The following is a 115,343-nucleotide window of genomic DNA, read 5'->3' as shown; positions in this document are numbered from 1 at the left end:
CATTAATTCTTAGAGCATTTTGCAATTCTTTCACAGTCTCTATCGCTAATGCGCCCTACGCGGGCTGGCTTGAAATTTTTGGTAAGGGTATTGGAACCCGTCCGTAGTGATCCAACCTCATGCCTTGGGGAATCTAATTGGACTTAAGATCCTTGGTCAACTGAATAAGGTTGTTTTGGGCCCTTGGGTTTTCTGGGTCAAGGCTAAGCGATTTTTTATACTGGATTAACGCCTCTTGATATTTTTTCTGATTACGCAAAAAGAGGCCGTAAGAGTTATAGAGCGTTGCATCCCTGGGCAAGGACTTGGATTCAAGCTCAATCGCCCGTTTATAGGCTTCTTCAGCCGCAGGATTTTCCTTAAGGGCATCGTAGGCCAACGCAAGGTTATACCAACCTAGATAGAAATCGGCTGATTGTTGGAGTATTTCCTTTAATAAAGGGATGGCCGCCAGATTGTTTTTTTCCTCTCTCCTTAACTGCCTAGCCTTTAGATACTTCGAATATAATTCCGAAGGAAGGTCGTTCTTTATTTGATCCTCTTGGTCTTCGTAGAGTTTTGTTTGCTTCGCCGTATAATCGTCACGGGCGCGTTGGGATGTATCGATTTTTGCAATCAGGGTTTCGGGGATATCCACATTATTTGCGACACCAAATAACCTGGCACCCATTTTCATTGTATTTTTACTGATTCTGATCAGGCTGTAGTACCGGTAAGTTTTATTATCGGTGCTGCTGATGTATGAACTATAAAGCTCTGCTGAATCGGCGATTAACCCCGCCAATTTCCCGGTGTCGATATTTTTGGCTTCCGGGCCGAATTGTTTTGCCATGAAATCCGCCGCATTCTGCATGGCATTTTTGTTGGCGGCCGTTTCTAGGTTTGCGATGGATTCCGAGTCGGCGGAGCCTCTGAAATATAAATAATCATTATCCTCAGGAAGCGCCGTTAGCCAATTAGGAGGGGAGTCCGCATAGGCTGAATTGACGAATTGGAATTCCAACATTGCCGTGCCATCGGCATCCAAAGCCGGCTTTGTTTCCAATTGATTGATCAGGCGAGTTTCTTTAAGAAGCACAGGAATCAACTCATTCTTGGCTTCCGCCGTTTCGGCAGCTTTAAATTTTTCAATTAAACCACTCAGCACCGCCTTCCTTAAACGCGCTTCCTTTTGGATTGTGTCGTACAGCCTATAATCCCCTTTTAGGACACTATTAGATAAAAAAGTGCACAGGGTAATAACCGCGCCGAAAACGATGGTGAGGGTTTTATATTTGACTTGGTCAATACCCTGGAGAGTGGCAATGATTGCGCCAAGAACGCCAACAATGACAATTGATGTCAAGCTGATCCAGAAAAATATCTGCCAAGTTTTTATGCTGTCATCAATACTACTGACTACGCTGTCGATTATCTCGTCCCCGTCTGCGAAACTGGATCCACAAAATACGCTGCTAAGCAATGTGACGGATATGACTATTAAAGGATATTTGGTTTTCATGGTTGCCGCTTCCTCCAAATTATGGTGTAAAAAATCTGGATAAACTTTTGCTAATTCAAAGACCTTAGTTCTAGCTGATCCAAAACCCGACCTTTTCCGAACTGAAAACCCGCCACGCCATTCTAAACCCAATCCCTTCAATCGTATCAAGGTTGACAGTTTGCCTTACGCGCCCAAGTTTATAATTATCCAGCACAATCGGCTAGCTTTTTAGTGGACGCCCCAAATTATCCAAACACGAGGACGCCACGCTCCAAGAAGGGCGGCATAACCACCGTAAAAATCTGGCTTCTTTAAAAATCTGGCTTCTTTGTTGGAAATAGCAACGCAATTGCCGCGCAAGGGAGCAGAGGCCTGTGCGGTAGCTTGATGGCTAAGGCCTTCTAAAACCAACTGGCAGTGGCTTGGGTTGTTGATCCGGCAACCCGGCTCCAAATGGCCATCAATCAACCGTAATGGTACGCGGTTTTAACGGCTCAACGTCAAAATCAAAATCCATGCGGATACGTTTGACGGCGCTCTTCAATTCTTTTTTGCTTTTAAACGGGCCGGCGATCACTAAATAGCCATTATCTTTCTGGATCTTATGGGCAGGTATCATCGGCCCTTGGTGCGTGAGCATGGCGGCCAATTTTTGCGCTTCGGTTTCGTTGTCAAAACGGCCCACTAACGCCGCCCAGTCACTGTCCGTGATGATCCCAGGCTCCGGTTGCTGGTAAAGCCGTTCAGGATGCTTAAGCAAGGTGGCGGATGCAGCCAGTTCCGTTTCACTAGGGCTGGGCACTAGGACAGGCGTGGGGATACCATCGGCCCGCTCGACAATGCGCTCGACCTTCCCCCAATCCACCGTGACATGTTGTTTGGCGCTGAGTTTACGCAAGTCTTTCAGCAGCTGTTTTTTTAGCCGGGCTTTATCACCCGACCACTTTGGCAAGGGTTCATTGGCTTCAAGATATAAGCCGCCATCCTGCCATGCCGTCAAATAAGGTTGGTGGACGATGCGCACGGGCAGCCCTACCCCGACCTTATGGAACAAAACTTCAATGTCCTCAGGATACAGCTGCACGCAACCATGGCTGATCTGCATACCGATCCCGTAGGGCTTATTGGTGCCGTGGATCAGGTAACGCTCAAACCCCAGGTTCATGGCATAAAGCCCCAAGGGGTTGTTGGGCCCCGGCCCAATTGAGCCAGGCAAGGGATCGCCTTTTTGCGCATGTTCCTGGTGGATGGAAGGCGGGACATTCCAAACCGGGTTGGCTTTTTTGGTGACGATTTGGGTCAAGCCTGTTGGCGTGTTCCAGCCTTGCCTACCGATGCCGATCGGGTAAGTGTAAACTTTGTTGGGTTCGGCTTTAGGGTAATAAAACAGCCGCATATTGGCCAGGTTTAACGTGATGCCCTGATGCGGTGTGTTTGGCAAAATAAAGCTTGTCGGTAACAGCACCCGGCTGCCCGGTGCGGGTGTCCACGGCGCCACAATCGGGTTTGCCCGGGTGATGTCGTTGTAACCTAAGCCAAAATGCCGGGCGATATCCGGCAGGGTATCGTTTTCGCGCGACTCCATCGCGGCCAATGCGCCGACCAGGGTTTGCCCGTCAGCCAACCCGAACTCATGCGTCTCCACCGACTCCGGCAGGGTTCCGTTGTCCACCTTGCTTGCCACTGGTTCCGGTTGGGTCAGCGACGGCAACGTTTGGCAACCGCTAAGGGACAAACTGGACAGGATGGCCAGGAGCAAAAGCCTGGACGGTGATAGGGATAATTGGGTGTTTGACATAAGTGTTGGCCATTGGATCGGGCGTAGGGGCATCCGGATTTTCTTTGTGGGTGGCGGGTTAAATCCGTGGCCTCTTCAGTCGTTTTATCAGGCAAATGGCGGGCAAAACAGCGGTGCCCACCCTATAGAAGATTAGTCCCATCACCTCTTTGTTGACGGGAATTACGGCAAGCTGCGGAACCAATACGTCCCATGCAGGCTAAGGCTCCTGCGCATAGCTTGCGGCAATCCCCAATGTAGCGCACCCAATTTGAACCCCAGCCATTTCAAGCCGGTACGCAATAGGGCTGACGGGACTAACCAAGGGGCGTGCTGCATCAGGTAGCGCATTTCCGAAACCACAAAACGCAGGCCCTCGCCCGATGCCCCGCCAAATATCCGTTGCAACCATGACGTCGTGGTATGGAAAACGCCGATGTCAAAATAACGCTTAAATTCGTCCCGAAAATTGTAATCATGGGAGTGGAACACTTGGGCATCAGCACAATAGGCAATTTTCCAGCCGGAAATCAACATCCTCCCTGCCACAAAGGTATCTTCATTCATGATGGTGTCGACAGGGAAGCCGCCAACTTGCATCAATGCGCTTGTCCTATAAGCGGCAAATGAATTGGAAATAAACACCGTTTTAATGCCAAAGCGTTTCCGGTCTTTCAGGCTGCGCCGTTGGCTTTCGGCCGGATAATTGAATAACCGGGCATGGGCGGCAATCGGCCCGGCGGTGCGGTGCGGCAACTGGCGCCCGTAGGCAGCGCCGGCTTGCCCGTCGTCAAACCCGGCCACCAGCTTTTCGATGGCGTCGGGGCTAGCCAATAAGGCGTCTTGGGTCAGGAACACGATAACGTCCATGTCCGACAGCAAATCCACTCCCAACTGGCGGGTTCCGCCGTGGTTAAACTCCGGCTTAGGGATAACCCGCACCTCAAAACCTTGGGCGCGGGCCATCGCCACGGTGTCATCGCTGGATGAAGAATCTATCAACAACAAAGCCTCCGGTTTTCGGGTTTGTTGTCCAAAGGCCTCCAACCACGATTCCCAAAGGCCGCCGGCATTTAAGGTGGGGACAATCAGCCCTACCTTGCTTATACCCAAAGGCTTATTCATACAAAGACTCCTCGGCTAATGGGATAGGGTTTGCGGCTTGGCCACATTCCGTCAATGCCTGCCAAACCTTATCCCCCAGTTTGACGGCATCCAGTTGTTGTTCGACATAGCTTCTACCGTTCGAAGACATCTGCTCCCATGCCAAGCGGCCCAAGGTTTGGGCTTTGCGCAACACGTCGCATACCGATGCTTCGTTCCTATCGAAAACAAAGCCAGCACCTGTGGCTTCCAAGCCATCCCAGGCCAAGCCCTTAGCCACCAAAACCGGACGCCCCGCCGCCATGGCTTCGGCGACCACATTGCCAAAATTCTCGCGCATCCCGCCTGCTTCCTCCAAGCCCGAAGGCAACACCAGAAAATGGCTGGCCGCCAGCAGATCCAAGACTTCGCCGCGTTCCAAATAGCCTTGGTAACGGATAGCGCCTTGCGCCTGTCCAACCAAAGCTTGGAATTCTTGGAAATAAGCGCCGTCCACGCTCCGCCCGGCGACCACCAAGCGGTCTGATGGCTGGCGCACTTTCAACCACGCCCGGATAAAGGCGTTGATGCCTTTTTCCTGTTGGATATGGCCCAAGAAACAAAGCTGCAGGCCTTCCCTAGTGGGGTAAGGGGCAATCGTAAAATCACGGCTGGCTATGCCATTGGGGACTAGCAAAATGCGTGAACCTTCACCTAGCACCTCGCGCGCACCTTGGGCTTCGGTATTGCTGGTGCAATGCACGGCGATAGCCCGGCGCAAGGTGGGGAACGTCAGCCATTTATAGAACAGCCATTTATGGGGTTTGTGCTGGCGTATCAAAGCCACATGCTCCGGCATCAAGCCGCCGTGCGCCGCCACCATGAACGGGCGGCGCAGCACCGTGCAAAACACCGCCGCCAGCGTGGACGGCCAGGTGGCAATGCCGTGGATATAAACCACAGGTGCTTGTACGCACAATTTGAACAGCTCAGGGATTGCGCCCAGGCCAAAGCCCCAGCGCCTGAAGCCATAACAAGGGTAAAGTTTGACCTCCACCCCGTCGCCTAGCCGCACGTCTTCGGGCCGCAATGGGCCATCGGTGGATTCGTCAGAGGCGACCAGCACCATGTTATACCCTCGTTCAGCCCACGCTTTGGTCAACACGGCGGCGGTGACGGACACCCCGCCGTAACCTTTGGCGGGGGGGATATGTGTAGTGACAATACCTACATCCATTGCATTTCTCCTAAATCTAATTGTGGTTAAACAGGCCTGGAAAAGCGTTTGTCCACGAAAAAAACGAATACCCGCAGGGGCACAAGAAGCACGAAAATCGTGTTGTGAAGTTTTTTATGCTTCTTGTCCCAGAGGGTATTCGTGCCTTTCGTGGATCATACTTTTCCTACAGACCGATTCTTGATAAGTTATTTTTTTGCTCAAGCTGGAACAGGTTTGTACCCGTTCCATACGTTTTAATTAATTAACAGTGTATTAAACGTTAAGGACGGGGTTGCAAACCCCGTCCCGCCCTAGGATTTTTTTGCTAAATGGTGTGTTGGCTTCCATAAGCCAGAAACCCCCGCCAAACGCCGACCAAGTTGTAAAACGAAAAGCTCAGCTTTTTCCGGTTCAATAACACCAAGGCCAACAGCATTTTCAGGAACGGGGCGATAAACATCTTGCGGGCGATGTAGTACAAAATGAACGCATCGCGCTGGTTGGCGAATTTTCGGATGTACGCGCCAACCCCGGTGGAATACATCAGCATCCTGGCCGTCCCCAGCTGGTAGTGGTCTTTGTCCGGATGGTAAATCTTGATGTCCGGGGTATAAAACGCCGCGCTGCCTATCCGCAGCAAACGGTACAAAAGCTCAAAGCCTTCGCCGCCGGAATATTTGGAACCAATGCCAAAATCGTGGTCCAGATAAAATTGCTTGCGGTCTATCCTGGCGAGGTCAAAAAACTGCGTGAACTCGACCCCCATCATCTGGAAGCGCGAGAAGTAATGCGCTTTACGGCTGTTGACGCCGATGCTGAAGCGGCTGGACGCCAGGTCATAAGAACCCGCGACCAAAATGGACAGGCCTTTGCGCCTTGCAAATTCGGCCACGACTTTTTCCAGGACATCGGTTTCGTAAGCGCAATCATCATCAGGGAAAGCGATGATTTCGCCTTTGGCAAAGCCTATGCCGTAATCCCTGGCCCTGGCGTTACCGGTAAAATTGACTTTGATATGGCGCAGTTCCATACAGCTTTTGAATGGCCCGACAATGCCGTCAATTTTACCGTCCTGGTTTTGGTCGATGATGACCAACTCAAAATTTTGGTAAGTCTGCCGCCGCACCGACTCCAAAAACACCTGCACGTCTTGGTCACGGCCTAGTGTTGCTAAAACCAACGAAATTTTCATGTTACCCCCTTGCCTGGATACCGGATTTTGCCTGCACATAAATGGTCGCCTCATACCAAGTGAACATCAGCGCAAATTCTAAGCCCGCCATGCCATCTAAAAAACCACCCCGGAATACGAAGTGGTATAAAAACCGAGCCAGCACCCTGAGCCAAGACCGCCCCAATAAAACGCTGATCCGCCCCCGCGCCGTCATCACCGCGCCCGTGGTGGGCCGCACTTGCACTTCTTGCGCGGCCTTATCGACATGTTTGTGCATCCATTCAATAATTTCCCCATGATAAAAATAGTGTTGGTATGGGATGTCGGAATAGCCTATCTGGCAGTTATCCATCACCGCCTCGCCATGCCCGGTATGGTTGCGGACAAAGCGCACCGTGTCCCGGCGCACCAGTCGTGGGTGGTAAATGGGGTAACCGGGCGCATGGTTCAGGCGTTTGCCGCGCAGGTACAGGACCGACGGCACCATTAGCACATCAATAACTTCGTTGCCCGCCATCCCGGCTTCAAACCATTGGTAAAAGGCGGGCGGATAAATTTCGTCGGCATCGACAAACAATAGCCACGGCGTATCTATAGCGCATTGCCGGATGGCGAAGTTACGCTGTTCGGCAAAGCCCGGCCAAGGGTTGCCATAAACCCGGCAACCCCGGCTTTCAGCGATGGCGACCGTGCCGTCGGTGCTGCCCGAATCGACAACCACTATCGGATACCTTTCGGGAATCGCGGCCAAGCAGCGCGGCAGGTTCACTTCTTCGTTTTTGGTCAAAATGACAATAGTTAGCATGGGATTTGTTTACCTTTTTTAAATCACGGTTTGACCGCGTATAAATTGATGTAAATGCCCAATCCCAGGAAGTTCATAAAACGGGCAAACGGGTTTTGCCAACGGCCTACCAGACGGTCTACGAACGCCGCCGTTTTCCCTTTCAGGCCTAACCTTTTGGATAGCGCGTTGGACGGGATGCGGGTGACCTGCTCAACTTTCACCACCCGTAAACCGTTGCGCCCGACCAACTCCCTTAGCCCTTGCTCGGTAAAATAATTGACATGCTCAGGCACCCATAAACAGGCGTTGTCTTTCGTCCCCAGCAATTTGACCAAGAACGACGCGTAATTGGGTACGGCGCAGGCCAACACGCCACCTGATGCCAACAGTCCGGCCACTTTTTTTACCGTTTGGTCGGGTTCAAGCAAATGCTCCAAAACCTGCGACATCATCACCACGCCAAACTTCCCGGTGGGCTGGTAATTCTCAAACATCATGGCCAGAGGTTCGTCGCCGTTCAACTGCCTGAACACCTCGTTCTCATATTTGCCAGGGTTGATGCTGGTGGTTTGGTAGCCCGCTTTCCTCAGCGCCTGCGTGTAGAAACCAAAGCCAGAGCCTATATCCAAGGCCTGGGCATTATCGGACACGTTGAAGCGGTCGGCGAGCTGGCCCATACGGGCCGCGTCCAGCTTGCAATTGGGGAACTCGGTTTCCTTGGCCAACACCTCTTCCAGCGTCACCGCTTGGGTCAGGGCTTGCCCGGAATATTGGTAAATGGATTGCAGCCATTGCATGGCGGGCGGGCGGTTTAAAAACCCGGTGCCGCAGCTTTCGCAACGGTAGATATGGAATTCCTTGTGGCTGGCGCTTTGGGTGTATTGGTAGTTTTTTTGCCGCCAATAGCGTATTTTCTCGGCCCGGCAAGCCACACATTCGTGTAAGACTTCGCCATAAGTTCCTGAAGTGGTGGATGCGTAAATCATAATGTTCCCCTTGTGTTTGTTTTTAATAACTGACGTTACCCGGTAACGTCTTTTTATTCCCGTTTGCCGCGCCCGGGCACCGCAGGTTTTTGTCGGGATCAGCCCGTAGGCTTGTGCCCAGCGGCATCTCATGCCGTGATGCTTACGCTTGCCATTTCCTCTTCCGTCCGGGTGATGGCATCTGCATCCCGATGCCCTGGACTGATAGGCCGCCAAGGTTTGGCCAGCATCAGCAACACCAAGGCCTCGACACCAAAGTAAACCGGGTTCGCCAGCGCCGCGCCCAGCAAACCAAAATCTTGCACTAGCAGCGGGATGCTGATGGCCGCCGTCAGCACGCCCGACACCCTGCCTAGCAACAACAAGCGGGTGCGTTTTTTTGCCAACAGCGGTTGCGACACCACCGTCCCCAGGCAATGCAAGGCGCAGCCACTAGCTATCGCAGGCATCAGCGCCACCGCCGGATGGTAAGATTGCGCCAGCGCCCACATCGCCACCCAATCCTTGGTCACCCACAATACCGCCACACCCACAATCCCTAACGCCACCACACAGCCTATCCATAGCCATAAAATCCTAAAGCCTTCCTTGGCCTGGTTTGACGCGCATGACTGGAAATAAACCGGCTGGAAAACCCGTAGCAAAACCATAGCCGAGCGGTTGAACGCCTCGTTGATGATCAGGTAAGTGGCGGCATATAAACCCACCTCGGCGGCGCTCATGAAATAACCAATGACATACCTATCGCCTAAGCCATTCAGCCAAAAGATCAATTCCATCGGGATCAACGGCAAGGCGTAAGCCCAGACATCCGCCTTATAAGGCCGCACGGTGGCAGGGCGTTGGTTTTTATGGGCCTGAGGGGTTTGCACAAATGACCAAGCCGTATTCGAAACCATGCTGGCCAAGATGTAACCCAGCAACACCCATTCGGCCTTGGGCTCCACCCACACGGCCAACGAGATGGCCAACACCGGGCGCAGGATGCTGTCACTGGTTTGCCATAAACTGGCCCCACGTTGTTTACGCCCGCCTATCAGCAGTTGGATGCCCAGTTCCCGCCGTACGGTCACCACCAGCAACAAGCCTGTCAGCACAAACAGCGTCATAGAGCCCGGGACGATGCGGCTATAGGCCCAACCGCCGAGCATCAGCAAAACAACCGCCACACCTGTGGACCATGCCGCCAATTTAAACACCACCTTAAACAATGCCGCTTGTGAGGCAATGTCCGGGCATTCCGGCAACAGCCTCATCCCGGCGCAAACGAAAGGATAAGAAAAAACCGCGACGCCCAGGGCGATAAAACCGTTCAACAGCGCGACTTGCCCATAGGTTTCAGGTGTCACCAGCTCAGTGAGTATGCGTGTCCCTGCCAACAAAGCGATGGCGGAGACTAACTGCCCAAACAGCACCCAAAACGCATCACCAAACATCCGTTTTTCTTTCAAAAGCCGCAACATTTTTGTTTTCTCCTGAAACTTTCAGTAGGTCGGGTTACGACTGCATGGATGCAGAAGGTAGAGCAACGCAGGAGCAGTTGCCGAGCGTCAGCGTAACCCGACATTTTTTGTGCTGATTGCGTCGGGTTACGCTATCGCTAACCCGACCTACGATTGAAGCGCATCACAAAAGCAATCGTAACCACATGAATATTAAAATTTATTCCTGGCAGTGAAGCTGCGGCTTACCATCAGGGGCAGTGTGGGAACCCGCGTGAACCCGGTCTACAGGTGTGCTAGTTTGGAAACTCGTGCCCAACACCATGCCCCACAAATACATCAACAAAACGTTTTGCGGAAAATACTCCCACATATTGAACGTCAATCCGGCGACTAAAATGAACGTCACCACCAAGCCCTTGTCCGGGTGGACGGACGTCCGTGCTGTGACCCATAAAAAACCCACATAAGCCAACAGGCCGACCAAACCGTAGCCATTCAGCAAGAACAAATACAGGCTGTCCGAATCAAATTGGCCTTGGAAATGTTCGGCACCATACAGAATGTTGATGGTGTTGGAACTCAAGCCCAAACCCCAGCCGAACAGCAAATCCACCGGCCCGTGGATGTAATTGGAAAAAATCCGCTGCCACAAATCCAGCCTGCCATCTTGGGTGGGGTCGGCGTCATCACGGCCGCTCAGCAAGGGGCTGGACGCCAGCACCAGCGCACCGATGGCCAAAATAGGCGCCGGCATCACTAAGGCCCAACGGTCACGGGGGCGCAGCAGCGCATAAACCTGGAAAAAAAGCACTAATAACGAGCTGATGAACGCCGTCCGCGAACCGCTCAGCAACGCCAGGAAGACACTCACGGCCAGCCATAGCCGCATCCCCGGCACCAGGGCGAACACCAGCGCACAAGTCGCCATCGCCGCACCAAACAAGTTAGGGCTGACAAAGGTGCCAAAAGGCCGGCCTCCGCCTAAAAATGACACCCCGAACAACGGTGGCGCCCACAGCGCCTGGGCTATCGCCAACACCGCCTGCAAGGCGATGTAATAGCGCAGGTAATGCGTGAAGCGGTTGAGGATATATTCGCCCGCGCCCAATTGGCTGACGGCGAAGCCGATCAAGGCCAGCGGCAAGTATTCAAAAACCCGCAGCCCCGCCATCGGCACCACCAGCGGCAAATCCAGATATAGCGCATAAGCCACTTCACACAGCACATAAGTGGCGACCACGCTCAAAAAAGCCAGTACGGCCCCGCTGGAGACCCCGTTACGCAAGCGTGGCTCAAAAAAAGCGTAAGCGACCATCACCACCAACATCAGCTCACGCAAGATGCGCAAACCAAAATCCTGCTCGCCATAGACTTCCTTGATCCCCAACCAAGCCGATTCGACTTGCGGCAACGCGGCCACCACCGATACGCAAACCAGCACGAACAACAGCACCGGCAAATCCCTTTCCAATTGCAGTTTCATCGCTTAAGCCCCGACACTGTCATCCGTAGTTTCGGCCAATTCGATAGGGGGCAGGTACGCATTGCCGTCACGTTTGCCGAACCAATCGCCCATCGCCGCCCACGGCGCGCCACTTTTACTGTCCTTTTCCCTACGGTTATAGGCATAGCCATAATAGGGGTAGTAAGACGAGCCTTCTTTCATGTCATTGATAATAAAGCCATTCGGTTTGATGCCAGCTTGTTGGAAACGCCGGAAACTGACTTCCAATTCCTGCGCCGTGTAGCGGCCTTCCTTGACCACCAAAAAGGTCGCGTCGGCGTGCTTGCCCAAGATGGCCGCGTCGGTCGCCCCCAAAATCGGCGGCGAGTCAATGACGATATGGTTGTAAAAGCTCTTCAACTGCCCCAAGGTTTCCGCCAAGTTGCCCAACACCAGCAATTCTGCGGGGTCTAGTCTCATGCTGCCCCTCGGGATAAAGTCCACGCCCACCTCCGGCAGGCTGATGATGACCTCGCCTAGCGACACCTTGCCCGCCAAAAAATCCGACAGGCCCGGCTCCTTGGCCACCGAAAAGGTCTCGTGCAAACGGCCATTGCGCATGTCGGCGTCAACCACCAGCACCCGTTTTTTGATGCTCGCCAACAAGGCCGCCAAGTTGGTGCTGACAAAGGACTTGCCCATACCCGGCGCCGGGCTGCTGACCATAATCACTTTGCTTTCGTGGTGCGCCAAGGTGGTTTCCAAGGTGGTCCGCAGCCCGCGCAACGATTCGACGGAAATGTCCAACGGGTCTTGGCTGACCAAAATGCCCGGTTCGCGGTCTTTGCCCTGGTCGACCAGCTTCGCCAAGCGGCGTTGTTTTTTGCTATGCGGTATCGCGGCGAACAAGGGCAAGCCGACCTGGTATTCCAGCAAGGCCGGGTAATTGTCGTGGCGTTGCAAAGAATGCCGCAGGAACACCAACGCCGACCCCAAACTCAAGCCCAACAGGCTGGCGATGGCCAACAATAGGCTGGGGTTAGGCCAATACGGCTTTTCCGGGGTCACCGCAAAATCGACGATGCGCGAGTTGCCTAGCGAACCTGCGGCGGCGATGCGCTGTTCTTGGGCGCTGTTCAGCAACGAGGTGTACAGTTCGGTGTTGACCTGCACGTCACGGGATAAACTGACCACGCTCTGCTCGGTGCGCGGCAAGTCCCGGATGCGTTTTTCCAAGGTCGCCAATTTGTTATTGACGCGCCTGATTTGCGCATTGGTGGCGACCATGTCAGGGTGTGCCGATTCCAAGCGTTGGCTCTGCTCGTCGTATTTTTGCTTCAGTTGGATGCCTAAAGTCTCCATTTCCGAAGCCTGTTTCATCAGGATTTCGGCTTCGGCACTTATGTCGACCGCGCCATGTTTTTGCCGGTACGCGCTCAAGCCTTGCTCGGCCTTCTCCAGACGTTCCTTGACGATGGGCAAATGGCTTTCCAGAAAACTCAGTTTTTGCCCGGCTTCGGCAGATTCCCAACTGACCGTGGCGTTGACATAAATCGTGGCGATGTCATTGACCGATTTGGCGAGTTGCTCAGGATCCCTGCCCTTAAGCTCGACGCTGAGGATGTCGGTGTCCTTGGACACTTCCTTGACGGAAAACGCCTTTTGCAACGTTTCGATGGCCGCCAGCGAGGTTTTCCGAACCAACTCGAAATGGGTGCCGGGATTGGCCGCCAGTTCGTCGATCTTGATACCCACAGGGACTTTTTCGCCCATATCGCCGGTGACCGTTTCGCCGACCCGCCCTTCGCCTAAGTTTTCATCCTTAGGCCCCAGCAAACGGAAGCGGCCCGCTTCCAGCGCGACTAAGGTGAATTCCTTGTCCAAATAGCGGTCTGGCACCTCGAAAGAGGCGACCTTCAGTTTTTCGCCGCCCCAAGCCCAGCGGCTTAAGCCTAGCCATGGCGTGGCAATGCCATCATGGGCGTCATGCCGACGCGCCAAGGTTTCACCGATCACCGGAAAATAATCGGGCGAGGCCTCCACCACCAAATTCAGGTCATCGACCACCTTGCCCAGCACCGAACGGGAACGCAGGATTTCCACTTCACGCTGCGCCCGTGGGCTATCGGCTTCGGTGGGCGACTGGTTGGCCTCGCTATGCAAGGGCGCGGCCAGCAAGGCTTTGTTCTTGTCGATACGCAACAAGGCATCGGCTTTGTAGGTGCGCGGGGCCAGCAACAAATACACCACCGTCACCAGCAGCACCGCCCCTAAGGCCGAAAAAATGATTTTTTTGCCTTCTAACAGCAAGTCGATCATGTCGCGGATGCTGACACCCTGCTCCAAAATTTTGGCCGGGTTAAGCGGCGGCAATGCGGGGGGTTCGTTTTGTGAATACATGATCTTTTATATCCCAATTGTTGGAAAAGCCAGGCGTCCCCGTTTTTAAAGGGGGATGTCCCATCTACATACCCACGAACGCGGCACGCGACATGATGGATGTGAACGATCCCGGCAGGATTTGGTTGAGGACGCGTGACCACCGGGTCACACCCGCCGTGCCCACGAAAACCGTGTCATGTGGCTGCAAGGCAAACTGGTCAGCCAAAATCAGGGCGTCGGGCGATTCCGCATCCAACTGGAAAATTTCGGGGTTCATGTCGCCAGGCCGTATCACATAAATGTCCTCTGGCCGTGATGAATTAAAATCGACACCGTAGGCTTCCGCCAAGGCCTGCGCCAATGTCATCCTGTCCTTGTTCATTTGCAGGGCTTGTTGCTTGCCCACTTCGCCCATCATGAACACCTTGTTGTCCTTGCTATTGGGGATATTCAGCACGTCGCCGTCCTTCAGCAGCAGGTTTTGGGTCGAATTGCCCTTTTCGTACAGCGCCAGCACATCGATCTTGTAAAGCTTGCCGTCACGGGCCAAGGCGACATTGCTCATGTCGGCGTCCTCGGTCACCCCTCCGGCACGGCTGATCGCTTCGGCCACGGTCATTGGCGTCTCGTTCATCGCCTGCACGCCCGGCGTTTTCACTTCCCCGACGACGGCCGCCCGATGGCTTTGGAACGACAGCACCCGGACATCCAGTTTGACTTTCTTGAAATAATTGGAAAGCTCCCGCGTCAACAGCGTCCTGACCTCGCTGACGGTTTTCCCGGCGACAGGGAGGTCGCCGACATAGGGATAAAACAGATTGCCGTCATCATCGACCACTTTCCCGGCCAATTCGGGCATGATCTTCTCGCCACCGGGATCGTTCAGTTCGGGGTGTTCCCAAACGGTCACCAGCAGCCGGTCATGCGGGCCGATGCGGTAGGCCGTCTTGTCCGGGTCAACGGGCGGCAACTTATTGACGGTCTGCTGCCGGGCGTTTTCCCTAGCGATAATCAAATCGGCGGTGATCGGGACAATCCGGGTCTTTTCCTTGACCATCCTGCCCCCTTTCATGACCGGCACTTCCAGTTCCGATACGTTATTGTCGGCTTGCATTTTCATGCCGGGTACCCAAGAGCAAGCCGACAAAGCCAAAACCAGCACTAAGGGAGATAATCTAAACATGGCAATGTATCCTTAATTCAAAAAATCGGTTGTTTTTCGCGGACAATGGCTTGTTCGGCTTAATAAGCATTTTTATTGATGAAGCCGGTCAGCACGGTGCGGAAGGCAATTTCCAGATCAAACCACAGCGACCAATGCTGGATGTAATACAAATCGTGTTCGATGCGCTGGTTCAGGTCTGTGTCGCCGCGCCAGCCGTTGACTTGCGCCCAGCCGGTGATGCCCGCCTTGACCATGTGCTTTTTCATGTAATTGGGCACTTGCTCTTTGAACACCTCGACAAAATCGGGCCTTTCAGGCCGCGGGCCCACCAAGGACATATCGCCCAACAGCACATTGATCAATTGCGGCAGTTCATCCAAGCTAGTCTTGCGCAGGAAAGCGCCAAACGGGGTCGCACGGTTTTCGCCAGGCTTGGCCCACACCGCGCCAGTTTTGGCTTCCGCATCCGTCGGCATGGAACGGAACTTTAGCATCGTGAATTTGCGGTTGTTCCACCCTACCCTCACTTGCCTGTAAAACACGGGGCCGGGGGAACTAAGCTTGACGCCGATGGCGATGGCCATCAGCAAGGGGCTGATCAGCACCAGCAGGAAAAAGGCTAGGAAGCGGTCTTCAATTTCTTTGATATAACGGTTGACGCCGTGCAGGGGTGAAACCGAAACATCTAGGGTCGGTATGCCTGCGACGGTGTTCAGGCTGAGGAACTTGCTTTGCTTGAACGTAAAACAGTCGATGACCAGCCGGATGCTGACCGGCAAGTGCCGCAGTTCATGCTGCGCGCGTTCAGCCAACGCTTCGGGAGGGAAAGCGATCCACACTTCGTCAATGGCTTCCTTCATGACGATGTCGGCCAAATCCCCCAGTTTGCCCAGATAAGGTAACGACAAATCGCCATCCGTAACCGTGCCTTCACAATGGTCGTCGACATAGCCGACCACCTGCAGGCCCGCCCAAGAAGAACGGCGCAACTGCCGGGTGGACATAATCGCCATCTGGTTCAAACCGACCATGATGATGCGCCCTTGCGACCAACCACGGGCCCGCAGCCATTGCAACAGGCTGGCAAGCACACTGCGGGCGGCGAGCACGGACACCAAGCCCAAGCCCCACCAAGTGGCGATCCAGCGGTAACTGGAACCAAACCAGAAATGCAAGCGCACCAAGGCGACAATGGCGATCACCGAAACGATGGCCGACGCCCACGCCCTGACAATGCGGGCAATTTCGCCGCGCATCGCATCATTCTGCCAAGGACGGTACACCTGGCCGATCTCAAAAAAGATGATGGCCGCCAAAACACCCAACGAGATCACGATCCGGTAATCCTGATCGATGTCCCATTGGCGCAACCAAAAATAATGGGAGACCCAAGCGGCACCAACCAGCATGGCTATGTCGATAAACCGCAGCAACAGGATCACTGTGTGCCCGTATTGTTTGATGAGCCCGTTGAAAATATTACCTAAACCCAGTGGCATTTCACTAAACTCCTATACTGTCTTTACCCAATGACGGACGGTGAAAACCATCCATCCCCAAACAACGCGGTGCAAGCACCCGTCGCTACGTTTAGGTAAAGCTTACAGGGACAAAATGAGGGGAAACGGTGGGGTTTGATTAAGATTAGATGAGGATTGAGTTAGATCTTGATGGTATGGAAGATTGGGCAGGGAGATGATGGATCTTACAAAAAAGCGGGGGAAGCCAGAGCTACCCCATTAAAAATATAATCAGCAAGCACTGGCTATTTTTAAAAAAACGTACTGAAGATGGCGCATGTCCACCACAATCCCTGGTCATGTTTCACGCTGTTTGACCTCCCTATATTCCCGGCACGGTAGCCAAATTCGCCGGATGCCATAATAAACGTGATTTCCATCACAAAAATATAAAAAACAGCACGGCTGCGGAACTTCCTTCACAAACGCGCTAGAAAACCAGCAGACACCCGCCCGTGCCATAGGTTACTATTTCCGCGTTACCGGCTTCCATTAACCTAACACATCTACCGAAAGGACTGTTTGCAGATGACCGCCACTTGCCTGACATCCATGAGCCTCCGTAAAAAGGAAGCCACCCGCCGCAACCCCCCCATGCCCGCGCCAACCGCCCTAGCCATCACTGCCCTGCTCTGGTTGCTGGCCTTGTTGCCTATGCCTGGGATGGCCAATACGGCGGCGCTGTCATGGCTTAACGGCCAACTGCAAACGGACGGCAGCTACGCCCGCCCTGACGATATCGCCACCCCTGTCCAGGCCACTGCCGAAACCCTGCGCACCCAACAGGCACTCTCTGCCACGAACGGCAGCCTGGCAAGCTCGCTGGCTTTCCTGGACACCGCCACCGGACAGCCCGTCACCGAATACCTATCCCGTGCCCTCATTGCCCATAGCGAGGCCGGCAGCCCGGCGGCCAGCGTGCTGGCCAGCCTGGAGGCCAACCAAAACCCCGACGGCGGTTTTGGCGGCGCACCGGAGCAGACCAGCAACGCCTTGGACACCGCCTTCGCGTTGGAGGCCTTGGCAAAAACCAATGCCAGCCCTACCGCCGTGATCTCGGCGGCGGTGGCCTACCTGCGTAACCAACAAAACGCCGACGGCAGCTTTACCCAAAACCCTTACGGGCAGGGGGCGACCTATACCACGGCATCCGCCTTAATGGCCTTGCACAGCCTACGCCTGCGTTATGACCTGACCCAAGCCATTGGCAAGGCAACCGCTTTCCTGCAATCCGCGCAAGCCGGCACAGGCGGTTGGGGTAGCACGATGGACACGGCCTGGACGTTACTGGCGCTGATCCCGGCCACCACCGACACAACACCTTACAGCAACGCCATCCAAGCCTTACAAAACGCGCAATTGAGTGACGGCTCTTGGGGGCAGGATGTCTACCAGACCGCCTTGGCGGCACGCGCCTTGCAGGCCATCAAGAACGGTGGCGGGACAACATCCCCGTGGAACGGATCGGTGACGGGCCACGTCGTGGACCAACTCAGCGGCCTGCCTTTGGCGGGCGTGCAAGTGACGGCGGACAGCGGGCAATCGGCCCTTACCGGAACCGACGGCGAATTCCTGCTCACGGGCATTACCCCTGGCCTCCATGGTTTCGATTTTGCCTTGACCGGCTACGCCAATGCCAACCGTACGGCGCTGGTCGATGCCGGACAGCAGGCGGCGGTTGGTAGCGTCGGCCTGACGGTCGCCAGCAATGCGGGCATCCTGTCAGGTACTGTCACAGCCGCCGCTAGCCACCAGCCGCTGGCTGGGGTCGCCATTACGGCCAACGGCAACAACACGACGCTGACCGACGCGGCGGGCGCTTACCGCCTAGTGGTGCCAGCCGGTTCCTACACCGTCACCTTGGCGGCGTCCGGTTTCCTGACCGCAACAGCGGAGGCCACCGTGATGGCCGGGGCGACCTTGACCTTGTCGCCCAGCCTGACCGAAGCTTCCGGTACACCGCCCACCACCACTAGCCTTTTGGGGACAGTGGTAGATGCCGATAGCGGGCAAGCCTTGTCGGACGTGGATGTCGCCGTCAGCGGCGGCACGCTCAGGACGGTCACCGATGCCGACGGCGGCTTCGGCTTGACCGGCCTGCAACCGGGCAATTGGGAATTGGATGTCAGCTTGGCGGGCTACCGCTCCGCCCACATTACGCTGACCGCCCCGGCCGGCACCTCCGATATGGGCGTGATCCGCCTGCCGTCCTTGTCCGGCGCCCAAGATGAAGGCATTGTCACTGGCAGCATCACCGATGCCGCCACCGGCAACCCGATTGCCAATGCCCACATCAACTTGACCGGCAGCAGCAGCACCACATCGGCGGTGACCAACGCCTTGGGCGCCTATCGTATCGTCGCCCCTACCGGGAACATCAGCGTCACCGCTTCCGCCCCGGGCTATCGGGACGCGACCGGAACCGCCACCCTCACCGCCGGGGCCACGCTCACCTTCTCCCCAGGCCTGCTGACCGAATCTGCCACCGTACCGACCCAAGCCACCCTGATTGGCACTATCGTCGATGCCGCCAGCAACCAGCCTTTATCGGATGCCTCCGTGGTGGTCGCAGGCAGCACTGTCACCGCCATGACCGATGGCAACGGGCAATTCCGCTTGGAAGGTTTGGCGCCAGGGGCTTGGGTGCTGGATGTGAACAGGGCCGGTTACCAAGGCCTGCGCCTGTCCTTGACCGCGTCCGCTGGCACCTCCGATTTGGGCACTATCCGCCTGCCGTTTGCCACCGCCAACGGCAACACCTTGGCGGGCGTGGTCACCGACAGCCAAGGCGGCCAACCACTGGCCGGCGCCGTGGTCACCATCGCCAGCGAAAGCAAACGGGTGCAGACCGCCGCCGACGGTTCTTACCGGATCGAAGGCATTGGCGCCAACCAGTTTAGCGTCAGCATCAGCGCGGTCGGCTACCTCAGCCGCCAAGGCGACATCAGCTTGGCGCAAGCCGGGCTGTCCACCCTGAACGTGGCCTTGGAACGCGCCGCTGGCGGAGACATTGACATCCGCTCCTTGGTGCTGAACCACCCCAGCTTCCTGGCCCATGGCAAAATCGAAGCCGACATCCAGCTCGCCAACGCCAAAAGCACCGACCGCAGCGTACGTCTGTATGGGATCATCACCACTGTGGCGGGGCAAGTGATCGACGAATTTCCGGCACGGATCATCCCGCTTGGCGGCAACGCCGCCGACGCGCTGGAAACCGTGCCCGGGAGCGGCAGCCTCGCCACCAACATCGACTGGCATAACGGCGCCACCGCCCCTGGCGGCTACAGCCTCACCGTCCAGGCCTATGACGGCGTGACCGGGCAATTGCTCGCCGAGCGTGGCGTCCCGTTCGACATCCAGCCCACCAAAACTATTGGCGGTTCGGTCGAGTTCAACCCGCCCATCGCGCAACTGGCCGCCCAGCAACCCGTGCATATCACAGCCAAGGTCAGCAACCGGGGCAATTTGGATTTGGCAGGTGGCACGGCGACGCTCAAGGTCAGGCTGAAAAACCAAGGCTACCAGAGCAACAATAATGTCTTGGATATTGAGAAAATTATCGAAGGCAATGGCTTGATCAATCCACAAGCAATAGATAAGGATGCAGCAGGCAATTTATATGTGGTTCACTATCCAGGCACGTTAAGCCGCATAGAAACCAATGGTGGAATAACTCAAATTGCTTCAGGATTTTCCAATCCTATCGACGTGGACGTGGCATCAAACGGAGACATTTACGTTCTTAACGGTGGAGGTGGTAACTATGATCGACTGTCAGTTGATGGCTCCCGCCAAAGAATAGGAACAGGAGTAGCTGGCCGTGCTCTTGAAGTATTGGCGGACGGGACGGTTTATATTGCGGCAGCTAGCAATGGCGTATGGAAAATAACACCTACCGGCATCAAAACCAAACTGCCTTTAACTGGTTTTACCAATCTGTCGGAAATACAAGCCGATGACCAAGAAAGATTATATGTTGGCGATGTCTCAATTGGGGCTATTTTTCGAATCACATCCGACAACACCTTGGAAACTGTCCAAACTCTCTTGCCTTCTTTGGGAACTTTCGCCATTGCTCCTAATGGAACTATAGCTGTCATTTATGGGGGATACAAATTGGCCTTGATTGCTCCTAATAGAGGTCGTCGTGAAATGACTTCTGCTTTACCCGTATTAACGCAAGGAATCGTTTGGAATTCCAATTTTGAATTGAGGGCGGTGGTTGACTATACCAATTCTTTGCTGAACGACGAAATATTGAAACTATCCCTATCGACTCCACCTACCGACATCGGTGAAGAAATCTATACCCGCACCGTCATGTTGCCGCCGTTGGCTCTTGGCGATGCCGCCATATCCCTAGATTTTGACAGTTGGACACCGACCCTGAGCGGTGATTTCCAAGCCGAACTCACCGTGGATACCCATGCCGAATACGGCGCGTTGGCGAACACCCTGCATGTCGGCCCCAACGCCCACGGCGATATCACGGTGTCCCAACCCACCGTACATCCTGGTGATCAAGACGACCAGACCACTATCCAGCTGTTTGGCGCCGATTCCACCAGCATCACCCGCATCGACCCGTCCGGCACCACCTTGGCGGCTTCATCAAAAACCACCGGAAGAGGCATTGCCGCCGACACTAAAGGCAATATTTACGCCACTAATGCCTCGACTACCTCCAGTATTGTACGTATTAGCCCTAGCGGAACTTTGTCCACTTTCATGTCGGGTTACGCATTAGGCAGCAGTTTGGCCATTGACAACCAAGACAATTTGTATGCCTATCCTAATGCGACGACAGATACCGGTACCGTGCTGAGAATCGCCCCTGATGGGACGGTGACCCCATTTGCCAGTGTCGGCTTCGCCATCAAAGGGCTGGCAATAGGGGCTGACGGATTGCTTTACACGGTGGATGCGGGCAACATTTTGTCGCGCATCCATCCCGATGGGCAGGTGGAATTGGTCACCAAAACCGGTATCTCCAATGCCCGCGGACTTACCATTGATGCCTATGGATATTTCTATATCCCAACTTCCAATTTAGTAACCCATTATGATGAAGATGGAATTCTGCGGAGTTACCATAAAGTTCTCCGAATCAGCCCTGACGGCAAACGCTATGCTGACCATCGTCCGCAAGCCATTTTTGAATTTGAAGGGGTGAATGTCATTGCAGACTGCTCCAATAACCTGCTCTATGCACCTTGGACTGACTATCCTTTCAAGAATACAAATAAAGAAGAGGATACTTTGCTTCAAATAGTCGGCGACACGGGCGAGGAACGCCAAGTCCTCTACGGCCCCGACTACGACCCCGCGATGTCCGACATGGACGTGCTGTACTATGACCGCTTCGGCCAGCGGCTGCTGATCTGGACGGATCTGAACAACGGCAAGATCTTCTCCTTCCCGCTGGTCTGCGGCGGCATTGACGCCGATGTCCATCTGGTCACCCGTGGCGATGTCGGTGTGTCCGCCCTCACGCCCGCCCCCAGCCAGTCCACCGACTTGGGCGGCGGCCGCTTCGAGCATGTCTGGAAGCTGAGCCAGGTCGACAACAAAGGCGCACAAATCCAGTTGGGGCTGTTGCTCAAGGGCATGGCCGAAGGCGAGTCCCGCCCGATCGCCGAGTCAGCCTACATCGAATTCAACAACAGCTTCGTGCCCGGGCAGACCGTGCGCACCCCGCTGGCCATCCCTGACGTGCTGGCCAGCAGCGCCATGCAACTGGCGCCCAAACTGGATGCCAGCCAGTACGGCCCGCTGTCGCCCGTCCACATCACCGTCGATGTCAGCAACGGCGGTGTCCAGCCATTCGACGGCGAACTGCGCCTTAGCGTCGCCGATGCCGACGGCTTCCCGGTACAGGATTTACCGAGTATTGCCATCAACGGCCAAGCCGGCACCAGCACTGTCGCCTATCCCGCCCTATGGGGCACCGGGCTGTTCCTGATTGGCGATTACCACCTCCAGGCCACCCTTTACGACACCGCCGGACGCCAAGTTGCCGATGGCAGCGTTCCGTTCGCTATTGTCCAAGACCCGCAGACGCCCGCACTGTCCGCCACCCTCAGCCCCGACAAGCTGATCTATGGTGGTTGGGACAGTGTGCAGTTGGATGGCCTTATCAGCAACACCGCCACCAACGCCTTGTTGCCGCCCACCGTCGTGGCGGTCAGCGTCACCGCACCGGACGGCACCGTGGTCTATGCCGGGACAACGGACATAGCCGATCTGGCGGCGGGCGGCAGCCTCCCCGCCAGCTTCAGCTTCGCGTTGGCGGATGCCGCCAGTGGCACCTACCAGGTGGCGGTCTCCATCAACCGCGCCGAAGACAATGCCGTCATGGACAGCTTCAGCAATACCTTCAGCGTCGTCCGCACCACCTTGCAAGGCTTGGCCGGCAGCGTTGCCGCCAGCCCCAACCCGGTAGTCATTGGCACACCGCTCACCTGCGCGGAAGACCTCAGCAACCAATCCGCCAGCGGCACCGGCGCTTTGGCAGTGTCCGGCCTGCTGGTCAACCTCGACACCGACACCGCCACTCTCGTCAGCCAAGCTGACCGTACCGTTGATCTGGCTGGCGGGCAAACCGACCATCTTGACCGCAGCGTCGACACGGCAAACCTCTTGCCCGGCCATTACGCCTGCGTGCTCCGCGCCACCGTGGACGGCACGGCCAAAGATGTCGCCGCTGCGCCGTTCACCGCCATCGCACCGCAAATCACCCTTAATGGCCATGTGTTCCACGACCTTGACCATGACCGCATCCAAACGGCGGACGAACCCGGCACCGATGCTGGCGGGCTGTGGGTGACTGCAAGCCAGGGCGGCCTGGTGGTTGCCAGCGCCCCTGTGCAAGCCGATGGCAGTTACCAACTCACCGTACCTGGGGTTACTACCTACCGCTTGGTGCTGTCCACGGCGGCCAACGCCACCGGAGCCGCCCTGCCTGCAGGCTGGTCGTACACAGGTGAAATAATAAGCGGTGTAGCCGATGCCGTCGCGGACGGGAGCCTTGACGTCACCACCCACATCACCGCCCTCACTGCGCTGGATTTCGCCATTGACGGTGCGCCGTCCGTCGCCACCGCTGACCGTGCCGGCACCGCCCACGCACAGGCCGTCACCCTGACCCCGCTGGCCAATGACCTGGCCGGCCCCGGCACTATGGGGTTCACAGCCGCCACGCTGGATTTAGACCCCGCCACCGCTACCATCGACACTAGCTTGAGCGTGGCAGGCCAAGGCGTGTTTGCGCGGCAAGCTGACGGCAGCGTCCTGTTCAACCCCGACTCCGCCTTTAGCGGCCTTGCCCAAGCCAGCTACCGGGTGCAGGATAGCCTCCATCAAGCCACCAACACCGCCACCCTCACCGTGGCGGTGGGCCCTGCCGCCGTGGCCGATAGTGCCACGACCCAAGCGGGCGAAAGCGTCGGAGGCAGCGTGTCCGGCAATGACATCGCCCCGTCCGGTGCGCTGTATACGCTGCAAAGCCCCGCCAGCCACGGCACGGCAAGCCTCAACGCCACTGGCGATTACACCTACAACCCCGCCAGCGGTTACCAAGGTAATGACAGCTTCAGCTACCAAGTCTGCCTGCCCGCACCCGACACCACAGTGTGCGCCACCGCTTTGGTCAGTGTCGCCATCACACCGGCCAAGGCTACCATCGACCTGCGCGGCACGCTGGAACTTGGCGGACACGGGCGCCTGCTGGTGCTGCTCGACCCGTTGGACAAGGAGTGCAAGCATGACGATGACGATGACGATGACGATGGCGGCCATCATGACAGTGGCCATGAGGAGGAAGACGATGATGACCGTCACTCGGACGGCCACGGGCATGGCGATGGCCACGAAAGCGAGGAAGACAGCGGTCACGATAATGACGAACATGGCGACGGCCACGAAGGCGATGCCGCCTGCCAAACCCAACAGGCCGAACGCGCCTATCTGGGCAGGGTGTTGGAGGCCGCCGGTTGGCAGTACGCCATCGTTGACACCGACGATGCCTATACCCGTGCCCTGCGTGGCGGGGCTTACCGCCTCCATGCGCTGCTGTCGGCACAAGTCAAACTGGACGAATCCGTGCAGAAAGAACTGCGCGAAGCGGTCAACCACGGCTTGGGGCTACTGGTCGGCGGCGACCATGACCAACGCAACAATGTCCTGGATAACGTGTTGGGGCTGCACTATGTTGGCCATAGCACGGCTTACGGTTTGATGGTTCCGGCTTCGCCCGGCTACGGCGCGTTCGGCAAACCGTTTGCCACCGCCTGTCCGGTCAACCGCATCCGTCCGTTAACGGCCCTAATGTTGGGGCAATTCCTGGATGCCAAAAATAAAGCCGCCGACTGCGCCGTCACGGTACAAACCTACGGGCGCGGCAAAGCCGCCTACCTGGGCTTCGACCTGTTGGCGCAAGGCGCGTTGCTGGAAACGGCTGGCACTGGCGAGTTCAGCCAATTGCTGCTGGACCTGCTCGCCGATGTCAGCCCCGCACCCGCTTACCGTGCCGGTGACGTCATCGCCTTGAACCTGAGCCTGCACAACGCCGGCAGCCAACCCGCCACGGGCTGGCTGGGCTTGGCCTTGGCGGGCGGTGCTGGCGTTTATGACCTGGGCGGCGGCGCGGCGCAAGCCGACGGCAGCCTGCGCTGGCCGTTCACGCTGGCGGCGGATGCCAGCCTGGGCCATCAGGTCTGGGCGCGGTTGCCAAGCACAGGCACGTCCCTTGCCAGCTTGGACATCCATGCCGACGGCAGTGCCCAAGACCCTTACCAAAGCCTCAGCTTGGCGGTGCCGCTCACCGATGCCCCAGCCTTGGACTTCGCCAAAACGCAACTGCTGGTCTTAAGCAAAACCAACAAAGCCTACCTGCCCGCCTACCAAAGCGCGCAGCGGGCGGCCACCGCCATCGCCCAAGGCAAACCCGACACCGCCCGCGCCGAACTGCTGAAAAGCGCCGACGCGCTGCTTAACATCGTCGGTAACACCGCCGCCACCGTGCGCCAGGCCATTGACGAGGCCTTGCGCAGGCTGGGGGCGGCCACAGGCTGACGCCTTGCCCGGCAACCCAAACCAAACGGGTTGGGGCAATGTCCCCCAACCCGCTCCCCTGACACACACGATAGCCACTCCTAACGCGAGACCTGCCCATGTTCACCGCCCGTAGCCTGCGCCCGATTTCCGGCACCACCCTGTTTTTCTTTTTGTGGATGACCCTATTCCCGGCGGTGTCCGCCGCCGTCGGGCAAAGCCAAGCCACCCCGACCGCCGCCCAAGCAGCAGCCCCTGCCGAACCCGACACCCTGGACAGCCTACGGGAACTGGCCGGGCGCGCCCATGCCAAAGCCGACCGCGGCGAGGACGAGTCCGACGAAGCCAAGCAACTGCTCGACCAGGCCGACAAACTGGACACGGAAGAACAACAGGCCGAAGCCGAATTTGCACAGACCCGCAAGCACTTGGAAGACCACCACCTGCCGGACGAAATCAAACAACGCCATGCCGAAGCCCTGGCCGGGTACCGCGCCAAGATGAAGCAGCTCAAACAACTGGCACAGGGCTTCAAGGCCGCTCACGGCCGCAAGGACAGGGCCGCCGCCCGCCAACAGCTGAAAGCCATGGCGGACTTCCTCGGCAAAGAGCAGAAGCACCGTCGGCACCAACCGTTTGACCCCAAACACTTGCCGTTCGGCACGCCCGACGGCAACGTCCGTGCGCCGAAAGAAACCAAACAAGAACTCGACGACCTGGTGCGCCCGCCCCAAGCCGTGGCGGTCGCCGCCAATGAACTGCTGCCGGGGATGCTCGCCCAGAACGACCCCGGCGCCACGCCCACCGCCGACGACCTGGCCGCCACCGAGGACGCGCCGCTCACCGACGCCATCAAGGCCCAGGCCGCCGCCCTGCACCACAACCCCGTGGAGATTTACAACTGGGTCAGGAACAGCGTCGAATTCCTGCCCACCTACGGCTCCATCCAAGGCAGCGATTTGACCTTGCAGACCCTGCGCGGCAACGCCTTCGACACCGCCAGCCTCTTGGTCTCCCTGCTGCGGGCGTCCAACATCCCCGCCCGCTACGTCTACGGCACCATCCAAATCCCAGCGGCCCAAGTGATGAACTGGGTCGGCGGTGTCACCACCGCCGAAGCCGCCCAAGACTTGCTGGGGCAAGGCGGCATTCCCACCGTTGCGGTCAAATCTGGCGGCAAGATCGCCGCGTTCCGGCTGGAACATGTCTGGGTCGAGGCCTTTGTCGACTATATCCCCTCACGCGGGGCGGTGAACAAGCAGGGCGACACCTGGGTGCCGATGGATGCGGCGTTTAAGCAGTATTCAGCACTCCCTTCGCTGATTCCATCCGATATTTCATCGGGCATGGCTACGGTAGCTTCGAACTTTATGCAATCTGCCAATCAAGCGTCAGATGGCTCATGGTCTACCGGATACGACGCTAATTTGTTGTCAGGGTCATTTGAATTACTTCAGACACGAATATCTGGGTTGCTTGAAGCTAATCCTGACAAAATTTCTTTGGATGAAATTATCGGAGGCAGGGCAATTACAGTATCTGCCTTGCCTATTTTGTTAGGTACATTACCTTACGCCATTGTTGCAAAGGCCACGCAATCAAGTGTTTTACCAGAAAATACCCGTGTTATGGCTCAAATTGAACTTCGTATGGAAGGGCCTTATGGAGAAGAAGCCGGGCTTTTGTTAAGCAAGAAAATTTCCCTAGCTTCACTAGGGTATGGCTCGGTCAATTTGTCACATGCACCCGCAACCGTTCAAGATGCCAATATTTGGGCTAGTTATACCAATGCGGGAGCAACGGATTTTCCTTCCTACCTTGTGAAAGTAAAACCACAGTTGGCAATTAATGGGACACTTGTTGCCGATGGCCCGATGTTGGGAATTGGGCAAGATTTATTGCTCAAAGTAACATTGGGCGTTTCCGTGAACACTAAAACAGCTATTTTTCGGATTGTTTCCGGTGATGAGATGGAAATCGGCATCAACGGATCCGGTCAGTCTGCGTTAGCGGGTTTGTCCCTTAAAGACCGTAGTGACCTTGCGACGGCAGAAGGAAATTTGTATGTTGCCAACAAGGTTTTCTGGACTCAGCAAGATTTCCAAGACCGACTGTTCGCCCGTTTACAAGGCGTTGCCGTCACGCGGTTACCTTCTGTAGGGATTTTTGCATCACCCATTAGTGTGTTATACAGTTTTGGCATACCAAGACGTGCCAGCTACCACTCCCGTCAAGTGGATGTAAAGCTGTCCAGTGTCGCTGCCGTGGCATTAGATGGCAACCCAAAGAAAACAGCCACCTTTTTGCTCAATTCCGGCATGATGTCCTCTGCAACAGAAGGTGCCGCAATAGAGGAGGTGTTTTCAAAGCCTTTAGGCCATGGCTCCAACACCATGCGCCTGTTACAACTGGCTAACGAACAAAAAATTCCAATTTACCACCTGACAACCAGCAACATTGCCGCTAACCGTGCCGCATTACAACATACCGCCGAAGTCATGGCTGACATTGACAATGCCCTCAATGCGGGGCTGGAAGTCATCATCCCAAAATCCCGACAAACCAATGGGGCTTGGTCTGGCAGTGGCTACATCATGCTCAACCCCAATACTGGGGCGGCCGATTACCGGGTCAGCGGCGGGTTGAGCGGCAATTTCGATGATGAATGCAAACGTTCGACTGAACCAGTCAAGGTGACCGTGCCTGATATTGCCTTAATCTGGATAATTTTATTCGCATGGATGGTGGACGATGATTTTAACTTTAATAGTGACGGTATCGCACAGGCTTTCCAACAAATCATGTTAGTTGAATTTATTGTTGGAACTACCGCTTACCAAGGTGTTGCCGTTGCTGCGTCAGGTTCAATCGTGAGAAGTTCATTCCAGGCGATAGAGGTCGCGTTGTTTGGGATGGAAGTGGCAGTGGCGGCGGCTGAGGATAGTTGCTCTTGTGAACCCAAAGCCATAAAGCGGCGTGGGGGAACGTCAAAATACACTATAGTGCACAATATGTGTGCAGATCGTTTTACAGATGATGAATATATAAATAAGGATGTGGAGGTGAGTGGTGTCGCATTTGATAGTTTGGAAAAATTGATAAACCCACCAGGAACGCTCTACGAAATTAAAACGGGTATGTTTTATAGAACAATCAGGTTTCAAAGCGAATTAGTCCCCGGCAAAAAGAAATTCTTAGAATTTCTAAAGGCCAAAGCAATTTATGGATATTATCGAGAACGAATAGCCGCCCAATTTTGTGATTTCGAATTTCTCTATGGCCTTAAAGATCCAGTTTTGTTGGGCGATATGCAAGATTTTTTTATTGAAGCAGGTAGGCTTGATGAAGCAACACGAATTTTTGATAATCAGTGCCAATGATTTATCCTACTCCCATCGGACTGAAAAACCGTATACCTTTGCAGAGCAATAACCTTTGATTTAAAAGGCGTTTTCTTATTTCAAAGTTGTACGTTTTCAAAGTGAGATGGGAGTAATTGGCTATTACCTTATGGTATTGAAACAACAACAGTATTAACCTTACAAATATTTGACACAGATAAGATTATACAATGCTGACACACAGAATTCAGTATGCAATTCCACTCAATGAAAAAACTTGGGTTAATACCATGGAAATAGCTTGTGTGGTTTTAGAGGGATTATTTCCTCAATATAAACTAATGACCGCTCAAGCCGAAAAAGATTATGCGAACGATAAGCCCATTTCAAATAGGATTCGCTTTCTTCAATCCAGGCTAAAACGCAGTGGTTGGGAATTCGACCTTCATAATGGAAAAGCAAATTATTTGCGGCCTGATGGAAAAGGTGGATTTTTAGAAAATGGTCATTTAGGCATCGCTGGTCGGTTTTACGAACGTAAGAACGGCGTTTATCTGCTCGATGTCGATTTTCAGACCAGTATGTGGGACGAATGCATAAAGTGCCTTATAAGTCTTGGGGATGCAATAAATGCTTATGCGGCACAAATTTTGCCGTTTTCTACAATACAAAAACTGACTTGTTACGAACGATTTCTATCAGGAAATTTGACTCAAATTTTGGGCCTACATCGTAGTCTTAACTGGGATATTCAATATTTTGAAAATGAAATTGAAGAAGCACTAAAACTTAAAACTATGCTCATAAATACTGGCCGGACGTTACCAATCGCCAACCAATACGGCATCCGCCACCACCCCGCCCAACCCATAGCACTCGGCTGGCTGAACTATTGGTCGGCGGAGACTTGTAGCTACTTAGGGTTTCCTGACCCCATGCGTGACCGTGATTTGCTCGCGCATTCCTACCCAACACCCGGCGGGGCCTGGCTAGTGAAACTTAGTGCAGAACCGCTGGATTTTGACCGCCCGGAACATCTGGAAATTTTTGCTGATGTTTATGCCCGATTCCCCAAACTTGGTTTACGGGTCGTCAAGAAAGCCGATGAACCACCATCCTTCACTTATCCCGAACACACGACTTATATCCAAGATGGCAAGCTATTGCATGTTTTTGAAAATATAGTGTCTTTCTTCCGGTCACACGGTTATCAAATCCTTGACCGGCTTCCTAAAAAAGCCAGTGCAGACAACATAGTCACCATCGGTTTGATTTCAGGAGAAACGGATTGGACTGTCCTAAAAACGCTTCCCAGTGATTTTTTGGCAAACCCCATACCAGGCAAGGAAGAACCGATGTTATTTGAACTGTGCAGAAAAACCCAGTGTGCCGGATTTCTATTGAACATTCACAGCGAATGTGAAGCCCTACTTTTGGAAGCCGCTGCCGACGGACGGACATGCCAATCCGGGATTCAGGATTTCGAAGGGTTGCCTGACGACGTGGATTTTGAGGCCATGGGCGAAAGCGGCAATCCACCTGTGGTCGAGTTCCGCTTATTGCCCATCGGCATTGACACGGACATAGGCAATATCGACGACTACGGGCAAATCGCCGAGCAACTGCATGGCCTGTTGATTGGAAAAAACGCAGATTTATGTGGCGATAAAAGTTTCGTTGAAACGGTCACTAGCAACGTGTGGCAGAATCGGCAAGGGGTAAGGCTCTTTTTGATCCCAGCTCAGCCAAGAGTAGAGCACAATAGCCGATAGGCGTATTCCGCCCTACGCACTAACGCGAGACCTGCCCATGTTCACCGCCCGTAGCCTGCGCCCAATTTCCGGCACCACCCTGTTTTTCTTTTTATGGATGGCCTTGTACCCGGCGGTGTCCGCCGCGATCGGGCAAGACCAGGCCACACCGCCCGCCGCCCAAGCCGCCCAACCGTCCGAACCCGACACCCTTGACAGCCTACGGGAACTGGCCGGGCGCGCCCATGCCAAAGCCGACCGCGGCGAGGACGAGTCCGACGAAGCCAAGCAACTGCTCGACCAGGCCGACAAACTGGACACGGAAGAACAACAGGCCGAAGCCGAATTTGCACAGACCCGCAAGCACTTGGAAGACCACCACCTGCCGGACGAAATCAAACAACGCCATGCCGAAGCCCTGGCCGGGTACCGCGCCAAGATGAAGCAGCTCAAACAACTGGCGCAGGGTTTCAAGGCCGCCCACGGGCGCAAGGACAAAGCCGCCGCCCGCCAACAGCTGAAAGCCATGGCGGACTTCCTAGTCAAGGAGCAAAAGCACCGCCAGCACCAACCGTTTGACCCCAAACACTTGCCGTTCGGCACGCCCGACGGCAACGTCCGTGCGCCGAAAGAAAGCAAACAGGAGCTTGACGACCTGGTGCGCCCGCCCCAAGCCGTGGCGGTCGCCGCCAATGAATTGCTGCCGGGGATGCTCGCCCAGAACGACCCCGGCGCCACGCCCACCGCCGACGACTTGGCCGCCACCGAGGACGCGCCGCTCACCGATGCCATCAAGACCCAGGCCGCCGCCCTGCACCACAACCCCGTGGAGATTTACAACTGGGTCAGGAACAGCGTCGAATTCCTGCCCACCTACGGCTCCATCCAAGGCAGCGATTTGACCTTGCAGACCCTGCGCGGCAACGCCTTCGACACCGCCAGCCTCTTGGTCGCCCTGCTGCGGGCGTCCAACATCCCCGCCCGCTACGCCTACGGCACCATCCAAGTCCCCGCCGCCCAAGTGATGAACTGGGTCGGCGGCGTAAAAACACCGGAAGCGGCACAGAGCCTATTGGGTCAAGGCGGCATTCCTACTGTAGGGATGGTCGCCAAAGGCAAAATCACCGCTTTCAAGCTGGAACATGTCTGGGTCGAAGCCTTTGTCGATTACATCCCTTCGCGCGGGGCGATCAACAAAGTCGGCGATAGTTGGGTGCCTTTGGATGCGGCGTTTAAGCAATACCAATATAGTGACGGCATGGACATCAAGACCGCCGTACCGCTGGATGCCCAAAGTTTAGCCGATCAAATTCAGGCAGGCGCCACGGTCAATGAAAACGAAGGCTGGGTACAAAACCTCAACGGCACAGCACTGCAAACCGCGCTGACCGACTACCAAAGCCAGGTTCAAGCCTATATTGACAACCAAAAACCTAATGCCACGGTGGGCGATGTGCTGGGTGTCAAGAAAATCGTCGAACAAAAATATCCGGTTTTGATGGGCAGCTTACCGTATACCACAATTGTAAAGGCGGGGGCTTTTGGTAATCTGCCCGACAAATTCCGGCATTATTTTAGGCTGAAGCTCTTCTCTACTGTACTTGATAGGGCTAGCGATTCTCCAAGTTTAAGTTATTCAATCAGTTTTCCAAAAATCAGTTCCCATCGTATCGGCTTGAGCTTTGTCCCGTCATCGGATAATGATGCCCAGGTCTTGCAAAGCTACCGGGGTCAGGCAAATTCGAACGAATTCCCCGTTTATTTAATCCATGTCCAGCCCGTGCTCCAACTTGATGGACAAACCCTCGCCACTGGCGGATCTATCATGATGGGTTCGGACCAATACTGGGAGACGTCTTTTTCAAGTCCGAATACCACCAATCCATATTCTCATACTTATGAGATTACTGCTGGCGACGAAGTGGTGTTTAGTGTCAATGGCAATGGCTTGACACCATCCGTTATTCAGGCAAGGGCCAATGCGGTTGATTCCGACACAGCATCGGAAAACCTGCACCAAGCGGCCTTGCATTACTGGGTAGTGAATGACGGGCTTGACAAAAGTATTGCCCAGTCCCAAGGCTTAGTCAATCAACGCACCCCCTCCACAGGACTCTTTTCTTCACCGCTAACGGTGAAATACGCATTTGGCCTGCCGCGCTTAGGTAGCTATCATTCCAGAAGAATGGATATTTCCCGTTTAATAACCACCGTATCCGGCAAAGATCCGCTAGCTAGGGCGAATTACCTAAAGACAGTCGGTGCGCTTGGCTCAGCGATGGAAGGGATGATCTACGAAAAATTGTTTGGCGGGAAACCCGGTTCAGGCAATTCCACAGTACAACTATTGCTTGCCGCGAACGCGGCACATATACCGCTTTATGCGGTCAGTCAAGACAATCAGGCAACGGCGCTTCCGCGTTTGAAGCTATCCCAACAAATAATGGCTGATATAACCAATGCGGTTAACGCCGGAAAAGTCGTCATTACGCCGGAATCGCCCATCACCCGCTTTGGCTGGACGGGCAATGGTTATCTCATTCAAGATCCGGTGACGGGTGAGGGTGCTTACCTGATTTCCGGTGGGGCGAATGGCAATGAACTGGTGGATTGCAGGAAACAATCAGAGCCATTGACTTCATCGGTTAGGGATTATATTTTGACTGCGACGTTAATAGCCGAATTAGTGCTTGCGGCTATCGCAGTTGCCGGGGCGGCCCCTGAAATAGGAATTGGTGTGGCAGCCGCCGGGATAATGGATTTTTTTGGCGTAGCCATCAATATTAAAGCGCTTATGGCGACAGTGGGCTTGTCCAGCTTGGTGTTGTCTTTGGGGGCTAATGCCAGTCCCAATAGTTATGCTTATCCGGCTGGGACAAAAATATGCGGCGGTGGGGATTGCGGTACGCCTGCTATGTATCGAGGTGCTACAGATGCCTGTCCTTGGCCGAATATGGACTGTATTCGTGATAATGATATTAACTCCAATGCTTTTGGCATTGAAAACGGCATTGAGTTTATTGATCCAACGTTGATAACTAACCCCAAGCATGGAATTTCAACTTTTGATAAGCCTAAAGATATCAAGGCCGTTACTGGCGGTTGGTATGAATACCCAGAGGAAGAACCAACAGGCATACCCGTCAGACTTTGTGTGGTTGCAGGTGCTGGTGGCCATTGGGCATGGCAGCCAAAGGATAAAATGCCCACCGAAACGTTTAAAGGATTGCTCAGATTAACGCATCCCAAGTTTAACAAGGTGAATTAGCATGGATTATCAAAAAATTATACAAGGCTGGGATGATAGGGCGACATGCTGTGTGCTTGTTTCCCTTATCCAGTACGCAGAAGATGAAATCGGGAAAAGCACAGCAGAAGCAACAGATACCATACTTCGTATCGAATCATGTATAACTAAAATTGCTGAGCTTATCGCTTTAGGAAAATTGGACTTAGAAGTTGGTTTTTTAAAATACTACTTACTGCGTGTATCGCCTTTTTCTGTTAGATTTAATGAGGCGCTTCAGAGCCGTCAAAGCGGGGGGCTGGCGTTTGCGCTGGCTGAAATCAGCCACTACTTATTTATGGCGAACTACTGCGACGCTGTAACGATCACCCCCCCGGATTTCACAGCCGAAAATATTGAAACTCTATCGCAAGCGGCACGCTTTGTTTTATCGCGTGTATACCCCGCGTGTATCAATCTCGACAAACCTGAGGATATGGAGTGGTGTCGTAATAATTATTGGGATGATGTACGAGACATACTGATATTAAATGAAACATTAAATAAGTTGACCGAAGTGGGGCTTGGGTAATGTGCTAAGGGATGATGCCTTTTTCAAAATACCTTTTTTGGCGAGATGGTAAAAGCCCTGGGGTCAGGCCTTTAATTTGACATTTTTTAATGTAAATTGTGAGGCCTGACCCCCAGTTTCTTGTTTTTATAAAACAGTAAAATTTAATGGAGGGTAGCACCTTGTTTATATCACCTGTAGTTGTTCAACATGGAATCATTTGGTTGGAGGCTGAAATTATGCGTTTGAAAGCCATTCAGAAAGAGTGTGGGGAAGAATGGCCGCCTGATTTTGATCTTGCCCCGGTCTAGCGGACACTCGGCTAAGAGAGTAATCTCTAAAACCGAGGTAAATAATGAAAACCAAAACCGAATCAAAAATCCCTGCGGCACGTAACCAATATACTGCACAATTTAAAGAACAGGCACTGGAGCGTGCTGACCGTGATGGCATCCCAACGGTGGCGAAAGATTTAGGGCTTGCCGAGTCGATATTGTACTCCTGGCGGGCAAAACGTCGCCAAACAGACCAGCCGTTCGAAGAACAGAAGCTCCAACAGGCAGAAATGTCCCGTCTCAAACGGGAAAATGCCCGGCTGGAAGAGGAAGTGGCCTTCCTAATACCCACACGGGGCACTAGAAAAAGCGGCGGCGTACTTTGCCAAACAGCCCAAGTCGACTGCATGGATGCAGGAGGTAGGGCAACGCAGGAGCAGTTGCCGAGAAGTACGCCATGATCAAGGCCAATGAAAAGCTGTATCCCATAGGTATGATGTGCCGCCTGTTGTCGGTTTCACGTAGCGGTTATTATGATTGGCGGCACAGGCCACCTTCCGATACAAGCCAGGTAAACCAATTGTTAACTGGTGAAATCAAACGTATTTTCGATGATGAAAAAGGCCGCCCCGGTTCACCCAGGATCACCCGGCGGCTCCGTGAGGAAGGACACGTAGTCGGCAGGCATCGGGTCGCCAGAATCATGCGCTGCAACGGTTGGCGGGCGAAAGCGGCCAAGAAATACAAAGCCACGACCAACAGCAACCATTCCTTGCCGGTTGCCCCTAACCTATTGGAGCAAAACTTCACTGCGGATGCCCCCGACCAAAAGTGGGTGTCTGACACAAGTGCCCCGTGTGGGTATAACCTACATTTGGACTGAAGAGGGTTGGCTGTACTTGGCGGTGGTGCTGGAACTTTATTCCCGACGGGCCATTGGTTGGGCAATCGCCGAACGGATGACGGCACCGCTGGTCTGTGATGCCCTGACGATGACATTATGGCGTCGCCACATGCCAAAGGGTGTGGTTGTCCACTCTGACCGGGGCAGCCAGTATTGTTCGGCCGCCTACCAAAAACTGTTTATCAAACACCCATTGGTTTGCAGCATGAGCAAGAAAGGCGACTGTTATGATAACGCGGCAATGGAAACTGGAACCATAGCTTTAAAGTCGAGGCTGTGCACGGTGAGCGGTTTTTGACCCGGACAGAAGCCAAGTCCCAGGTGTTCGAATACATTGAGGTGTATTACAACCGCAAACGGCTTCACTCTACAATAGGCTATGTCAGCCCCGAAACGTTTGAAGCCGAAAAAGTCGCTTAGTGGAGTGTCCGTGAAAGCAGGGCAAGATCAATTTCCGCAATCCAAATTTTACGGACAGTGGCAGCTAACGGTACGGCTATTCATCAAGTCACTTCCGACAATATTAATGCGACACTCCCGTTATTAAAAGTATCTACAGACGTTAAGTCCGATATCACAAACGCTGTGAATGCCAATAAACTTGTAATCGTTCCTGAAAAAGAACTAACGACATCCCGTTGACAAGGTTCGGGATATATCGTGCTCGACCCCAACACGGGAGCTGGGGCCTATCTAATTGATGGGGGGCTAAACGGAGGTGCTGACCCAGATTGCGATGATCATCCTTCTCCTTTGGTACAAGCTGTGGTGGCTATTGTGCTTACGGCACTTCTGGTGATAATCATTGCAGCGGTCTTGCCGGAAGCTATTGCAATAATAGCAGCAGCGGGGAGAGCTGCAGTAAAGTCGCTGAGGCCGATTCTTACCGTGCTTACAGCTGGCTCAGGTTTATTGCTTTCATCACAAGCTCAGGCCAATTACAATAAAAACCAATGCTGTGAAAATGCGAAGCAGGAAGCGGCAACTGCTTATGGCCTTCTTCGTCAAAGGCTTGATGAGTGGTACATTGATAATTTAGGGTTACACGATAGCGGTCATTTAAACGCAATTAAAGAGGCATCTGACCGATTAAAAAAAGCTTTGGAAAAGATTACCAGCAACTGTGGAAAAAAAGCATATCCTGCCGAATTTGATGACTGGACTGCGACCGTAATTGAGGCTGAAGCTGTTATTAATTATTCATAATCGACGATAAGAGCTTACGAAAATGGAAATTGATCGGGATTTGTGGCTGCAAGAGAAACAAAAGCGTTGCGCCCATTTCAAAAAAAGAAAATTACCCGCTGCCTTTTCTAAAAATTGGCAAGTCAGACGCTTGGCAGAAGCATCGCTTCTCCAAGAGTTCCTTAACAAGTTGATACATATCGAAGAAACATTTGTTATTGAACCCCAAATTTGGCGTGATCATCTTGACATGAATGAGGACATTCTATGGGCTATAAAAGCACTTGAATCTCTTTACCAAATAATTCTAAGCCCCATAGAAAATGAAGATTACGCTTTTTCGCTTTATTTGTTCAGGGGAGATGCTTGTGGCTGGACAATTCATCTTCGGGATAATTTAGAATCCCATAAAAATGGATTATGGGAGACATTGGTAGGTAATCCACCAACGCTTGATGCCGGGATCAAAATCCAGATGGAATGGTTTATGAGCCAGTCTGAGGGCATAGGAATTTGTTTGGCACAATTTTATCGAGCTAGGTCTTATGGCAAGGCCTACGGTTACCTAATTGCCGTCTATTCGTTTATGGAAAATATATACCATTTTATTCATCGGCTGCATATTGCTGAGTTTTCACGCCAATAGCTAGTACTCAGCAAGTAGCCTGTATGGAGCTTGCGGAATACAGGAGCTTTCGTGGCTCCGTTGATCCTGCATTCCGTTGCTCTTCATGCGGGCTACTCGCTGCTCCATGAGATATATCGATTAACGTTTCAAGGAAGCCAGGTAGGGTGGGCACATGCTGTTTGTGCCCACGCGGAATGAACGGCACTTTCTTCAATACTGCATAGAACATCGCAATCGCTTAAAAATGGTGGGCAAAAAAGCCTGCCCACCCTACCTGGCTGTCGAAGCCTTCAAGAACTGGGCGGGCGGCTTTAGCGACAGCAACGCCGCGATGGCTTTTGCCGCCTCGGGCGGCATCCCCATCACCGCCGTGACCAGTGGCGGCAAAATCAGTAAAGTCCGCCTGGAACATGTTTGGGTGGAAGCGGCCATCGACTTCATCCCGTCACGCGGGGCGAAAAACAAGGATGCCGACAGTTGGGTAGAGATGGACCCCAGCTACAAGCAATATGACTATAAAAAAGGCCTGGATGCCGTCGCCATCAGCGGCATCAACCCGCAGCAACTGGCACAAAGTTTCGTCGCCAGCGGCACGGTCAATGATGCGGAAGGCTGGGCGACCGGCTTTGACCCGACCATCCTTAGCAACGCCCAAACCCAAGCCCGGCAAAAACTGGAAACCTATATCAAGGACAACCTGACCAACCCCACGGTCGGCGATGTCATCGGCGGGCGCAAGACCATCATCGAAGACTACCCGCTTTTGCCTTCCGGCTTGCCCAATAAGGTGTTATTGATCGGCAGTCGTTACGACCAACTGCCCGCCGCCTTGCAACAACAACTGCGCTACAGTTTCGGCACCGACATTGAAGGCAATCTGCTGAACCCCATCAGCCTGCCCTTCGCCAAGGCCAACAACCAGAAACTCACGTTGTCTTTCAAGCCCGCCACTGCCGCCGATGAACAGGTGTTGCAGTCCCTGTTGCCGCAAGGCGAGATCACCGACCGTAGCCAACTGCCCAAAAGCATCCCCAGCTACTTGGTCAGCGTCATCCCCGAACTCAAGCTCAACGGCGAAACCATCAAGACCGACAGCCCCATGCGTTTAGGTAAAGAACTGCCCTGGGTCACGGCGATCAGCTTTGCCGGGCGCGGCCTGACCCAGACCCCGCGCACTTACTATGTCATCGCCGGATCATATCTCGCGGTCAACGCCTACGCGGGTAGCGTCTCGCCGCAAATGCTCAGCGACACCAAAGCCCAACTGGAACACACCAAAACCGTGCTGGAAAGTGCCGACCAGACCCAAATCGCCGCCCTCAGCCGTGAAGACCTGCTCGGCGACTTGTTCCATGCCGGGGGTTTGGGCTATTACGCGAAACTGACCGCGCTCAGCCAGTTGATGGGGCTGCAGGCGGACGCCCATTACACCCTGGCGGCGGGCATCGGCACGTTCGGTTATGAACCCAAGGTCAGTTACTTCTTCGGCTTCCCCAGGAGCATCCAGCCCGGCGGCATCGCCCTGGACATCCCGCTGATCCAGGTCACCGCCAGCAACGACGGCGATGCCGCTAAGAAAAAGCAATACACTCTACAAACCGGCATCTTAAGCTCCGCACTGGAACATGCCGTGCCGGAGCAACTGTTCACCAACGCCCAGAACCCCAGCGAGGCCATCTCCGCCGTCAAGGCCATCAAAAAAGCCAGCGCGGCGGGGCAACGGATTTACCACATCACCCCCGCCAACCAATCCGCTATACTGGGCAACATCCACCATGACAGTGACACGATGACCGACATCCGCAACGCCCTCAACGCGGGCAAGGAAGTCATCACCCACACCGACGCGGTCAGCGTGCCGGGCTGGACGGGCGCGGGCTATATCATCACCGATGTGGACACCGGGGCGGGGGTGTTGCTGTCTAGCAGTATTTTTCTTTTTTTAGCATTATTTGCTGCAGAAGTAGGGGTAGTTGCTGGACTGGGACTATTTCCATTCTTGGTAGCCGCTGCCGCATTACATGTTGCAGCAATCGAAGCTTGGCTTGCGACAATGTCTGATGGGGGATTTAACAAGCCTTGCTTTTTGGCAGGCTTGCTTTTTGGTGTTAGTGCTGCGGCATTATATATACAACCTGAGGTTGGAATTATTCTTGTGGTGTTGTCTAATTTGATTCCCGGAGGCCTTCCAACCGGAATTGATTGCGTCACTTAAAAAGGTGTAGCTAAATGAAATTGAAACATTATTGCCCTTATTGCAGAAATAAATTTTATTTTTCTAAATTTCGATTTTTAAATGGAAATTCGGATATTCATGTATGCCCTTTCTGTGGATTAAAAATGAAACTAGAACATAATTCTATTCTAGCCATAACATGGAAATTATATTTGTTTATATCCTTACTTGGCTTTCAGTTTTTTGGATGGCCAACGATACTGATTCCCTATAAACCAATTATTTTATTTGTGGGTTTTATTTTAGTAATTATGGAATATCTGACTAGCCATTTTGTTGCTATTGAATAGCGTAACCTATTATTGGACTAAATACAGTTAAGGGGTCAGTTCCAACATTACAACATCAATCCTTGATCTTTTTCACAGCCCTACTCACTATCATATGTTGTAATGTTGGAACTGACCCCATTTTTTCAATCAAAGACAGGCACAGGCTTTGAACTACGATCCCGTGAAAATCTACCATTGGGTCAGGAACCATGTTGAATGACAACCCACTTGGGGCGGCATCCAAGCCGCCGACCTGACCTTGTCCAGCCTGTGCAGCAATGCGATGGACATTGCCGGCCTGACCATCGCATTGCTACGCACCTCGAAAATCCCCGCCCGCTACGCCCACGGCACCATTGACGTGCCTGTCGAAGCCTTGAAGAACTGGGCGGGCGGCTTTAGCGACAGCAACGCCGCGATGGCTTTTGCCGCCTCGGGCGGCATCCCCATCACCGCCGTGACCAGTGGCGGCAAAATCAGCCAGGTAGGGTGGGCACATGCTGTTTGTGCCCACGCGGAATGAACGGCACTTTCTTCAATACTGCATGGAACATCGCAATCGCTTAAAAATGGTGGGCAAAAAAGCCTGCCCACCCTACCTGGCTTTTATTTCGCCTTCCAGCAAGCGTTCCAGCAGTTCCACGGCAAGGTTGCGTTCGGGCAGGTTGCGGACGTCGTTGAGAAAATCTTGGTCAAGAATGCCGATATTGGGTTTATCCAAGCCAACGGCGTTAAAAATGTCCACGACTTCTTCTGAGACGACTGCCGAGCCGATAATTTGGCGGATAGCCAGCTCGCGTTCTTCATTGGTTTTCTTTTTGCCGCTGATTTCTTTCTTGGTCAGCAACACCTTAACGGCTTGGAAAAAAGCCACTTCTTCCCGCTCAGCCTTGGCTTCATCCAGGGTGCAACATAAGTAATTTGACATAAGTTTTATGGTATAAAATATAAGCTTTTTGAGCCACCGCCCCCATGCCACGTTTAAAATTTGTCCGGCCACTCAGCGACACAGACAAGCAAGAGTTGGATGCGCTTTACAAGACCCACCCAAACTTTAAGGTGCGAAGACGCGCCCACGCCTTGTTGCTGAGCGGCAGCGGGCATACGATAAACCAGCTACAAGCCATTTTCCAGGTTGACCGTGACCCTATCAGCCAGTGGATCGACCGCTTCAACGCGCAAGGCGTCGGCGGGCTTGGGGATTTGCCGCGCTCCGGGCGGCCACCGATTTACACGCCGGAAGAAATCGCACTGTTCCGGGCACAATTGGACGAAGAACCGCGCCAAATCAAGCAGGCCCAAGCCCTTCTGGAGGCCCGGACCCGGAAAAAGTCGGCGACCGGGACGTTAAGGCGCATTTTAAAAAAACCGGTTATTCATGGCGGCGGTGCAGGCGCTCCGTAAAAGGAAGGCGTTGTGCCAATGGCTTTGCCAAGGCCAAAGCCATCCAAACCGTCATGAAACAATGGGCCGATGAAGACAAAATCAGCCTGTACTATTTTGACGAGTCAGGCTTCAGCACCGCGTCCTCCGTGCCTTACGCCTGGCAACCCAAAGGCCGGACGTTGGAAATCCCCTGTTTCCATAGCCAGCGCCTCAATGTCCTGGGGTTTGTTTCCCGGGACAGCCGGTCTTTTTTCCACACCGTTGAAGGGCGCGTCAAAACAGAACAGGTGGCCGGGGCCTTCGACCTGTTTGCCGCACACTATGGCGACGGCTACGCCGTCCATAAAAAACCGTGCGTCGTCATTATTGACAACGCTTCCATGCACACCAGCCGNGCCTTTTTGGCACGCCGCGACGACTGGATGGCGCAAGGTGTCGTGTTGCATTATCTGCCGCCCTATAGCCCTGAGCTTAACCTGATCGAAATCGTCTGGCGCAAGATCAAGTATGAATGGCTGCCCCTATCGTGCTATGCCAGTTACGGGACATTGAAACAGGCCGTATTGGACATCCTTTCAAAATTCGGCGATGAATACCGGGTTACTTTTGTGTAATTACTTAACGGATCAATGTGGCTTCGATTATTGTTATGTCTATACAGACATTCGGCACTTGCCGATTGTAGAGAGCTATCTTCCTGCTAAAACCTTTTTTCGCCCAGATTGCCTAGGATTTTGAAATGAAAAAAATACAGACAATAGAGGATTTTAGAAAAGTATTAGAATGGTCTTCTGAGTATTTGCCTGTAAAACATTTGCGTCATCTACCGTCTTATCATCAATTCATTAATTTACTGAATGGCCTTGACACGGTTTTTCCAAATGACAAACTTAATTGGCTGGCAACTGACGATCCAAACAATCCAGAATTTATGTCTGATCGTCAACAACGATTGAAAGAGTTTTTCCCTAAAAAGACACTGCCTCGGTCATTCACTGTTATTAATTCTGGATCAGAAAATTTTCTGCAAGTTAACAATGTGGTGACTTGTCTCAATTCCGGGGAACTTGTCGGTTATGAAGTTTTTTTTCTGTTGCCTCTATCGGCTAAATGCAAAATTACAATACTGATAAACCTTATTGGTGAATCATTGGATCCCTATTTTATTCAGTGGATGCCCCCAGCTGAACAGCTAATAATTTCCCATCAAATTTATGATGCTTGGAAAAATAGAGATTTTGATAAACAAGCAGGATATTTACCTCCAACAATGCAATTTATATCAACATTCCCACACTTAGAATTGCCGATGTTAAAGCGCATTGAAAATAAAATTGAGTTAGGTATTGGAATTCCAGATGCCATTGGTTGGATTAATTACTGGTCACCGGAAACCTGCGAGTTGTTGTCTTTTCCAGACCCGGCCACCGATGGGTACCTTATCCGGCTTTCTCACCGTACGCCAAGTGGGGCATGGATGGTAAAGTTGACAGAAGATATGTTTGATGTGACACGCCCGGATCATATCGAAGCACTAAAATGGGCATATCAACGCTTTTATCAAATTGGAGCAAGAGTTTAAGAAAATTTGGCGGAGGGTATTCGTTTCCTATTGTGTAGTGGTCAACAAGCCTTGGATGGTGGAAGCAGTAAAGACCGCCTTGCCGGATGCGAATGTGACTGTGAATGAAACCTGCGGCATCGGTTTGCAACCTGATCCGATAGAACCCTCCTTTGATATGGCTATGTCACCGTTAATTATGGAATCAACCCCCCAAAGCCCTGTCTGATCAGTTAACTGCCATTTGACGAGGACAAGCCCATGATTGCCGAAGACTTTAAGGAATTGCTGTCAAGCCTGTGCGGGCTTAACCACCATCAGCGAAACGTGGCCAAGGCCGCACTTGACCGTCAAACCGACCTGCCCGAAGTCATAGAAGTGGTTGAAACCCGCTTTGAGCTGAAACCGGCTTGTCCGCATTGCGCGGGTATCCTGCTGTCGAGGTACGGCTTCGCCAGCGGCCTGCAGCGCTACCGTTGCCAAAGTTGCCGGAAAACCTTCAACGCCCTGACGGGATCGCCCTTGGCGCGGTTGCGCCATAAGCCCAAATGGCTGGGTTACTTGGCGGCGTTGGCGGAGTCGAAAACGGTGCGCGAGTCCGCCGCCGAGGCGGGTGTCCACCGTAACACCAGTTTCCGGTGGCGGCACCGGTTCCTGGACGGTATCAGCCTGGACCGCCCCGGTGCGCTCGAAGGCATCACCGAAGCGGATGAAACCTATCTCCTGGAATCGGACAAGGGCAAGCGGAACTTAAGCCGCCAGCCCAGGAAACGTGGGGGCAGCGCCCAGAAGCGCGGCATCTCCAACGAACTGGTCTGCATCTTGGTGGCGCGTGACCGCTCCGGCCACACCCTGGATTTCGTCACCGGCAACGGCCAGCTGACCAGGACGCGTTTGTCGGAAGCCCTCAAGCGGCTGCTGGCCACGGACGCGCTGCTGGTCAGTGACGGCAACCCCACCTACAGCGCGTTCTGCCGGACGGAAGGCATCAGCCACGAAGCCGTCAACCTTAGCCAACACCAGCGGGTCAAAGGGGCTTACCACATACAGAACGTCAATGCCTACCACAGCCGCTTCAAGCTGTGGCTAGACCACTTTCATGGTGTCGCCACCGACTATTTGCCGCACTATCTCGGCTGGCGGCGGGTCTTTGAGCAGCACCATAACCCAACACCCCAATGGCTGCTCAATGCCGCCTTGGGGAATTTTCAACAATCAACGGTGACATAGCCTTTGATATTGATTAATCGGAGAAATAGGATGAGCAAAGATTTTGGAGACGAATCAAAGCTCACTTGGCTGAGATTTGAAATCCCTGAGTCCAGTTGGAACGCCACTGTTTTTGAACAGGTCTGCCGGTGTTTCGAGGAACTAACGGGCGGCGAAACAATCACCTGGGAGGTGGTTACAACGGGCAAGATTCTGCTTGAAACACATTACAAAAAAATAAAAGATCGCCAGAAGTTTTTTGAAAAAATGGTTAAAAAATCAGGAATGAAACTTCAAAACTCCGATACGGATCATCCGTTGATTTTTTTGCCGGCTATGGGGTGGATTGGGAAAGATGGTCAATATTTACCAAGGCATGGGGTTATGATCATGTTTAAAGAACCCGATGACCGGGTGCTGAAGTACTTAGAAGCAGTAGCCGAAATACTGCAAGCCACGTACTGCTATTACACACCCAAAGCTGCTTTTTACATACTCGAACGCGCCTTGTGCCGTTATTTTCATGAACGTGGCACCGGTGACATCGCCTTAGCCCAACAGCTTTTAGCCGAAGCCGAGGGGAAGCTACCGCACGCCCCCGGTGCTTGTCGCCCTTCCGATTGGCCAGTTATGCGCCCGTCTCGCCTGGGCTGGCTGAACTACTGGTCGGAAGAGACCTGCGACTTATTCGGATTCCCAGCACAAGGCGATTTGCAGCAGTTAGCGGTTGCCAAACGTTGCGGGAGCGGTGCTTGGCTAATCCAACTGACGGAAACGCCTTTAGATTTGACATTGCCAGAACACCGTAAAAAAGTCATTTGGGGTTACCAACGTTTTCAATTCGATATGGGCATCAAAACAATGGAATTATCTTTTTGAATCATTAGCCCCCGTAGCCTGCGCCCGATTTCCGGCACCACCCTGTTTTTCTTTTTGTGGACGGCCTTGTACCCGGCTGTGTCCGCCGCCTCGGGCGGCATCCCGGTCACCGCCGTGACCAGCGGCGGCAAGCTCAGGAAAGTCCGCCTGGAACATGTTTGGGTGGAAGCGGCAATTGACTTCATCCCCTCACGCGGCGCGAAAAACAAAGATGCCGACAGTTGGGTGGAAATGGACCCCAGCTACAAGCAATATACCTACCAAAAAGGCTTGGATGCCGTCGCCATCAGCGGCATCGACCCGCAGCAACTGGCGAAAGCTTCGGCGCCAGCGGCACGACCAATGACGCGGAAGGCTGGGTGACGGGCTTTGACCCCACCATCCTGCAAAACGCCCAAACCCAAGCCCGGTAAAAACTCGAAACCTATATCAAGGACAATCTGGCCAACCCCACGCTAGGCGATGTCATCGGCGGGCGCAAGACCATCATCGAAGACTACCCGCTGCTGCCCGCTGGCTTGCCCAATGGTGATTCGCTCGGAAAAAAATCACTTTATTAAAATTAGTGCAATCCTAAGGTTTATGTCGGCAAACCCAAAATATCGTAACTTGTTGAATATTTAATTTATTTATATGCGCTTGCCATACTGCCAGCTGGTATAAGTTTTGCTTAACGATTAAACGAGCTCAAAAGTAACGCGAATCCGGCGTTGTTCCTGTCGCCTTCACAACATCGTCAACACGGGATGTCCGATGGCCGACAGGAGATGGGACGTAGTGCAGATGAGCGGGGTTTTTAATGGATGTCCTAACGACGGGGTGATTACGATGGCAGAGTTTTACGTTGAAAAAAATGCTCAGGGCAATGGGGATCATGTGGTCCACACCGCAGATTGTTCTTTGCTTCCTTCCAAAGAAACAGTGCATTATTTAGGGTCGATCAGCAACGCTAAAAGTGCGGTGAAAAAAGCGGCTGAATTATTAAGAAAACAGGCCAGTGGTTGTCCCCACTGCACCCCCGCATACCAAACAACCTGATAAGGTTTGCGGCGTTCGAGGGAACACTTGTGTGGGGAATGGGCTTACGCCGCCAAACCCGCTGTTCACGGACAAACCTGTAACGTCCAGTAATTGGAGGATACGCAAACGGGCGGGCCGGTCATCAAGAGCACGACCGGCCTGCCCGTTTGCGTCTAAAGCAAGCTGATTTATTTCATCATTGACCTTTTAAACTTCCTATCCAATTTGTTATTGGCCTCTTCTGATAATTCAGCCGCCCGGTTAGCCGCCACCGTTGCCGCCTCCGCCTTTGCAGCCGCATCAGCAGCAGTCGATTGGGCGCGGTTTGCATCAGCCGATGCCTGCTTAACGGAACTATCCAAGCTATTGACTTGCGACTGTAAATTTTCAACATCTGAATTCGTTGCACAGGCGGTGACCAAAGAGTAAGCCAGGGCGACCATTGAAAACTTTATTAGTTTTTTCATATTACTTTTCCTTATTCATGGTTATAGATAGGGGGATCCAAACAAACGGCACTAAAACCGTTATTGATGTTGAATGGCAAACAACTTCCCAAGGGAACGGGCTTTAAGACGCGTAAAGGGACGTAGAATGCCTGAAAACTAGGCTGGGATGGCGCCAATGGACAATGAGAAGGCCTTATCCACCCAGCCATCACGGCCACTGTTACGCCCCAGTTGCTACGGCTGGACAAAGGTTACCCCAACAAGATGAGGGGAAACCGCTAGGTTTGATTAAAATCAGATGAAGATAGGCGCTGATGGCCTGCTTGCTGAAGCAATGCCGTTAAGTTTATGAAAACATTTAAATAATCAGTTTGTTATGGGCTATTTACAGGGGATTTTTCAGGTAGATCGGGTCGCCTAATGCGCCTACTGTTGGTAGCGGCAGCGTAACCCGACAGCATCCAAACGGCAATCGTTGGGTTACGCTATCGCTAACCCAACCTACATAACCTCGCAACACTATGATTTTATTATTTATTTATTTAACGGCATTGCCTGCAGAAAGGGGGACACCATCAACCAGAGTAAAAAAGCGATGGCTAGCAGTGGCTTGGGCGCGGCGGCAACGCATAGTGGAAATACGTCAAACATCCGGCAGGGAAGGGCCAAGGACAGGTTAGGCGGCGGCCGCCACTGTTTCCGTCGTTGCCAGACCTAACCGTATCCGATGGGGAAAGGTGGTAGCCCGGCCTATCCGCCCCGCCCGGGGCTCCCCAACTGCCGGATTTGGCGGTCATGTATCCTTGACAGCAATGACAGCGCCGTAATGGCGCCGACCAGCGCAAAGAACATGTCTGACTGGGCATCCCATATATCACCTTGGGTGCCGAGAAAATCATCCGCCCCCTGGCCAAGCGCTACGGCGGCGCCCCACTCGATAAGCTCATAGCTTGCGCTAATCGCCAGGACGATGCAGATGACAATGAACACAGACATCTTGCGGCCTCGGACATAGCCACCCCGGATAAGGATCTCGCGGGCGACGAGGGCGGGCACAAAACCTTGGAAAAAGTGGCCGATCTTATCGTAAGGGTTCCGGTGTAGCCCCAGAAGGTCTGCAATTTCGAAGCCCAGCGGTACCCGTGCGTAGGTATAGGCGCCCCCGACCATGAGGACTAGCGCGTGCAGGAAAATCCCTACATACAAAAGCGTGGTGAGCGGAAAACGTTGGTAAGTCGTCCAGAGCACAGGGATGGTGATGAAAACGGGCAGCACTTCCAACAACCAGGTCGCACGGTCGTATGGCCTAGCGCCTGACAGCGCAAGTAGCCCGACCAGTAAGACCAGGGCAAATAGGAGTGGCTTGGTGCGTTGCGTATGCATGTGCCTCCGGCGACCTAAGGTTAAGCGGGCATTTTGATCAGGGCACATCCCCGGCTATGCCGGAAGGGGTTCCAAAGGCCTGGCCTAATTGTTGCCCTAAAGCCCTTCAAGGGTATGGGAAAACAATTGTAAGGGTCAAGTTTTTTCAGCCACAAAATGCCGCTTGCCTACGGACATGCTGCTGGCTTGGCATGACAATGCCGCCAATTTGGTAACGTCAAATGATTTTATTCAACGATGTGATAGACAAACCTTATAATCTTGGGCCGAACGTTATGCCCAATGCGGCAAAATAGCGCCTAATTCACGACCGTCTCTTTATCACTCAAAAGGCATGGCCATAATGCATAAAATTTGCGGATTATTCGTTCTGGGCGGTTTGGCGGGATGCTCGATGGGGCCGGATTATCACGAAATGGCTCCGGCAACCCCAAACCATTGGCAGGCAAAACCGGCGGCGAACCTGAAGCAAGCCAACCTTGGGGACTTGAAAATCTGGTGGAAAAACTTCGGTGACACCCAACTGGACCATCTGATGGATAAGGCCCTGGCCGGCAACCTGGACATCAAGATAGCCCTGGCCCGTGTCGACCAGGCCCGTGCCGAACGTCGTGGCGCCCGCGCCGAACTGTTCCCGACCGTCGCCGCCAAAGCCGGTGCGCAACGTAACGAAAACCCCTTCCCCGGCTTGGCGCCCGGCATCAAATACAATATGTTTGAACTGGGTTTTGATGCGTTATGGGAAGTTGATTTGTTCGGCCGCCTGCAACGGCGGCTGGAGGCGGCGTCCGCCGAGCTCGATGCGGCTGGCGAACAGTACCGCCAAGCATTGGTGACCTTGACCTCCGATCTGGCCCGCAGTTACATAGAATACCGTAGCTTACAAAACCAATTGCGCATCACCCGTTCGAATCTGGAATCGCAACAACGCACGCTGGCATTGACCGAGAAACTCTTCAACGAAGGCGTCAACGCACGGCACGACGTGGTGCGGGCACGCGCGCAAGCCGAGACCACCGCATCCCAACTGCCGACATTGGAAGCCAATCTAGTCGCCACCTTACGCCAATTGGAAGTCTTGGTCGGACAAAAACCAGGCTCGCTGGCAACCACGTTAAAGACGCCAGGTACCGTCCCGGCGGCACCGGGACGGGAGGTTTTGACGTCGCCAGCCGAGACCCTACGCCACCGCCCGGACCTTCGCGCAGCCGAGCGCCAACTGGCGGCGGCCACCGCCATGCAAGGGGCGGCAGTGGCCGAACTGTTCCCGAAAATCTCGCTGTCCGCCTTTTTGGGCTTACGCAACACCGACATCGAAAGCCTGTTCAAATCGGCGGCGTTCTCCTACGGCACAGTCGGCAACCTAGTGCAGCCCTTACTCAATTTCGGCCGCATCCAAGCGGGCATCGACCTGGCCAACGCCAAGCAAAAAGAAGCTTACCTGGCTTACGAAAAGGCGGTGCTGGAAGCGTTACAGGAAACCGAAACCGCCTTGACCCGCTATTTGCAGGAAGAAATCCGCAGGCAAGCGCTGGCCCGTGCGGTTGCCGACCAGCAGGAATCGGTACGCTTGTCGCAATTGCGTTATCAGGAAGGCGTCATCTCCTTTCTTGACGTGCTGGATGCGCAACGTACCCTTTATGTGGCCGAAATCGACCTGGCCCGCTCGCAGGCCGCGACCGCGACCAACCTGATCGCCGTGTATAAGGCGCTGGGTGGCGGGGCGGATGCGGCACATTGAGGGCGTTGGGGTGAGGTTAGGAACCCCAACATTCTCCGATGCATAGGCTATTGTTGGGGTTCCTAACGTTTTATGCCCTTTAGGGGTCACCCCAACCAACATGATTCTATTTGTGGGAAACTCATGAACAAACAAACCATCTGGATTCTGATCGGCGGCGCCATTGTCCTGGCGCTTGCCTTAGCCTGGCTGCTGCGCCCAACTGGCCTGCCTGCGGGCATTGTCACTGGCAATGGCCGGATCGAGGCCACCGAAATCAATATCGCCACCAAAACGCCGGGGCGCGTTGTTGAAATACTCGCACGGGAAGGTGATTTCGTGACGGCCGGGACGGTGTTGGCGCGCATGGACACGGAAGTGTTGCATGCCCAGCAGGCCGAGGCGCTGGCCAAAGTCCGCGAAGCCGAAAATGCTTACCAGACTGCCCTAGCCATCGTGACCCAGCGCGAAAGCGAATACACGGCGGCGCAAGCCGTCGTCGCCCAACACCAAGCCGAAGCCGATGCCGCCGCCAAACGCTTGGGGCGTTCGCAACGGCTGGTTGGCGAAGGCGCGACGCCGCAGCAAGAAGTCGACGACAACCGCGCACGAGTGTTAGGCATGCAAGCGGCGATAAGGACGGCTCAAGCGCAAGTCGCCGCGGCGCAAGCCAGCATAGCCGCCGCGAAATCACAAGTAATCCAGGCGCAATCGGTGATCGAGGCGGTCAAGGCGACCGTTGCCCGGCTACAGGCGGACATTGACGACAGCGAACTGAAAGCCCCTCGCGACGGCCGCATCCAGTACCGCGTCGCCGAGCCGGGCGAAGTGCTGGCCGCTGGCGGCCGCGTGCTGAACATGGTGGATTTGTCCGACGTTTACATGACCTTCTTTTTGCCCACCGAAGCGGCCGGCAAGGTCGCGCTCGGCAGCGACATCCATCTGGTGTTCGACGCCTTGCCGGGTTACGTGATCCCGGCCAAGGCCAGCTTTGTCGCCAGCGTCGCCCAGTTCACGCCGAAAACGGTGGAAACGGAAAGCGAGCGCCTGAAACTGATGTTCCGTATCCGCGCCCGGATAGACGCCGAGTTGCTGAAGCAGCACATCCAGCAAGTCAAGACCGGCGTGCCCGGCACGGCTTATGTCAAGCTCGACGCGAAAGCCAGCTGGCCCGCCGGGCTACAGGTCAAACTGCCATAATGGGCACAGGCAAACCCGCGCCAGTCGTCCGCATCGACAACGTCAGCCTGCGTTATCACGACACGAGGGCGCTGGACGGCCTGGGCCTGGACATCCCCGCCAACCAGATGGTCGGGCTGATCGGCCCCGACGGCGTCGGCAAATCCAGCCTGATGTCGCTGTTGACTGGCGCGCGCAAGTTGCAGCAAGGCCGCATCGAAGTCTTAGGCGGCGACATGGCCGACGCCGCCCACCGCCGTGCGGTTTGCCCAAAAATCGCCTACATGCCGCAAGGCCTGGGCAAAAACCTCTACCTGACGCTCTCGGTGTTCGAAAATGTCGATTTCTTTGGCCGCCTGTTCGGCCTCGGACGCGCCGAACGCCACCGGCGCATCGCCGAATTACTGGATAGCACTGGCCTCGCGCCCTTCCAAGACCGTCCCGCCGGACAGTTGTCGGGCGGCATGAAACAGAAACTAGGCTTATGCTGCGCATTGATCCACGATCCCGACCTGCTGGTGCTGGACGAGCCGACCACTGGCGTCGACCCTTTGTCGCGGGCCCAATTCTGGGATTTGATCGCCCGTCTGCGCACCCGCCACGCTGGCATGAGCGTCCTGGTCTCGACCGCCTATATGGACGAAGCCGAGCGTTTCGACTGGCTGGTGGCGATGGACGCCGGCAAGCTGCTGGCCACCGGCACGGCCGCCGAGCTGAAGGCGCGCACCGGCGCCGACGACCTGGAAGCCGCCTTCATCCGCCTGTTGCCCGAGGCCAAGCGTAAAGACCACCGCGCGGTCGTGATACCGCCGCGCGTTAACGGCGATGGCGAGGACCGCATCGCCATCGCCGCGCAAGGCTTGACGATGCGTTTTGACGGCTTTACCGCCGTCGATAATGTCAGCCTGGCGATAGAGCGCGGCGAAATCTTCGGTTTTCTCGGTTCCAACGGCTGCGGCAAATCGACGACCATGAAGATGCTGACCGGCCTGCTGCAACCCAGTGAAGGCGAGGCGCGGCTGTTAGGCCAAATCGTCGATGCCGGCAACATGGCCACCCGCCAGCGGGTCGGCTACATGTCGCAAGCGTTCTCCCTGTACGCCGAACTGAGCGTACGGCAAAACCTGGAATTGCACGCCAAGCTGTTCCACTTGCCCGACACCAAAATACCCGGACGCATCGCCGAAATGGCCGAACGCTTCATGCTAACCGAGGCGCTGGACGCCATGCCCGATTCATTGCCGCTGGGGCTACGCCAACGCCTGTCGCTGGCGGTCGCCGTCATCCACGGCCCCGATTTGCTGATCCTGGACGAGCCGACCTCCGGCGTCGATCCAATCGCGCGCGATAGGTTTTGGGAACTGATCGTCGGACTCGCCCGCAATGACCGGGTCACCGTGTTCATCTCCACGCATTTCATGAACGAAGCCGAACGTTGCGACCGTATCTCGCTGATGCACGCGGGCAAGGTGCTGGCTTCGGGCAGCCCCGCCGAGCTGGTCGAACGCAGCGGGCAAGCCACGTTGGAGCAGGCCTTCATCGCCTATCTGAAGGCAGCGAGCGGGCTGGATGACGGGCCGGCCGAAGCCCCCCTCCCCATTGCCAACCCATCGCCACGGACGCCTCCCCAAACCACCCGGCCCAGCCCCCGCTTCAGCCTGCTGCGCCTATTCAGCTACACCCTGCGCGAAGGCATGGAGCTGCGCCGCGACCCGATACGCGGCTCCATCGCGCTGCTTGGCACGGTGTTCCTGATGTTCATCATGGGCTACGGCATCAGCATTGATGTCGAGAACCTGCGTTTCGCCGTGCTTGACCGCGACCAGACCACGCTCAGCAACAATTACGCGCTGGACCTGGGCGGCTCACGTTATTTCACGGCCAAACCGCCAATCGCCGATTACGACGAGCTGGACCGGCGCATGCGCAGCGGCGAGCTGAGCCTGGCCTTGGAGATACCGCCCAACTTCGCCCGCGACCTGGCGCGCGGCAATCCGGTCAAAATCGGCGCTTGGGTGGACGGATCCATGCCCAGCCGCGCCGAAAACGTGCTCGGCTACGTGCAGGCGATGCACCAGACCTGGCTCTCTGAGCAGGTGCGCCGCCATGCCACCGACCACGTTGCGGCCGGGCTCATGGGCATCGAGACGCGCTATCGCTACAACCCGGACGTCAAAAGCCTGCCGGACATCGTCCCGGCGATGGTGCCGATGCTGCTGATGCTGATCTCGGCCATGCTCAGCGCGCTCAGCGTGGTGCGCGAGAAGGAACTCGGCTCCATCATCAACCTGTACGTCACGCCAGTGACCCGCCTGGAATTTCTGCTTGGCAAGCAACTGCCTTACATCGGCTTAGGGATGGTCAATTTCTTTTTGGTGTGCCTGCTAGCGGTGACCGTATTTGGCGTGCCGCACAAGGGCAATTTTTTGCTGTTGACGGTCGGCGCGCTGCTGTACGTGGCTTCGGCGACCGGCCTGGGTTTTCTGATCTCGGCCTTCACCCGCACCCAAATTGCCGCGATCTTCGCCACGGCGATCGCCACCATCATACCGTCGATGCGCTTTTCCGGCCTGATCGACCCGGTGTCGTCGCTGGAAGGCGGCGCGCGCGTTATCGGGGAAATTTTTCCGGCCACGTATTTTCTGCTGATTAGCCGCGGCACCTTCTCGAAGGCACTGGGTTTCGCCGACCTGAGTTGGTCGCTGCTGCCGCTGGTGCTGGCGATTCCGGTGATACTCGGCATCAGCGTGTTGCTGCTGCACAAACAGGAGCGTTAGCCGTGCATACCTTGCTCAATATTTTCCATCTTGGCATCAAGGAGCTGCGCAGCCTGAGCCGCGACCGGGTGATGATGGTTTTGATCCTGTTCTCGTTCACGGGTTCGGTCTACCTGACCGCGACCGGCCTGCCCGGCGCTCTGAACAAGGCGCCTATCGCGGTCATTGACGAAGACCGCTCGCAATTGTCGCAGCGCATCATCAACGCCTTTTATCCGCCGTACTTCCTACCGCCGGTGCTGATCGACCAATACGCCGCCGATCCCGGCATGGACACCGGGCTGTACACCTTCGTCATCGACATCCCGCCCGATTTCCAGCGCGACGTGCTGGCCGGGCGCGAACCCACCATACAGGTCAACGTCGATGCGACGCGCATGTCCCAGGCCTACGTCGGCAACGGCTATATCCACAACATCATTACCAGCGAAGTCAGCGCCTTTGTGCAAGGACATCGGGCGTTGGCGACGCTGCCGGTGGATTTGGAAGTACGGGCGCGCTTCAACCCGAACCTGGATTTGGCGTGGTTCGGGTCGGTGATGGAGCTGGTCAACAGCATCACCATGCTGTCCATCGTCTTGACCGGCGCGGCGCTGATCCGCGAACGCGAGCACGGCACCATCGAGCATTTGCTGGTGATGCCGCTGACGCCGTTTGAAATCATGATGGCCAAGGTCTGGTCCATGGGTCTGGTCGTCATCGTCGTGGCGACGGCGTCCCTCGTCTTTATCGTGGAGGGCGCGCTGGCGGTGCCTATCGAAGGCTCCATCACCTTGTTCGTCGTCGGCATGGCGCTGCATTTGTTCGCGACGACCTCGATGGGGATATTCCTGGGCACCGTCGCCCGCTCGATGCCGCAAATGGGCCTGTTGATGATCATCACGCTGCTGCCGCTAGAGATGCTGTCCGGCGGCACGACACCGCGCGAAAGCATGCCGCAGTTCGTGCAAGACATCATGCTGGTGGCGCCGACCACGCATTTTGTCGCGCTGGCGCAGGCCATCCTGTTCCGGGGCGGGGGTTTGGGCATTGTTTGGCCGCAGTTCGCGGCGCTGATGGTGATCGGGGGCGTATTCTTTTTAATGGCGCTGTCACGGTTCCGTAAGACCATCAGTTCGATGGCCTGATGCGGATGCGCATTAGGTTGGGTTACAACTACATGGATGCAGGAGGTAGGGCAACGCCGGGAGCGGTTGCCGAGCGATAGCGTAACCCAACCTACGAACTAGCGACTCATCATTATTTATTTTCAACTCGCAGAAAATGTCTGCGTAACATCAGATGTTAAAGCCACATCCTATCCAAAAAGGTACGCTGATCCCCCTGGGGCATCAACACCCGCCTTACCGCTTATGCGCCCGTCAGCCTTTCATACCCAAGCTGCGGCAACACATACACGGGGCTGGCTGAGATGGGTATGTCGGCGTTCCCGGCCGCGTCAACCGGCAATTTCCGGACAGCACCCACCACATCCACCAGCACCCAGGGCTTGCCGGGCGTTAGCTGCATCCGCCAGGTTCCGGCCGTCCCGTCGGTACGCCAAATCATGAACGTGTCGCCGAAATAAGCCGCCTGGATGTTGGCGTCCTTAGCGTCGAAAGCCCGGTAAGGCAGCCCGTCAATCAACGCGCTGGCGGTGTACAGCGCCGCCTCGCCGGGTTTATGGCCCATCGAGTAATCCCAAATCCGCCCGTAGCCCAGGTCGTATTCGTGGCCGATGCAAAAAGCCAGGCCCAAGTAGTCGCTACGGCTGTTGGCCCAGGCGACCATCTTCGCGGCCTGCTCCGCCTGCCAGCGGCGGCCGGTCAAGCCGTGCATCGCCTTGGCTCCGGTCTCGCCCAGCCAGAACGGCAGGCTGTTGTTCTTGCCCAGGCTGGCGTAAGCAGCCAGCACGCCGCGCTCGTCCTCATTCGAGCCGTTGCCGATAGCCCCTCCGAAACTTGGCGGCTGTTGCGGATAGGCATGGACATCCCAGGCATCCTGATATTTATCCAGACCCAGCTGCAAGACCTGTTTGAACCAGCCGCCCTCCCCCGGCCGAACCAGGCTGCCGCCGGTGTAATGGGCGTCGCTGCGCTGCTTGTGCGCCTGCTCGTATTCCCACTTGGCCCGCTCCACCCAGTGCGCGGGCTCGCGCAGTTTTTGCCATTCAGGCTCGTTGCGTATGTCGATCTCGTTGGTGGCCTTGAAGTAGCGGGTAAATGCCGCCGCCGTGTTGATGAAGTTTTGGCCGTCCGCGGGATTGTCGTTCAGCCAGGAACTATCGCCTGAAGAGTCGGCGAACAGCACCAGGCCGAGCTTTTTCGCGCGTTCCCACTGAGGCCGGTATTGCGGGTCGAAGCCGGGATAAGAGCCGTAGCTTTTATAGATACCCATACGCTGCAGCCAGGCGAAATAGCCGCCTTTCTGCTTGAAGCTCTTGTCGCCGTCGGCCAGCGCGTAATAATCGTTGTTCCAGAGTTTTTTCTTGTCCAGCCGTTGTTTTTGTTCGGCAGTGCCGCGCACGACGGAAAAGCCATCGGCGGGATAGTTCATGATCAGCTTCCCATCGGGCGTATGCAGGGACGCATAAACGGCGTAATAGCCGGGTCCGGCAATCTTGCCGAAGTCTGCTTCGGCTTGGCCGGGGAACGATCCGGTTATTTCCTTCACCGCAACCTCGTTGCCGCCGTAATCGACCACGCGCAGACGCAATTTTGCCTGAAAGCGCGGCAGCGGCGCGGGCAAACTGGTTTCCTCCAGGAGCGGATGCCAGCGCATATCCACGCGCAGTTTCAGCGCATCGCCCGGATGCGGCAAGTTGGCCGGTGCGTCCACGAAAACCAGCGGGCGCAGCTTGGCGGCGATGTTATTTAGCGCCAGATCGGCGCCGGGATCGCTCAGTTGCGTCTTGATGGCATCTAAAGGTTTACCGTCCAGATCGGTGAACTTCCCTGCGAAGTAAAACCGCTGGCCTTCGCCGTGTTGCATCACCAGCTTGACCAGCAGGCTGTGCCAGCCTTGCGATAGTTCCAGGGTCGCGAGCTGCGGCGCTTCGGACCGATCCGGCAACGCCGTTGCCACCAGCCCTTCGGTGGTCAGTCCCTTTAGCAAGGTTTTTAGCTGTTCGCCGGTGGACGCCGAAAATCCGGCGGGCGGCTTCGGATCACCGGCCAATTTGACAGGCTGCCCGTCCAGCCAAGCGGCGGTCTTGATGCCGGATTGTTTCAGGTGCAGCAGCGCCTGCGTGGTTTGATCCGCATGCAGATAGAGTTGCGCATAGCCGCTGCCGCGCGACCAGCCGTAGGAATGCTGGGTGCTGGCTTCGATGCCGGCGGAGCCGTCGGCTTGCGTGGCCGCGGCGCGCCAGGCGCGCATTTCCCCACCCATCATTTGCAGGCTAAGGTAGGGCTGGCCGGGATTCGGGCGCAGCACGGTTTCGCCATCCAGGCCGAACACCGAAACGCCCGCCCAGCCGTCCTGCAAGCCGCCCACCAGCCAGGCTTCCGGTACGCCGCCCTTGAGCGGCTTGGCAGCGTCCGCCGCCACGGCTGGCAGCGCGGGCATCGCTCCGGCTTTGCCGGGATCGGCGAGAAATTTCGCCGCCTGCCCTTCGTTTTTAGGCTCGCTCAGGACGCCGAGCACGCCGTAATGGTCGTCGGTCATCACGGCGGCGGGCAGCGCCGGGATATTCAGGCTGCGCGCCAGCGCTTCGGCATCCGGCCCTATCAAATAGGACACTGCCAGTTTTTCGTAGCGCGGCTTTGCGGCGGCGGATGCCAAGCCGCGAAACAGGGCATCCCCCTGCCCGCCCTTGCCGTCGAGTACTAGCAAGCGACGCTCGACGTTCGGCAAGGACTTGGTCAAGACCAGGAAGCGATTGCGGATCTCAGCCTGTTCCGCGTTCATCCAGTCGCCCAGCGGCGTCTCCAGTTTCAGCAAAAAGGCGTCGAAGACTTTCGCCCCGTCCGCTTTGCCGGTGTTGCCGATGTCCAGCCAGCGGTCGCCCGGCAATACGGTGACTGTCCCGGCGGCCTGCAACCACTGGTATTCCCAGGGCGTGGTGTTGGTCAATGTAAAATCGCCGCGCGCCGCCAGTTGTTCAGGTTTAGCTCCGGCTTTGACCGTGAAGCTTTGCTTAACTTGAGAGACTTCGCCGCCGCTTTTGTAGCGGGCAAAAAACCGGTATTGCCCCGGCGCTATCGCTGGGTTGAGTTCGAAACGGAACGACGCGCCCCAGTTGCCGAAGCCCTGGTGAAAAACCTGGACTTCGTCTGTTTCGGTCAACAGTGAGCCAGCGCCGGGGCCGGCCGTGGCCGCGCCGGTTTGGACTTGCAAGGCGGCGTCTTTTTCCGCCGATGCAAAGGCTGGCGTCTTGCCCAGCTCCAGCAGCACCAGCGGCCTGTCCGCCGTGCCGGTCTCAGGCAGCGAAGACAACGGCGGGGCGAGCAGGAAAGCGTCGAAGACCTTGGCGTCATGCCCTGCCCCGCTGTTGCGTATCTCGATGACGGCATCGTCGGCCTTGAGCTTGACCGGCGCTTCGGCGGCTATCCAGGCGTATTCCCAGCCCTTGGGCTTCATGGGCAGCGTCGCACGCAGCTCCAGCTTGGAGGGGTCGGGGCCAGCCCAGACTTCGAAAGTTTGCACGCAGACAGTGGGATCACCGCCCTGCCGCCAACGCGCCCAAAAGGTATACGGCTGGGCCGGGAGGCCGGGTTTGATAGGGAAGCGGAAGCCGAGCGTCCAACTGCCGAAGCCGGGATGCAACGAACTGATGTCATCGTCATCGGTACGGACTAAAGCGTCGCCCTCATGGGTCTGGACTACGCCTGCAAACACCCGCGTCGTGTTATCGCCAACGCCAAGCGACGGCGGCTTGGCGCCCAATTCCAACAACAACGCAGGCCGCTCCGCTGAAGCCTTGACCGGCAAAGCCGCAAGGGTTCCGGCATTGGCGGCGGATAGCGCCAGCAGCGCCTGTAGGGCAAGAAACAAGAAGGTTGATGGCTTCATAGCTTATGATAGTCGGAACGGTGGGCCGGGCAAGCCCGCAAGAGGCTGAACGGGGCGGCGCAAAGTTTGTATAATAGCGGATGTCCGACCAGACTAACCAGCCGATGTGCCGGATACCTTCCGCCTGCACGTTCCCCTATTTTGGGGATGCTTCTTATCTCTTTACAACCGAATGAAATTCAAAAATATTTTATCGTTAAAATCGCTGATCATCCTCGGCTTTGTGATTGCCGTCATCCCGCTGTTTTTTGCGGTCATGTACGCGGCTTTTGGAATGCGGGAAACCTCGGCATTGGGCAGGACCATCAACACCCAGGTTTTCGAACAGACCAAGGTGATCCGCTCGGTCTTGCAAAAAACCGCCGATATTGAACGCAAAGCCCGGTTGTTCGTGCTGCTGTCCGACCCTGCGGTGCGCCAGCCTTATGAACAACAATCTTATGAAAGCACGCGGGCATCATTCAAACAAGCCTTAGGCGAATTATTAAAACTGCACGTCGATAATAAAATCGCCCTGTTGGTCAATGAGCTGTCCGAGAAGGAAAACCTGATTTACCAACAAATCATTGGCTCGGCGAACGGCAACAACCCCTCGCCCATTGACGAAGCGTTCCAAGGGCTACGTGAATCGGCACACAAGCTGTCGCTGGAATTTGAAAGCCATGTTGACCATGAATTCAGCGAACTGCACCAGCAATCGGAATCGCTTGAGGAAGGCTTGTTGGTTAAGGGCGCGGTGTTGCTGTTCATTTCGTTTATTTTTATTGTGGCGTTGCTGGCGGTGCTGTCACGTTCCATGCGGCAACTGGACACCAGCATCCGCCGTCTGGGTTCCGGCGAGCTTGAAGAACCCATCTCGGTGAGCGGCCCCTCGGACTTACGTTACTTGGGCAACCGTTTGGAATGGCTGCGCACCCATTTGCTGGAACTGGAAGTGTCCAAGCAACAGTTTATGCACAATGTCGCACGGGAGATTGAGCAGCCCTTGGAGAGCATCCGCGGCAGCGCGCAGTGGCTGGTACAAAAGGCTGACGAGGAGGCGGACATCCCGCAACAAGAAATCGCACAACGCCTATGCAACAATGTCGACAAACTGAAAACCGTGTCCGAAGAATTGGTGAGATATAGCCAAATCAACACCAAACCGGAAACGGGCCGCGAAGGCGGCGTCAATATGCAAGCCCTGCTGGAATCGGTCATTGACGGTTTCCAACCGCGTTTACAGGCCAAAGCCATTAGCTTGAAAAAACTGGTCAGGCCCGTGGAAGTTGACGGGATACCCGAACAATTGCGCTGCATCATCGAACAATTGCTGGACAATGCGGTGAAATATTCACCTATCGGCGGTGAAATCCGCATCATGCTGCGTGATTCAGGACAGCAAATGGAATTGGAAGTTGAAGATGAAGGGCCGGGCGTAACCGCCGAAGAACGCGGGCATGTGTTCGAGCCCTTTTTCCGCGGCAAGGCCAACCCGCCCGATGTGGCCGGGGAAGGCCCGGGCCTGGGCTTGGCGATAGTCCGTGAATATGTCACCAACCACCAGGGCAAGGCCGAAATCATCGCCCCTAGGGAAGACCAACAAGGAGCGCGCTTCCGCGTCCAAATCCCGTTAACCGAAGCGGCTTAATAACAAGGGGGACATTATTTTTATGTTAAAAGCAAGCCTGGCGCTAAGCCTTTTATTGTTGGCCGGATGCGCCGGGTTTTCAAACAGCTGGAACGGTAACCCAGGCGCTTATAGCGAACCTTATGCCCAAGCGGACTTTGATGAGCTGTTGGCTTTTGGGGCCATGATGGCGAAAATCCCGCCATCGTCACGCTCCGATACTTGCCGTACGTTATTGAAACGCCAACAAGAGGCGCCTGGGGCGGGGTTCCAACTGCACTTGATGGTTGGCCGTTTGTTGTCCGATACTTGCGGCGACATCCCTAAAATTCTGGACGGGGTCAACGCCATCCCCGCCCAAAACTTGACGGACATACGGCTGCAAAAACTGCTCGCCATCGACACGGAAACCTTAAGGCGCATCAACAGCCTGCCGGTCATCCTAAGCAACTGCCCCACAAAAAAAACGGGTTCGCCGAAGCGCAAACAAAAATCCGCCCCAACCTCCCCGGCCGATGAGAAAGAAACGGCGGTGCCGAAAGATGATGAAAACCGCTTGCTGCGGGAGAAACTGGAAGCCATACGGTCCATGGAAAAACATTTGGACGAGAGCGGCGGCGGAAATTAAAGGCCATGTTCCGTTTCCGTTTGGCGATGGCCATCGTTGTTTCCTTTGGTTTTGTCCTATTTTTAGGGATCATGCTGTATTGGAGCTCAAACCAAGTGGCCTGGCATTTTCAGCGCAGCCAAGCGGCTTACCAGGCTTTTGAGCATTATGAGCGCCTGTCGCAAGAAGCTTACCGCCATTTCAAACAGCGCATGGACAGGCTGATCAGTGACAGCCCGACTGCCGCCGCTGGCGTGGAATTGTCAAAACAACGGCTTTACCTGGCGATGCAGGCATTGAGGGACAACGCGGTACAAACCAAGCCGCCAGGGGACGACCCGGACAAATCCGCCGAACTGGAACGGGTCGCGCATTTCACGGCGTTTTTGGATGCCAGCGGATACCGGTTCGACGACATCGAACGGCTACGCGAACAGGGCAAACCCGAACTGGCGATGCAAGCCTTATCAAAATTTTCGGAAGAAGAAATTGACGGCAAATTCCAACCGCTGATTGATGCCGCCATCAATGCCGAACGCGGCAAGGCGGGGCAAGCCAAACAAGCCATGGAAGACTTGGTGGCCCGGTCGCGTTGGGTCGCCATCCTGGCCTCCTTGGCGGCGGCGGTGTTTAGCCTTTCCTCCGGCGTGTTGCTGTTGCGTGGCGTCAAGAAGCCGGTTGAGGCGCTGATGAAAGGCACTGACGAAATAGCCTCAGGCAACCTCGATTACCGCATCACCGTCAATACCCACGACGAATTCGCTTACCTCGCCAGCCATTTCAACCAGATGGCCGAAGAACTGGATGTCCAACAAACCAAACTGCGCGAAGGCCGTGCCGTGCTGGAAAAACGGGTGGCCGAGCGGACCTTTGAATTGCATCGCCTGAATGAGGAATTAAAACGCATGGACACGGCGCGTCTGGAATTTTTGGCCGACATCAGCCATGAACTGCGCACCCCGATCACCGTGATCCGCGGCGAGGCGGAAGTGACTTTGCGCGGCAAAGACCGTGATGCCCTAGAGTACAAAGACGCTTTACGGCGTATCGTCGAACTGGCCATGCAACTGGGCACGTATGTCAAAGACTTGCTGGCTTTGGCCCGTGCCGAAAGCGCCAATCTGCAATTTGAATGGGACAGCCTGGATTTGGCCGAACTGGTGGCCGCCGCTGCCGAAGATTTCCGGTTGATGGCCGAAGAACAGGGGCATTCGGTCACCTTGGATGCGCCGGGCACGCCGCTATGGGTGTACGGTGACAAACAACGGCTACGGCAATTGCTGTTCATTTTAGGCGACAACGCCTGCCGCTATTCAAACCCGGAAGGCCGGATCACGGTCAAGTTATGGACGGCTGCAAACCAAGCCCATTTCAGCGTCGCCGACCAGGGCATAGGCATCCCCGCCCAAGATTTGGGGCGCATCTTCGACCGCCGCTTCCGCAGCCGGAACGCCCTGGACGCCCGCGATGACGGCAGCGGCTTAGGCCTGCCGTTGGCCCGGTCGATACTGAAAGCCCATGGCGGTGATATTGCCGTGGACAGCATTGAAAATGCAGGCTCGACGTTCACGGTGACCTTGCCGATGATTGCGCCCGGAAACGGCGGATTGATAAACGATAACTGACGTTACGCAGTAACGTAGTTTGTATCCCGTTTGCCGCGTCGAGCACCACAGTATTGGTCGGGACTAGCCCGAATACCCACAGGGCATAAAGGGGTGCGGCATGGATGCCGCACGGCGGCAAAGGGGCAGGAAGCCCCTTTTGCCGCCCCCCGACCAATGCGAGGAGCGCAAGACATCAGCGGCAACCGGGCCGCCTTTTCTTTGGATACTTTCTTTTCGACTGCATGGATGCCACCACTAAAGGGTGGTCTATGGACAGAGGTAGGGCAACGCAGGAGCAGTTGCCGGGGCGGCGCAAAAGAAAGTATCTCGCCGTCGGGTGCGAGAACCCGATTAAAAAAACATCGCGATAGCGACTCTACTTTATTTATTTTCAATTCGCAGAAAAAGTCTGCGTAACATCAGATGATAACTGACAGACACTATTTTAAAGGGATAGCCGATATGCAAATTTTGCTAGTGGAAGACGACGGACGGATTGTCGATTTTGTCCAACGGGGGCTGAAAGCCGAGGGCTATAGCGTGGAAGTGGCCAACAATGGCTTGGACGCCATCGCCCTGGGCACCGAAGGCCAGTTCCAAGCCATCATTTTGGATCTGGGCCTGCCTGATATCAATGGCCGTGAGGTGTGCGAGCGCTTGCGCCACACGGGCGTCGACACCCCCATCTTGATGCTGACGGCACGGGACGCCATCCAAGATAAGGTGGCGGGCTTGCGCTCCGGCGCCGATGATTATATGACCAAGCCGTTTTCATTTGAGGAATTGCTGGCGCGGATAGAGGCGCTGATGCGCCGCAGTGGCGGCGAGCTGAAACAGGAAAGCAAAGAATTGCAGATAGCCGATTTGGCCTTAAATTTGGAAACCCATGAAGTGCGGCGCGGCGGCGTGCTGATCGACCTGACCCCCAAGGAGTTCACGTTGCTTGAATGCTTCATGCGGATGCCCGGCAAAGTGTTGAGCCGCACCCGTATCCTGGAACAAGTGTGGGGTTACAGCAGCGACCCGCTAACCAATGTGGTGGATGTCTACATCCGCCAACTACGGCGCAAAATTGATGACGGGCACGATTTAAAATTGCTCAAGACCATCAGGGGATTTGGTTATAAACTAGACACTTCCCAATAGCCTATGCATTTTTTAGCCCAAATTTAAAGCTTGTCATGAAAAAAACACAACTCATACACCAAAATGCAGCTATGGCACACATACGTTTTTACAAAAGCCAACCCAAACCCCACATCACTAAACTTGCCGAGCTAGGTATGGATAAAGAACAATTAGAAGCCGATTTCAAACGTTACTACGGCCATCGCCTGGGACGGGATGAAAATTGCCGCACACTCAATTACGCCTACCAAGCCCTGTCCATGGCGATTAGTGACAGGCTCACCGAACGCTGGAAAAGGACTTACAACGCTTACAAAAACCAAGATTGCCGGAAAGCCTATTACTTGTCGATGGAGTTTTTGATGGGGCGCACGCTCAGCAACGCCATGTTGAGTTTGGGCATCCATGACGCGGTCGATGAGGCCATGTACGACTTAGGCTTGGAGTTGGAAGAACTCGTCGATAACGAACCCGATGCGGGCTTGGGCAACGGTGGTTTGGGACGGTTGGCGGCCTGTTTCCTTGATAGTTGCGCCACCCTAGGTTTGCCTGTCAATGGCTATGGCTTGCGTTATGAATACGGCATGTTCTCCCAGGACATCGTCAACGGCGAGCAAATAGAAAAACCCGACCATTGGCTAAGGAATGGCAATGTCTGGGAAATTGAGCGTCTGGAATACCGGCAACGGATTAAGTTTGGCGGGCGCACCGAGACCCGTACCGACGGAAACGGCGTCCTGCGCGTGAGTTGGGTAGACACGCGGGACGTGTACGCCGTGCCCTTCGACACCCCGATCCCCGGCTATCAGAACGGCACCGTCAACACCTTGCGTTTATGGAAAGCGACGGCGACCGACGAATTCGATTTGCAGGAATTCAATGCGGGCGATTATGCCGAATCCGTGGCCGAAAAGAACACCGCCGAAAACATCACGATGGTGTTGTACCCTAATGATGCCAACGAAAACGGCAAGGCCCTGCGCTTGCGCCAACAATATCTATTGGCCTCCGCCAGCCTGCAGGACATCATCGAAACCTGGGTGGGCCGGCATGGCCATGATTTTGCCAGCTTTGCCGACAAACATTGCTTCCAACTGAATGACACCCATCCGAGCATTGCCGTCGCCGAACTGATGCGCCTGCTGGTTGACATTTACGGCCTACCCTGGGACAAGGCGTGGGCCATCACCAGCAGCACCATGGCTTACACCAACCATACGCTGCTGCCCGAGGCCCTGGAGCGTTGGTCGGTCAACCTGTTCAGGCAATTGTTGCCGCGCCTTTTGGAAATCATTTTTGAAATCAACGCCCGTTTTCTGGCGGAAGTGTCGGCGCGGTGGCCTAATGACACCTCCCGTTTAAGGCGCATGTCGCTGATTGAAGAAGGCCGCGAACAGTATGTCAGGATGGCGTATTTGGCGATAGCCGGCAGTTATTCGGTCAATGGCGTCGCCCAATTGCATTCCGAATTATTGCAAAAAGGCCTGTTCCGCGATTTTTACGAATTGTGGCCGCACAAATTCAACAATAAGACCAACGGGGTGACACCACGGCGTTGGCTGGCGGCCTGCAACCCCAATCTGGCGGAACTTATCACAAAAACCATCGGGGATGGCTGGCTAACGGACTTGTCCCAATTGCAACACCTGAAGCGTTACGTTGATGACAAAGCGTTCTGCGGACGCTGGCGTGAAATCAAACAACAAGCCAAACAAAACTTGATCGATTTTAAAAAACAAGAGCTAGGTTTTGACCTAAACGTCAACGCCCTGTTTGATGTCCAGGTCAAACGCATACACGAATACAAACGCCAACTACTCAATGTCCTGCATGTCATACACCTTTATGACCGCATCAAACGTGGCGACACCGCCAATTGGACAGACCGTTGCGTATTGATCGGGGGCAAAGCCGCACCTGGCTATTTCATGGCCAAGCGCATCATCAAGCTGATCAACAATGTCAGCAATGTCATCAACAATGACCCCCAGGTCGGCGACAAGCTTAAATTGATTTTCTTACCCAATTACCGGGTGTCCGCCATGGAAAAAATTTGTCCGGGCGCCGATTTGTCCGAGCAGATTTCCACGGCGGGCAAAGAAGCCTCCGGCACCGGCAATATGAAATTCATGATGAACGGCGCTTTGACCATCGGCACCTTGGATGGCGCGAACATCGAGATCCGCGAAGAAGCGGGTGACGGGAACTTCTTCTTGTTTGGCCTGAATGCGCAGGAAGTGGAAGACTTGCACCATCACTATGACCCGAAAGCCATTATCCAACAAGATGCCGATTTGCAACGGGTGATGCGGCTGTTGGAATGCGGGCACTTTAACCCATTCGAATTCGGCATTTTTGACACGCTCATCGCTTCCATTAAAAGCCCGCATGACCCTTGGATGACCATTGCCGATTTCCGCAGTTTTATCAACGCGCAAAAACGGGTGGAAACCGCTTACCGCGACCAAGAGCGCTGGACAAAAATGAGCATCCTTAACTGCGCGGCTAGCGGCAAGTTTTCCACCGACAGGACTATCAGGGAATACAATAACGAGATATGGAAACTTACACCAGTTATTGTGGATAACGGCAACGTGTAATCAGCGGGGCACACACTTAGGTTGGCGCCCCGGAAAAGGCGCTCCGGCGCCTACTTAATGGCTATGATGTACCGCCCCAGCCCCCCCACTGCCAATGGCCCCCTTGATTTTTTTTGCCAGCGCGACGGCCCCGTGCCGGGTGACGGCTTCATGGTTGCCCTTGAGTTCAACATCAAAGCTGGCGGCAAGCATCCCGGTCTTGACGTTGATGACATGCGCCATCAGGTAAGAAAACAAAAAGCTGGGCTTGCTGTGTTGCCCGACCACCACCCAATCGGCCTGGGCTTGTCCGCCTAATTTGGCGGCAAGGTCATGGAAACGGAACAAATAGCCAAAACTGCCATTGGCCATTGCTTGGGCTTGGGGGCTGACAGGGACGGTTTCATAACCATCATCCGCCTGCCTTATCGCCGCTTCCAACAAAGGCCGGATGGATGCCGTGCGCACTTGCTCCTGGGGCGTATTGGGCAAGGAGGTGAGGTCGTTCAGTTCAAAAGCCAAAACCGCAATGCGTTGGGCGGCGTGCACCACCGTGCCCGGCAAGAACAATGCCGCCGAAAGGGTTGCCAATGCCAATTTATTCATACTGTTTTCCTCACGGGGCGGTTTGGTTTTGGTACAGGGCGACAAAATCCTGCATACCCAACGTAGTGACAATGTCCAAATTGTCATCAAGAATTTCATATAACACCCCCGCACTGCCGCGTATGCTGAAAAAGACGATGGCGTCCACGTCGCCACCGCCTTCCCGATGCGGATCGTCACTGGCCGGGCTGACCGTATAACTGCCCACGGGCCTAGCCTCTTTCAGCGTGCCGTCCGCCCAATACAGCCGATGTTCGCCCTGGATGACAAAGGTATGGTTCAAGGCCTTATGCCGATGCAGGACGATCTGTTCCCGGGCGGAGAATTTAAACAGCACGTCAATGAGGGTGTTGGCTTGGTCAATATTTAGGATGAAATAACATAAGTGCTCAAACCCTGCCAGGGTTTGCCAGGGGATGCGGGTGTCGTCGAACAAATGGTCTGCCATAGTAGATGCCTCGTATTTGGTTATTGAAAATGCCCGGCCTATACCAATCATTAACCGGAATTGGGCGGGCAACAACAGTTTAGGCAATTGCCGCCCTGCCGTAAGCCGAGATTTGCCCTAAAAACACGGGCAATTTGCCCGACATCCCGCAGTGGCTTCCCAGAACCCGCCCAGGCACTTAGAATGGCCACACCGACTGGCCATTTTGTCCCGCCCTGCCCTTAGCATGAACCTACTCCGCCATTTATTGCTGCGCATCGTCGCCGTCGCCTTGCTGTGCCTGCTGGCAACCACCGCTTATGTGCTGGTTTCCAGCAACCAAGCCGCCCGACAGGCAACCTGGCGCGTCACCGAATCACTTGGCAAACAACTCAGTTTCCAACAATTGCAAATGCGTTCCGGCTTCGGCCATGCCCTGCCGTTCCCTGACTTTACCTTATGGAAACAAACCCGTAGCGTGGCGGGGATCTGCGTCCATTTTGCCGCCACCAGCAGCCAAAAAACCTACAACTTGTGCAATGGCGCGGAACTGCCCGGGACTCCAGTGCCCAGCAGTTTCGAAGCCTTGTACCGTTGGTTTTTCAATCCTGGCCTAGCGCTGCACCAAGCCATCACCTTCAAAGGCCTCGAATACGGCGTATTGACGGTCACACCCAGTGCCGAGATGGAAATCACCCAGGCTTGGGAAAATATCCGCCGCTTGCTGGGCTTGTCCGTCACCACTGTTTTTGCCGTGTGTTGTTTGGTGTACCTCAGCATCCGCCGGGCTTTGCGGCCAGCGCAAACATTGGTTAAGGGGCTGGGGAATCTGGAACAAGGCCAGCTCAGTTACCGCTTGCCAAAATTTGAACTCATTGAATGGCAACGCATCGCCGAAGCGGTCAACCAACTGGCGGCCAGCCAGCAGCAATTGTTATCGGACCGCCAACGGCTGGCCATACAACTGCTGGAAACCCAAGAAGAAGAGCGGCGATATTTGGCGAGGGAACTGCACGACGAATTCGGCCAATGCCTCGCCGCCATCAATGCCGTCACCGCCTCCATTGCCCAGACCGCCGAAGAAAGATGTCCTGAGCTGCTTGCCGAAACCGGACAAATCAGCCAGATCACCCAACATCTGCTGATTGGGGTACGGGGTTTATTGGCACGCTTGCGCCCCGCCGAACTTGACGGGCTAGGCCTTAAGGCCAGTTTGGAGGGCTTGGTTTCCGGTTGGAACGCCCGTGGTGGCGGCACCCGTTACCGGTTGGTTATCAGCGGCGACTGTGCGGCGCTCCCTGAAGCCTTGGCATTGACCGTGTTCCGTATCATCCAAGAATGCCTGACCAACATCGCCAAACATGCCGTCGCCAGCCATGCCGAAGTTAGGCTGGCGATCAGCCCTGGGGCGGTGGAATTGGACATTGCCGACGACGGTATCGCCACCCGCCTGCCCTTCCCCACACACACGGGCATCGGCCTGCTGGGTATCCGTGAACGGGCCACCGCGCTAACCGGATGGCTAGAATTAAGCCTCGTCCAACCGCATGGCCTGAGGGTGGAGGTTTGGCTACCGCTGGGCCCAAGCACCGGGATGCGGAGATGAACCCGCCCATCCGCATCTTGTTGGTGGACGACCACGCCATAGTCCGCGCCGGTTACCGTGCGTTATTGGCCAAGCAACCGGGCTTGCAAGTGGTCGCCGAAGCCGCTGACGGCATCCAAGCCTACCAGCAGTTTAAGGAATCCGCCCCTGACGTGGTCGTCACCGACCTGTCCCTACCCGGTATCAGCGGCTTGGAAGTGATTGCGCGTATCAGACAACGCGACGCCAAAGCGAAGATACTGGTGTTCAGCATGCACCAACAACCCAGTTTTGCCCTACAGGCGACCCGCGCCGGGGCTTTGGGTTACATCACCAAAAGCAGCCCGCCCGAGGTGTTGCTGCGGGCCATCCACGACGTTTATGCGGGCCGCCAAAGCTTGAGCGCCGACATCGCCCAAGCTTTGGCCTTGGCGCAACTCGGCACCGAACGCATGGCCTTGGACACCTTGACCGTGCGGGAATTTGAAATCCTGCGCCTGTTGGTCGAAGCCAAAAGCGCCGGGGAGATCGCCCAAACCCTTAATATCAGCACGAAGACCGTCAGTAACAGCCATTACCTGATCAAACGCAAACTTGGCGTGAACAGCGACATAGAACTGACGCGCTTGGCGATACGCCTGAATGTGGTCAGTTTATTGGAATCGCCAGCCATGGATGGCCAAGGTTCAGGCACGGCGGTTTAAGCGCTTACCCGAAAACTCCCCTTTCCGTTTCTGGCGGAACAGCCCCATTATTTAGTATCATGGCCCGATGCCATTATGCCAAAGCCTTTAAAAGGGTTTCCGTAAGAGGCCAGCGCCCGGCCAGTCTGGAATTGCCGGCATTGCTTGCGTAAGGGCGGAGGACAAATGGCTTCCAGCCGATAAACCCTGGCGGCCACGGGAAAAATCGCAAGCCTTTTACGTGCCGTTGGCGTTATAGTGGATCCCACACATAACCGATTAATAAATTACCCAGCCATTTATCCAGGACCAAGCCATGCAAAAACTCACCCTCACCGCCCTGCTCTTCGCTTTACTCCAAGGCTGTACCGCCGAAAGGGTTTATAACGCCGCCCAAGGCGCACGTCTGAACGAATGCACCAAAATCGCCGACAATGCGGACCGGGCCCGGTGTTATGATTCCGCCACCCAGTCTTATGACCACTATGGGCAAGGCCAACAACCGAAACCCAAAGATTAAACGCCGCCCCCAATCCAGCCAATTAAGGCTGGTGCCGCTAGCCAAACCACCCACCATGTAGCCCGGGCTCCCAAACCTGCGGTTCAGGGCGGCCAATCGGCCCACCGGGCTACCGGTTCTCAAACCGGTTAAAATCAAACAAGCCCGCTTCTATCGGAAAACTTTTGCGGTAAGCCGCATGCAACATATCGGTATGCGCCCAAAAACGGGGGGCTGTCCGCCGGATAGCAAAACGGGCGCTGAGGCCGGTATAGGCGGCTTTGGAGTCCAGGTGCTTGATTGTCCGTATGAACTCCGGCAGTTGGTGGAGTCCCAGCTGATAAAACGCATTCGGGTAAGCCCCCAAAAAGCCAGGCACTAGCGTCAGGGTGTCTTCGTCCGGCAGGCGGCGGTCTTCTTCTTTGAACAGTTCGGAAACGTTGCTGTGCGCACTGTTGCGTAACAGCGTGAAATGGTGCGCTTGCTTTTGCCCGTCATTGATGGTGATGAACACGGTTTCCGGCAGGTAAGAAACGGCTTTGCCTTTAAGCCCGGCGAGCTGCTCCAGCAAACCTACCGCCCCTGGCAAAGTGGTTCCGTCCAATTCGTAACGCTTATCCAGTACGGGTTTGAGATGCTGTTTCCAAAGCCCCGCGAATTCATGCCACGGCTCTTGGGTTTTATAAAGTAGGCCTGTGTTTTGGACATACCCGCGCTGGCTATCCCGCAAATGGGCCAGCACGGCATCGGGTGCATCTCGGTACCATTTATCCTGCACACTGCCGCGCATCGACAAGGGCAAAAAAGCGAGGACGTGTTGCTCACCTTCCATCCGCAAAAAATCCATGTACAACCTGGCTTGCAATTGATGGGCGACGGTGCCAAAAACATCAAAACCCGCCACCAGCAAATAATGGATGCGCTCCAGCAAAGGGTAACCCATGATCATGGCGGTTTGCGGTTGTCCGCCAACCAAGCCTTGGACGATACTGGCATTATCGAAATTTCTAAATACGGTGAGCGCGGCATTGGGGTTGTTGCCGTCGCCATCCCATAACAAGGAAAGGTTAGGCAAATTTCGTCCGGCCAGCGCCGAGTTCAACAGCGTGCTTTTGGCGCGTAGGTACCGGGTTTCCTGTTGCGCATACGATTGCCATTTCAGTAAACTGGTCAAACCCTGGTCACTCGTGGGCAAGTTGGTTTGCTTGAGTACGGCCGCCAGAAAATCCTGGCTTTCTTGAAACGGATTATCGGGATGGACAAAACCTATCCAGAAATAATCGTTGATGACATTGATCGCCACTTGGCCACGACAAACCGGGCCTTTGATGAAGCCCATCACGGTGAACAGCGCTTCATCCAGCATCAACCGGTAACGCGAACGCACCGGAATTTGTCCGAACGCAACAAACGGGTTGGCGGCAATTTCCGGTTTATACGACGGTAACTGCGTGACTTCGTAAGGCGCGTCAAGAAACCAGCTTTTGATGCGTTGCATCCGTGCATCATCCAGCGCATAAGGCATGTGGGTTTTTGCCAGCAATGCGCCTTGCACCGGACGCAGGCGGTAGTAAACCCGCGCCACTAGCGGGTCGTCAAAGGGCCGGCGCGAGGCGATCAGGTCGATAGGTTGGCCGGGCGGCGTTTTCGAGCGCACCAGCTCAAAAAATTCGGGCTTGGGAAGGTCGTCAAAATAAAGGTGCGCGAGGAACCAATGTTCGTAAATATAGCGGCCCATCAGACGCGCTTTGAGGCTATCACCGTTCAAAAACACTTCCCACTTAAGGGCACGGTCAAGCTGGTTTTTTGCCAAGGGCTGCGGCTTTTCCACAGGCGCACCAGCTTCCAGCCAGCGCACCAAGGTTTGTTGTTCCTTATCGGTCAAGGCGGGCAAGCCATAAGGCATCCCCCACTCCGGATGGTCTTCGGCGAAACCGTCAAACACCTCAATCGCGGGGCAAGATTCTTCCCTGTACAAGGAAAAGTCGAAACGCCCGTCAGGCAATAAGCCTGATTTCGGGAACAGGTGTTGCTTTTTCAATTGCAGCATCCTGGCCATGACACTGGCTTCCCGATTGGCCACCGGATCGGGCTTACGTTCGTTCAGCACGGGTTCGAAGCCTTTAAGCCGCCACTGGCTGTTGTCCTGGGCATCGGTAAACAGCCGGGTCGGGACCATCATTGATAGCCTTAAGTCGTCATAAATCTTTTCTTTGCTGGCCCCGCGCGTAATGCCTTCGTAACTGCCCATCTGCAACTGGCAGGGCGCGTCGAAACAGCCATGGCAAACCGTGCAACGGCTGTCGGTGATAGGTTTGACATCACGTCGGTAGCTGATTGGGGAGGGGATGATGGACGGGTGTTCGAAACGGGCGGGGTCGGCAACGCCGTAACGTTGGTCGAGTTGGTGGCGCGTATACGCTGCACAACTAGCCAGCAAGAGTAAAACCGAAAAGACCAGCAAGTTGCGCATATAAGTCGCCATTTATAATTGTTATTACATTTTATAGGGTTACGATCTTTAACTAGAGGGATTGGGATTGGGATTGGTGGATAAGGTGGTGAGACTGTGAAAGTATTGCAAAATGCTCTAAGAATTAATGATTTTCCACAAAAAACACGAAAAATACGAAAAATACGAAACCTGGGTATCCCCTTGACTGGAGTAAACACTATATGTTGTGGTGAGTTGGTTTTCGTCCACGGACATTTTTCTTGATAGTTTCGTAAGTCACGGCATCGGTCAACACTGCTTGTTGGAGTAATCGATAAAAAAGTTTTCCGCGGTGCCGTGAAGTTCGTCGATTGAATCGAAATGTATATTCATCGAGATAATACTCAAGATGCTCATGAGCAACCGCCCCCTGCAAAGTACCACCTAGCCATCGTTTCATCAGGCTGGCAACCAGATTACAAGCAGGCAACAGATTGTCCCCAACCTCAGCATCAGTTCGAACCACTTTGTGAATGTACCCACGATTGCCAATTTGGTTATAGCCAGCCCATCCATCCGTTCGAATCACGCTCCCTGGTTCAACCGTATCCTGAATGGCTTTTTCTAAAGATTCTGCCGAAGCATCTTCTATTCGTTTCAGTCGTATGCGCCCCAATTTTTTTCCGTCAAGTTGCGCAACCATAAGAATCAATACCTTACCACTGGCGCCACGTCCGCGTTTTCCGTCGTGTTTTACACCACCCACAAAGGTTTCGTCGATCTCAACGTTCCCAGATAAACGATCACGGCCTTGCCTAACCATGGCGCGACGCAATTTGTGAAGCCATGTCCACGCAGTTTCATAGCTACCAATACCAAGCATACGTTGCAGTCCTTTGGCGCTCGCACCATATTTCTGCCCTGTGACCCACCAGATTACCCGAAACCAAACCATCAACGGCTTCTTTGTCCGTTCAAAAATTGTTCCTGCCGTCACTGATGCTTTGTAATCGCACGATCTACACCAATGAAGCCCGTGATCAATTAACCAAGCTTTTCGATGACCGCAACGCGGACAAACAAAACCATCAGGCCATCTCAACTCACACAAATAATGCCAGCACGCTTCTTCGGTGGAGAAGCGTTCCTCAAATTCAGCCAACGTCTTCGGGTAGTCGTCCATGGATGACAACACTACCGATAGTAGTCACTCCAGTCAAGGGGATACCCAGGATACGAAAAATACGAAAAATACGAAACAATTAAATAATAACTTTCAATAACTTATATTTAATCTGGTTTTACACTTTCGTGTTTTTTCGTGATTTTCGTGGACATAAAATAATTCTTTCACAGTCTCTGGTGCTTATGGAATCCAAGCTGGCCAGAAAGCTTGTAATAGCCCGGGGCTAGGCAACTTGGTGATAACCCGGTCATAATAAAAAATGGCCGGATGGCGCACCCTCCAACCATCCAGCCCCTGCGGTACTTTAATAAGGGCAACCCATGCGGCTATCCCTATCAAAATCCCCTTAACGTTTTTGCCAACCGGACGGGGTTTCCACGTATTGGCCTGATGGCGTCTGGCCAATGACTTTTTGTGCCGTCAGTTTCCCGACATCTTCCGCAGCCACGCCGTTTTTGATGGCTATGCGCTGGTACTCCGCTTCCCGCAGGCTGTTGATCTCTTGCACCAAGGCCTTCACATCGGCGGGCGCATTGGGGTCAACCAAACCCAAGAAACCGTTCATCCGCTCCCCCACATAACCGGCCGCTTTTGCCTGGCTTAGGTCAGCCGCAACAACTGGCATGCCAGCCAATGCGAATCCAAGGAACAGGCCTGCCAACATATATTTGAAGTTTTTGTTTTTCATTAATCGCCCCTTTAGAACAGCCCTTTTTGCGTGGAAATCAGCTCGTCTACGTCTTTTTCAATTTTCAAGCGGATTTCATGTTCGATTTTTATGTTCATGTTAATTTCAATGGGTTTCTCCGGCGCCTCGAATTTGACAGAAGGCGTGCATCCCAATAAATAACAGGCCCCCCACAAAATTGCGGCGGGCTTTACAGTGCTCCACTTCATTGACTTCTCCGATCCGCCAGCGGCGGCTTTGGTTGATGGGTCCCAACTGGGGGTTTCAGCAGTGGTTTCGTTGATGTGTTAGTGGTTGCCGATGCCGTGCTTGCCGCATCCAAGATGGCCCGCTCAAAATCGCCGGCCATCATGCCTTTTTTTAAGAGCTCCGGTAATTGTCCGCTTAAATTTAGGTTGAAAGCGATCGGATGCCCAGACAACACTTCTGGGTTGCTGCCTTCCAATCGTAACCCTAAGTGATAACCGCCATTAGGCTGGTAATTTACCTTGGCCTGCAGGCTATGGTACTCCAAATTGCGCAAGGCCCTAAACGCAAGGTTTTCCTTATCGGCAACCGGCCCTTGATAACGTAACACGCCCGGGCGCGCACCAATAAGCAGGCCGTCCTGCAATTCGACAGTCTTCCCGGTGACCCGCAATGGCAATTCGCCACTGACTATACCGCTTACAGACAAATCTTTATAGTGCAGTGTCGCTAACAGTTGCGAAAGGTCAACGTCACGGATCCGTAACGTCAGCAAAATTGGACGTTGCTTGAGATCGATTGTGGTTGGCAATATCTCCAACTGGCCGCCAAACATCGACCCGACCCCGCGCTCTAGCTTCAATTGGTTATCCTGAAAAGCCGCCTTGACATACAAGTTTCGGGCAAGCATTTCCTTACCGAAGCCAAGTTCCGGAATATCCCCCGACAATGCCAAGGAAGCACGGCTAAGGTCAGCCATATCAACGTTAATGCTAGCGTGGACGGCGTGCACCGTACCTGCCACTAAGGCCACGTCAAAAGCATTAAGATGCGCCACGCCAGAAACAAGCCGCTGGTCTTGCCAGCGCAACTGCGATGTCCCCTGGACTTTACCAGCCGTAAAACGCCAAGCACGGGCCATTTCAGGCAACCAGGGCTGCACCAATTCAAGCATGTCCACAACGGCCATATCCAGATGGGCATTAAGGTTAACCGCACCCGATTTGGTGAGCGACAAATCGGAACCGGCCAAATACTGGCCATCACGGGTCAGCAAGGCCCGCCCTTGTAGGATGTGGAGTTTGTCCGCTGTTCCAGTGCTAAAGTCCAGTTGTACGGATGCGACATTAGGTTTGATCCAGGTAGTGACGGAGGGGGCGATTTTTGCCCTTAAGGTTTCCGGCATCAGGACACTGGTGCTTAACCATTCACCCAGTGCGCCAATGCCAGCCCGCAAACGGGCTTGCCTATCCGCTTGATCCAGATGGTCGGCGGTGAGTTCGAAAACCTTATTCCCCGGCGTTTTTTCTGCGACAACCTTAGCGGTGCGGAATCCCGGGCCAAATTCCATCCGAAAGGATTTCTTGGCATCCTCGAATTTTGCTTCGAGTAAATTCGCTGTGCCCCGGCTGATTTCCGCCCTCCCGATGAAACGGCTTATCCCCCACGGGGTATCGAATTCAAAATCGAGGTTTTCGATGGTTAAACGTTCAAGCGGATAGGCCAAGGTGCCAAAAGGGGCTCCCCCACCTTTAGCCCCGGCGACCTCCGCAGCCTGGTAGCCCAGCTTCAGTTGCGCATGGGCCACGACAATGGTTTTGACTTTAGGTATCCTGAAGTCGTAGCCCACACCCACCTCCGCCAATTTGGCAGATAACCGCCCTACCCCGGTGTCTATGCCAAATTCCATTTCCGATAGCATGGCTTGGTCAAAACCAAATTGCAGCCCCGAAATCCTTGGCGATACCAGGGATGTCCGGTCAAGAAAGCGTTGCAGCACCCACTGCATCATAATCGAGCGCTTCCACCAAACGCCAATGCCCAGAACCACCAGGACAATCAGGAAAGCGGTGAACAGACGGAACCCAAAACCATGCGTTTTTTGGTCCCTATTTTCGGAAGTTGCTGAAGGTTTCATGGACAAAGCAGTTCCAAGACGATGCCTTATTACGTATTTAAAATGTCGTTATGCGGTGTCGGGCAGTTTTTGGCACTTTCGGGTAATCTTGCATAAGGGCGCCTTAGCCTTACCACAAAAAATGCCTTACCCGTTACCCCGCCAATTTATAGCCACAAATTAGCTGACGTAATGTATCACAACTCACCTACCTCACCTGTAACATAACAAAGCCAATGTCACTTCGGTGAAAAAACCCAAACTTCAGTTAAATCACCCCGGCACTGCCATTAAGTTAATGGTTTTACTCAAAATAAAACAATTAGTAGGTCGGGTTTACCCAAAGGGCATAAAAGCGATAGCGTAACCCGACGCATCAGCACCCAAATGTCGGGTTACGCTATCGCTTTTATGCCCTTTGGGTAAACCCGACCTACGATTGATATGCACCGCAAAAATACAACCGTAACCACATGAATATTAATTTTATTCTTTAACTTAATGGCAGTGCGGCATTGCCGGGGGTAATTTAACTTTCAGGCCGTGCGTCCGTCCATTGAACCCATTCAAAAAAACACAAGCAAACCCTTAAGCCAACTCCAGCCGCGCATAAACAGAGACCGGCACTTATAGGACGGCCTCTGATAATACGTTCCGGTTAAACTCAGTTTGCCGGTGTTGCTTATTTGTGGATTTCGTGACCGACAACGCCACCTACGGCTGCACCACCAACGGTTCCCAGCGCACTACCTCCCGTAATGGCTGCGCCGCCAAGGGCTCCCACGCCTGCACCAATAGCGGTGTTTCTGCCTTGTGCCGACATTCCGGCACAGCCTATCAAGCCAAGAACCATAGCCGCCATGACCATACTAAGTGCGGTTTTTTGTAAGTTTTTCATACTATTATCCCTTTAAATAAAATCCCCGGATGTTATGTCCGGTCAATTGTGGCTTTCGGATAGCCGGCCAGTGGTCACCTGGACAAAATTCAAAAAAATCTTGTACAGGCAAATGGGTGACGCCTGTTCGACAGAACCAACCATAAGGCCTGCCACGATGCCAACACACATCCTGTTGGCCCCGTCAATCTGAGTTTATTGGACAAACCTTCCACCGTCTGTCCGTTGACGCACATAAGCCCTATCCGGTTTCGGAAACGGCCGCCTTCAACGCTAATTCCAGCGGCTGATGGCGGCAAGCAAGTTTATGTACGTTACCGTACCGACTAAACTCCCATTTTGCCGTTATGATTTTTTCTGCGTTGGTAATGACTTGCTGGAAAATCCGGCGAAGGCCAAGATCCATCCATTATTCCCATTTCAAGCAGCACCAACGGATACAAAAACACTATCCAATCGCCCACACCCTGGAAAGCCCATGAAAACAAAAAATGCATACATTGAAAGTCTGGCGGCAGAATTGAAAGAATGGGGCGCCCAAATTGATGCCATAACCGCCAAAACTGAACAATCAGTCGGGATGGCAAAACTTAAATACGGACAAGAACTTAATAACCTACGCACCCATCAGCAAGCCGCTTCCCTCAAGATGAGGGAGCTTGAAGCAGCCAGCGACGATGCTTGGGAAAAACTCAAAGAAACGGCGGATAAGGTATGGGATGACTTGAGGACTGGCCTAGCGAGCGCCAATGCCAAATTTAAATAAGGCCTAGGCGGTTTTATCTTCATCAGCGCCGGGAACCCGTCAATTCCCCACCACCAGACTTTTACACCTAGGAGAACGCTATGACTGTCGCAATCGAACCCTTACTGGCCCTAGTGATAGGGATACTCATTCTAATCGTGCCAAGGTTTTTAAATTATTTCGTGGCGGTGTATTTAATCGTCCGGGGTATTTTAGGGTTAATGCCCATTACCCTAACTTGATTCATCCCCAGGGCATACGGAGATTACGAAGCTCCCATTCTTGATAGCCGAACCAATAATACGCTCCGTAACCTAGTGTGTTACGTGGTGAATTGTTTTATCCCTTTCCTTAAAACAGGAGCACTACCATGTCACTTGGCACAATTTTACTCATCATAATTATCCTCATGCTGATTGGCGTCATCCCCGCTTGGCCGCATAGCCGCAGTTGGGGTTATGCGCCCAGCGGTAGCTTGGGATTGGTGCTTATCATTATCTTGGTCCTGATTTTATTGGGCAGAATTTAGCGATTAAGGCGACGTTGTCATTCCCGTCCCCATGCACCTCATAAGCACCATAAAGCCCATAATTATTAACTCAACACCCACCTGCCCAGGCTGGTGGGTTGAAGATCGACGGACTAAACCGCCGGCTAAAAACAATACGTCTGAAGCCGGTGGATTTAAACCACGGCTACCGCACATGCGTGCGGGATAAAACCGCCATATGGAATTAAAAACCAATGCCTTATATGGATGCATATAGCTTGGGCAACACTTTTTTGTTGCCCAATACTTTGGAATGTCGGCGTATTGGAATGTTGGGCAACAAAAAGCGCTTGCCTAACCAACGTTTTACTTGGAAATAAACTATGCTGAAGCGTCAACAACAAAAACCGCGTGTTAGGGTTGCCCATCCTGGTGGTGAAGAACCCATCCGCTTTGAATTGTTCAGCACTGAACGCTTAGGACAACACGCAGTCAGTTTGGCGCAAGCGCAGAAAATCAGCGCCCAAAAACAAGGCCAAAAACTCATCCCCCGCGTCCACGATAATGCCCAAGTGTTGCTGGAAGCGTATCAAACCGTCGCCAAGGCAGTGCGGGAACAACACGCCATCACCCCGGCGGCGGAATGGTTGTTGGACAACTTCCATATCATCGAAGAACAAGTCAGCGACATCCAAAGCGATTTGCCCGAAAAATATTATCTGGAATTGCCCAAACTGTCCGAAGGGGCGTTGGCGGGGTTCCCGCGCGTTTACGGTATCGTCTGGGCGTTGGTTGCCCATACTGACAGCCGTTTTTCCGCTGACTTGCTGATCCATTTTATTAAAGCCTATCAAGCCGTTGACCCGCTGACGCTAGGCGAACTCTGGGCGATACCGATCACCTTGCGGATGTTGCTGGTCGATAATTTGCGGCGCATAGCGGTGCGTGTCATCGCCTCGCAAACTGGCCGGAAGTTGGCGGATGATTTTGTTGACCAAGTCGAACAAGCCGCAGCGCTCACCGACCAGCCGGATGCGCCATTCCCGGCCGGGGTATTGCCTAGCGAACCCTTGCGCCAAGCTTACGCCGTGCAAATCCTGCAACGTTTGCATGACCCGCATTCGGGCGCGATGCCGTCATTGGCTTTTATCAATGAATGGCTGAACGGAAAAAACTTGAGCCTTGATGATGTCGTGCATTGTGAACATGCCGACCAAATCGCCGATAACGCGACCGTCCGCAACATCATCACCAGTATGCGGGCCATTTCTGCGTTTGATTGGTCGTTGTTTGTCGAAGAAGTCAGCTTGGTCGATGCGTGTTTGCGCACCCATGATGGCTATGGGAAGATGGATTTCCTCACCCGTGACCGTTACCGCCACGCCATAGAAGACTTGGCTAGGCGTTCGCCACATTCGGAACTGGAAATTGCCCATTTAGTCATTGCCAAGATCCGGCACCTCAGCGAACAAACCACAGCCAACGGACGCCTGCAAGAACCGGGGTTTTATCTGATCGGTGCGGGCAGGTACGCGTTCGAGAAGGAAATCGCTTATCGGACTTCTTTCCGGCAACGCTGGTTACGCACCACTATCGCCAACGCCGGCTTGGCGTACATGGGCGGTTTGGTTGTGTTGACCGGATTGTTGCTGGCATTGCCGTTGACCCTGAGCTTTGCTGCGGGGCTAAGCGAATTCCAATTGGCTTTGCTGGCCTTGTTCGGCGTGTTCCCGGCTTCTGACATTGCGGTGGGGCTGGTCAACCGGCTTATCAGTGCGGGTTTGCCGCCACGGCATTTGCCCCGCTTGGAATTTAAAGACGGCGTACCTGAAGCCTTAAGCACCTTTATCGTTGTGCCGACCTTGTTCACCAGCGAAGCCGGAGTGAAAAACCAAATCGAACAAATGGAAGTCCGTTACCTCGCCAACCCTGAAGGGCAAGTGCATTTCGCCTTGTTGTCTGATTGGTGCGATGCCGACCAGCAAACCCTGCCTGATGACGGGCAACTGCTCAGCACCGCAATGGCTGCCGTGGCGGCACTCAACACCAAGTACGGCGGACAGCACTTTTTTGTTTTCCACCGCAAACGTTTGTGGAATGCCAGTGAAGGCAAATGGATGGGTTGGGAGCGCAAACGCGGCAAGCTGCATGAATTTAACCGCTTGTTGCGCGGCGCAACCGACACGTCTTTTCTGCCCATTGCCGGCGAGCCCGCCGCCACCCCGCAAGGCGTTTGTTATGTCATCACTTTGGATGCCGACACCCGCTTGCCGATGGGCGTGGTCAGCCAATTGGTCGGTGTCGCCGCCCATCCGCTTAACCAACCCGTGTTTGACCCACAGTGCCAATGTGTGGTGGACGGTTACAGCATACTCCAGCCACGCGTCACGCCGACGTTGCCGCTACGCCACGAACATTCGATGTTCCACCAGATTTTTGCCGGGACTTCCGGCACGGACACTTATTCCAGTTCCGTATCCGAGGTGTATCAGGATTTGTTCGCGCTCAGCACTTACAGCGGCAAGGGTTTGTACCATGTTGACAGCTTCGAGGCCGCGCTGGCGGGACGGGTGCCAGACAACACCCAGCTCAGCCATGATTTGTTCGAAAGCGTTTATGCCCGTTGCGCCTTGGTCAGCGATATAGAGTTTTTCGAAGAATTCCCTTCGCACACCGAAGTCGCCGCGTCCCGCGAACACCGCTGGGTGCGTGGCGATTGGCAGTTGCTGCCGTGGATTTTTGGTCGGGGCGGCAAAGGCATGCCGATCATCGGGCGTTGGAAAATGCTCGACAATTTGCGCCGTTCCTTATCCGCTCCGGCAACTTTTTCGGTATTGGTGGCCATCTGGGCCATCCCGAACGCGCCGCTGGCGGCACTGATCGGCTTCGTCCTGACGGCACTGGCTTTCCCCGCCTTGCTGACCATCGCCTGTGAATTCACCTTGCCGCGTCGCGGCATTTCGTTGCTGGCCCACGTCCGTGCGGCGGTGGAAAATATCCTGTGGGCCATCGTCAACAGTCTGGTGGCCTTGACTTTGCTAGCCCAACACGCTTGGCGGATGACAGACGCTATTGTCCTCACTTTGATCCGGCTATTCATCACCCACCGCCAATTGCTGAAATGGGTCACCGCCTTGCAGGCAAAAGACGCATCAGGCCACACCCTGAAAAGCCTCATCCGCCCCCTGTTGGGTTCGTCTATCGTGGTCATCGGCGCGGCAGCGGTGGTGCTGGTGTTTAACCCTGCCAGCCTCAAAGTCGCCGCCCCATTTTTAGCGCTATGGTGGCTGGCACCGATAGTCTCCAGAGCCTTAAGCTTGCCGCCCCGGCTCGATAACGCCGAATCGCTGATGTCTGACGATAGCGCAAAACTACGCCTGATTGGCAGGCGTATCTGGCGGTTTTTCACGACTTTTGTGACCACCGAGGAAAATCACCTGCCGCCGGATAATTTTCAGGAAGACCCCGAACCAGTTACCGCGCATCGAAGCTCGCCGACAAATTTCGGCCTGTATTTATTGTCGGTTATTGCGGCACGGGATTTTGGCTGGTTGGGATTGACCGACACCGTCAACCAGCTGGAAGCGACCCTAACGACATTGGCCACCCTGCCCCGTCTGCACGGACATTTTTACAATTGGTACGACACCCAAACCCTGCAAGTGCTGGAGCCCAGGTACATTTCCACCGTAGACAGCGGTAATTTGGCCGGGCATTTATTGGCTTTGTCGGAAACTTGCCAAGAACTTCTGGCCAGCCCGCTTAGGCTACCGAATGCCTTGACGGGGCTGGCGGACACCCAGCAACTGCTATTGGCCGCGCTCGCCAATATGACCGATGAAAAACGCACCTTGACCGTGACGCTGAAAGAGTTGCAGCAAAAAAGCCTGGTCATCGGCGGGCTGTTGATAAGCCAACCCTCTGACGCAAACGGCTGGAGCCATTTATGGCGGCAATTGACGCTCAGCACCGAATCGCTGCACGACTTGGCAAGGGCTTACGCGGCCGAACGGGGCGATATGGTGGACAATGAAGTGTTGGCCTGGGCAAAATTGCTACGCAATGACACCCGTTCGCACACATTGGATATGAACAATCTGTTGCCGTGGCTGCATATCCCAGAGCATTTTTCCGAAAACAGTAATACGCCAACGCATCACTTGACGCTGGCAATGCCGCTGAACGGGATGGCCGCCTGCTACGCGCTGGTTCTGGCCGGGATTCAGGCATTGCCCGAAAACACCATCGAATCCGCTGACTTAAAAGTCTTGGCAGTGGCGCTTCGGCAAGCCAGGCAGCAAGCCACCGCACTCACAGCGCGTTTGGAAAATATGGTGGCCCAATGCGATAGCTTGTTCCACGATATGGATTTTGGTTTTCTGTATGATAAGGAATGCCATTTGTTTTCAATCGGCTACCGCGTCACCGAAGGCACGCTAGACCCCAGTTATTACGATTTGCTGGCTTCCGAAGCGCGGCTGGCCAGTTTTATCGCCATCGCCAAACGCGATGTGCCGGACACGCACTGGTTCCATTTAGGACGACGGCTGACCCGCGCCGCCAAAGGCACGGTGTTGTTGTCGTGGTCAGGTTCGATGTTTGAATACCTGATGCCGTCGCTGGTGACGTTTACGCCGCGCTACAGCCTGCTTGACCAAACTTGCCGCTTGGTGGTGATACGCCAGATTGAATACGGCAAGGAACGCGCGGTGCCGTGGGGCGTTTCCGAATCGGCCTTTAACGGGCGTGACTTGCAATTTACTTATCAATACTCCGCGTTTGGTGTGCCTGACTTAGGCATGAAGCGCGGGCTGGATGAAGAGCTGGTGATATCCCCTTATGCCACGGCCTTGGCGGCGATGTATCTGCCCCATGCCGCCGTGGAAAATTTCGCCCGTTTGGAAAAGCATGGCGCGTTGGGCCGTTACGGTTTTTATGAAGCGCTGGACTTCACGCCGAGCCGGCTTGCGGAAGGCCAAGCCGTGGCGATGGTGCGTTGCTATATGGCGCATCATCAAGGGATGTCCCTGGTGGCGTTCGCCAATGTCGTCCATGACGGGTTGATGCGCCATCGTTTCCACCGTGCGCCGCAAATCCAAGCGGCCGATTTGCTATTGCAGGAACGCATCCCACGCGGCGCGGACACCAGCAGTTTGCCTGTCCTAGAAGCCCTTGCCGAAGTCAAGGACTCGGTGCAACCGCCTGTGCGGCGGGTGCCTTCGCCTACGTCCAACGTGCCTTCGGCGCATTTGCTGTCGAACGGGCGTTATGCGGTGATGGTCACCGCCGCCGGTTCCGGTTACAGCGCATGGCGGAACCTGGCGGTGACGCGCTGGCGTGAAGATGTGACCCGTGACAACTGGGGCAGTTACCTTTATCTGCGTGATGTCGCCAGCGGCCAGGTGTGGTCCGCGGGCTACCAACCCACCGCCGCGCTACCCGATGCCTATGAAGTGCTGTTTGCCGAAGACCGCGTCCGCCTCATCCGCACCGATGGCGACTTGGCCAGTACCTTGGAGATTGTCATATCGCCGGAAGACGATGCCGAAATCCGCCGTTTGAGCGTGACCAATAATGGCCCGCGCACCCGCGAAATTGAAATCACCTCTTACACCGAGATTGTCCTTGCCCCTATGCCCACGGATATCGCCCATCCGGCCTTTTCCAACCTGTTCGTCCACACCGAGCCTCTGCCGCAAGTGCACGGATTGCTGGCCCACCGTCGGCCACGAACCAGTACTGACCCCGTCCTTTGGGCTGTACAGGTGTTGGCAGGCCGTCAAAATGGCCAAGGCTTCCAATACGAAACCGACCGCTCCCGCTTTGTCGGACGCGGCCAAACGGTGCGCGCACCCATCGCAGTGATGGATGGCAGGCCGCTCACCAACACCGTCGGCGCGGTGTTGGATCCGATTTTTAGTCTGCGGACCCGTTTGCGTATCGCCCCGGGCACGACCGAACATGCCACATTCACTACGCTGATTGCCCACTCGCGCACGGCTGCGGAAGATTTGGCGGACAAATACCACAACATCGCGGCATTTGAACGTGCGTCCGTCTTGGCATGGACACATGCCCATATCCAGCTCCACCATCTGCGCATCAAACCTGACGAAGCACAATTGTTCCAGGATTTGGCCAACCGTTTGCTGTTTGCCGACCCGTCCATGCGTTCCGCCAGCAAGCTAATGCAAATGAACACCTTAAATGTCACGGGGCTGTGGCAATACGGCATTTCAGGGGACCGGCCGATTGTCGTGCTGCGGGTCACCGAACTTGAAGACCGCGGCATCGTCGAACAATTGCTCCGCGCCCATGAATATTGGCGCATGAAAGGGCTAGCCGTCGATTTGGTGATACTGAACGAAAAGGAACTGTCTTATGTTGAAGATTTGCAGGCCTTACTGGAAGGCATGGTGCGGGAAAACCAAGCCATTTCAACGCACCAGGAACCCGAAAACCCAGGGGCGATTTTTGTCATGCGCGGCGACCAACTGCCAATGGAGTCCCAGCGGTTGTTGCAGACTGCCGCCCGCGCGGTGCTGGTCAGCAGCCGCGGCACCTTAGCCGAGCAATTGTTAAGGCGGCCACGGCCCGCATCAGCGTTCGTCCTGCCCAAAACCCTGCCAGACATTGCCGCCAACACGCCCGCCTTGGCCTTGCCGCCACTGGAATTTTTCAATGGCTTGGGCGGGTTTACCGAAGACGGGCGCGAATATGTCATTGTTTTGGATAACAACCAGTGGACACCCGCACCGTGGATTAACGTCATCGCCAATGCCGAATTTGGTTTTACCGTGTCGGAAGTGGGCAGTGGCTGCACCTGGTCGGGCAACAGCCGCGAAAACCAATTGACGCCTTGGTCCAACGATCCGGTCAGCGACCCGCCCGGTGAAGCGTTTTATATCCGGGACGAGGCAACGGGCGAACTATGGAGCCCCACCGCCTTGCCGATCCGGGTGGAAAACGCCAGTTATGTGATCCGCCACGGGCAAGGTTATAGCCGTTTTGAACACGCCTCGCACGGTGTCCATAGTGAACTGCTGCAATTGGTCAGCCCCGACGATCCGGTCAAAATCTCGGTGTTGACCTTAACCAACGTGTCCGGCCGCCCCCGCAAACTGTCGGTCACGGCTTATGTCGAATGGGTGTTAGGGGCGTCACGTAGCGTCACCGCCCCGCATATCATCACCGAACTGGATCCGGTGACGGGTGCAGTGTTTGCCTACAACCCTTGGGATGTCGAATTCGGCGGGCGTATCGCATTTGCTGATCTGTGCGATTTACAAACCAGCTGGACGACCAACCGTACTGAATTCCTCGGCCGCAACGGCAGTTTGGACGCGCCTGCTGGCTTACTCACTGAAAAACCACTCAAAAACCGGATCGGGGCGGGATTTGACACCTGCGCCGCATTGCAAACCCCCTGTGAACTGGCACCGAACGGGCGGGTGGAAATTGTTTTTCTGTTAGGGCAAGGCAAAGACCGCGCCCAGGCCAGCGGCTTGGTGCAGCAATACCGCGCCACACCGGTCGTGGCGACGTTTGCGCTAGCCACGCAAGCATGGGAAACCGTGCTGGGCAAAGTCCAGGTCAAAACCCCGGACCGCGAATTGGATATTTTGTTGAACCGCTGGCTGCTGTATCAAACCCTCAGCTGCCGGATGTGGGCGCGGGCGGGCTTTTATCAAGTCGGCGGGGCTTATGGTTTCCGCGACCAATTGCAGGACAGCATGGCTTTAACGGTAGCCCGGCCCGATCTTGCCCGTGCCCACCTGCTACGTGCAGCGGCCAGGCAATTTGGCGAAGGCGACGTGCAGCATTGGTGGCATCCGCCAACAGGCCGGGGGGTGCGCACGCATTTTTCCGATGACCGTGTCTGGCTCCCTTATGTCCTTACGCACTATCTCAACGTGACTGGCGATACGCAACTATTGGACGAAGCCTTGCCGTTTCTGGAAGGCCTGGTGCTGGCGCCGGATCAGGATGATGCTTACTTCCAACCCACCCACTCCACCCGGCAAGCCAGCCTTTACGAACACTGCGCCCGTGCCTTGGATGTGAGTCTGGCAACCGGTGGGCATGGCCTGCCCTTGATGGGCAGCGGCGATTGGAACGACGGCATGAACCGCGTCGGCAACCAAGGCAAAGGAGAAAGCGTATGGCTGGCGTGGTTTTTAATCGCCACGCTAAACGGATTTACTAAAGTGGCAAGCGCACGGGGCGATAGCGAACGCGCCAACCGCTGGAACGGACATGCCGAGCAACTGAAAGCCGCCATCGAAGCCGAAGCCTGGGACGGCGCCTGGTACCGGCGTGCCTATTTTGATGACGGCACCGCCTTAGGTTCCGCCGCCAATGCCGAATGCCGGATTGATTCCATCGCGCAAAGCTGGGCTGTCATGTCCGGCGTTGCCGATGACGGGCGCGCACGGCGGGCGATGAGTTCGGTGCAAGAATATCTGGTGCGTGATGGCGAGGAACTGCTGTTGCTATTCACGCCACCTTTCGATAAAACCGAACGTGACCCCGGTTATATCAAAAGCTACCCGCCCGGTGTGCGCGAGAACGGCGGGCAATACACCCACGCGGCGGTGTGGTCGGTGATTGCCTACGCCCTGCTGGGCGATGGCGACCAAGCGGCGGAATTGCTACGGATGCTCAACCCGATCAAACGCACGTCCACCCGTACCGGTGTTTACGCTTACAAAGTCGAACCGTATGTGCTGGCGGCGGACATTTACGCCGAACCGCCACATGTCAGGCGTGGCGGCTGGACCTGGTACACAGGGGCGGCGGGTTGGTATTACCGCGCCGGTTTGGAATCTATTTTAGGTTTGCAAGTCCGCGCCGGGACGCTGGTTTTTAATCCCTGTATCCCTAAGGCTTGGCGCAGTTACAGCATCATTTATCAGCACGAAACCAGCCGTTATGAGATTAGTGTGGAAAATCCCAATGGCGTGATGCGCGGGGTGGTGATGGTTGAAGTGGATGGTCAGCGGCAGTTAGACAACCGTGTCATTTTGCAAGATGACGGGGGTGTGCATAAGGTGCGGGTGGTGATGGGGTAGTTGAGATCGTGCCAAAATTTTTTGTATAAACCTATCAGGTCTTAAAGACCTGACAGGTTTTAATGCCTGAAAACTTATGCGTGGGTACTTAGCTACCTGCGTTTTGCCTTCACCTTCTCCAACACAGGCCGCAAAGAACGGGACACTTTTGTCCATTCTTCGTCTTTGTTTGTCGCTGAATTAATCCAAACCCCAGGCACACCTTGGATTGCCGCTATCGGCAAATCAGACCAATCAACACTACGGATCATAATCGGCACGATGGTTAAGTCGCCTTTCTGATGCGCCTTTAAAGCCGCCGCGAATTCTTCAACATAACAAAAATCGGAAGCTACAAAACTCGGCGACACCAAACACAAGATAATATCGGCTTCTGCCAATTGCTGAAAAATCACCTCTCGCCATTCCGTGCCAGCATCAATACTGCGGTCATCCCAAAGTTGCAGTTTTTGCAGGCGTATTAAAGGCGACAAAGCCGTGTGTAAATCTTTCAAATGCTCAGTGTCCACGTGGGCATAGGACACAAACGCCCGCACTGGTTTTTGTTCGTATTCATCACGCATCGTTGCTTCCTCCACACCGTTTAACAAATCGGCGATTTTAACCCGCCTTTTCAGTTGCTTGATGAAAACCTCGGTTTCTCCCGCTTTCTCGGCTTCCACCAAATAATCGTAGTCCAGCACATCCTCACAATCTTGCACTGGCACCCACTCAACAAAATTTAGGCTGGTAAAATCGGCGGTAATTTCTTTCACCGTTTCCCGTATAAAACTCAACAAACGCCGCCGATCTTCGCCGCAAACATCAACCAGCAATTTTTGGTCTTCCTTATCCCAGCGCACCCGTGCCAAAGCGGCAAACACACTCGGCTTTTCCAACACCATACCCGTGCGCCAACGGTCTTCACCGCGTAAAAAAGTATGCAGTTTCACCATCAAGCGCGGAAACACGCTGTTCGGCAAAAACTCAGGAAAGTGGATGACAAAATGCAGCACCGCGCCGTCAAAAGCAAAATCCGGCGCATTGGCGGGCAGCAATTGCGGCACGACATAGCGGCGGTCATCCAAACTAAAACACAGCTCAAACTCCTGCATCACCCGGACAATAAAATGCAGCTTGTCTTTGGGATAGTGAAAGGCTTTTTCTCCGGTGTTTTGGATTTGATAACGCGGATCGTTAATCACCGCGTCAAAATCAGCTTCCGCCAGCAAACCGCCGTTGTTGGCAAGCCGCTCGGAATTGATAATGCGGTATACGCCGTTGGTCAGCCACAGCGGATTAAGGATTTGGGTGTCGAAATAATGCAGGTTGCGGAAATTAATCACCACGCCCAAGTCATGCAATAATTGCAGTAAGACATCTTGGCTCAATTGCCGCGTCACGCCTTTTTCCATGCAAACCTGCTGAAATTCTGCTGATGCAATAAAATCAGCCTGCATATCGGCAAAATGTTCCTTCACCGCCAGCCAATGACCCGGAAAAGGCGTGCGTCGGGTGTCGGCGCGGTCGATCTCTTGGCACAACGCGGCCTTAAATTCTTCTAAGCCCTTGTCATCCTTGCATGACAAACGGAAAAAAGCACGGATTTGCGGGTATTTTTCTTGCAGGCTTTTGCGCTCGACTTCAAAAGACGGGTTTTCGTCAATCTTATTCAAGCCCACCAACACCGGCGAACGCCCGCCAAAACTTTCCGCATGTTTTAGCCACTTTTCGGCTTGGTCGTCGTTGCGGCTGTTCAGCAACAACACATAGACGCTACGTTGCGACAAGAAAAACTGGTGCGTGGCGTGCATCACCTCCTGTCCGCCAAAATCCCACAAATGCGCCAGCACGGTGTCGTCGTCCGCCATCGTAAACGGCAATTTCCGGATGCGGATACCGTGGGTTTGGCTTTCTTTGGCATCAAACGCCTCGCCCATCAGACGCTTGACCAAAGAGGTCTTGCCCGCCGAGGCTTCGCCAAGAAAAATGATTTTTACTTCGTTGAGCTTAAGCGGGTCATCGCCGAGTTCTTCAAAATAGTCGCGCACGGCTTGCGGGGAATCTTGGACAATTTCTAGGGGTGGGCAGATGAGGGGGCAATTCCCAATAAAAATAAAGCTTTTTTCTGAAGTTTCATCTTCAGAAATAACTGAAATGTTATTTTTTTGAATTAGATTGCTAATAGAAAGCAAATTTGTAACGTTTGTAAAGGCAAAACTAATTCGATTTAAGTTTATCAGAACAGAAATTGAAGACAGATCAGAAACTAATGTTTCTGTGCAGAAAAGGCTTTGTAAATTAATCAATGCCGACAGTGGTGATAAATCAGTTATTGACGAACGCATACAGGAAAGGTTTTGCAGGCTTGCCAAGCTGGAAAGTGACGACAGATCGGTGACTTGGGTGCTGGAGCAATCAAGTCCTTGCAAGTTGGTCAAGGCCGACAGAGGCGACAAGTCATTGACTTCGGTGAAGGAGCAATCAAGTGTTTGCAAATTAATCAAGGCTGACAGCGGAGATAAGTCGGTAAGATTGAAATTACGTTTTAAATTTAACCCAGACAACCAACTACAGGTTTTTAACTCCATAGGTAAAGTGACTAAACCGCACTCACTCAAATCTAGGTTTTCATCTTTGGTCTTTATATTTTCGGCAATACGTTGTGAGGCTTTTTCTGACATGGTTTGCCTGCGTAGCAATTAAAGGGTTAGTGGTTTTGGCAGCTATGTTAAACCACAACCGCGTCAATTCTAAACCGTGGCCATCGTGACATAGTTCCCACGCTCCGGCGTGGGAATTCATCCACCAACGCTCCGGCGTTGTGAAACGAAAAAAGCAACGCTGGAGCGTCACAAGTTGCATTCCCACGCCAGAGTGTGGGAACGATAGCTCCGTAGGCCAGAATTAGGACTTTTGAGCAAGGCGTGAAAGCCGTTTCCGGCATAAAGCACGTGCCGATAATTAAAGATTTAGTGCGCTAACGTACAGTGCTGGGGCGGTATATCAGGCATGCTTCTAATGAAGATTAACCCATCAACTAACCAACGAAATGGACATAGAAAAGATTATCCGTGATGATTCTTCCGTGGCCGTCCAATATCTAGCAGATGAATCGCTTGAAACAGCCGAGGAAATTGCCCCGCTTTATGAAACTGAAAACTCTAGGTTGGGAGTAAGTAAGAGTGCATAAGTCTTTTAACATTTTAAGAAGAGGCCGTCATTCCGGCAAGGATCGCCGGAATCCAGATTACAGGGAGGTACCCTGTGTAGATTGCCGTCCGTGACTCTTGGATTCCGGCAATCCCTGCCGGAATGACGATGCTCTCTTAGCTTGATGGTGAAGACGTGTGAACCCCAGACTTTACAAATTGTAATGTTAAAAGACTTTTGCACTACTACTTAAAAGAGCGTATTAAAAGTTTTCTTTCGATTTTAACCATGCACAATGTCCGCAAATTACTCCATAAACGTCGCGACAAAACGTAGTCTTTTAGGCAAATATGATTGCTTAGGCTATAACTACGCCGCTGGCTGAGTGAAGACAAATTGCAAAGCTATTTCGCAATGGTCGTAAACCAACCGAATGGTGTTCAACAAGCAACCGAGAATCTTATGGAAACCAAACACATCGCCCTTATCCAAGGACACCCCGATCCCGCCGGCAACCGTTTTTGCCATGCACTTGCCGCAGCCTATATCAAAGGCGCACAAGCGGCGGGGCATAACGTCCAACTTATCGACATCGCCCACATCCAATTCCCGATACTACGCACCTACGCTGATTTTTATGAGGGCGTAGCCCCAGAAAGCCTTCAACAAGCCCGGCAAACCATCCAATCCGCACAGCATCTGGTGGTTATCTACCCCTTATGGTTAGGCTCCATGCCCGCGTATTTAAAAGCGTTTATCGAACAGGTGTTCCGTCCGGGGTTTGCTATCGACAAAGGTACTGATGGGCTCAGATGGAAAAAGTTGCTGGCCGGGAAAACCGCGCATATTGTCGTGACGATGGGGATGCCAGCGATTATCTTTCGCTGGTATTACTTGGCCCATAGCTTGAAAAGCCTGGAGCGGAATATCCTGCAATTTTGCGGCATCAAACCTACCCAAGAAACCCTGATCGGCAGGGTCGATAGCATGGACGATAGCAAAAGGAAACAATGGCTAGCGAAAATGGAATTGCTGGGGCGTAGCGGAAAATAGCCATGCCTTGCCCTAAGCGTGACCCAACACAGCATCACTTATCAGCACAAAACCAGCCGTTATGGGATTGGCGTGGAAAATCCTAAGGGCATGATGCGGGGTTTGCGATGATAAGGCTTGATGGCAGGCGCCAATTAGACGATAGTGTCACCTTGCACAATGCTGGGGTGATAATGTCCATGAAAAATACGAAAAAATGAAGGGGATCTGTCGTTGCCTGGAACTGCCGCAAGCAGTGGGATAAACCATGCTGAATTGGAATGAATATTTACAGCTTCTAGTCGGTTTGCTTTCCGTAGTCAATCCCATTGGCATTATTCCCACGTTTATTTCCCTGACCACCAACCGCCCTCCACAAGAAAGGCGGCACACGGCTATCGTCTGTGCCTTTTCAGTCGCCATGGTGTTGTTCATTTCCTTACTGGCGGGTGAACCGATATTGCATTTTTTTGGCATCGGCCTCCCTGCTTTTCGGGTGTCAGGCGGGTTATTGGTGATGATGATGGGGATTTCCATGCTTTCTGCCAACAACGATAACATCCGTCATACCCCTGAAGAAAAAGCCGAATCTTACGAAAAAGACTCTATTGCCATAGTCCCTTTAGCAATCCCTTTGTTGAGCGGCCCAGGTGCAATCAGCACCACCATCGTCTATGCGCATGGCGGGCAATCTTTGGAACATTTTTTGTTGGTGGGCAGCGTGATCTTATCGGTGTCTGTTTTAGTGCTGGCCGCGTTATTGGCAGCCCCGAAGATTGCCGATGCCATGGGGCGTACCGGAATGAACGTGGTGACACGGGTCATGGGGCTGTTTTTAACATCCATTGCAGTGGAATTTATCGCCAAAGGGTTGGGCGAGCTGTTTCCGGTGTTGGTAAAAATCTTCCCATGAAATTTATTTCACCCGCAAGTTTAAGCAAAAACAGGGGTAACCCAAGCCGGAACGGGGTGGTGCCCCGTTCCATAACGTTTTTAGTGATGGTAAGCAGTTGGAAACGTCTTGGCGAACGCGCCAGGGCTACAAGCCGACTATCGCTTGCAAATCGCCCCACCATCCGTACCCAAACCCAGTCTTGAGCAAAACAACAACATCCACCAAGTGATTGGACAGGCGAAAACCCTGCGCCCTGGTTTGGCGGCTGCCGAAGCCAACATTAAATAGCCATATCCCCACCAGCATCACAAAAGGGCGGAAGTTTTATATCCATCAAAGTTGGTTGCTAATGGCCGTGGTATTTATCTTGAATATCAAGGTACTACATACCACTCCAAGTTAGCCTGCTTATCGGTTGACGCCAAAAACCCAATCCAAACAGACCTTGTTATCCTAGTGCCCAGCCAATGATTTTTTGTCGGGCCAACCTAAACCCGGGGCGGACGGTTGTCCGCCTTTTTTATGGCCTGTGCCAACATCCGCAGCGATCCAGGCGGGCAACCGCTCGCCCCTACGAAAATAACACTGACACATCAACAGTGACTGGGCACTAGTGGCCATCTGGCTTGTTCTTCATGGCCTTAGAAAAAGTTCGCCTAATCCGTGCGGGAGCGCACAGAGCGGTTTTTAAAAAAGGCGCATAAGTATCAAACGATTTATACGATTTGCCTGGGGTTTATGTAATCACAGGCAGACCGTTATAAACGTTAAAGCCTTTCCAGGAAAAAATGGGCATTCATCCTGAATGATGCAGCGCAACGATTTTATGTGGCTTCTTTAAATTGTTCGGGCAGCCCCGTCATGATAACGGGCGGGGCAAGCCAATGTTCAGGTGCAAGGCCAGCAATTTCAGGATCCGCTTCCAAGCCCGCTATGGGCATAGACAACACTAATCTAGGGGAATAATTTATGGCCACTTTCAGGCTGACTACGAATATAGACAACTTTGTCGGAGGATTTGGTAATGACACTTTTAAGGGGACCTACAATGACGGGGCAACGGGCACATGGAGTATCCTTGATGCCCTCAATGGTGGTGATGGCATTGACACACTGAATATCATCCCGATTGGTGTTGCCGCTATCACACCCAATGATAGCTACTGGAGCCACATCAAAAATATCGAGAAAATTGTCATTAACACAACGGTGGCTGGCGCACAAACCATCACCACGGGGGCTTTTTTTGAAGCCGCATTCGCAGCCGCCGGGGTAAACCTGAAGACAACATCCGGTGCAGGTGCGATTACCGTTAATATGGGCTCGTTTACCGGGAGCGCAACACTCAACACCATCTCCACGGATGGTGCGCAAGCCATAACTACGGGCACTGGTTTTGCCGCCATTACAGCAACCTCGGTTGCGGGTGCGCTGACCCTCAATGGGGCTGGCCTTGCCATAGTTAAGGCCAACACGACAGGCGGCGGCGCCCAGACTATTGGCGACGCCATTGGTGGAGGGGCACACCTTGTAACGGTCACGGCAAACTCTGGTGGTGGTGCACAGACCATCACTAGCACGGCCATCAATGCTGTCACAGTAACCGCAAAATCGACGGCGGGGGTGCAGACCATTTCAACGGATGCAGGGGCGGATGTGATAACCGCCTCGACGGCTGCGGCAATCAACACCATCAATTCGGGTGCAGGCAACGATAAGATTACCATCCTTGCTTCGGCTACGGGTAGCTACACCATCAATGGGGGAACCGGCGACGACTTAATAAAAAGCGGGGCGGGGAATGATTCGATTAATGGCGGCAACGGAAACGACATTCTGAACGGTGGCGCAGGCAACGATACCCTGAAGGGCGGCTCCGGTAAAGACATGCTTGACGGGGGGAGCGGAATTGACAGCATGAGCGGCGGCGCTGGCTCTGACCGCTATGATGTCGACAACGCGGGTGATGCCGTCCATGAAACCGACGCCAATACCAGCACAGGTGGCAGCGACATGGTGCGCAGTTACCTCATCGCCTATTCCTTGCCTACCCATGTGGAGATTGGCCGGGTTATGTTAACAGGCGTGGCCAACCTTAGTGGCAACGGCCTGAACAACGCACTTTATGCGGGTGCTGGCAATAATGTCCTTGACGGCGGCGCGGGTAACGACACCGTCGGATACACCTATGGCGCAACCAGTGCCGTCACCGTCAATTTGGCGGTGACGGTGGCGCAGGCCACCGGAGGCTCCGGCTCAGATAGGCTGGTCGGTATCGAGAACCTCATCGGCAGCAACTATAACGACACCCTTATTGGCAACACCGGGGCTAATGGCCTGAACGGAGGGAGTGGTGCCGACACCCTGATCGGCGGCAACGGCTCTGACCGCTACTCTGTGGACAACATCAATGATGTGGTCACTGAAACCAACGCCACCGCCAGCACAGGCGGCATCGACCTGGTGAACAGTTCCCTAAGCGCCTACAGCCTAGGTGCCAACGTGGAAAATGGCCGGGTGGTTTCCACAGGTATAGCCAACCTAAGCGGCAACAGCTTGAACAACTTACTTTATGCGGGGGCGGGCAACAATATTCTTGATGGCGGATCCGGCAGCGATACGGTCTCATACACTTATGCAAGCAGCGCCATCACAGTCAGTCTGGCGGTGACGGCGGCGCAGGCCACCGGAGGCTCCGGCTCGGATAAGCTGGTCAGTATCGAGAAACTTATCGGCAGCAATTATGGCGACACCCTTATTGGCAACGCAGGAGCCAATGTCCTGAAAGGTGCGGGCGGTGCTGACACCCTGACGGGTGGTGGCGGCAAAGACAGTTTTGATTTCAACGCCTTATCCGAAATGGGCATACTCGGCAATACACGAGATGTCATTACCGACTTTGTGCGGGGGCAGGACAAAATTGACTTGTCCACCCTGGACGCCAATACCGCAACCATCGCCAACGATGCCTTTACCGGATTCATTGCTAATGGCGCAAGCTTCACGCTCGCAGGGCAACTGATGATGTCAAACGGGGTGCTTTACGGTAACACTGATGCTGATAACACGGCGGAGTTCGCCATCCAACTGACAGGCATAACCACACTGGCCACTAGCGATATGGTGTTGTAAGAGTGTCGTAGGCTGGGATGAAGCAATAACGCAATCCCAACACCACCAGCCACCCTGTTGGGGTTCCTTGCGTTTTATGCCCTGCGGGGTACACCCCAGCCTATTTTGCTGAGTGTCATAATGAGAATTGCTGATCGGCACGTCACCAAATGAGCGGACTGAAGGGATAATGTTAAGATAGCAATCCACCAAGCCATCATGGCCCGGTTAATTTCATGTAAGGTCTTTTGTGCAAGTAAATACAACCATCATCGCCAATTCCTCTGCCGACATGCACGCCTATGGCAACTAAAAAAACCGCCTCCGTCTTCCCTATCGTCGGCATCGGCGCATCGGCCGGGGGTTTAGAAGCGCTTGAAGAGTTTTTCCGCCATGCACCTGTTAATGGCGGCATGGCCTTTGTGATAGTGCAGCATCTTGACCCTAGCCACACCAGCCTGCTGGCTGAAATCCTGCAACGCAGCACCAAGATGAAGGTGATTGAAGCACAGGATCAAATCTTGGTTGAAGCCAATTGCGTGTATGTCATCCCGCCCAACCGTGATATGGCGATTTTCCACGGCATGCTGCAACTGAGCACACCGGATGAGCCACGCGGACATCGCTTGCCGATTGATGCTTTCTTGCGCTCACTGGCGGAAGACCAACAAGAAAACGCGGTCGGCATCATTTTATCCGGCACGGGTACGGATGGTACGCAAGGCTTACGCGCCATCCTGGGGGGTGGCGGCATCACGCTGGTACAGGAACCCGGCACAGCAAAATATGACGGGATGCCATCCAGCGCCATCCAGGCGGGTTACGCCAGCCATGTTATGGCCGTTGATAAAATGCCGGAAGCGCTGTTAAGCGATTTCCGCAGTATTTATGCTTATACGGCCCCCCCCGCCACACCAAAATCAGCAAAGGGAATAAACCGCATCCTCATGCAATTGCGGACGATCACCGGACACGATTTCTCGCTCTACAAAAAAAGCACGATAGGCCGGCGCATCGAACGCCGGATGGCCCAGCACACGATTGAGGACGCTGACGTTTATGCCCGTTACCTCAAAGAAAACCCCGCTGAAGTAAACGCCCTGTTTAAGGAATTGCTGATTAATGTCACCAATTTTTTCCGTGACCCGGAAGCCTTTGCCACCTTGGAGACAGAGATACTGCCCAAACTTTGCCAAGATAAACCCGACAACTATGTGTTCCGGGCCTGGGTGGCAGGCTGCGCCACTGGCGAGGAGGCTTACTCCATCGCCATCTTGCTGCGCGAACTGATGGATAAATCACATCAGGAATTCAAAATCCAGATTTACAGCACTGACCTGTCGGAAGAGGTCATCGCCGTCGCCCGTGCGGGCATCTATCCGCCCAATATCGCCCAAGATGTCAACCCGGAACGGCTACGCCGCTTCTTTATCAAGGAAGACAAAGGCTACCGGGTCAAAAAAGAAATCCGCGAAATGGTGGTGTTCGCCATCCAAAACGTGATTAAAGACCCGCCCTTCACCAAGCTGGATTTGCTCAGCTGCCGTAACCTGATGATTTATCTGGAAGCGGAATTGCAGAACCGGCTGATTCCGGCCTTCCATTACGCGCTTAAACCCGGCGGGGTATTGTTTTTGTCGCCGTCCGAGAGCATCGGCAACCACACCGATTTATTCTCATCCCTGAACCGTAAATGGAAGTTCTACCGTGCCACCCATTCCATCACGTCTTCCCGTGCCGTCATGTCCCATGTGGTGTCTTGGACCGCAGAAACAGGCGACAAACCTTCCGAGGAAGCTATGAACAAACCGAAGGACACGAATTTTGCCGAATTGACCCGTCGGGTGTTGGTGCAATATTACGCGCCCCCCTCAGTCGTCACCGACGGCAAAGGCGACATCCTTTATGTACATAACGATACGGGCAGATACTTGCGTCCCGCGCCGGGCCAAGCCACGCTCAATATCATTGAAATGGCCCGCGAAGGCTTGGAACTGGAATTACGCTCGGCCTTACGCGCCGCTGCCGATGACAAAACCTTGACCTTGAACAAGCTCGTGCAGGTCAAAACCAATGGCGGTTTTAGTACGGTCAGCCTCAGTGTCAGGCCCTTGCCTATCACGGATGGCAACCAAAACCTGCTGCTGGTGAGTTTTCAGGATATTGCCAACCCAACGCTCAAGCCATCGCGCAAACGCATTGCCAAACCTGCCGAACTGGGGCGCATTGACGAATTGGAACAGGAGCTGGCTTACCTGAAAGAAAGCTACCAAGCGGGCATGGAAGAGCAACAAGCCTCCAATGAGGAACTCAAATCGGCTAACGAAGAAATGCAATCGACCAACGAGGAATTGCAATCCACTAACGAAGAGCTGGAAACCTCCAAAGAAGAACTGCAATCGGTCAACGAAGAGCTCATCACCGTCAATGCCGAACTGCAAGCCAAAATCGAGCAATTGGCACGGATGCAAAATGACATGAAGAACCTGCTCGACAACACCAATATCGGCACGGTGTTTCTGGACGAACACATGGTTATCCGGCGTTTCACACGCGAAGCCACCCAACTTTACCGGCTGGTGGCCACCGATGTGGGGCGTCCATTGAACGACATCAAATCCAATCTCGAAGGCGAAGAATTGCTGAGCAAAGCCCAAGCCGTGCTGGAGTCACTGGTGCCGTTTGAACAGGAAGTGCAAATCCAAAACGGCGCCTGGTTCCTGGTGCGTATCCAACCCTACCGCACTTTGGATAATGTCATCGAAGGCGTGGTGCTGACCTTCACCGACATCAGCAAGCGCGTGGCCGCAGAAACGGCGGTGCAACTGGCGCGTGAGCTGGCTGAAAACGTCGTCGACAACATCCGCAAGCCCTTGCTGGTGCTGGATAGCCAGTTACAAGTGGTGACTGCCAACCGCGTCTTTTACGACTATTTTAAGGTGACGCCCACCGACACGGTCGGGCACAAAATTTACGATTTGGGCAATGGGCAGTGGAATATCCCCGCCTTGCGCGAATTGTTGGAAATCATTTTGCCCCGCGACCAAGCGGTTGAAGCTTATCTGGTCGAGCATGATTTTCCGGTGATCGGGCAGCACAAAATCCTCCTGAACGCCCGCCGGATTGTCGGCAAAACCAGCGGCCCCTCGTTGATTTTGTTGACAACAGAAGAGGTTGGCGACGGCTCCATTGATAAGCATAGGGAAAATAAGATATGAACAACAAACTTGATGGGATTGAATCACGCCAACTATTACGGACGGAAGCCGAAAAACTGGTGGGCAGCTTATCCCCCGAAAAAATGACGGCACAACCGACAGAAATCCTGCTGCATGAGCTTTTAGTCCATAAAATCGAACTGGAAATGCAAAATGAAGAATTGCGCAGGGCCCTGATCGCCATTGAAGAAGCCCGGGACCGCTTTGTGGACTTGTATGAGTTTGCCCCCATCGGCTACATCACCATCACCCGTGAGGGTTTGATGAGTGAACTCAACCTGACAGGGTCTAGCTTGCTGGGGATAGACCGCACCAAGTTGCTGAAGCGGCGGTTCTCGCAGTTTGTCGCCCCCGATGACAAAGACCGCTGGCATCGCCTGTTTTTGAACATGATGGGCCTTGCCAAAGCTGACAAGCAGACATTTGACCTGCAAATGCTCCATCCCGACGGTTCAGTGTTCCATGCCCACCTCGACTGCCTCCGTAACGATCCTGTCAATGCCCAGCCGACCTTGCGGGTTGCCCTGACCGACATCAGCAAAAGCAAGCAAGTCGAGAAAGGATTGCGCATTGCCGCCGCCGCTTTTGAATCGCAAGAAGGCATTTTCGTCACCGATGCCAACAACGTGATTTTGAAAGTGAACCCAGCCTTCACAGGCATCACCGGTTTCAGCCCGGAAGAAGCAATTGGCCATACGCCCCGGATGCTTAGGTCGGGACGGCACGGGCAAACGTTTTATGCCGCCATGTGGCATAGCCTCCATACGACGGGGGCATGGCAAGGCGAAATCTGGAACCTGCACAAAAATGGCGGGGTTTATCCGGCCTGGCTCACCATCACGGCGGTTCACGGGGATGATGGCGGCTTGCTCCATTATGTCGCCGCACAAGGTGACATCAGCAAAGGAAAAGCCTGGGGCGGGTAACTCCGGATCAACCCCCAAAAACCACAGCTGGAACGGGTTTGTAACCCGTTCCGTAACGTTTACAGTGCCTATAGGTATTTTGGAAACGTTAAGGCGACATCAGCCCGGCCATGACCCATGACCGGGCTTATTTGGGCTAGAACGGGCCATAAGTTGTAGGAGCGGGCCATGCCCGCGAACCATAAGTGTTCCATCGAATTCTTGGGTGTTTGTCGCAGGCATGGCCTGCTCCTACAACATCATTTCCCTTAACTTAACGGCATTGGCCACCAACCACACCCCGCCTTGAATTAGGCAGGGTTCATTGCGCCCAAACAGACATCGTCGTCAATGCCGCCGTGCCGATAATCGTCGCGAAAGAGGCATCGGCGGCATCGCGGCCTATGCCGATGCGGACGAAACCTTCAATCGGCGCCATGCGGGTGGCATCGAACAAATACCAGCGCGAGCCCAGATAAGCTTCAAAAAATCCATGGAAATCCGGTGGCTGCAAGCCCAGGGCGTAGCCGGAAATATAACGCGCAGGAATGCACAAGGCCCGGCATAAGGCAATGGCAAGATGGGCGTAATCGCGGCAGACACCGACACGCTGTATCAGCACATCACAGGCACTGGTGCTTTCGCCGCTACTGCCGGCCTGATAATCGAGATTGGCGTTTATCCAATCGCAAATCTCCGTGACCCTGGAATAACCGTGTGGGATGTTGCCAAATAGGCGCGTGGCAAAATGGGCCAGACGGTCCGATTCGCAATAGCGGCTAGGATTGAGATAAGGCAACACCTCATAAGGCAAGTGCTGGAAATCGGTCTCGATAATCCCGGCCGTGTCGTCATACCTGTCAGGATACAGCTCCACTTGCGCATGGTATTGGAGTTGCAATTCGCAAGGTTCGGCCACTAGCCGGTACACTTGGATGCCTTCCGTGCCCAGGGTGAAGGTTTCAAAATGGATGGCAGGGTTTAACTGCAACGTTTCCTCGCCGATAGTTTGCTGTAAGGTGCGTGCGGCGGCGATATTGAATAAAAAACTGGTGGGCTGGGTGACGGTATAGCTTAAGCTGCAACCGACTTGAATACGGGTCATATGGGGTAATCCTTTGCAGTAAATGGTAAAAATATCACAGGGGCGGGAGGCTAAGGGATCACGGCTATAAAGTTAATTTTTATACTTATTATCAATCACATACATTTAACGTAGGTTGGGTTACGGCTGCATGGATGCAGAGTAATGCAGGAGCAATTACCGGGCGATAGCGTAACCCGACATTATCAGAACGGCACACCGCTACGCTGTTGGGTTACGCTATCGCTACCAACAGTAGGCGCATTAGGCGACCCAACCTACATAAATGTAACATATTGATTTCACAGCTGGAACGGGTTTGTACCAACCGTAGGCGCATTAAGCGACCCATTCACAGCTGGAACGGGTTTGTAACCCGTTCCGTAACGTTTACAGTGCCTATAGGTATTTTGAAACGTTAAGGACGGGGTTTCAAACCCCATCCTGCTTTGGTCCTAAGCTCACTTTTGGGAACCCATGCTATCGGTCACATCTTTACCTATCCCCCGATACCCTATAAAACGCCCGGACAGGTCAAACATCGGCTCGCCGCTCACCATCAAATATTGCCGGGTGCCGTCGATTTTGTTCCGGCTGTAGACAAAATCCAGAAACGGTTTTCTGGCGGCCAGGTTCGCTTCCAGGACAGCCCGCTCCTCCTCGTCCCAAACCACGCCTGGATCATCTATCTTGACGCTACTGCCGTCCACCCGGATGCCAAGCATTTCAAACACCGGGCCGTATATTTTGACGAATTCACCGTGCCTGTCCTGTTCCCAATACCAATCAGACGATAGCTCGGTCAAACGGCGGAAGCGTTCTTCACTAATCCGCAGTTCGGCGGTGCGTTCAATGACCGTTTGCTCCAGCAGCTGATTGTAATTGCCAAGTTCTTTGTACAATAGCCGCACTTCCAGCATATTGCGGATGCGGGTTTGCACTTCGAGGAGGTCAAAGGGTTTGCTGATAAAATCTTTCGCACCCGCCGCCAGAGCCCTCAGCTTGTGGCCGGGTTGGGCGGTAATCACCAGCACGGGAAGATAGCTGGCGGATTCAATGCCTTTAAGCTCTTCCATCACCTGAAAGCCATCCATGCCCGGCATTTGTAAATCCAGCAAAATCAAGTCATAGCGGTTTTGTTCATGCAAATCGCAGACTTTATAAGGGTCGGTGGTCGAGGCGACATGGGTATAACCCGCATCGTCCAACATTTGTTCAAGCAAAAGCACATTGGAGGGCTGGTCATCGACGATCAAAATGCTGGCGTTAAGGATTTCTTCTGCGCTAATCATGGTTGTTGTCCGGTGGTATGGGGCTGAATTGCGCCTGTTTCAGAAAATTTCAGGGCATCATCCAAGGCATTCATAAATTCATTCAGTTTGATGGGTTTGGTCAGATAGCGGAAAAACCCGGCTTGCAAACCTTTTTCGATGTCGCCAGGCATGGCGTTGGCACTGAGCGCAACCACCGGAATAGCCGCCGTTACGGGGTCTTGGCGCAAAATATCCAAGGTTTCGATGCCGCTGATGCCCGGTAGATTGATGTCCATCAGGATCATATCGGGATGATGGGCGCGGGCTAGCTTGATGCCTGACCTGCCTGACTGCGCACTCAGTAATTTGATATGCGGATAAGTTTCAAGGACTTGCTCCACCAGCATCAGGTTGGCGGGGTTATCTTCGACGTAGAGCAGGGTGAACAAAGGCTGGTTTGCCTGGATTTGCGGCGCCACGTCAATAGGCGATGCCGTGGCATGGCCAGCTTGCGTTGATGTATCACGGGCCAATTCAAACCAAAACACACTGCCTTCGCCGACGGTGCTTTCCACGCCAATAGTGCCGCCCATCAGCTCGACCAAACGTTTGCTCACCACCAGACCAATCCCCGTGCCTTCTTCAGCCCCCATCTCCCGCCCGAGGCGGTTGAATGGCTGGAACAGCTCCGCGAGTTGTTCCGGTGACAAACCTCTGCCGGTGTCATGGACGCTGATACGGATACTTGGCGTGGTGCAATGGCTGAACCTGACCTCGACGTTGCCGCCCGTACGGTTGTATTTGATGGCGTTGGACAGCAAATTAAGGAATACCTGCTTCACCCGTGTCCGGTCCGCTTTGACCAAAACCTGCGCAGTGAAATCAGGGAATGACAGTTGGATACCGCTATTGGCGGCATGGGGCCCGATCATCGCCTGGCAATCCCCTATCACTTCATGTAAATCAATCGCTTCCAAAGATAATGACAACTTGCCGGATTCGATCAGGGCAAGGTCAAGGATTTCATTGATGAGTTCCAGCAAATACCAACCCGCGTGCAGGATTTGCTCAACACCGCACTTTTGGCGCGGCGTGAGTGGCGGGACGGCCGATTCCAGCAATTGGGCAAAACCCAAGATGGCATTGAGCGGTGAGCGCAATTCATGGCTCATGCTGGACAAAAACTCCGATTTGGCGCGGTTGGCATTTTCCGCCGCCACCTTGGCCTCGTTCAGTTCCGCTTCGATACGCTTACGTCCAGTGATGTCCCGGATCGCGCAGGATACCAAGCGGCCGTTTTTGGTTTCCAAAGGGCTAAGGCTGACTTCAATCGGGAACTCGCCGCCATCCTTGCGCCTGCCCAGCAAATTCAAGCCGCCATCCATTTTGCGGGGACGTGGTTCGGTTATGTAATCCCCGCGCAAACCAGCATGGCCCTCACGATAACGGGACGGCATCAGCATTTCCACAGGCTCACCGACCAGCTCCTCACGGCCATAGCCAAACAGCGACAGGGTCAAGGCGTTCACCAGCACAACCAGGCCTTGCGTATCGACAATGACGATGGCATCGGGTGCGGCTTCCAATAAGGCACGAAATTTTTCCTCGCTGTCGCGCAAGGCCTGCTCGGCGTATTTCTCGGTGGTGACATCAAGCACCACCAAGGTGGCCCGCCTAGGCCGCCGTGCGCCAGCGTCCCCTTCGAAAAAAACGTGCTTGCGTACCCGCAACCAACGCACCTGGCCATCAGGCCAGAGCACGCGATGATCCATCATGAAACTTCCGATACCCTCTGGGTTTAAGGTCTGGGCAATACGCTGCATCACCTCTGCACGGTCATCGGGATGGAAGCAGGCATGTACCACCGCGCGTGGCAATATCACCGCCATGTCGCCCAAACCGAACATCAGCGCGGCCTCAGCGGAGAGATGATACAAGCCCGTGGTGTAATCAATATCGGCAAGCCCTAAGGCCGCAACTTGCACACCCAATGCCAAGCGTTCTTCGCTCTTACGCAGGGCCTGCAAGGCGTGCATCAGCGCGAAACGTTCTATGGCGTTTTTTACAGCCCGCGTGATGCTTTCGGCGGTGAGCCTGTCTTTACCGATATAATCGGGTGCGCCTGCGCCTAGCCGCAGATTCCCGTCTTCCTTAAACGGCCCCATGACCACCACTACCGGGCACGCCGGCACTTCCGCCCCCCCGCACAAGGCCACCAACACATCTTCGCCGTTCATGTCCGGCAAAAAATAATCGAGGATGATGCAATCATAAGGGCCGTCAGGTTGGTCACGGAATTTCTGCAAGGCTTCGGCACCGAATCCGGCCTCGGTAAAATGATACTGGCGATCCGAACCCCTGATCAGCATGTGCCGGAGATCCGCCCGCTCATCAGCATCGTCTTCAATCAACAAAATATGCCAAGGTTTATGTTTCATATTGCCATAGGGTTCAGGTGACCGCCATTAAGTTAAGAAATTAAATAATATAAATCAATGCTATATATGGGTTTTAGGGTCTTAAAAAAAGACTGTCTTTAACAAATAGAGTGGCTATTAATATACTGTGAACGGTCAAGTTTTCGGTTTTTGAACGCTGGTTCCCAAGCTCTGGCTTGGGAACCCAAGTCCCGCTCCAGCTTCGAGAATGACAGGAAGCTAGAGCTTCCAAAACCCCATTCCCAAGCCGCAGCTTGGGAACAAGCGTCAATCATGTAGGTTGGGTTAGGCGGTAGCCGTAACCCAACATCGGAGCAGTAAATGTTGGGTTACGCTATCGCCAACCCAACCTACATAATTTTAATATCATGATTGAACGCTGGTTCCCAAGCTCTGGCTTGGGAACCCAAGTCCCAGAAGCTCCAGCTTCGAGACAGATTAAGCGCGGTTTTTAAGGGTGTGGTTTTGGTATCCTTTGATTTATCGGCGGCAGCCCTGCATCTGGAAGTTTGCCGGGTCAATTCGCCAATGATAAAACCGATGCCGCCTGCCAATAACAAGCTTGCCGGGGCGGTCATTTGTTGCAGTATTGTTTGGGAGAGCCTATTGGCGCGGAGCCCAACCTGGCCTTGCCGGACTGAAACCTGCCGCTCGGCATCCTTGATTTGCGCAGGGAGTGACCTGGATTTGTTCCGGCTGGTAAGATGATGGCTTCTCATGAGAGATCCTTACGGGATTTTGCGGGCTTGGGCTCAAGGCTGCGGAGAAACGCGGGCAGTTGCAGATAATGGCTTTTATGACGGATCAGGGCGTAAAGCATTAGCGCGGCCAGTAAATTGACAGCGACGGCGAACAATATGGCGCCACTTGTGACCCAACCTTGCCCGATTAAAAATAGCACGGCAGCGGCCAGCAGCCCCAACCATGCGCCGACCAACAAGACCGCAAGCATGATCCCGGCGACAATCATCGCCACCAAGCTTTCGCCCGCCCGCCGTGTTTCCAGGCCGGCAAGCCGGAAATGCTCATAGCTTAATCCCAGCAGCTCACGCCATAAGGAGCGGATATCTTCTGATACGCTGGAATCAGCCGCCGGATCGCTACGGATTGCCGTCTGTCCAGTTTCGGTTGTTTCCGGGTGCATGAGAATGCCTGGCCTAACGCCTATTCAACAAACTGCGTCTACGCAGAAAGTCAGCCGCCCCAATAACGATCAGCATGACGGGGGCGGGTTCGGGAATATTTTGGCTGCCGCTAAAGCCCGTACTACCATAGTCGGTGCGTCCGCTAGCGATATCCCCACCCCCTAAGCAATCATTAGAAATGGTGTTGGTGTCCATAGTCACCGCCGCATTAAGCGCAATGGCACGGCCACACAGAATTTTTGCGGTGGTATTCAGGGTGATGCTCTGGTCAGCAAGTATATTACCTGCGAACAAGGTGCTAGCCCCTAAGGTTGCAGAACTGCCGACTTGCCAAAACACGCCGTTGTTAGCACCGCCATTCAGCACGTTGACAATCGAACTGCTGGCGGTGGTCAGGGTACTGCCTATCTGGAAAATAAAGAGGGCGTTGGGGTCGTGTAACGCATCGAGGGTCAGCGTTCCGGTCAATTGGGCTGAGGACGAAAAAAAATAAACGCCGGGCGTGAGCGTCAATCCGCCCAAATCCTGGCCTGTCATATCACTGGTGAAGGACTTGGCGGCAAGGATATTGTAAGCATTGGTGGCGTCAGCCTGAGCCTGTTGCGCGACGGCATCGGCCTGGTGGACCGCCCCGGTCTGGGTGATGCTACCTGCACCCGTGATTGACGTGCCGGGATCAAGGCCTAAATCCCCCCAAAGTGTGGTCAAACCGGTGTTAGTCACCGTTGAATCACCCAGGACTGCGAAATTTTGCGCCGAACCTAAAATGGGTGACGCCGATGCCAAGGAGGTCCCGTAAAGCGTTCCAATAACTGCCAATGACAGTATCGGCAAGTAATTTGCTGTTTTCATGACCACCTTCCCAATTTTTAGACATCATTAAAGTGTTGGCCGGCTGGCGGAAGACATAGCTTTCCGTAGCCATCCGGATACAGGGTGCATGCCTAATTTAACGGCCACTCACTAAGCGGCTTAGCAAAAACCCGGCCGCCACCGCGATACCCAATGATGTTATGGGGTTATCCTGGATATAACCCCGGCAGTTGTCCACCAAATGCTGTTCGGCATTTTTTAATTGCTCACTTTTCTCGCCCAGTGCATCCGCCGCCTGGTTACCCGCGCTAGCGATTTTATCGACCACCTCATGCGCGGTATGGGAGGCTTTGTCTATTGTTTCCATAAGGGTTCCTTAATTTTAAACTGGATATTGTTCCGGCCTGTTGATAAGGGCTACGGCAAACGCGTTGCTTTTACCGTCACTGCTTTCACTAAGCCATTTAATTCATTTAACAAGTGTTCCTTTGACCCTAACCGGAAAGGCCGGGCGTTTCCGGTAAACATCCGTTCCGAACTCCGGGAACACCGCCCTGCGCAATACTTCAGGTAAAGCAATAACCTATTGTTCAGAAATGTTTATTTAGCCCTGTAGATATTCCATCCTACCTTGGCCCGACGTTTCAAATCGGCTTAATACCTAGCGCCTGACTTGGGTTATTGCTAAGCCAAGGCCGAGATGAATCGTGTTAAGGCCTGACAAGTACCATAACTGCAAAGCCAAACACACTCCGTACGTTAGCGCACATAAAGGATAAAAAGGCACTGGCTAAGGTTTTTCGCGTTGAGTTTGGCAACTTATGTGCGCTAACGCACTGACGGCCACTTGATGTTGCGATTAAGCTACGTCTGAGATTTTTTAACAACACCCGTTACGTTCACAGGTGTTTTGGATAGGGATGAATTTTGAAATCGCTATCAGATTTACCGGCACTTTCCTGTTCCGGCGTGTGCGTTTATCGGACGGACATTGGCTAGTAAGGCCGCAAAATTTTGCCTGTCAAGTGCATCCTGATGCGGTGACACCATAAGGGCTTTATGGGTTTCCATTTTTTTATTTCACCGAGGAAAAATATCATGTTAAAAAATAACTTACTGACTATTGCCACATTAACTGGCATAAGCTTCCTGCCATTGGCCCAAGCTGCCGACCAACTTGTGGATAAACGCTGGTACATTGCGCCTTTCGGCACCTTGATTGTGACTGATGATGACCGTCATGCCGACAATGGCTGGGGCGGCGGCATGGGTTTCGGCAAAATGCTCAATGAGCATTTTAATGTTGAATTAAAAGGTTTTTATGAAGGGTTTGGTGCTTTTAGCCCCGTTGACAGCAGCTATATTGGAACGTGGCAATTGGCGGGCGGTACGGCGGACGTGCAATATTTCTTCAACCGCAACAAATTTGCCCCCTACACCGTTATTGGTTTGGGCGGGATGAACACCCATTTTCGAGGCAATGACACAACTGGCTTTATCGGTGAAGCGGGCCTCGGTTTTACCTATGAGGTTAGCGACAACTTCTTGCTCCGCAGTGATGTGCGTTACCGTTACAACAACAACCAAGACCGTTTTCAGGGTATAGACCAATTTAATGATATGACGGTGAATGTCGGCTTCGTGATCCCGTTCGGTGCCAAACCAACGTACTTGGCACAAGCGGAAGCCCCTATCGTTGATGCCCCTGTTGCCGTGGCCCCTGATTGCAGCACGCTTGACGCTGATGCTGACGGTGTCAACGACTGCGTGGACCGCTGCCCCGGAACCCCCGAAGGCAGCAAAGTTGACAATTCGGGATGTCCGGTCAGGCTTATCCTTAAAGGCGAACACTTTAATTATGATTCTGCCGAGTTGACGGTGAAAGCCAAGGAAATTCTGGATAGTCTAGCAAATAGCCTGATTGCTTATCCGCAGAAAAATGACATCGAAGTCCAAGGACACGCCAGCAGCGAAGGCTCCAATGAGTACAACATGAGATTGTCAGAACGTCGTGCGGCGTCAGTGGTTGATTATCTTCGGGCCAAAGGCATCGCCAACAAGCTGACGGCAACCGCTTTCGGCGAAACCCGGCCTGTTGCCGACAACAGCACAGAAGCCGGAAGGGCTGAAAACCGTCGTGTCGAATTGATCTGGATTGAAAATTAATTTTTTAAACCCTGTCTGTCCAACAATCAGCATTGCAACGCTCAAACCCGCTTCTAAAGCGGGTTTTTTTGTTGGCCCATCATCATAAAAGGCTGCAACCAAAAGCCACTTCTTGGTAATGCCTCAAATACCCGATACATAATCGGCAGCCAACGCCGTATGTTCGATAACGTACAGACTATGCCCGCCCATCCCGGCTACAGTTGGGCCGTGTTTTCAGCCCGTTACGCTTTATCCAAGCAAAGAAACCGCCTTCCCCTGATGTTTTTTCTAACGGGATTACCACCATGTCGCCGGGCATACTTTTTAAAACATAATTTTAAGGAATTACCCATGCAAACAATAAACAAATTTCAGCCAAAGACAATGGCAGATAATTTTCTGGCCATGGCCAGCCTATCCGCTGTCTTTGGTCTGGCAGCTTGCCAACAAGAAGGGCCTGCTGAAAAAGCAGGACAAAAAATAGATAAGGCAGTCACGCATGCAGAGCAAAAAATCGACCGTGCAAGCCAAAAAGCGGGCGATAAAATGGACGACGCCAAACAGTCGGTTAAGGATAAGGCCGAGATAGCCGAAGAGTATATTGATGACGCGATGATCACCCTCAAAGTCAAGGCCGCACTTAGCAATGACACCATACTCAAGGCTTCGCACATTGACGTGACCACGGCCAACGGTGTCGTGACCTTGAGCGGCACAGTCGATTCCGAGCAAAGCTTGGGCAGGGCAATGGAAGACGCGGATAGCCAAGAGCATGTTAAATCCGTGCAATCCAAGCTGACCGTCAATGCCATCCCTAGGAGCAATTGATCATGATTAAATTACGATTGTTTGGGATCATGGGCGTCATGCTATTGCCCGCCGCGTTTGCCCAGGCCGACGATTCGGCAAACCTCTACCAAAAACCCGTTGTTGAATTGGCCCCAAAAACTGAACCGGTTGTATTGTCCACAGGCTTGCTGCCTACCGGGCATTTGTTCAAACCCTTATTGGCTGACCCCCGCTGGGCGCATTTCTCGGCGTCTTACCGTAATTACCAAAACAACAGCTTTGATGGTGAAAACATTGCCGCCGTCAGCTTCGGGGAAACAATACCGATTTACCGCAGCAATTTCGGGCAATCCAATGTGCAATGGGAAACCGGCCTGCAAGCCGGGGTCTTTAGTGACTTCAATCTGGGCACAAAATCAAAAGACCTGGTCAATACGGATTTTATCGCCTCCTTATATGCCAGTATGCGGGCCGGTCAATTTTCAGCCTTTGCCCGCCTGTACCATCAAAGTTCACATTTGGGCGACGAATTTTTGCTCCGTAAAACTAACGACAAATTCCACCGCGTCAACCTCAGTTACGAAGGCTTGGACTTGAAATTGTCTTATGAGCTGCCGTTTGGCGTGCGTTTCTATGGCGGGGGTGGCGGGATGTTTGATCGGGAGCCATCAACACTGAAACCGTGGTTGACACAATACGGGCTAGAATTCCGTAGTCCGTGGCGTTTAGATTTTGCCGCATTACGCCCGGTGGTTGCCGCTGACTTTAAGAATTTCGAAGAAAATAATTGGCATACAGACATTTCCGCCAGAGCCGGTTTTGAATTTGAAAATTTACAGGTGTTAGGCAGGAAACTGCAAATTCTTGGCGAATACTTTAATGGCTACTCGCCCAGCGGGCAGTTTTATAAAGAAAAAGTGGAGTATTTTGGTGTAGGGGCGCATTATCACTTCTAAGCACCGACGCTAAAGTTTTCAGGCATTTCTTAAAATCAAACTGGAGTGCCGTAGGCTGGGATGAAGCGATAGCGCAATCCCAGCACCACCAGCCACTCTGCTGGGGTTCCTTGCGTTTTATGCCCTGCGGGGTACACCCCAGCCTTTACTGAGTGTCATAATGAGAATTGCTGACCAACCTAGGTTTGCACTCCTCAATGCCCACTGAAAACGGATGTTTAAAAGCCCGCCCAAAGGCGGGCAATTCTCCTTAGGTGCGATTGAAAGTATCAGCCATCAATCAAAAACATTTTAATGCGATTTAATAGGCTTTTGATTGATTGCTTACAGGATTAACACCATGCACCGCCTGCAAATAAACCATTTGACCGTTTATCAATATTCTGACACCGTAACCCTGCTCCCGCACAAGCTGCTCTTACGCCCGCGCGAAGGCCACGATATCCGTATTGAATCGGCTGAATTAAGCATTTCCCCGGCCTACCAACTGCATTGGCAACGTGACGTTTACGACAATGCCGTGGCGCTCGCGACATTTACCGGGCAAGGCAACCGGCTCTCGATAGCAAGCCGGATGTTGCTTCAGCGTTTTGACAACCAGCCTCTGGATTTTCTAGTGGAGGATTATGCCGTGTACTACCCTTTTCAGTACGATGCCGCCGAACGCATTGATTTGACGCCTTATCTGTCGGCGCTGTTTGAGGAAGACCTCGGCGTCTTGGGTGGTTGGATGCGGCAATTCTGGTATGCAGGCCAAGTCGTGGAGACTTATCTCTTATTGGACTGGATCAATAAGGCCATTGCCACCGGATTCACTTACCAACAGCGCGAAGAGCCGGGCGTGCAAACACCAGCGGTGACACTCAACAAACGTTCCGGCTCTTGCCGTGATTTTGCCACGTTGTTCATCGAAGCCTGCCACAGCCTGGGGCTAGCGGCACGCTTCGTGAGCGGTTACTTGTTTTCGTCCACCCTGCCGCTAGGCCAAGGTTCCACCCACGCATGGGCTGAGGTTTATTTACCGGGTGTCGGCTGGAAAGGTTTCGACCCTACGTCCGGGCAATTGGTCGGTAACGACCACATTGCCGTTGCCGTCAGCCGCCATCCCGAATCGGTGCCCCCCATATCCGGCTCGTTTGTGGCCGACAGCCCGCAATCCCCCATCATGAGTGTCGTGGTGGAGGTCAGCCCCGTCCTCGGCGTTGCCATGGATTAGCTATACTTCAAACGGTCACATTTTCGGTTTTTGTATGGGCACTATTGTTGATTTAAAAAATATCAGTTGCTAGCCCCTCTTTGAAAAAGAGGGGCTAGTTAACCTAAAGGTCATAAAGGGAGATTTTTTAAATAAATCCCCCTCAATCCCCTTTATGCCCTCCGGGTGCTTTTTCAAAGGGGGGGGGGGATGAATCATAAAAAAACCGAAAACCTGCCCGTTCAGAGTATCTACGTTGGGCGGCCATGTTTTTAGTTTTTACGACGGGCCCGGCTCCGCCCTCTTTACGATGGCATATCCGGGGATAAATGCTTCACCTTACACATTAACTTGAGGTAATTGTTATGAATGATTTAGGCACTAAAGAACAAAACACCGGCAATTTGGAGAAACTAAAAAACCTGACCGTGACCGTTTATATCTGCCAGATTTTGGCTTTTGCCCTGGTGGGATTCCCGTTGCTGGTCGGTGTCGCCATTAATTTTATCAACCGCAATGAAGTCCAAGGGACCTGGCTTCAATCCCATTTTGACTGGCAAATTAAAACCGTTTGGATGACTTTGGCAGGCTTTGCCCTATCCGGTTTGGCTTTTAGCCTAGGTTTGGAAATCGGTTTGTTTATTTTGATCCCGACGCTTATCCTGCTGGTCTATAGGATCGTCATAGGTTGGACGACATTGGCGGCTAACCAACCGATCAAAAATATCAATGCGTAAAAAAGGCCTGCAACTGTGACAATCCCATTCAACACCGTCAGCTAAGTGTTCGGGCCGGAGGTTGACGTAGCGTTAGATTGCCGGAACGGGTTCATACCCGTTCCTTAACATTTGTCCTAAATTGAAACATCTTGCTAAGATTTTTCTAAGATTTTTCTAAACGTTTTTAAGAGGGGCCCGGTTATGAAAGCAATTCCCTTAGCCATTTTTTTAACGCTCTGCTTATCCGGATGCGCGTTACAGCCTGTCGCCAGACACCCTGTAACACCAGGCATCTCCTATAAACAACCGACCTATAGACAACCCGGCCCAGGGTACTCTTGGCAGTATCATCCCCGCCAAGGATGGGGCTGGCGGCATCCAACCCGTGGCTGGGATAAAGGTTGGAAATAAACTGCCCCGCCGTTTTAGTTTTAGCCTAGGGACCAGCCAATGATTTTTTATCAGGTCAATCTAAAGCCGTAGATACAAAGGGCGGACGGTTGTCCGCCTTTTTTATGGCCTGTGCCAACATCCGCAGCGATCAGGCGGGCAACCGCCCGCCCCTACGGAAATAAGACTGACACTTCAACATTGACTGGGCACTAGCGGTGCAAAGACCAGCAATAGGCCATTCTCACTTGCTTGGCCTTAATGGCCCCCGCTAAATTCTAAAGGCAACAAACGGTCAAATTCGGTTTTGACGACTTGGTAGCATTCACAAACCCGCATTTCCAAGCCTGGCCTATCCAATACGGTAATGCGCCCACGGCTGTAATCAATCAACTTTGCCCGCTGTAATTTTCCGGCCGCCTCGGTTACCCCTTCACGCCGTACGCCAAGCATATTGGCGATCAATTCCTGGGTCATAGTCAACTCGTTCGAGTCAAGCCGGTCAAGGCTTAGCAACAGCCAGCGGCAAAGTTGTTGGTCCACCGAATGATGGCGATTGCACACCGCCGTCTGCGCCATTTGGGTAATCAGCGCTTGGGTATAACGTAGCAGCAGGTGCATGAACACACCATAGCGGTTAAATTCCTTTAGCATTAATTGTCCGCGCAACCGGTAGGCATAACCCTCACTTTGCACGACAGCGCGGTTTGGCATGGAACTGCCCCCCATGAACAGGGCGACGCCAACCATGCCTTCCTTACCAACCACGGCAATTTCAGCGGACGCACCATTCTCCATGACATACAGCAGCGACACGATGCAATTGGCGGGGAAATAAGCATGGCGCAATTCGTCACCAGACTCATAAATGACATGGCCTAGCGGCATCTGCACCCGTTCCAGTTGGGGCAAAAGGCGTTGGTATGTTTCTTCAGGCAGGCTATTAATAAGATGGTTTTGCCGGGGGCAACTCGGGTCAGCCATAAACTACCTTTAAAATTGTTGGGCATTTGTATAGATGCATCAATAAGACCTAATCATTATATGGATCACTAGGTTATTGGATTATAGGTTATTTATACGTTCTATAACGCACATAAGGCACTAGTTTTTAGCTGTACGTGAAATCCGGACGGATAACAAAAGTCCGGAGGGCTTTAAATACGGGCCGTTTTATGTTCGATACCGTACAGACCGCAATTGGGCGCCGCCGTTATGCTACTTTTTTAGCGACCTTAACGACGAGGCGGAGCCTCGCTCTAAAACCGGCACTTTGTAGGACGGATCAAGATGTTAACGTCAAAGTGCACCCAGAGAAAACCACGATATGTTTAGAGAAACCACCTCACTTTCCGATCCGGATACTGCCCATACCAGCTCAAATTATGTGCCATCAAGGCTTGAAAGGGCAATTTACCGTGCCAAAGAGAAATTGCTCAGCCTGCAAAACGAACAAGGTTATTGGGTATTTGAACTGGAAGCGGATTGCACCATCCCCGCCGAATACATCCTGATGATGCACTTCATGGACGAAATCGACCTCAGCCTCCAAACCAAAATCGCTAATTTTTTGCGCTCGCAACAAGGCGCTGATGGCAGTTATGCCCTTTATAAAGGTGGTGCGGGCGACATCAGTTGCACCATCAAAGCCTATTACGCCATGAAGCTCGCTGGCGACCCGCTCCAGGCAACACATCTCGCCAAAGCCCGCGCTTGGATACTGGGCCAAGGCGGGGCCGTAAAAGCCAATGTCTTCACCCGTATCACGCTGGTGATGTTCGGGCAAATCCCGTGGCGGGCAGTCCCCTTCATGCCAGTGGAAATCATGCTGCTGCCTAAGTGGTTCCCGTTCCACTTGGATAAGGTCTCCTACTGGTCGCGTACCGTCATGGTGCCGTTGTTTATCCTGTGCACTTACAAAGTCAAAGCCCGCAATCCCCATCAAATAGGTATCGCCGAACTGTTCGTCACGCCGCCCGGGCGTGAAAAAAATTATTTTTCCCATGTCAAGACACCGCTAGGCAAGTCCATACTAGTTCTCGACCAAGCCGGCCGGTTCATGGAACCCTTGGTCCCTGGCTTCGTCCGGCGCAAAGCCACCGCTAAGGCACGCGACTGGTTTATGGCACGGCTTAATGGTTACGACGGTTTGGGCGGGATTTTCACCGCCATGGTCAACGCTTATGAAGCGATGGATTGCTTAGGGATACCGGCAGACAATGAACAGCGGATTATCGCCAGGGCGGCGATTGACCGGTTGTTGGTGGTCAATGACGGGATGGCTTACTGCCAGCCCTGCGTGTCGCCCATCTGGGACACTGGCCTAACCGCTTTGGTGTTACAAGAAATAGAACGCCTAGACCCTGACCCATACACCCAAAACGCCATTCATTCAGCGTTGCGCTGGTTGGCAGGCAAACAGTTACAAGACGAACCCGGTGACTGGCGGATCCGGCGCCCCCATTTGCCGGGCGGTGGTTGGGCGTTCCAGTTCGGCAACAGTTATTACCCTGATGTCGATGATACGGCGGTGGTGGCCTTGGCGTTAATCCAAGCGCAAGACCCCGCGTTTGCCGGGCCTATCGAACGGGCGGGGGTTTGGATCGCTGGCATGCAATCCCGCAATAGCGGCTATGGTGCATTTGACGCGGACAACACCCATGCTTACCTTAACTACATCCCGTTTGCCGATCACGGCGCATTGACTGACCCGCCCACCGCCGATGTCAGCGCCC

At 53.9% G+C, this 115,343-nt stretch carries 76 protein-coding genes and 2 pseudogenes (1 of these 78 cut by a window edge); 45 read left to right on the top strand and 33 right to left on the bottom strand.

The features are described 5' to 3' along the window. Window positions 1–133 precede the first annotated feature (133 nt). The 12 genes from METMI_RS0115085 to METMI_RS0115030 form a co-directional block, all read right to left on the bottom strand. Window positions 134–1,501 (bottom strand): tetratricopeptide repeat protein, encoded by a 1,368-nt coding sequence (locus tag METMI_RS0115085; RefSeq protein ID WP_019867128.1) that lies wholly within the window; start codon window positions 1,499–1,501, stop codon window positions 134–136. A 442-nt stretch (window positions 1,502–1,943) separates the two neighbouring features. Next, a complete protein-coding gene (locus METMI_RS0115080; RefSeq protein ID WP_019867127.1) occupies window positions 1,944–3,281 on the bottom strand; it encodes a L,D-transpeptidase family protein in 1,338 nt (445 codons plus the stop codon). A gap of 162 nt (window positions 3,282–3,443) precedes the next feature. Further along, window positions 3,444–4,385 carry a glycosyltransferase family 2 protein gene (locus METMI_RS0115075; protein WP_019867126.1) on the bottom strand — a complete coding sequence of 314 codons (942 nt, stop codon included), beginning with the start codon at window positions 4,383–4,385 and terminating at the stop codon, window positions 3,444–3,446. Then, entirely contained in the window at window positions 4,378–5,580 is a 1,203-nt protein-coding gene (locus tag METMI_RS0115070; protein WP_019867125.1) for a glycosyltransferase family 4 protein, read from the bottom strand. The genes METMI_RS0115075 and METMI_RS0115070 overlap by 8 nt, the downstream gene beginning before the upstream one ends. Window positions 5,581–5,887: 307 nt before the next feature. Continuing rightward, window positions 5,888–6,754, bottom strand: a complete 867-nt coding sequence (locus METMI_RS0115065; protein WP_019867124.1) for a glycosyltransferase family 2 protein — start codon at window positions 6,752–6,754, stop codon at window positions 5,888–5,890. Window position 6,755: 1 nt separating this feature from the next. Continuing rightward, on the bottom strand, window positions 6,756–7,541 hold the full coding sequence (locus METMI_RS0115060) for a glycosyltransferase family 2 protein (RefSeq protein ID WP_019867123.1): 786 nt from the start codon (window positions 7,539–7,541) through the stop codon (window positions 6,756–6,758). A 23-nt stretch (window positions 7,542–7,564) separates the two neighbouring features. Continuing rightward, window positions 7,565–8,509 carry a class I SAM-dependent methyltransferase gene (locus METMI_RS0115055; protein ID WP_029151729.1) on the bottom strand — a complete coding sequence of 315 codons (945 nt, stop codon included), beginning with the start codon at window positions 8,507–8,509 and terminating at the stop codon, window positions 7,565–7,567. 128 nt (window positions 8,510–8,637) lie between these two features. Continuing rightward, the gene (locus METMI_RS0115050) at window positions 8,638–9,972 is read right to left on the bottom strand and encodes a lipopolysaccharide biosynthesis protein (RefSeq protein WP_019867121.1); all 1,335 of its coding nucleotides are present in this window, start codon (window positions 9,970–9,972) and stop codon (window positions 8,638–8,640) included. Window positions 9,973–10,171: 199 nt separating this feature from the next. After that, window positions 10,172–11,437, bottom strand: coding sequence for an O-antigen ligase family protein (locus METMI_RS0115045; protein WP_019867120.1), 1,266 nt, complete (start codon window positions 11,435–11,437; stop codon window positions 10,172–10,174). A gap of 3 nt (window positions 11,438–11,440) precedes the next feature. After that, window positions 11,441–13,798 carry a polysaccharide biosynthesis tyrosine autokinase gene (locus METMI_RS0115040; RefSeq protein WP_019867119.1) on the bottom strand — a complete coding sequence of 786 codons (2,358 nt, stop codon included), beginning with the start codon at window positions 13,796–13,798 and terminating at the stop codon, window positions 11,441–11,443. A gap of 64 nt (window positions 13,799–13,862) precedes the next feature. After that, window positions 13,863–14,963 (bottom strand): polysaccharide biosynthesis/export family protein, encoded by a 1,101-nt coding sequence (locus METMI_RS0115035; protein ID WP_029151727.1) that lies wholly within the window; start codon window positions 14,961–14,963, stop codon window positions 13,863–13,865. 59 nt (window positions 14,964–15,022) lie between these two features. Beyond that, window positions 15,023–16,444 carry an undecaprenyl-phosphate glucose phosphotransferase gene (locus tag METMI_RS0115030; protein WP_019867117.1) on the bottom strand — a complete coding sequence of 474 codons (1,422 nt, stop codon included), beginning with the start codon at window positions 16,442–16,444 and terminating at the stop codon, window positions 15,023–15,025. Between the two features lie 549 nt (window positions 16,445–16,993). On the opposite strand from METMI_RS0115030, the gene METMI_RS0115025 reads away from it, so the two are divergent. The 10 genes and pseudogenes from METMI_RS0115025 (at window position 16,994) to METMI_RS0114975 (ending at window position 40,428) form a co-directional block, all read left to right on the top strand. Next, window positions 16,994–25,537, top strand: a complete 8,544-nt coding sequence (locus tag METMI_RS0115025) for a carboxypeptidase regulatory-like domain-containing protein (protein ID WP_019867116.1) — start codon at window positions 16,994–16,996, stop codon at window positions 25,535–25,537. A gap of 98 nt (window positions 25,538–25,635) precedes the next feature. After that, the gene (locus tag METMI_RS0115020) at window positions 25,636–28,896 is read left to right on the top strand and encodes a transglutaminase-like domain-containing protein (RefSeq protein ID WP_019867115.1); all 3,261 of its coding nucleotides are present in this window, start codon (window positions 25,636–25,638) and stop codon (window positions 28,894–28,896) included. 191 nt (window positions 28,897–29,087) lie between these two features. Next, window positions 29,088–30,629 (top strand): DUF5953 family protein, encoded by a 1,542-nt coding sequence (locus METMI_RS25580; protein WP_156829869.1) that lies wholly within the window; start codon window positions 29,088–29,090, stop codon window positions 30,627–30,629. A 37-nt stretch (window positions 30,630–30,666) separates the two neighbouring features. Beyond that, window positions 30,667–33,876: a transglutaminase domain-containing protein gene (locus METMI_RS0115010; RefSeq protein ID WP_019867113.1), complete on the top strand. Its 3,210-nt coding sequence runs from the start codon at window positions 30,667–30,669 to the stop codon at window positions 33,874–33,876. Window position 33,877: 1 nt separating this feature from the next. Further along, window positions 33,878–34,426, top strand: coding sequence for a hypothetical protein (locus METMI_RS0115005; protein WP_019867112.1), 549 nt, complete (start codon window positions 33,878–33,880; stop codon window positions 34,424–34,426). A 334-nt stretch (window positions 34,427–34,760) separates the two neighbouring features. Next, a pseudogene (locus METMI_RS24265) lies at window positions 34,761–36,004 on the top strand (IS3 family transposase). 240 nt (window positions 36,005–36,244) lie between these two features. Continuing rightward, complete coding sequence (locus METMI_RS27505) at window positions 36,245–36,790, top strand: hypothetical protein (protein WP_019867111.1); 546 nt, start codon at window positions 36,245–36,247, stop codon at window positions 36,788–36,790. Between the two features lie 22 nt (window positions 36,791–36,812). Beyond that, on the top strand, window positions 36,813–37,415 hold the full coding sequence (locus METMI_RS0114985) for a hypothetical protein (protein ID WP_019867110.1): 603 nt from the start codon (window positions 36,813–36,815) through the stop codon (window positions 37,413–37,415). Window positions 37,416–37,641: 226 nt separating this feature from the next. Next, window positions 37,642–39,612, top strand: coding sequence for a hypothetical protein (locus METMI_RS24260; protein WP_019867109.1), 1,971 nt, complete (start codon window positions 37,642–37,644; stop codon window positions 39,610–39,612). A gap of 531 nt (window positions 39,613–40,143) precedes the next feature. After that, window positions 40,144–40,428 carry a transglutaminase domain-containing protein gene (locus METMI_RS0114975; protein WP_156829868.1) on the top strand — a complete coding sequence of 95 codons (285 nt, stop codon included), beginning with the start codon at window positions 40,144–40,146 and terminating at the stop codon, window positions 40,426–40,428. A 72-nt stretch (window positions 40,429–40,500) separates the two neighbouring features. Here METMI_RS0114975 and METMI_RS0114970 read toward each other — a convergent pair whose 3' ends face one another. After that, the gene (locus METMI_RS0114970; RefSeq protein ID WP_019867107.1) at window positions 40,501–40,833 is read right to left on the bottom strand and encodes a type I restriction enzyme endonuclease domain-containing protein; all 333 of its coding nucleotides are present in this window, start codon (window positions 40,831–40,833) and stop codon (window positions 40,501–40,503) included. A gap of 44 nt (window positions 40,834–40,877) precedes the next feature. On the opposite strand from METMI_RS0114970, the pseudogene METMI_RS27910 reads away from it, so the two are divergent. The 7 genes and pseudogenes from METMI_RS27910 to METMI_RS0114930 all read left to right on the top strand — a co-directional run. Continuing rightward, window positions 40,878–41,255 (top strand): annotated as a pseudogene (locus tag METMI_RS27910) (helix-turn-helix domain-containing protein); the annotation flags it as partial. Next, window positions 41,171–41,905: an IS630 family transposase gene (locus tag METMI_RS27055; RefSeq protein WP_232215281.1), complete on the top strand. Its 735-nt coding sequence runs from the start codon at window positions 41,171–41,173 to the stop codon at window positions 41,903–41,905. The pseudogene METMI_RS27910 and the gene METMI_RS27055, both read left to right, overlap by 85 nt. A 125-nt stretch (window positions 41,906–42,030) precedes the next feature. After that, window positions 42,031–42,873 carry a DUF5953 family protein gene (locus METMI_RS25575; protein ID WP_019867106.1) on the top strand — a complete coding sequence of 281 codons (843 nt, stop codon included), beginning with the start codon at window positions 42,031–42,033 and terminating at the stop codon, window positions 42,871–42,873. A gap of 240 nt (window positions 42,874–43,113) precedes the next feature. Then, window positions 43,114–44,082, top strand: a complete 969-nt coding sequence (locus METMI_RS0114945) for an IS1595 family transposase (RefSeq protein WP_019867104.1) — start codon at window positions 43,114–43,116, stop codon at window positions 44,080–44,082. A gap of 30 nt (window positions 44,083–44,112) precedes the next feature. Beyond that, window positions 44,113–44,940 (top strand): DUF5953 family protein, encoded by an 828-nt coding sequence (locus tag METMI_RS25570; RefSeq protein ID WP_019867103.1) that lies wholly within the window; start codon window positions 44,113–44,115, stop codon window positions 44,938–44,940. 78 nt (window positions 44,941–45,018) lie between these two features. Further along, window positions 45,019–45,303 (top strand): hypothetical protein, encoded by a 285-nt coding sequence (locus METMI_RS0114935; RefSeq protein ID WP_156829867.1) that lies wholly within the window; start codon window positions 45,019–45,021, stop codon window positions 45,301–45,303. Between the two features lie 465 nt (window positions 45,304–45,768). Beyond that, complete coding sequence (locus METMI_RS0114930) at window positions 45,769–45,978, top strand: hypothetical protein (protein ID WP_029151725.1); 210 nt, start codon at window positions 45,769–45,771, stop codon at window positions 45,976–45,978. Between the two features lie 170 nt (window positions 45,979–46,148). Here METMI_RS0114930 and METMI_RS0114925 read toward each other — a convergent pair whose 3' ends face one another. After that, window positions 46,149–46,427 (bottom strand): Lpp/OprI family alanine-zipper lipoprotein, encoded by a 279-nt coding sequence (locus METMI_RS0114925; protein WP_019867101.1) that lies wholly within the window; start codon window positions 46,425–46,427, stop codon window positions 46,149–46,151. Between the two features lie 732 nt (window positions 46,428–47,159). After that, window positions 47,160–47,792: a DUF2238 domain-containing protein gene (locus METMI_RS0114920; RefSeq protein ID WP_019867100.1), complete on the bottom strand. Its 633-nt coding sequence runs from the start codon at window positions 47,790–47,792 to the stop codon at window positions 47,160–47,162. A gap of 343 nt (window positions 47,793–48,135) precedes the next feature. On the opposite strand from METMI_RS0114920, the gene METMI_RS0114915 reads away from it, so the two are divergent. From METMI_RS0114915 to METMI_RS0114900, 4 genes are all read left to right on the top strand, one after another. Then, window positions 48,136–49,533 carry an efflux transporter outer membrane subunit gene (locus METMI_RS0114915; protein WP_019867099.1) on the top strand — a complete coding sequence of 466 codons (1,398 nt, stop codon included), beginning with the start codon at window positions 48,136–48,138 and terminating at the stop codon, window positions 49,531–49,533. Between the two features lie 72 nt (window positions 49,534–49,605). After that, complete coding sequence (locus METMI_RS0114910; protein WP_456299006.1) at window positions 49,606–50,712, top strand: HlyD family secretion protein; 1,107 nt, start codon at window positions 49,606–49,608, stop codon at window positions 50,710–50,712. After that, complete coding sequence (gene rbbA / locus METMI_RS0114905; protein ID WP_019867097.1) at window positions 50,712–53,468, top strand: ribosome-associated ATPase/putative transporter RbbA; 2,757 nt, start codon at window positions 50,712–50,714, stop codon at window positions 53,466–53,468. Before METMI_RS0114910 ends, rbbA begins: the two co-directional genes overlap by 1 nt. Before the next feature lie 2 nt (window positions 53,469–53,470). Beyond that, window positions 53,471–54,595 carry an ABC transporter permease gene (locus METMI_RS0114900; protein ID WP_019867096.1) on the top strand — a complete coding sequence of 375 codons (1,125 nt, stop codon included), beginning with the start codon at window positions 53,471–53,473 and terminating at the stop codon, window positions 54,593–54,595. Between the two features lie 223 nt (window positions 54,596–54,818). Here the strand turns inward: METMI_RS0114900 and METMI_RS0114895 are convergent, their stop codons facing one another. After that, entirely contained in the window at window positions 54,819–58,460 is a 3,642-nt protein-coding gene (locus METMI_RS0114895; RefSeq protein WP_019867095.1) for a hypothetical protein, read from the bottom strand. A 172-nt stretch (window positions 58,461–58,632) separates the two neighbouring features. On the opposite strand from METMI_RS0114895, the gene METMI_RS0114890 reads away from it, so the two are divergent. The 5 genes from METMI_RS0114890 to METMI_RS0114870 all read left to right on the top strand — a co-directional run bounded on the left by METMI_RS0114890 (window position 58,633) and on the right by METMI_RS0114870 (window position 66,011). Further along, entirely contained in the window at window positions 58,633–60,090 is a 1,458-nt protein-coding gene (locus tag METMI_RS0114890; RefSeq protein ID WP_019867094.1) for a sensor histidine kinase, read from the top strand. Between the two features lie 22 nt (window positions 60,091–60,112). After that, a complete protein-coding gene (locus METMI_RS0114885; protein WP_019867093.1) occupies window positions 60,113–60,697 on the top strand; it encodes a hypothetical protein in 585 nt (194 codons plus the stop codon). A 5-nt stretch (window positions 60,698–60,702) separates the two neighbouring features. Then, window positions 60,703–62,301 (top strand): sensor histidine kinase, encoded by a 1,599-nt coding sequence (locus METMI_RS0114880; RefSeq protein WP_019867092.1) that lies wholly within the window; start codon window positions 60,703–60,705, stop codon window positions 62,299–62,301. Between the two features lie 444 nt (window positions 62,302–62,745). Continuing rightward, window positions 62,746–63,429, top strand: coding sequence for a response regulator transcription factor (locus METMI_RS0114875; RefSeq protein WP_019867091.1), 684 nt, complete (start codon window positions 62,746–62,748; stop codon window positions 63,427–63,429). Window positions 63,430–63,500: 71 nt separating this feature from the next. Further along, a complete protein-coding gene (locus tag METMI_RS0114870) occupies window positions 63,501–66,011 on the top strand; it encodes a glycogen/starch/alpha-glucan phosphorylase (RefSeq protein ID WP_040573128.1) in 2,511 nt (836 codons plus the stop codon). A 54-nt stretch (window positions 66,012–66,065) separates the two neighbouring features. Here the strand turns inward: METMI_RS0114870 and METMI_RS0114865 are convergent, their stop codons facing one another. Next, a complete protein-coding gene (locus METMI_RS0114865; RefSeq protein WP_019867089.1) occupies window positions 66,066–66,596 on the bottom strand; it encodes a DUF2380 domain-containing protein in 531 nt (176 codons plus the stop codon). A 10-nt stretch (window positions 66,597–66,606) separates the two neighbouring features. Further along, window positions 66,607–67,044: a cupin domain-containing protein gene (locus METMI_RS0114860; protein WP_019867088.1), complete on the bottom strand. Its 438-nt coding sequence runs from the start codon at window positions 67,042–67,044 to the stop codon at window positions 66,607–66,609. Between the two features lie 226 nt (window positions 67,045–67,270). Between METMI_RS0114860 and METMI_RS0114855 the strand changes: the two genes are divergently transcribed. The 3 genes from METMI_RS0114855 (at window position 67,271) to METMI_RS0114845 (ending at window position 69,811) form a co-directional block, all read left to right on the top strand. Further along, entirely contained in the window at window positions 67,271–68,629 is a 1,359-nt protein-coding gene (locus tag METMI_RS0114855; RefSeq protein WP_019867087.1) for a sensor histidine kinase, read from the top strand. Next, the gene (locus METMI_RS0114850) at window positions 68,626–69,312 is read left to right on the top strand and encodes a response regulator (protein ID WP_019867086.1); all 687 of its coding nucleotides are present in this window, start codon (window positions 68,626–68,628) and stop codon (window positions 69,310–69,312) included. Before METMI_RS0114855 ends, METMI_RS0114850 begins: the two co-directional genes overlap by 4 nt. A gap of 295 nt (window positions 69,313–69,607) precedes the next feature. Beyond that, on the top strand, window positions 69,608–69,811 hold the full coding sequence (locus tag METMI_RS0114845; RefSeq protein WP_019867085.1) for a hypothetical protein: 204 nt from the start codon (window positions 69,608–69,610) through the stop codon (window positions 69,809–69,811). Between the two features lie 109 nt (window positions 69,812–69,920). Here the strand turns inward: METMI_RS0114845 and METMI_RS0114840 are convergent, their stop codons facing one another. The 6 genes from METMI_RS0114840 to METMI_RS0114815 all read right to left on the bottom strand — a co-directional run bounded on the left by METMI_RS0114840 (window position 69,921) and on the right by METMI_RS0114815 (window position 77,079). After that, window positions 69,921–72,275, bottom strand: coding sequence for a fatty acid cis/trans isomerase (locus METMI_RS0114840; RefSeq protein WP_232215233.1), 2,355 nt, complete (start codon window positions 72,273–72,275; stop codon window positions 69,921–69,923). Between the two features lie 187 nt (window positions 72,276–72,462). After that, complete coding sequence (locus tag METMI_RS24240) at window positions 72,463–73,407, bottom strand: IS1595 family transposase (RefSeq protein ID WP_083930123.1); 945 nt, start codon at window positions 73,405–73,407, stop codon at window positions 72,463–72,465. Between the two features lie 349 nt (window positions 73,408–73,756). After that, window positions 73,757–74,098 carry a YdbL family protein gene (locus METMI_RS0114830; protein ID WP_019867083.1) on the bottom strand — a complete coding sequence of 114 codons (342 nt, stop codon included), beginning with the start codon at window positions 74,096–74,098 and terminating at the stop codon, window positions 73,757–73,759. 11 nt (window positions 74,099–74,109) lie between these two features. Beyond that, on the bottom strand, window positions 74,110–74,307 hold the full coding sequence (locus METMI_RS0114825) for a YnbE family lipoprotein (RefSeq protein WP_019867082.1): 198 nt from the start codon (window positions 74,305–74,307) through the stop codon (window positions 74,110–74,112). Beyond that, entirely contained in the window at window positions 74,304–76,202 is a 1,899-nt protein-coding gene (locus tag METMI_RS0114820) for a YdbH domain-containing protein (protein WP_019867081.1), read from the bottom strand. Before METMI_RS0114820 ends, METMI_RS0114825 begins: the two co-directional genes overlap by 4 nt. A 661-nt stretch (window positions 76,203–76,863) precedes the next feature. Further along, on the bottom strand, window positions 76,864–77,079 hold the full coding sequence (locus METMI_RS0114815; protein WP_019867080.1) for a glycine zipper 2TM domain-containing protein: 216 nt from the start codon (window positions 77,077–77,079) through the stop codon (window positions 76,864–76,866). 307 nt (window positions 77,080–77,386) lie between these two features. On the opposite strand from METMI_RS0114815, the gene METMI_RS27050 reads away from it, so the two are divergent. From METMI_RS27050 to METMI_RS0114780, 4 genes are all read left to right on the top strand, one after another. Next, complete coding sequence (locus METMI_RS27050; RefSeq protein WP_156829865.1) at window positions 77,387–77,845, top strand: sll1863 family stress response protein; 459 nt, start codon at window positions 77,387–77,389, stop codon at window positions 77,843–77,845. Between the two features lie 80 nt (window positions 77,846–77,925). Further along, window positions 77,926–78,066 carry a DUF3096 domain-containing protein gene (locus METMI_RS26330; RefSeq protein ID WP_019867076.1) on the top strand — a complete coding sequence of 47 codons (141 nt, stop codon included), beginning with the start codon at window positions 77,926–77,928 and terminating at the stop codon, window positions 78,064–78,066. A gap of 128 nt (window positions 78,067–78,194) precedes the next feature. Then, window positions 78,195–78,353: a DUF3309 family protein gene (locus tag METMI_RS26325; RefSeq protein ID WP_019867075.1), complete on the top strand. Its 159-nt coding sequence runs from the start codon at window positions 78,195–78,197 to the stop codon at window positions 78,351–78,353. A 344-nt stretch (window positions 78,354–78,697) separates the two neighbouring features. After that, window positions 78,698–87,385 carry a GH36-type glycosyl hydrolase domain-containing protein gene (locus tag METMI_RS0114780; protein ID WP_019867073.1) on the top strand — a complete coding sequence of 2,896 codons (8,688 nt, stop codon included), beginning with the start codon at window positions 78,698–78,700 and terminating at the stop codon, window positions 87,383–87,385. A gap of 92 nt (window positions 87,386–87,477) precedes the next feature. On the opposite strand, the gene METMI_RS0114775 is transcribed toward METMI_RS0114780, so the two are convergent. Further along, window positions 87,478–90,048, bottom strand: a complete 2,571-nt coding sequence (locus tag METMI_RS0114775) for a COR domain-containing protein (RefSeq protein WP_019867072.1) — start codon at window positions 90,046–90,048, stop codon at window positions 87,478–87,480. A 931-nt stretch (window positions 90,049–90,979) separates the two neighbouring features. On the opposite strand from METMI_RS0114775, the gene METMI_RS0114770 reads away from it, so the two are divergent. From METMI_RS0114770 to METMI_RS26320, 6 genes are all read left to right on the top strand, one after another. Beyond that, complete coding sequence (locus METMI_RS0114770; RefSeq protein ID WP_029151723.1) at window positions 90,980–91,570, top strand: NAD(P)H-dependent oxidoreductase; 591 nt, start codon at window positions 90,980–90,982, stop codon at window positions 91,568–91,570. A 247-nt stretch (window positions 91,571–91,817) separates the two neighbouring features. Continuing rightward, entirely contained in the window at window positions 91,818–92,462 is a 645-nt protein-coding gene (locus METMI_RS0114765; RefSeq protein ID WP_019867070.1) for a YchE family NAAT transporter, read from the top strand. Between the two features lie 108 nt (window positions 92,463–92,570). Next, entirely contained in the window at window positions 92,571–92,732 is a 162-nt protein-coding gene (locus METMI_RS27045) for a hypothetical protein (protein WP_019867069.1), read from the top strand. A gap of 681 nt (window positions 92,733–93,413) precedes the next feature. Further along, entirely contained in the window at window positions 93,414–95,576 is a 2,163-nt protein-coding gene (locus tag METMI_RS25565) for a beta strand repeat-containing protein (protein ID WP_019867066.1), read from the top strand. Between the two features lie 281 nt (window positions 95,577–95,857). Then, the gene (locus METMI_RS0114740) at window positions 95,858–98,773 is read left to right on the top strand and encodes a chemotaxis protein CheB (protein WP_019867065.1); all 2,916 of its coding nucleotides are present in this window, start codon (window positions 95,858–95,860) and stop codon (window positions 98,771–98,773) included. Then, window positions 98,770–99,699: a PAS domain S-box protein gene (locus tag METMI_RS26320; RefSeq protein ID WP_019867064.1), complete on the top strand. Its 930-nt coding sequence runs from the start codon at window positions 98,770–98,772 to the stop codon at window positions 99,697–99,699. Before METMI_RS0114740 ends, METMI_RS26320 begins: the two co-directional genes overlap by 4 nt. A gap of 301 nt (window positions 99,700–100,000) precedes the next feature. Here the strand turns inward: METMI_RS26320 and METMI_RS0114730 are convergent, their stop codons facing one another. The 7 genes from METMI_RS0114730 to METMI_RS0114700 form a co-directional block, all read right to left on the bottom strand. Next, a complete protein-coding gene (locus METMI_RS0114730; RefSeq protein ID WP_019867063.1) occupies window positions 100,001–100,783 on the bottom strand; it encodes a transglutaminase-like domain-containing protein in 783 nt (260 codons plus the stop codon). 440 nt (window positions 100,784–101,223) lie between these two features. After that, window positions 101,224–102,054 (bottom strand): response regulator, encoded by an 831-nt coding sequence (locus METMI_RS0114725; protein WP_019867062.1) that lies wholly within the window; start codon window positions 102,052–102,054, stop codon window positions 101,224–101,226. Continuing rightward, window positions 102,051–104,453, bottom strand: a complete 2,403-nt coding sequence (locus METMI_RS24220) for a response regulator (RefSeq protein WP_019867061.1) — start codon at window positions 104,451–104,453, stop codon at window positions 102,051–102,053. The genes METMI_RS0114725 and METMI_RS24220 overlap by 4 nt, the downstream gene beginning before the upstream one ends. A 350-nt stretch (window positions 104,454–104,803) precedes the next feature. Further along, on the bottom strand, window positions 104,804–105,172 hold the full coding sequence (locus METMI_RS24215; protein WP_019867060.1) for a hypothetical protein: 369 nt from the start codon (window positions 105,170–105,172) through the stop codon (window positions 104,804–104,806). Next, entirely contained in the window at window positions 105,169–105,597 is a 429-nt protein-coding gene (locus METMI_RS0114710; protein WP_019867059.1) for a phage holin family protein, read from the bottom strand. Before METMI_RS0114710 ends, METMI_RS24215 begins: the two co-directional genes overlap by 4 nt. Window positions 105,598–105,610: 13 nt before the next feature. Then, window positions 105,611–106,450 (bottom strand): ice-binding family protein, encoded by an 840-nt coding sequence (locus METMI_RS24210; RefSeq protein ID WP_019867058.1) that lies wholly within the window; start codon window positions 106,448–106,450, stop codon window positions 105,611–105,613. Window positions 106,451–106,547: 97 nt separating this feature from the next. After that, a complete protein-coding gene (locus METMI_RS0114700) occupies window positions 106,548–106,778 on the bottom strand; it encodes a DUF883 family protein (protein WP_019867057.1) in 231 nt (76 codons plus the stop codon). Window positions 106,779–107,509: 731 nt separating this feature from the next. Here METMI_RS0114700 and METMI_RS0114695 point away from each other — a divergent pair. The 5 genes from METMI_RS0114695 to METMI_RS0114675 all read left to right on the top strand — a co-directional run bounded on the left by METMI_RS0114695 (window position 107,510) and on the right by METMI_RS0114675 (window position 112,236). After that, complete coding sequence (locus tag METMI_RS0114695) at window positions 107,510–108,577, top strand: OmpA family protein (RefSeq protein WP_019867056.1); 1,068 nt, start codon at window positions 107,510–107,512, stop codon at window positions 108,575–108,577. Between the two features lie 333 nt (window positions 108,578–108,910). Next, window positions 108,911–109,387 (top strand): BON domain-containing protein, encoded by a 477-nt coding sequence (locus METMI_RS0114690; RefSeq protein ID WP_051102350.1) that lies wholly within the window; start codon window positions 108,911–108,913, stop codon window positions 109,385–109,387. Between the two features lie 2 nt (window positions 109,388–109,389). Continuing rightward, a complete protein-coding gene (locus METMI_RS24205; protein WP_019867054.1) occupies window positions 109,390–110,304 on the top strand; it encodes a DUF1207 domain-containing protein in 915 nt (304 codons plus the stop codon). Window positions 110,305–110,644: 340 nt separating this feature from the next. Then, entirely contained in the window at window positions 110,645–111,520 is an 876-nt protein-coding gene (locus METMI_RS0114680) for a transglutaminase family protein (RefSeq protein ID WP_019867053.1), read from the top strand. A 344-nt stretch (window positions 111,521–111,864) separates the two neighbouring features. After that, window positions 111,865–112,236: a DUF4870 family protein gene (locus METMI_RS0114675; RefSeq protein WP_019867052.1), complete on the top strand. Its 372-nt coding sequence runs from the start codon at window positions 111,865–111,867 to the stop codon at window positions 112,234–112,236. A gap of 630 nt (window positions 112,237–112,866) precedes the next feature. On the opposite strand, the gene METMI_RS0114670 is transcribed toward METMI_RS0114675, so the two are convergent. After that, the gene (locus METMI_RS0114670; RefSeq protein ID WP_019867051.1) at window positions 112,867–113,592 is read right to left on the bottom strand and encodes a Crp/Fnr family transcriptional regulator; all 726 of its coding nucleotides are present in this window, start codon (window positions 113,590–113,592) and stop codon (window positions 112,867–112,869) included. Between the two features lie 343 nt (window positions 113,593–113,935). On the opposite strand from METMI_RS0114670, the gene shc reads away from it, so the two are divergent. Then, window positions 113,936–115,343 carry the 5' portion of a squalene--hopene cyclase gene (shc, locus tag METMI_RS0114665; RefSeq protein WP_019867050.1) on the top strand. The gene runs 557 nt beyond the window's last position, so 1,408 of the gene's 1,965 nt are visible here — the first part of the coding sequence; it begins with the start codon at window positions 113,936–113,938; its stop codon lies beyond the right edge, outside the window.

Source organism: Methylovulum miyakonense HT12 (assembly GCF_000384075.1).
Classification (GTDB): domain Bacteria; phylum Pseudomonadota; class Gammaproteobacteria; order Methylococcales; family Methylomonadaceae; genus Methylovulum; species Methylovulum miyakonense.
Note: the sequence above shows the minus strand (reverse complement) of the source record. Positions and strands in the feature narration are given on the sequence as shown.

Coding starts and splice junctions, on each gene's coding strand:
- METMI_RS0115085 (WP_019867128.1), bottom strand. CDS start 1,501: ATGAAAACCAAATATCCTTTAATAGTCATATCCGTCACATTGCTTAGC.
- METMI_RS0115080 (WP_019867127.1), bottom strand. CDS start 3,281: ATGTCAAACACCCAATTATCCCTATCACCGTCCAGGCTTTTGCTCCTG.
- METMI_RS0115075 (WP_019867126.1), bottom strand. CDS start 4,385: ATGAATAAGCCTTTGGGTATAAGCAAGGTAGGGCTGATTGTCCCCACC.
- METMI_RS0115070 (WP_019867125.1), bottom strand. CDS start 5,580: ATGGATGTAGGTATTGTCACTACACATATCCCCCCCGCCAAAGGTTAC.
- METMI_RS0115065 (WP_019867124.1), bottom strand. CDS start 6,754: ATGAAAATTTCGTTGGTTTTAGCAACACTAGGCCGTGACCAAGACGTG.
- METMI_RS0115060 (WP_019867123.1), bottom strand. CDS start 7,541: ATGCTAACTATTGTCATTTTGACCAAAAACGAAGAAGTGAACCTGCCG.
- METMI_RS0115055 (WP_029151729.1), bottom strand. CDS start 8,509: ATGATTTACGCATCCACCACTTCAGGAACTTATGGCGAAGTCTTACAC.
- METMI_RS0115050 (WP_019867121.1), bottom strand. CDS start 9,972: ATGTTGCGGCTTTTGAAAGAAAAACGGATGTTTGGTGATGCGTTTTGG.
- METMI_RS0115045 (WP_019867120.1), bottom strand. CDS start 11,437: ATGAAACTGCAATTGGAAAGGGATTTGCCGGTGCTGTTGTTCGTGCTG.
- METMI_RS0115040 (WP_019867119.1), bottom strand. CDS start 13,798: ATGTATTCACAAAACGAACCCCCCGCATTGCCGCCGCTTAACCCGGCC.
- METMI_RS0115035 (WP_029151727.1), bottom strand. CDS start 14,963: ATGTTTAGATTATCTCCCTTAGTGCTGGTTTTGGCTTTGTCGGCTTGC.
- METMI_RS0115030 (WP_019867117.1), bottom strand. CDS start 16,444: ATGCCACTGGGTTTAGGTAATATTTTCAACGGGCTCATCAAACAATAC.
- METMI_RS0115025 (WP_019867116.1), top strand. CDS start 16,994: ATGACCGCCACTTGCCTGACATCCATGAGCCTCCGTAAAAAGGAAGCC.
- METMI_RS0115020 (WP_019867115.1), top strand. CDS start 25,636: ATGTTCACCGCCCGTAGCCTGCGCCCGATTTCCGGCACCACCCTGTTT.
- METMI_RS25580 (WP_156829869.1), top strand. CDS start 29,088: ATGCTGACACACAGAATTCAGTATGCAATTCCACTCAATGAAAAAACT.
- METMI_RS0115010 (WP_019867113.1), top strand. CDS start 30,667: ATGTTCACCGCCCGTAGCCTGCGCCCAATTTCCGGCACCACCCTGTTT.
- METMI_RS0115005 (WP_019867112.1), top strand. CDS start 33,878: ATGGATTATCAAAAAATTATACAAGGCTGGGATGATAGGGCGACATGC.
- METMI_RS0114985 (WP_019867110.1), top strand. CDS start 36,813: ATGGAAATTGATCGGGATTTGTGGCTGCAAGAGAAACAAAAGCGTTGC.
- METMI_RS24260 (WP_019867109.1), top strand. CDS start 37,642: ATGGTGGGCAAAAAAGCCTGCCCACCCTACCTGGCTGTCGAAGCCTTC.
- METMI_RS0114970 (WP_019867107.1), bottom strand. CDS start 40,833: ATGTCAAATTACTTATGTTGCACCCTGGATGAAGCCAAGGCTGAGCGG.
- METMI_RS25575 (WP_019867106.1), top strand. CDS start 42,031: ATGAAAAAAATACAGACAATAGAGGATTTTAGAAAAGTATTAGAATGG.
- METMI_RS0114945 (WP_019867104.1), top strand. CDS start 43,114: ATGATTGCCGAAGACTTTAAGGAATTGCTGTCAAGCCTGTGCGGGCTT.
- METMI_RS25570 (WP_019867103.1), top strand. CDS start 44,113: ATGAGCAAAGATTTTGGAGACGAATCAAAGCTCACTTGGCTGAGATTT.
- METMI_RS0114930 (WP_029151725.1), top strand. CDS start 45,769: ATGGCAGAGTTTTACGTTGAAAAAAATGCTCAGGGCAATGGGGATCAT.
- METMI_RS0114925 (WP_019867101.1), bottom strand. CDS start 46,427: ATGAAAAAACTAATAAAGTTTTCAATGGTCGCCCTGGCTTACTCTTTG.
- METMI_RS0114920 (WP_019867100.1), bottom strand. CDS start 47,792: ATGCATACGCAACGCACCAAGCCACTCCTATTTGCCCTGGTCTTACTG.
- METMI_RS0114915 (WP_019867099.1), top strand. CDS start 48,136: ATGCATAAAATTTGCGGATTATTCGTTCTGGGCGGTTTGGCGGGATGC.
- METMI_RS0114910 (WP_456299006.1), top strand. CDS start 49,606: ATGCCCTTTAGGGGTCACCCCAACCAACATGATTCTATTTGTGGGAAA.
- rbbA (WP_019867097.1), top strand. CDS start 50,712: ATGGGCACAGGCAAACCCGCGCCAGTCGTCCGCATCGACAACGTCAGC.
- METMI_RS0114895 (WP_019867095.1), bottom strand. CDS start 58,460: ATGAAGCCATCAACCTTCTTGTTTCTTGCCCTACAGGCGCTGCTGGCG.
- METMI_RS0114890 (WP_019867094.1), top strand. CDS start 58,633: ATGAAATTCAAAAATATTTTATCGTTAAAATCGCTGATCATCCTCGGC.
- METMI_RS0114885 (WP_019867093.1), top strand. CDS start 60,113: ATGTTAAAAGCAAGCCTGGCGCTAAGCCTTTTATTGTTGGCCGGATGC.
- METMI_RS0114880 (WP_019867092.1), top strand. CDS start 60,703: ATGTTCCGTTTCCGTTTGGCGATGGCCATCGTTGTTTCCTTTGGTTTT.
- METMI_RS0114875 (WP_019867091.1), top strand. CDS start 62,746: ATGCAAATTTTGCTAGTGGAAGACGACGGACGGATTGTCGATTTTGTC.
- METMI_RS0114870 (WP_040573128.1), top strand. CDS start 63,501: ATGGCACACATACGTTTTTACAAAAGCCAACCCAAACCCCACATCACT.
- METMI_RS0114865 (WP_019867089.1), bottom strand. CDS start 66,596: ATGAATAAATTGGCATTGGCAACCCTTTCGGCGGCATTGTTCTTGCCG.
- METMI_RS0114860 (WP_019867088.1), bottom strand. CDS start 67,044: ATGGCAGACCATTTGTTCGACGACACCCGCATCCCCTGGCAAACCCTG.
- METMI_RS0114855 (WP_019867087.1), top strand. CDS start 67,271: ATGAACCTACTCCGCCATTTATTGCTGCGCATCGTCGCCGTCGCCTTG.
- METMI_RS0114850 (WP_019867086.1), top strand. CDS start 68,626: ATGAACCCGCCCATCCGCATCTTGTTGGTGGACGACCACGCCATAGTC.
- METMI_RS0114845 (WP_019867085.1), top strand. CDS start 69,608: ATGCAAAAACTCACCCTCACCGCCCTGCTCTTCGCTTTACTCCAAGGC.
- METMI_RS0114840 (WP_232215233.1), bottom strand. CDS start 72,275: ATGGCGACTTATATGCGCAACTTGCTGGTCTTTTCGGTTTTACTCTTG.
- METMI_RS24240 (WP_083930123.1), bottom strand. CDS start 73,407: ATGGACGACTACCCGAAGACGTTGGCTGAATTTGAGGAACGCTTCTCC.
- METMI_RS0114830 (WP_019867083.1), bottom strand. CDS start 74,098: ATGAAAAACAAAAACTTCAAATATATGTTGGCAGGCCTGTTCCTTGGA.
- METMI_RS0114825 (WP_019867082.1), bottom strand. CDS start 74,307: ATGAAGTGGAGCACTGTAAAGCCCGCCGCAATTTTGTGGGGGGCCTGT.
- METMI_RS0114820 (WP_019867081.1), bottom strand. CDS start 76,202: ATGAAACCTTCAGCAACTTCCGAAAATAGGGACCAAAAAACGCATGGT.
- METMI_RS0114815 (WP_019867080.1), bottom strand. CDS start 77,079: ATGAAAAACTTACAAAAAACCGCACTTAGTATGGTCATGGCGGCTATG.
- METMI_RS27050 (WP_156829865.1), top strand. CDS start 77,387: ATGTACGTTACCGTACCGACTAAACTCCCATTTTGCCGTTATGATTTT.
- METMI_RS26330 (WP_019867076.1), top strand. CDS start 77,926: ATGACTGTCGCAATCGAACCCTTACTGGCCCTAGTGATAGGGATACTC.
- METMI_RS26325 (WP_019867075.1), top strand. CDS start 78,195: ATGTCACTTGGCACAATTTTACTCATCATAATTATCCTCATGCTGATT.
- METMI_RS0114780 (WP_019867073.1), top strand. CDS start 78,698: ATGCTGAAGCGTCAACAACAAAAACCGCGTGTTAGGGTTGCCCATCCT.
- METMI_RS0114775 (WP_019867072.1), bottom strand. CDS start 90,048: ATGTCAGAAAAAGCCTCACAACGTATTGCCGAAAATATAAAGACCAAA.
- METMI_RS0114770 (WP_029151723.1), top strand. CDS start 90,980: ATGGAAACCAAACACATCGCCCTTATCCAAGGACACCCCGATCCCGCC.
- METMI_RS0114765 (WP_019867070.1), top strand. CDS start 91,818: ATGCTGAATTGGAATGAATATTTACAGCTTCTAGTCGGTTTGCTTTCC.
- METMI_RS25565 (WP_019867066.1), top strand. CDS start 93,414: ATGGCCACTTTCAGGCTGACTACGAATATAGACAACTTTGTCGGAGGA.
- METMI_RS0114740 (WP_019867065.1), top strand. CDS start 95,858: ATGGCAACTAAAAAAACCGCCTCCGTCTTCCCTATCGTCGGCATCGGC.
- METMI_RS26320 (WP_019867064.1), top strand. CDS start 98,770: ATGAACAACAAACTTGATGGGATTGAATCACGCCAACTATTACGGACG.
- METMI_RS0114730 (WP_019867063.1), bottom strand. CDS start 100,783: ATGACCCGTATTCAAGTCGGTTGCAGCTTAAGCTATACCGTCACCCAG.
- METMI_RS0114725 (WP_019867062.1), bottom strand. CDS start 102,054: ATGATTAGCGCAGAAGAAATCCTTAACGCCAGCATTTTGATCGTCGAT.
- METMI_RS24220 (WP_019867061.1), bottom strand. CDS start 104,453: ATGAAACATAAACCTTGGCATATTTTGTTGATTGAAGACGATGCTGAT.
- METMI_RS24215 (WP_019867060.1), bottom strand. CDS start 105,172: ATGAGAAGCCATCATCTTACCAGCCGGAACAAATCCAGGTCACTCCCT.
- METMI_RS0114710 (WP_019867059.1), bottom strand. CDS start 105,597: ATGCACCCGGAAACAACCGAAACTGGACAGACGGCAATCCGTAGCGAT.
- METMI_RS24210 (WP_019867058.1), bottom strand. CDS start 106,450: ATGAAAACAGCAAATTACTTGCCGATACTGTCATTGGCAGTTATTGGA.
- METMI_RS0114700 (WP_019867057.1), bottom strand. CDS start 106,778: ATGGAAACAATAGACAAAGCCTCCCATACCGCGCATGAGGTGGTCGAT.
- METMI_RS0114695 (WP_019867056.1), top strand. CDS start 107,510: ATGTTAAAAAATAACTTACTGACTATTGCCACATTAACTGGCATAAGC.
- METMI_RS0114690 (WP_051102350.1), top strand. CDS start 108,911: ATGCAAACAATAAACAAATTTCAGCCAAAGACAATGGCAGATAATTTT.
- METMI_RS24205 (WP_019867054.1), top strand. CDS start 109,390: ATGATTAAATTACGATTGTTTGGGATCATGGGCGTCATGCTATTGCCC.
- METMI_RS0114680 (WP_019867053.1), top strand. CDS start 110,645: ATGCACCGCCTGCAAATAAACCATTTGACCGTTTATCAATATTCTGAC.
- METMI_RS0114675 (WP_019867052.1), top strand. CDS start 111,865: ATGAATGATTTAGGCACTAAAGAACAAAACACCGGCAATTTGGAGAAA.
- METMI_RS0114670 (WP_019867051.1), bottom strand. CDS start 113,592: ATGGCTGACCCGAGTTGCCCCCGGCAAAACCATCTTATTAATAGCCTG.